The sequence below is a fragment of the Acetobacterium paludosum genome (assembly GCF_008086595.1).
In the GTDB taxonomy this organism is placed as follows: Bacteria; Bacillota; Clostridia; order Eubacteriales; family Eubacteriaceae; genus Acetobacterium; species Acetobacterium paludosum.
This window is the reverse complement of record NZ_RXYA01000002.1, coordinates 230,686-322,916: the sequence shown is the minus strand read 5'-3', so window position 1 is coordinate 322,916 and position 92,231 is coordinate 230,686. Positions and strand designations below refer to the sequence as shown.

Annotated in this window: 86 protein-coding genes; 60 read left to right on the top strand and 26 right to left on the bottom strand. The window is 39.0% G+C overall.

What is annotated here, in order from left to right; genetic code table 11:
* Positions 1-215: 215 nt before the first annotated feature.
* Entirely contained in the window at positions 216-503 is a 288-nt protein-coding gene (locus FZC41_RS03640; RefSeq protein WP_186855175.1) for a DUF2769 domain-containing protein, read from the bottom strand.
* Between the two features lie 242 nt (positions 504-745).
* Here FZC41_RS03640 and FZC41_RS03635 point away from each other — a divergent pair, with 242 nt between their 5' ends.
* From FZC41_RS03635 to FZC41_RS03625, 3 genes are all read left to right on the top strand, one after another.
* Positions 746-1,954 carry an EAL and HDOD domain-containing protein gene (locus tag FZC41_RS03635; RefSeq protein WP_148566020.1) on the top strand — a complete coding sequence of 403 codons (1,209 nt, stop codon included), beginning with the start codon at positions 746-748 and terminating at the stop codon, positions 1,952-1,954.
* Positions 1,955-2,109: 155 nt separating this feature from the next.
* Positions 2,110-5,190: an EAL domain-containing protein gene (locus tag FZC41_RS03630; RefSeq protein ID WP_148566019.1), complete on the top strand. Its 3,081-nt coding sequence runs from the start codon at positions 2,110-2,112 to the stop codon at positions 5,188-5,190.
* Between the two features lie 112 nt (positions 5,191-5,302).
* Positions 5,303-6,178, top strand: a complete 876-nt coding sequence (locus tag FZC41_RS03625; RefSeq protein WP_148566018.1) for an SPFH domain-containing protein — start codon at positions 5,303-5,305, stop codon at positions 6,176-6,178.
* A 7-nt stretch (positions 6,179-6,185) separates the two neighbouring features.
* On the opposite strand, the gene FZC41_RS03620 is transcribed toward FZC41_RS03625, so the two are convergent.
* From FZC41_RS03620 to FZC41_RS03610, 3 genes are all read right to left on the bottom strand, one after another.
* Positions 6,186-6,845 carry a YczE/YyaS/YitT family protein gene (locus tag FZC41_RS03620; RefSeq protein WP_148566017.1) on the bottom strand — a complete coding sequence of 220 codons (660 nt, stop codon included), beginning with the start codon at positions 6,843-6,845 and terminating at the stop codon, positions 6,186-6,188.
* Positions 6,846-6,927: 82 nt separating this feature from the next.
* Positions 6,928-7,773 (bottom strand): DUF4097 family beta strand repeat-containing protein, encoded by an 846-nt coding sequence (locus FZC41_RS03615; RefSeq protein ID WP_148566016.1) that lies wholly within the window; start codon positions 7,771-7,773, stop codon positions 6,928-6,930.
* Complete coding sequence (locus tag FZC41_RS03610) at positions 7,770-8,447, bottom strand: LiaF transmembrane domain-containing protein (protein ID WP_148566015.1); 678 nt, start codon at positions 8,445-8,447, stop codon at positions 7,770-7,772. Before FZC41_RS03610 ends, FZC41_RS03615 begins: the two co-directional genes overlap by 4 nt.
* Positions 8,448-8,716: 269 nt before the next feature.
* Between FZC41_RS03610 and FZC41_RS03605 the strand changes: the two genes are divergently transcribed.
* The 5 genes from FZC41_RS03605 to FZC41_RS17505 all read left to right on the top strand — a co-directional run bounded on the left by FZC41_RS03605 (position 8,717) and on the right by FZC41_RS17505 (position 11,530).
* The gene (locus FZC41_RS03605; RefSeq protein ID WP_148566014.1) at positions 8,717-9,235 is read left to right on the top strand and encodes a hypothetical protein; all 519 of its coding nucleotides are present in this window, start codon (positions 8,717-8,719) and stop codon (positions 9,233-9,235) included.
* 208 nt (positions 9,236-9,443) lie between these two features.
* A complete protein-coding gene (locus tag FZC41_RS03600) occupies positions 9,444-9,728 on the top strand; it encodes an ArsR/SmtB family transcription factor (RefSeq protein WP_148566013.1) in 285 nt (94 codons plus the stop codon).
* A gap of 89 nt (positions 9,729-9,817) precedes the next feature.
* The gene (locus tag FZC41_RS03595; RefSeq protein ID WP_148566012.1) at positions 9,818-10,231 is read left to right on the top strand and encodes a Fur family transcriptional regulator; all 414 of its coding nucleotides are present in this window, start codon (positions 9,818-9,820) and stop codon (positions 10,229-10,231) included.
* 165 nt (positions 10,232-10,396) lie between these two features.
* A complete protein-coding gene (locus FZC41_RS03590; protein WP_148566011.1) occupies positions 10,397-10,888 on the top strand; it encodes a peptidylprolyl isomerase in 492 nt (163 codons plus the stop codon).
* A gap of 60 nt (positions 10,889-10,948) precedes the next feature.
* Positions 10,949-11,530, top strand: a complete 582-nt coding sequence (locus tag FZC41_RS17505; protein WP_205737054.1) for a zinc ribbon domain-containing protein — start codon at positions 10,949-10,951, stop codon at positions 11,528-11,530.
* Positions 11,531-11,598: 68 nt separating this feature from the next.
* Here FZC41_RS17505 and FZC41_RS03580 read toward each other — a convergent pair whose 3' ends face one another.
* From FZC41_RS03580 to FZC41_RS03515, 14 genes are all read right to left on the bottom strand, one after another.
* On the bottom strand, positions 11,599-12,387 hold the full coding sequence (locus FZC41_RS03580) for an acetyl-CoA carboxylase carboxyltransferase subunit alpha (protein ID WP_148566010.1): 789 nt from the start codon (positions 12,385-12,387) through the stop codon (positions 11,599-11,601).
* On the bottom strand, positions 12,374-13,261 hold the full coding sequence (accD, locus tag FZC41_RS03575; RefSeq protein WP_148566009.1) for an acetyl-CoA carboxylase, carboxyltransferase subunit beta: 888 nt from the start codon (positions 13,259-13,261) through the stop codon (positions 12,374-12,376). Before accD ends, FZC41_RS03580 begins: the two co-directional genes overlap by 14 nt.
* Before the next feature lie 15 nt (positions 13,262-13,276).
* Positions 13,277-14,629: an acetyl-CoA carboxylase biotin carboxylase subunit gene (gene accC / locus FZC41_RS03570; protein WP_148566008.1), complete on the bottom strand. Its 1,353-nt coding sequence runs from the start codon at positions 14,627-14,629 to the stop codon at positions 13,277-13,279.
* An 11-nt stretch (positions 14,630-14,640) separates the two neighbouring features.
* Positions 14,641-15,057, bottom strand: a complete 417-nt coding sequence (fabZ, locus tag FZC41_RS03565; RefSeq protein WP_148566007.1) for a 3-hydroxyacyl-ACP dehydratase FabZ — start codon at positions 15,055-15,057, stop codon at positions 14,641-14,643.
* Positions 15,054-15,533 (bottom strand): acetyl-CoA carboxylase biotin carboxyl carrier protein, encoded by a 480-nt coding sequence (accB, locus tag FZC41_RS03560; RefSeq protein WP_148566006.1) that lies wholly within the window; start codon positions 15,531-15,533, stop codon positions 15,054-15,056. Before accB ends, fabZ begins: the two co-directional genes overlap by 4 nt.
* Before the next feature lie 2 nt (positions 15,534-15,535).
* The gene (fabF, locus tag FZC41_RS03555; protein WP_148566005.1) at positions 15,536-16,786 is read right to left on the bottom strand and encodes a beta-ketoacyl-ACP synthase II; all 1,251 of its coding nucleotides are present in this window, start codon (positions 16,784-16,786) and stop codon (positions 15,536-15,538) included.
* 9 nt (positions 16,787-16,795) lie between these two features.
* The gene (fabG, locus tag FZC41_RS03550; protein ID WP_148566004.1) at positions 16,796-17,536 is read right to left on the bottom strand and encodes a 3-oxoacyl-[acyl-carrier-protein] reductase; all 741 of its coding nucleotides are present in this window, start codon (positions 17,534-17,536) and stop codon (positions 16,796-16,798) included.
* Positions 17,530-18,471 carry an ACP S-malonyltransferase gene (locus tag FZC41_RS03545; RefSeq protein ID WP_148566003.1) on the bottom strand — a complete coding sequence of 314 codons (942 nt, stop codon included), beginning with the start codon at positions 18,469-18,471 and terminating at the stop codon, positions 17,530-17,532. Before FZC41_RS03545 ends, fabG begins: the two co-directional genes overlap by 7 nt.
* Positions 18,459-19,406: an enoyl-[acyl-carrier-protein] reductase FabK gene (gene fabK / locus FZC41_RS03540; RefSeq protein ID WP_148566002.1), complete on the bottom strand. Its 948-nt coding sequence runs from the start codon at positions 19,404-19,406 to the stop codon at positions 18,459-18,461. Before fabK ends, FZC41_RS03545 begins: the two co-directional genes overlap by 13 nt.
* A 10-nt stretch (positions 19,407-19,416) precedes the next feature.
* Entirely contained in the window at positions 19,417-19,638 is a 222-nt protein-coding gene (locus tag FZC41_RS03535) for an acyl carrier protein (protein ID WP_148566001.1), read from the bottom strand.
* A gap of 54 nt (positions 19,639-19,692) precedes the next feature.
* On the bottom strand, positions 19,693-20,652 hold the full coding sequence (locus tag FZC41_RS03530; protein ID WP_148566000.1) for a beta-ketoacyl-ACP synthase III: 960 nt from the start codon (positions 20,650-20,652) through the stop codon (positions 19,693-19,695).
* A gap of 15 nt (positions 20,653-20,667) precedes the next feature.
* Positions 20,668-21,150, bottom strand: coding sequence for a MarR family winged helix-turn-helix transcriptional regulator (locus FZC41_RS03525; RefSeq protein ID WP_148565999.1), 483 nt, complete (start codon positions 21,148-21,150; stop codon positions 20,668-20,670).
* A 108-nt stretch (positions 21,151-21,258) separates the two neighbouring features.
* Entirely contained in the window at positions 21,259-22,323 is a 1,065-nt protein-coding gene (locus FZC41_RS03520; protein ID WP_205737053.1) for an NAD(P)H-dependent flavin oxidoreductase, read from the bottom strand.
* Positions 22,324-22,401: 78 nt separating this feature from the next.
* Positions 22,402-23,316, bottom strand: coding sequence for a DMT family transporter (locus FZC41_RS03515; protein ID WP_148565997.1), 915 nt, complete (start codon positions 23,314-23,316; stop codon positions 22,402-22,404).
* 182 nt (positions 23,317-23,498) lie between these two features.
* Here FZC41_RS03515 and FZC41_RS03510 point away from each other — a divergent pair, with 182 nt between their 5' ends.
* The 7 genes from FZC41_RS03510 to gloA all read left to right on the top strand — a co-directional run bounded on the left by FZC41_RS03510 (position 23,499) and on the right by gloA (position 27,701).
* Entirely contained in the window at positions 23,499-24,173 is a 675-nt protein-coding gene (locus FZC41_RS03510) for a histidine phosphatase family protein (protein ID WP_148565996.1), read from the top strand.
* Positions 24,174-24,227: 54 nt separating this feature from the next.
* Entirely contained in the window at positions 24,228-24,695 is a 468-nt protein-coding gene (gene ybeY / locus FZC41_RS03505; protein WP_148565995.1) for an rRNA maturation RNase YbeY, read from the top strand.
* A 35-nt stretch (positions 24,696-24,730) separates the two neighbouring features.
* On the top strand, positions 24,731-25,102 hold the full coding sequence (locus tag FZC41_RS03500) for a diacylglycerol kinase family protein (RefSeq protein ID WP_148565994.1): 372 nt from the start codon (positions 24,731-24,733) through the stop codon (positions 25,100-25,102).
* Positions 25,103-25,122: 20 nt separating this feature from the next.
* Positions 25,123-26,019 (top strand): GTPase Era, encoded by an 897-nt coding sequence (gene era, locus FZC41_RS03495; protein ID WP_148565993.1) that lies wholly within the window; start codon positions 25,123-25,125, stop codon positions 26,017-26,019.
* 20 nt (positions 26,020-26,039) lie between these two features.
* Positions 26,040-26,807 (top strand): DNA repair protein RecO, encoded by a 768-nt coding sequence (gene recO / locus FZC41_RS03490; protein WP_148565992.1) that lies wholly within the window; start codon positions 26,040-26,042, stop codon positions 26,805-26,807.
* Between the two features lie 51 nt (positions 26,808-26,858).
* Positions 26,859-27,224, top strand: coding sequence for a NifB/NifX family molybdenum-iron cluster-binding protein (locus FZC41_RS03485; protein ID WP_148565991.1), 366 nt, complete (start codon positions 26,859-26,861; stop codon positions 27,222-27,224).
* Between the two features lie 87 nt (positions 27,225-27,311).
* Entirely contained in the window at positions 27,312-27,701 is a 390-nt protein-coding gene (gloA, locus tag FZC41_RS03480; protein WP_148565990.1) for a lactoylglutathione lyase, read from the top strand.
* Between the two features lie 102 nt (positions 27,702-27,803).
* Here gloA and ltaE read toward each other — a convergent pair whose 3' ends face one another.
* Positions 27,804-28,829: a low-specificity L-threonine aldolase gene (gene ltaE / locus FZC41_RS03475; protein ID WP_148565989.1), complete on the bottom strand. Its 1,026-nt coding sequence runs from the start codon at positions 28,827-28,829 to the stop codon at positions 27,804-27,806.
* 167 nt (positions 28,830-28,996) lie between these two features.
* Positions 28,997-29,797, bottom strand: a complete 801-nt coding sequence (locus FZC41_RS03470) for a hypothetical protein (protein ID WP_148565988.1) — start codon at positions 29,795-29,797, stop codon at positions 28,997-28,999.
* Positions 29,798-30,172: 375 nt separating this feature from the next.
* On the opposite strand from FZC41_RS03470, the gene FZC41_RS03465 reads away from it, so the two are divergent.
* The 6 genes from FZC41_RS03465 (at position 30,173) to FZC41_RS03440 (ending at position 36,076) form a co-directional block, all read left to right on the top strand.
* A complete protein-coding gene (locus FZC41_RS03465; protein ID WP_148565987.1) occupies positions 30,173-31,009 on the top strand; it encodes an ATP-binding cassette domain-containing protein in 837 nt (278 codons plus the stop codon).
* Positions 31,006-31,725 carry a hypothetical protein gene (locus FZC41_RS03460; RefSeq protein ID WP_148565986.1) on the top strand — a complete coding sequence of 240 codons (720 nt, stop codon included), beginning with the start codon at positions 31,006-31,008 and terminating at the stop codon, positions 31,723-31,725. The genes FZC41_RS03465 and FZC41_RS03460 overlap by 4 nt, the downstream gene beginning before the upstream one ends.
* 486 nt (positions 31,726-32,211) lie before the next feature.
* Positions 32,212-33,015: a methyltetrahydrofolate cobalamin methyltransferase gene (locus tag FZC41_RS03455; RefSeq protein ID WP_148565985.1), complete on the top strand. Its 804-nt coding sequence runs from the start codon at positions 32,212-32,214 to the stop codon at positions 33,013-33,015.
* Positions 33,016-33,093: 78 nt separating this feature from the next.
* The gene (locus tag FZC41_RS03450) at positions 33,094-33,720 is read left to right on the top strand and encodes a corrinoid protein (RefSeq protein WP_148565984.1); all 627 of its coding nucleotides are present in this window, start codon (positions 33,094-33,096) and stop codon (positions 33,718-33,720) included.
* An 86-nt stretch (positions 33,721-33,806) separates the two neighbouring features.
* Positions 33,807-34,784 carry a uroporphyrinogen decarboxylase family protein gene (locus FZC41_RS03445; protein ID WP_148565983.1) on the top strand — a complete coding sequence of 326 codons (978 nt, stop codon included), beginning with the start codon at positions 33,807-33,809 and terminating at the stop codon, positions 34,782-34,784.
* A gap of 263 nt (positions 34,785-35,047) precedes the next feature.
* Positions 35,048-36,076, top strand: a complete 1,029-nt coding sequence (locus tag FZC41_RS03440; RefSeq protein ID WP_148565982.1) for a 3-deoxy-7-phosphoheptulonate synthase — start codon at positions 35,048-35,050, stop codon at positions 36,074-36,076.
* A gap of 24 nt (positions 36,077-36,100) precedes the next feature.
* On the opposite strand, the gene FZC41_RS03435 is transcribed toward FZC41_RS03440, so the two are convergent.
* Positions 36,101-36,859 carry a ZIP family metal transporter gene (locus tag FZC41_RS03435; RefSeq protein ID WP_148565981.1) on the bottom strand — a complete coding sequence of 253 codons (759 nt, stop codon included), beginning with the start codon at positions 36,857-36,859 and terminating at the stop codon, positions 36,101-36,103.
* Positions 36,860-37,161: 302 nt separating this feature from the next.
* Here FZC41_RS03435 and mscL point away from each other — a divergent pair, with 302 nt between their 5' ends.
* Positions 37,162-37,572, top strand: a complete 411-nt coding sequence (gene mscL / locus FZC41_RS03430) for a large conductance mechanosensitive channel protein MscL (RefSeq protein ID WP_148565980.1) — start codon at positions 37,162-37,164, stop codon at positions 37,570-37,572.
* A gap of 115 nt (positions 37,573-37,687) precedes the next feature.
* Positions 37,688-39,283 carry a dicarboxylate/amino acid:cation symporter gene (locus tag FZC41_RS03425; RefSeq protein WP_148565979.1) on the top strand — a complete coding sequence of 532 codons (1,596 nt, stop codon included), beginning with the start codon at positions 37,688-37,690 and terminating at the stop codon, positions 39,281-39,283.
* Positions 39,284-39,290: 7 nt separating this feature from the next.
* On the opposite strand, the gene FZC41_RS03420 is transcribed toward FZC41_RS03425, so the two are convergent.
* Positions 39,291-40,208: a LysR family transcriptional regulator gene (locus FZC41_RS03420; RefSeq protein ID WP_148565978.1), complete on the bottom strand. Its 918-nt coding sequence runs from the start codon at positions 40,206-40,208 to the stop codon at positions 39,291-39,293.
* Between the two features lie 248 nt (positions 40,209-40,456).
* Here FZC41_RS03420 and FZC41_RS03415 point away from each other — a divergent pair, with 248 nt between their 5' ends.
* The 11 genes from FZC41_RS03415 (at position 40,457) to FZC41_RS03370 (ending at position 52,513) form a co-directional block, all read left to right on the top strand.
* Positions 40,457-41,536: a uroporphyrinogen decarboxylase family protein gene (locus FZC41_RS03415; protein WP_148565977.1), complete on the top strand. Its 1,080-nt coding sequence runs from the start codon at positions 40,457-40,459 to the stop codon at positions 41,534-41,536.
* A gap of 239 nt (positions 41,537-41,775) precedes the next feature.
* The gene (locus FZC41_RS03410) at positions 41,776-42,210 is read left to right on the top strand and encodes a MarR family winged helix-turn-helix transcriptional regulator (protein WP_148565976.1); all 435 of its coding nucleotides are present in this window, start codon (positions 41,776-41,778) and stop codon (positions 42,208-42,210) included.
* Between the two features lie 150 nt (positions 42,211-42,360).
* Positions 42,361-43,848 carry an MDR family MFS transporter gene (locus FZC41_RS03405; protein ID WP_148565975.1) on the top strand — a complete coding sequence of 496 codons (1,488 nt, stop codon included), beginning with the start codon at positions 42,361-42,363 and terminating at the stop codon, positions 43,846-43,848.
* Between the two features lie 383 nt (positions 43,849-44,231).
* Entirely contained in the window at positions 44,232-44,375 is a 144-nt protein-coding gene (locus FZC41_RS17205; protein WP_170253833.1) for a hypothetical protein, read from the top strand.
* Positions 44,365-46,116 carry an MATE family efflux transporter gene (locus FZC41_RS03400; RefSeq protein ID WP_148565974.1) on the top strand — a complete coding sequence of 584 codons (1,752 nt, stop codon included), beginning with the start codon at positions 44,365-44,367 and terminating at the stop codon, positions 46,114-46,116. The genes FZC41_RS17205 and FZC41_RS03400 overlap by 11 nt, the downstream gene beginning before the upstream one ends.
* Before the next feature lie 15 nt (positions 46,117-46,131).
* On the top strand, positions 46,132-47,754 hold the full coding sequence (locus FZC41_RS03395) for a SpoIIE family protein phosphatase (protein WP_148565973.1): 1,623 nt from the start codon (positions 46,132-46,134) through the stop codon (positions 47,752-47,754).
* A gap of 4 nt (positions 47,755-47,758) precedes the next feature.
* Positions 47,759-48,313 carry a hypothetical protein gene (locus FZC41_RS03390; RefSeq protein ID WP_148565972.1) on the top strand — a complete coding sequence of 185 codons (555 nt, stop codon included), beginning with the start codon at positions 47,759-47,761 and terminating at the stop codon, positions 48,311-48,313.
* Positions 48,310-48,909, top strand: a complete 600-nt coding sequence (locus tag FZC41_RS03385) for a hypothetical protein (protein WP_148565971.1) — start codon at positions 48,310-48,312, stop codon at positions 48,907-48,909. Before FZC41_RS03390 ends, FZC41_RS03385 begins: the two co-directional genes overlap by 4 nt.
* A gap of 145 nt (positions 48,910-49,054) precedes the next feature.
* Positions 49,055-49,528, top strand: coding sequence for an HAD family hydrolase (locus tag FZC41_RS03380; RefSeq protein ID WP_148565970.1), 474 nt, complete (start codon positions 49,055-49,057; stop codon positions 49,526-49,528).
* A 36-nt stretch (positions 49,529-49,564) separates the two neighbouring features.
* Positions 49,565-50,461 (top strand): LysR family transcriptional regulator, encoded by an 897-nt coding sequence (locus tag FZC41_RS03375; protein ID WP_148565969.1) that lies wholly within the window; start codon positions 49,565-49,567, stop codon positions 50,459-50,461.
* Between the two features lie 87 nt (positions 50,462-50,548).
* The gene (locus tag FZC41_RS03370; protein WP_148565968.1) at positions 50,549-52,513 is read left to right on the top strand and encodes an oxidoreductase; all 1,965 of its coding nucleotides are present in this window, start codon (positions 50,549-50,551) and stop codon (positions 52,511-52,513) included.
* A 60-nt stretch (positions 52,514-52,573) separates the two neighbouring features.
* Here the strand turns inward: FZC41_RS03370 and FZC41_RS03365 are convergent, their stop codons facing one another.
* Positions 52,574-53,617, bottom strand: a complete 1,044-nt coding sequence (locus FZC41_RS03365) for a uroporphyrinogen decarboxylase family protein (RefSeq protein WP_148565967.1) — start codon at positions 53,615-53,617, stop codon at positions 52,574-52,576.
* A 205-nt stretch (positions 53,618-53,822) separates the two neighbouring features.
* On the opposite strand from FZC41_RS03365, the gene FZC41_RS03360 reads away from it, so the two are divergent.
* A complete protein-coding gene (locus FZC41_RS03360; protein WP_148565966.1) occupies positions 53,823-55,412 on the top strand; it encodes a PucR family transcriptional regulator in 1,590 nt (529 codons plus the stop codon).
* 176 nt (positions 55,413-55,588) lie between these two features.
* Entirely contained in the window at positions 55,589-57,673 is a 2,085-nt protein-coding gene (locus FZC41_RS03355; protein ID WP_148565965.1) for an alpha-amylase family glycosyl hydrolase, read from the top strand.
* 268 nt (positions 57,674-57,941) lie between these two features.
* On the opposite strand, the gene FZC41_RS03350 is transcribed toward FZC41_RS03355, so the two are convergent.
* Positions 57,942-58,208: a zinc ribbon domain-containing protein gene (locus FZC41_RS03350; RefSeq protein WP_148565964.1), complete on the bottom strand. Its 267-nt coding sequence runs from the start codon at positions 58,206-58,208 to the stop codon at positions 57,942-57,944.
* A 207-nt stretch (positions 58,209-58,415) separates the two neighbouring features.
* On the opposite strand from FZC41_RS03350, the gene FZC41_RS03345 reads away from it, so the two are divergent.
* From FZC41_RS03345 to FZC41_RS03300, 10 genes are all read left to right on the top strand, one after another.
* Entirely contained in the window at positions 58,416-59,381 is a 966-nt protein-coding gene (locus tag FZC41_RS03345; protein ID WP_148565963.1) for a universal stress protein, read from the top strand.
* 186 nt (positions 59,382-59,567) lie between these two features.
* Entirely contained in the window at positions 59,568-62,087 is a 2,520-nt protein-coding gene (locus tag FZC41_RS03340) for an HD domain-containing phosphohydrolase (protein WP_148565962.1), read from the top strand.
* A gap of 295 nt (positions 62,088-62,382) precedes the next feature.
* Entirely contained in the window at positions 62,383-63,312 is a 930-nt protein-coding gene (locus FZC41_RS03335) for a CobW family GTP-binding protein (protein WP_148565961.1), read from the top strand.
* A 439-nt stretch (positions 63,313-63,751) separates the two neighbouring features.
* A complete protein-coding gene (locus FZC41_RS03330; protein ID WP_148565960.1) occupies positions 63,752-64,645 on the top strand; it encodes a uroporphyrinogen decarboxylase family protein in 894 nt (297 codons plus the stop codon).
* 37 nt (positions 64,646-64,682) lie between these two features.
* The gene (locus tag FZC41_RS03325) at positions 64,683-65,834 is read left to right on the top strand and encodes a double-cubane-cluster-containing anaerobic reductase (RefSeq protein WP_148565959.1); all 1,152 of its coding nucleotides are present in this window, start codon (positions 64,683-64,685) and stop codon (positions 65,832-65,834) included.
* Positions 65,835-65,910: 76 nt separating this feature from the next.
* The gene (locus FZC41_RS03320; protein ID WP_148565958.1) at positions 65,911-66,579 is read left to right on the top strand and encodes a corrinoid protein; all 669 of its coding nucleotides are present in this window, start codon (positions 65,911-65,913) and stop codon (positions 66,577-66,579) included.
* Between the two features lie 36 nt (positions 66,580-66,615).
* A complete protein-coding gene (locus FZC41_RS03315) occupies positions 66,616-67,689 on the top strand; it encodes a uroporphyrinogen decarboxylase family protein (RefSeq protein ID WP_148565957.1) in 1,074 nt (357 codons plus the stop codon).
* Between the two features lie 275 nt (positions 67,690-67,964).
* Positions 67,965-70,091: a molybdopterin-containing oxidoreductase family protein gene (locus FZC41_RS03310; protein WP_148565956.1), complete on the top strand. Its 2,127-nt coding sequence runs from the start codon at positions 67,965-67,967 to the stop codon at positions 70,089-70,091.
* Between the two features lie 123 nt (positions 70,092-70,214).
* A complete protein-coding gene (locus FZC41_RS03305) occupies positions 70,215-71,240 on the top strand; it encodes an MtaA/CmuA family methyltransferase (protein WP_148565955.1) in 1,026 nt (341 codons plus the stop codon).
* A 20-nt stretch (positions 71,241-71,260) separates the two neighbouring features.
* Positions 71,261-72,931: an ASKHA domain-containing protein gene (locus FZC41_RS03300; RefSeq protein WP_148565954.1), complete on the top strand. Its 1,671-nt coding sequence runs from the start codon at positions 71,261-71,263 to the stop codon at positions 72,929-72,931.
* Positions 72,932-73,042: 111 nt separating this feature from the next.
* Here FZC41_RS03300 and FZC41_RS03295 read toward each other — a convergent pair whose 3' ends face one another.
* Positions 73,043-73,720, bottom strand: coding sequence for a TetR/AcrR family transcriptional regulator (locus tag FZC41_RS03295; RefSeq protein ID WP_148565953.1), 678 nt, complete (start codon positions 73,718-73,720; stop codon positions 73,043-73,045).
* Positions 73,721-74,201: 481 nt separating this feature from the next.
* Here FZC41_RS03295 and FZC41_RS03290 point away from each other — a divergent pair, with 481 nt between their 5' ends.
* From FZC41_RS03290 to FZC41_RS03245, 10 genes are all read left to right on the top strand, one after another.
* Positions 74,202-76,490 (top strand): methyl-accepting chemotaxis protein, encoded by a 2,289-nt coding sequence (locus FZC41_RS03290; RefSeq protein WP_148565952.1) that lies wholly within the window; start codon positions 74,202-74,204, stop codon positions 76,488-76,490.
* Between the two features lie 293 nt (positions 76,491-76,783).
* Positions 76,784-78,868: a chemotaxis protein CheA gene (locus FZC41_RS03285; protein WP_148565951.1), complete on the top strand. Its 2,085-nt coding sequence runs from the start codon at positions 76,784-76,786 to the stop codon at positions 78,866-78,868.
* 21 nt (positions 78,869-78,889) lie between these two features.
* Positions 78,890-79,384, top strand: a complete 495-nt coding sequence (locus FZC41_RS03280; RefSeq protein ID WP_148565950.1) for a chemotaxis protein CheW — start codon at positions 78,890-78,892, stop codon at positions 79,382-79,384.
* A gap of 14 nt (positions 79,385-79,398) precedes the next feature.
* Positions 79,399-81,123: a methyl-accepting chemotaxis protein gene (locus FZC41_RS03275; protein ID WP_148565949.1), complete on the top strand. Its 1,725-nt coding sequence runs from the start codon at positions 79,399-79,401 to the stop codon at positions 81,121-81,123.
* A 35-nt stretch (positions 81,124-81,158) separates the two neighbouring features.
* Positions 81,159-81,986 carry a CheR family methyltransferase gene (locus FZC41_RS03270; RefSeq protein ID WP_148565948.1) on the top strand — a complete coding sequence of 276 codons (828 nt, stop codon included), beginning with the start codon at positions 81,159-81,161 and terminating at the stop codon, positions 81,984-81,986.
* A gap of 89 nt (positions 81,987-82,075) precedes the next feature.
* Positions 82,076-85,219, top strand: coding sequence for a PAS domain-containing hybrid sensor histidine kinase/response regulator (locus FZC41_RS03265; protein ID WP_148565947.1), 3,144 nt, complete (start codon positions 82,076-82,078; stop codon positions 85,217-85,219).
* A 12-nt stretch (positions 85,220-85,231) separates the two neighbouring features.
* Complete coding sequence (locus FZC41_RS03260) at positions 85,232-85,630, top strand: response regulator (protein ID WP_148565946.1); 399 nt, start codon at positions 85,232-85,234, stop codon at positions 85,628-85,630.
* A gap of 369 nt (positions 85,631-85,999) precedes the next feature.
* Positions 86,000-86,596, top strand: a complete 597-nt coding sequence (locus FZC41_RS03255; protein WP_148565945.1) for a class I SAM-dependent methyltransferase — start codon at positions 86,000-86,002, stop codon at positions 86,594-86,596.
* Positions 86,597-86,854: 258 nt separating this feature from the next.
* Complete coding sequence (locus FZC41_RS03250) at positions 86,855-87,235, top strand: ArsR/SmtB family transcription factor (protein WP_148565944.1); 381 nt, start codon at positions 86,855-86,857, stop codon at positions 87,233-87,235.
* On the top strand, positions 87,232-89,367 hold the full coding sequence (locus tag FZC41_RS03245; RefSeq protein ID WP_476559221.1) for a heavy metal translocating P-type ATPase: 2,136 nt from the start codon (positions 87,232-87,234) through the stop codon (positions 89,365-89,367). The genes FZC41_RS03250 and FZC41_RS03245 overlap by 4 nt, the downstream gene beginning before the upstream one ends.
* Here FZC41_RS03245 and FZC41_RS17850 read toward each other — a convergent pair.
* Positions 89,278-89,529 carry a diguanylate cyclase domain-containing protein gene (locus tag FZC41_RS17850; RefSeq protein WP_148566038.1) on the bottom strand — a complete coding sequence of 84 codons (252 nt, stop codon included), beginning with the start codon at positions 89,527-89,529 and terminating at the stop codon, positions 89,278-89,280. The two genes, FZC41_RS03245 and FZC41_RS17850, sit on opposite strands and share 90 nt — an antisense overlap.
* A gap of 141 nt (positions 89,530-89,670) precedes the next feature.
* Here FZC41_RS17850 and FZC41_RS03235 point away from each other — a divergent pair, with 141 nt between their 5' ends.
* The 4 genes from FZC41_RS03235 to FZC41_RS17840 all read left to right on the top strand — a co-directional run bounded on the left by FZC41_RS03235 (position 89,671) and on the right by FZC41_RS17840 (position 92,185).
* Positions 89,671-90,177 (top strand): chemotaxis protein CheW, encoded by a 507-nt coding sequence (locus FZC41_RS03235; RefSeq protein ID WP_148565943.1) that lies wholly within the window; start codon positions 89,671-89,673, stop codon positions 90,175-90,177.
* A 1,112-nt stretch (positions 90,178-91,289) separates the two neighbouring features.
* Positions 91,290-91,616 carry a hypothetical protein gene (locus FZC41_RS03230; protein WP_148565942.1) on the top strand — a complete coding sequence of 109 codons (327 nt, stop codon included), beginning with the start codon at positions 91,290-91,292 and terminating at the stop codon, positions 91,614-91,616.
* A gap of 296 nt (positions 91,617-91,912) precedes the next feature.
* Positions 91,913-92,023: a helix-turn-helix domain-containing protein gene (locus FZC41_RS17845; protein ID WP_420797211.1), complete on the top strand. Its 111-nt coding sequence runs from the start codon at positions 91,913-91,915 to the stop codon at positions 92,021-92,023.
* 6 nt (positions 92,024-92,029) lie between these two features.
* Positions 92,030-92,185: an IS3 family transposase gene (locus FZC41_RS17840; protein ID WP_148566037.1), complete on the top strand. Its 156-nt coding sequence runs from the start codon at positions 92,030-92,032 to the stop codon at positions 92,183-92,185.
* Positions 92,186-92,231: the final 46 nt, after the last annotated feature.

The window sequence follows — 92,231 nt, the reverse complement described above, 5'->3', positions numbered from 1 at the left end:
GGCCCGGGTTGCCATGCAGATCGGGCTGACTTTGGCATGCCTGAATATGAAAAAACTGGCAAATCTGCTGTACCGAAAACGAATGCGTTTTGGGTTGCCTTCACGTTTTATTCTGTTTTTTCATTTTGGGGCAGCAATATAAAAACCCGACTACAGCTTTGTTTGCTTGTAATCGGGTTTGTCTTCGCTCTGAGCAGTCCAATGGACTGCTTTCTTTATAGCGTTGATTCACCGCCTTTAACAATACAGAAAAAATCTTTATCAAGGTCATAATCTCGGAATATCTCACAATCTTCGCAAAGACAGCCTTTCTTTTCATCAATACATTGGCTTGTCTCAAAAGCACAAAACATTTTTTCGGCATGCGCCTTTTCTTCAGCATCGCCAATTTTCAAACTCACATTTTTAGGCATTGACTTAATTTTGCAAAAAAAATTGTAACTTGGACACTTCAGACACAGACACTTTTTTATATTTTCCTTAGTTTTTGGTACGTTTGACATAAATAGACCTCCTTTTATTTGAATCTGATTAACAAATACTCTTTTATATAATTTTATATACCCCCATTCCGGCATAAATAAAAATAAGTTATAAAATATTTCTCTCACTTTCATTAAAGATCATAAAATGATACAATAGTTCTATTGAAATCGTTCATCATTATTTTTTTCGCAAGGATAAGAGTAAAAGCATGTTACGCATTTTTTCAAAAATAGAACTTTCTTCAGGGAGGAACTTAAAAATGTTTATTGCAAGACAACCTATTTTTAATAATAAAATAGAAGTTATTGGCTATGAATTACTTTATCGTTCTGGCAGTCAATCAAAAGAATATGATGGGATATCATCCGAAGCATCGACAGCGTCCGTAATCAATGGATTATTTGAATCCGGATTGGATAGCATTATCGAAGATAAATGTGCCTTTATTAATTTTGATGAAAAATTTATTCATACAGATGCATTGGAGCTGATTGATCCCGATCGACTGATTGTGGAAATGTTGGAAGATGTTATAATTGATGCCTTATTGACGGACCGCCTAAAAGAAGTTAGGAATAAGGGATATCGAATTGCTTTGGATGATTTCAGAGAAAGTTATAGCGACTATCCATTGATCGAATATGCGGATATTATTAAATATGATCTAATGGCGACGCCATTAAAATCAATCGTAAAAGATGTTAACAAGGCGCTGCTTAATAATAAAATTATATTGGCAGAAAAAGTTGAAACGGAAGAAGAATTCCTAAAGGCCAAAGAAATGGGATTCCAATTATTTCAGGGTTATTTTTTTTGCAAACCGCATATCGCCAGCAAATCAATCGATAAATCAGCTTCTAAAGTTCAGTACATTCGGATCATTGCAGAGCTGAAAAAGAAAGAACCGTCTTTTGAAATATTGACAGGAATTGTCGAGCAGGATGTCACTTTAGCTTATCGATTTTTAAGAGCGGTCAGTTTTCGAAAAGGCGGCAATCTGGTTTATTCCATTAAGACGGCCTTAACCTATATGGGTCTGAACGAAATAGAACGATGGATCAACATCCTGATGCTTCAAGATTTAGGGCAATCAAAACCGGAAGAATTGATGAAAATTTCGTTAATTCGCAGCAGCTTTTCAGCATCGATAGCAGGGCATATGGGATTAGAAAGCTTGACCCATGAAGCATCATTAATGGGATTGCTCAGCGTTTTGGATGCGATATTGGATCAAACCATGGAAGCGGCACTGGAAGGCATCGCTCTGCCAAATTCCATCTTGGAAGCTTTGATTGACCATAAAGGCGTTTTGTTTCCGGTATATGAACTGCAAATTGCTTATGAAAAAGCCGATTGGCAGGCCGCCGAAAAAATATCAAAGGAACTAAATATTGATGAAAATATATTGTTTGAAGATTATTTAATAGCGCTGGAATGGGCGAATGATATTGTTGCGCAAATCGGATAAAATAAAGACTGGCTAGACTTGATCCGCTTTTTTCGACTAATCAGATTAAAAAATCCGAAGAAATGAATTGAGCGAAGACAAATAAACCTATTATAAATACGAGAATAATGCTATAATTTATGTAAGAATCAATTCCATTTCAGCGAGGTGCATTTTTGGAAAAAGCAGCATTACTATTTTCGTTGTTATTCTTTATTCTTTTTGTCATATACGTTGTTTTGGGATTTTACGTCTATATGTCTGCCACCCAAAAAGCCATTAACCGAATTTCTCTTGCCTTGTTGCTAGCTTTGAGTCTATGGACGCTTAGTTTTGCGATTGCTATTTCAGCGCCAAGTTATGCGGCGTGTTTGTTTTGGCGACGGATAGCGGCATTAGGCTGGGGTTCTTTTTTTGGCATTCTTTTGCATGCCACGCTCATCTTAACGGAAAAGAAAAATTTGCTGAAAAAGTGGTGGCTGTATCTGGGTATCTATTTGCCGGCGGTCGTTATCATATTTGCCTTTTCTATTTCAAACGATTTAACACACACCCTTTATAACCTGGCAGATACCCAATGGGGTTGGATAAACTTTGCCCAAAATAGCGTTTGGGACATGCTGTTCACTGTTTATTATATTACCTACTCCATCACAAGCTTAATTTTAATCTTTTTATGGGGCTATCGCTCAACTGCAGAAAATAAAAAAAAGCAGGGGCGCCTAATTGGTTTTTCTCTTGGCATGGCGCTTATTCTTGGTACGCTAATTGATACTCTCGGCAATACTTTCTTTCTGATCACAACCCCCCAGTTAGCCCCAATCGTGATGGTTATTCCGGTTTTTGCTATTTATTACAGTATTCGCCGTTATGAATTAATTAATACTTCTTCGTTTTCGAAAAATGAAGAAGTATTATTTACTGAAATTTCCAAGAAAAAAATATATGATTACTTGTCAATTGCGGCAATAATCGGGGGCGTAATAAATTTCATCTCGCAATATTATTTTGCCGAAAATCCGGATCTTTTTCATATCCTGTTTTTAAGTGTCGTCCTTTTTTTATTTGGTGTTTTAATCCAAGTAGTGCAGCATTTTGATTTAACTGAGGATCAAAATGACATCATCTGCGTTGGCCTGATGGCCTTATTAATTCCGATCATTACCTTTCAATTTATTGGATATGCCGGTATCACGGTTTGGGCATTTCCCTTCATTTTAATCTTGGGATTCCTTATTTTCAGCCACAAGATTCTACTGCTTATTCTTTCCGTGTCCATCCTTCTGACCCAGGTGCTGGTATGGATTTTTGCCTCAACCATGACAGTGAAAGTTGAGTCCGCCGACTACCTCGGACGAATCGGCCTTTTATGCCTAGCGATATGTCTGGCTTATTATTTGAATAAAATATTCGTAACGCGATTAAATGAAACAACCCAGAAAATGAAATTGCAGGAGCTTCTGACTCAGATCTCATCAGAATGTGTGGTCATCAATCAACATAATTTCGAAGAAAAAATTGGTAATATATTAAAAATGTGTTGTGATTTCTTTTCTTTGGATCGTACCCATATTTCAATATTTGATTACGAAGAGAATAGCTTTTCCTGTATTCAAGATTATTGTCGTGAAAGCATTATGTCTCAAATAGATCTCATTCAACATGTACCGATCAATAAAAGCCATTGGCGAATCGAAAAATTACTTAATAATGAACTGTTTGTCGTTTCCGATATAAGTGAATTGCCATCTTTTACCAATGCCGGACTCAAAGAGATTGGTTTAACCAAGCTAAAATCTCAGATCATGGTTCCCATCAGCAGCAAAGAAAAGGTTATTGGATTTTGGGGGTTTGATTCGGAAACCAGGATCATTCATTGGAAAGAAGATCATATTAACTTTGCTAAAATTATGGCTAATATTATCGGGGATACGTTAACGCGGATTGAAACAGAAAAAGAAATCAACTTTATGGCTCATTATGACGAGATTACCAAGCTTCCGAATCGCAATTTGTTTACCAATTTTGTTTATTTTAATATTATTAAACAAGAATTCACCGAAAGAAAAATGGGCATTATTTTTGTCGATTTGGACTCGTTTAGAACCGTTAATGAAACGGTTGGTCATCGGATGGGTGATGAGCTTTTATTTATGGTTGGAGAAAAAATAAAAAGTGTGCTCAGAAAATCTGAGATCATCTCACGTTTCAGCGGCGATGAATTTCTGATTATGCTCGATAATCTTGAGGATGAGTCAGCAATTTTGCAAAGGGCACAGAGCATTATCAATCTGTTTAAAGAACCTTTTTTATTAAAAGGACAGGAATTTTTCATAAGTGCCAGTGCCGGTATTGCCCTTTATCCAAAGGATGGAAAAGATGCCGAAACTCTGATTATGAATGCCGATATCGCCAAGTCCAGGGCCAGGGAAAAGGGCAGAAACCAGTATCTTTTATGTTCTTCCGAAATAAAAGGTGCGGTTAAGAAAGAAATGCAATTGACCAGTCATTTATACCGGGCGCTGGAAAATGACGAGCTCTATATTGAATACCAGCCACAGGTTTCTCTTAAAACGGGAAAAATAACCGGAGTGGAGTCTTTATTAAGGTGGAAACATCCTCAATTAGGCCTTATTTCACCAAGTGTGACGATTCCTTTGGCGGAGAAAACCGGGCTCATTAACCCGATTGGGGAGTGGGTTTTGGAAACCGCCTGTCGGCAAAATAAAATATGGCAGGATATGAGCATTCCGCCGATTTTAATGGCCGTAAATATTTCGGCCAGCCAGTTTAAAAACCCGCTCTTTATCAAGCAAGTCGAACAGGTGCTTAAGAAAACCGGCCTTAAACCTGAATTTTTAGAAGTGGAAATAACCGAAAGTATTGCGATTATGGAATTCGCTGAAATTGTTGGCAAATTAATTGAAATTAAAGCGCTAGGCATCTCAATTGCCATTGACGATTTTGGAACGGAATATTCGTCTCTTGGCCGCCTGAAAAAATTACCCATTCATCGCATTAAAATGGATAAGCAATTTGTGGATGGAATCGGTCAGAATCATAAAGATCAGGCTATTGCCACTGCCATTATTGATCTGGGAAAAAGTTTGGGTTTGTCTGTCGTGGCAGAAGGTGCGGAATTTGAGGATCAAGTCGCATTTTTAAAAACCTCCCAATGTGATGAAATTCAAGGCTTTTATTATTATAAGCCTCTTAACGCCGCCGCAATTGAAAAAATACTGAAGAATGAAGAATGATGATTCTTATTGTTGGAAGCTGTAAAATATCAGTATAAAAATTTACAAAGCTAGCAGGATCGTATATAATAAAGCCAATTAAAGAAATACTAAAAAAGAAGGAGTAAAACAGATGAGTTATTTTATAATTGTTCTTGTTGTTGTCCTTATCCTGGCTGTATTTTTAGCCGGCATTCGCATAATCAGACCCACTAGTCGAGGACTCATAGAAACATTGGGTAAATACACAAAGTTTGCAGAACCAGGCTATCATTGGATAATTATTGGGGTGCAAAAACTATATGTGGTGAATGTTACCGAGCAGATGTTTAATGCGGAACCGCAGGTTATTATTACCAATGACAATCTTAATGCTACCGTTGATGCCCAGATCTACTTTAGAGTTAAATCCGATGAAGAAAGTGTTAAAAATTCAGTATACAATGTAAATGATTACAAAACGCAAATTGTCAATCTCGCTAGAACTACCTTACGTAACATCATTGGGACCATGACTTTGAAATCTGCTAATAGTGAACGAAGCATCATCAATACGGATTTATTGGTTACGCTAAAGGAAGAGACCGACAAATGGGGCATTGATATTGTGCGAGCGGAATTAAGAGAAATTGATCCGCCGGAAGATGTTCAGGAAACCATGAACAAGGTTGTTAAAGCTGAAAATGAAAAAGTCGCAGCGATTGATTTTGCAACGGCAGCAGAAACAACCGCCGATGGGGTTAAACGAGCAGAAATCAAGAAAGCTGAAGGCATTAAACAGGCTCGAATTCTGGCCGCTGAAGGTGAAGCCCTGGCAATTAAACTGGTTAATGAAGCTGCGGAGCTCTATTTTATCGGAAATGCTCAACTATTAAAAAAATTGGAAACAACTGAGATTGCTTTGAAAAATAACGCAAAGATTGTGATTCCGTCCGATACACAGCTAATTAATGTCATTGGCGAAATGTCCGGTGTCTTGCCGGTTGAAAGATCGAAAAATATGAAGTAAATATCTGTTACCGGTTATTGCTTTTTAAATTCCGGATGTTTTTTACCATCACCCCGAAGGTTTCATGCTTAACCAGGGTAGGGTCAAACCTAAGCATTTTGAAGGTGATTTGGATACAAAAACCGATGGTAAAAGCTGAAAGCAGGGTGCCCAGGCCAACCATCCCGCCTAACAGCCAGCCAATAATGACTACGCTGACTTCCAGGATACCTCGGCATAATCCCACTGGAAACCCTGTTTTGCGGGTTACTGCTACCATCAGGCTGTCCCTGGGGCCAGCTCCAAAAGCGGATGAAATGTAAAAGTAAGTGCCTAGCGAAATAATAAAAAGCCCGAGAATCATGACAAGCGAACCGAGCCAAAAGTCATGCATTAGCGGAACGATATTGGATTTAAGGATTAAATCCATGAAAAGACCAATCATAAACATATTAAAGATCGTACCCAGGCCAATTTTCTCCCCCAACAAACAGACAATGACGACGATGATCGCGCCGACACCGGTGTTTACTAAACCAATGCTGATGCCCAAAGTTTGACTGATCCCGCTATGCAGAACTTCCCATGGGGCATATCCGACGTTCCCTTTCATTGTAACCACAATCCCTAATCCGTAGAGAAAGAGGCCAAAGTTCAGCTTTAAAAATCGAAATAGATATGTTTTCATTATGATCTCCAATTTGCGAATAATGTTTATAGTATAACACAAAATTAAAGATGAATATACAAAAGCCAATGATTCCGGATTTTTAATCAAAAACGATATTGACTGGTCCCACCCCACCATTGATATCAATACGATTAGGTGCGGTTTTTGAGCCGGGACCTTTTTCTTGAATTTTTAGACCATTAATTGTTATCGGTCCTAAACCTTGATCAGCATTAATGAAATAGTCATCCGGATTGCCAGAAATGTTTAAACTTGTTTGACCTACGCCACAGTCTATTTTCATTTTTCCGGTGATAGCTCCCTGTATCTTAATAAGTCCTACCCCACCATCAATGTCAAAATCCTTAAGCGCTACATTTGAAAAGTTTACGGAACCAGCACCGCCTTTGAGTTCTCCAGCGTTTGCTTGAACATCGGTAGCAGTTATTTCCCCTGCGCCCTGGGAAATGCTTAAATTATCAGTCGTGATGCCGTTGATTTCGCCCCGACCAGCGCCCAATTCCAAATCGACACTTTCCAATTTCGAGCTTTTAGGAATGGTTACTACCAAATTGGGGGCATTATTTTGGTCAAACAGACTTGCCAGCAAGTTGTTGGGCCCCTTTTCCTGAATGATTAATTTACCATCTTCCATTTTTGCCGTTAAGTCTGACGATAGATTTGTACCTTCCACTTTAAATTCATCACCGCTTTGAAGTATCAGACTACCGACGTTATAGACAACTGAAATGGAATTTAAGCTTCCGGTATATTCTTGACTGTAAGAACCGGCTTCATTTTCAATAAGTTGTGTTTTGTTTTCAATTAACCCTAAGCCTGTTAATACGTAAATTCCACCATGGACAAGGGAGGAAATAATTCCTAATGCTAAAACAAGGCCAAAGGCAATGGCTAAATATTTAACCCATCCAAAGTTTGATTTCATTTTATTTCAGTGCCTCCAAAAATACTGATGCTGTTAACATAGACGGTGGGGGGATTTTCTCCAATTGGCTGCATTGCTTTATTTGTGGTGCCGCCGAAAATAGGCGTGCCGGATACTTCAACACGAACGTTGTTTGGCACCATAATATCGACACCGCCGAAAACTGCCGTGGTTGAAATACAGATATCTTCGTTGATGATGGCTTGTCTGAGATCTAAAGTGATACTGCCAAATACGGCCGTTAAGTTGGCCCCTTTGAATTCTTCACCAGGAAAATTTAATTCCTGACCGCCAAAAACAGCCGAGTATTCTGAAAGTCCGTCTTTGTTCAAACTTTCTATCATTTTCACATTTTTATTCATTTTTCCTTTAAACATAATGCTCAGACCAATTGCAATAATGATGATTGGAAAGATAAGATTCCCGACCAGCTGGCCGTTAAAATATCCCTGTGCAGATACAAATAATAGAGCACCGATGCCTAATCCAATGGAATTCCAAAGTTGAACTCCATTTTGGAACATGCTGATTGCACAAGGAATAATAATAAATAAAGTCCACCAACCATTAAAAAACAGTTCGAAATTCCATAAACCAAATGCATTACCGGCAAATCCCAGGCCGATGGCCACTAATAAAAAGCCCCATAACAAGTTACCAACTCGATTTCTCATGTTAACTCCTTTTAATTCGAATTTTTCATCATTATATCATGATTTTGTCGAATTTTACAAATTTGTAATGAAACAAGCAAAAAAGAAGGTATAAGTATACTGGCTTATTAAAAAAGCACAATAATGAAATATAATCATTAATACTAAGTGAAAATAAAGAATTAACGGAAAAAAAGAAAACAATACTCTTGATTAATATATTTGCATGTGATAATGTTTAACAAAATAGCAACTACAGTCTACGAATAAAACAGTGGGAGGGGTAACTTATGGCATTAACGGAAGTTAAACGATTTATAAAATATCTGGCGGAAAACCGTAAAGCACTGACAGAGTATAATGAAAAATTACTTGCCAGTGGCAGCTTTCGGTATAATGAACCAATGCTTGTATCGGCCGGGTACTATGCATCGCCGATGATTCCAGAAAACATTGAAGATGATCTGCTCCAAAGAATAATTGATCTTGACGGAAGATCAGCACGAAAATTAGAAAAACTCAGTGCCGAAAAAGGCGAGATAATTAGTTTAAAGGATCGACTCGTTAGCAAGTTTGACGAATTGGTTCATGGCACTGAAAATAAAAAGGAATATGTTCTCAATAATGAAGAAATAAAACGACATCGACTTTTTGAACATTTAGCTAAATTGGCTCAGGAAGATGGTTTTAACATTTCAACGGATGATCTTCTTTATTTTATTGGAAAAGCAGTGCTGGTTATCATTGTGGAACACCCGGATTTTGATGAAACACAAATTTTTAATGCTGTGCTGGACTCGTTTGATTAACTTTCCGATACCAGTAAAGGCGGTTATAAAAGGACTGAAATAATTGCTGAACAAATTCTCAACAAATGATCGCTGATGTCGATAACAGAAGATAAGAACACTGCGAACAAATATAAATGAAGGAGTATAAGTTCTTATTTAGTAGATAGAATAATATGGTATGCCAATACAAAAATAGTTCGTTTATCAGAAAGAGGGAGAGTTATTTATGGATATGAACTTAGAAGATTATGAGGAAACTGCGGAAATAATAAAAGCACTGGGACATCCGATCCGACTTTGTATCACAAAAGGACTTATCGAAAATGGTCGATGCAATGTTTCCTATATGGAAGAATGCCTTGCGGTTTCGCAATCAGGAGTTTCACAGCATCTTTCCAAGTTGAAAAATGCTGGCATCGTAAAAGGTGTACGAACTGGAAATGAAATTTATTATGAGGTTGTCAGTGAACGGGCCCAGAATATTATTCGGGCATTATATGGTGAACAATAATAACAATGATTTTGTTTAAATTATTTGACAAAATACCGAATTGATAATATAATAATAAACAAATTATTAATTAGGAGTTATTCTTATTCATGAAAAGTAAACAAATTCAAATGTATACAGATATGATTCGTGGTGCGGGGTTAAAGGCAACCCCGCAACGTATTGGTGTCCTTAAAGTACTGTCAGAAATGACATCTCATCCCGGTGCAGAAATGCTAATGGAAGCCCTTGAAAATCAGGGTTATATTATGTCGGTGGGTACTATTTACAATATTTTAGAAACATTTTCCGAAAAAGGATTGATTCTAAAACTCAAAGATAATCAAGAAGTGATGCGTTTTGATGCAAACACTAAGTTTCATGTTCATATCTATAATGAAAATGATAATGCAATCTGTGATTATTTTGACCCGGAACTTGAAATTTTGCTATCTAGTTATTTAAAGGAAAAGCTTCCTGACCAATTTTCTTTAAACCGTATGGAATTATCCCTTTATGCTTAGTGGTCAAATGTATTAAACTTAAAAGTCTGGACACGATAGGTGCCGGACTTTTTTTATTTTCTAAATCTTAAGACCGTTTGTTTTCCGCTTTTCATTTTAGATGATTTGGTGTATAGTATAGATGATATAAAAAATTAAATTGAATTTAAAATTTTGGAGGATAATATGTCAGAGACAAACCCAATTGTAAAAATAGAAATGGAAAATGGACAAACGATGGAGGTCGAACTCTATCCGGAAGTTGCACCCATTACGGTTGAGAACTTTTTAAACCTCGTTAAAGATGGCTTTTATAATGGCTTGATTTTCCATCGCGTAATACCAGGCTTTATGATTCAAGGCGGATGTCCTTTAGGCAATGGCACTGGCGGGCCCGGACATAATATAAAAGGCGAATTCTCCGGCAATGCTATTCCTAATGATATTAAGCATGAACGCGGTGTGATTTCGATGGCCAGATCCGGTCAGCCAAACTCAGCGGGTTCCCAGTTTTTCATTATGGTGGAGGATGCTCCCTTTTTGGATGGTCAGTACGCAGCATTCGGTAAGGTGACAAAAGGCATGGAAACAGCTGACGCAGTGGTTGCGGTTGACCGTGATCCTTCAGACAAACCATATGAAAATCAAGTGATCAAAAAGATTGAAGTTTTAGCATAAATTATATTTTAAAATTATTATATTTATATGATAAAATAAAATAAAAAGGATGTGAGTGCAATGGCAAAGTATTGTCCAAAATGTTATGCGGGTTTAAGGAATGATGATACCGTTTGTAGTAATTGTGGGGCAGAATTAGAAAAAAAAGATATTGCTGAAGAAGACTTCACAAGTGGCGTTTTCGATCATGAAAATCTTTCTCATGATGTTACCGGTAAAGAAATTGTGCCTGAAACCGTAGATGATGAAACATCTTCTGAAGAAATTGTTGCCGATGAGATTATCGGTGATGGAATCGCTGCTGATGAAGTGGTGGCGGAAGAGATCGTTGTTGCTGAAAATGTAGTACATGATCCAGGGCCTGTTCAGACGGCACCTCAAAAATCGCCTGTCACTGTTAAAACTGAAGAAGTTATGACTCTGGGAGACTGGATGCTGACACTTTTACTGACCTATATCCCGGTTGTCAACCTAATTATGCTGATCATTTGGAGCGTTGATGAAAAAACAAATGTTAACAAAAAACATTTTGCCTGGGCCTCATTAATCTTTATGGGTATCGGCGTTGTTCTTTCGATTATATTTTCAAGTATTGTAGTTGCGATCCTTGCTTCAGCAATGCATTCAATGAGGTATTATTAAAAACAAAAAAGAACTGTCAAATGCGACAGTTCTTTTTTTAATGCTGGAACGATTTGCCCGATCATTAATTATTTTGTGATGTCCAGGGCACCGAACTTTCGAAACCGGTTATAACGGGTTTGCGTCAAGATTTCAGGAGATAAAATTTGGCTTTTGCGAAACCGTTTATAGAGGTTAAGTTTTAATTCCCGATACACGTTTTTGAAATCCCGATGATTTTCTGAGATGATTTCATCAATGACCTCAAGTTCCAGTAAATCCTGGGCCGTTAATTTAAGACAATTAGCGGCTTCTTTTGTTTTTGAAGGATCTTTCCAGAGAATACTGGCGCAGCCTTCTGGTGAAATCACTGAATAAATGGCATTCTCAAGCATCCAAACTTCGTCGGCAACACCCAGAGCCAAAGCCCCGCCGCTGCCGCCTTCGCCAATAATAATGGAAATCACCGGCACTTTCAGGCTCATCATTTCCATCAGATTCTGGGCAATGGCATGCCCCTGACCGCGTTCTTCCGCACCGATCCCGCAAAATGCTCCGGAGGTATCGATAAAACAAACAATGGGACGGTTAAACTTCTCAGCTAAGTGCATTTGCCGAAGGGCTTTCCGATATCCTTCGGGATGAGAGGAACCAAAGTTTCGCTTAATTCGCGATTTCGTGTTTTTCCCGCGTTCCTGGGCGATAATCGTTACCGGCATATCTAAAAGATAGCCGATTCCGGTAATGACCGCCGGATCATCTCCGAAATAGCGATCCCCGTGAAGCTCGATAAAATCGGTAAAAATATTGTTTATAAAATCCTGCCCGGTCGGGCGGGTTTTCTTACGTGCCAGTGCTACTCGTTTATAGGCTTCCATGGTCGTCACCGCCTTTTGGGATGGAGTGGAGGGATAACAATCTAATCAAGGTATCTTTTTGAAGATTACGGGGAACAATCCCATCCACAAACCCTTTTTCAAGCAAAAACTCGGCTCGTTGGAATCCTTTTGGTAATCGCTGACGAATGGTCTGTTCGATGACCCGCGGTCCGGCAAAGGCGATTAAAGCTTCCGGTTCAGCTAAAGTAATGTCGGCTTCCATGGCAAAACTGGCTGTCACACCGCCTGTCGTGGGGTCGGTTAGGACCGCAATATACAAGAGGCCGGCATCACTGTGACGTTTTACTCCGCCGCTTGTTTTTGCCATTTGCATCAAAGCCAGCAGGCCTTCCTGCATACGGGCTCCGCCGGAAACGGTAAATCCGATGACGGGGAGATGATGTTCGGTTGCATATTCAAAAAGAAGGGTTATCTTTTCTCCGACCACTTGTCCCATGCTACCCATCATAAAGGTTACTTCCATGACAAATAAAGCCACATCATAGCCGCCAATTTTTCCGATGCCGGTGATAACCCCTTCGTTTTCATGGCTAAACAGAGTGGCCTGTTCCAATTTTTCTTCGTATCCCGGAAACTCCAATCGATTGGTTGAAATGAGATTCTGATGATGTTCGGTAAAACTGCCGGGATCGATAATCATATTCAGACGTTGCCGGCCATTAATGCGAAAATGATATCCGCATTTGGGGCAGATATGAAAATTATTATCTAAATCCGAGGTGAAACTCAGTTGTTTACATGAGGGACAACTGCGGCAAAGTTCTGAAGGAATGGCAGGATCGCTTTGACGTTTCACCCAATGATGGTCTTCTAGTTCGTTTTTTGGTTTTTTAAATAGACCTTTGCTAATCATTTAAAAACTCCCTTCCTATTCAGACAAGGGTTTGTCTAATTCTTTTTCCATAAAATCGGTGTAATAATCCCCTTTAACAAACAGGGGATGACTTAAAATATCGAGCTGTATCTGGCTGGTATGGTCGATTCCTTCAATAACCAATTCGCATAAGGCCGCTTTCATTTTTCGGATGGTCAGTTCTCTTGTTTTGGAATGGACAATGAGTTTTCCAACCATGGAATCGTAGTAAGGTGGGATGGTATAGCCCTGATAGAGCAGGGTATCGAATCGTACCCAGGGGCCTCCGGGAACATGGAGAAAATTAATGGTTCCACAATTCGGCCTAAAATCAAGCAGTGGGTTTTCCGCATTGATCCGACACTCGATGGCATGCCCCTGGATGTGAACATCCTCCTGACCAAAAGTCAGTGGTAAGCCGGCGGCAATGCGAATTTGCCATTTAACGATGTCAACCCCGGTAACCATTTCGGTAATGGGGTGTTCCACTTGCAGTCGCGTGTTCATTTCCATAAAGTAATAATGACTCTGGGCATCCATTAAAAATTCAATGGTTCCGGCATTTTCGTAACCGATGGATAGCGCGGCTTTTCGTGAGACCGCCATCATCGACTCACGAAGTTCAGGTGTTAGGGATGGGGAAGGGCTTTCTTCTAAAAGCTTTTGATTCTTGCGCTGAATCGAGCATTCCCGTTCGCCAAGGGCCACAACATGATTGAAGTGGTCACAGAGCAGCTGAATTTCAATATGCTTGACATGGGTTAAAAACTTTTCCAAATAGACGCCATCATCATTAAAGGCATTTTGTGCTTCTTGACGGGCCAGCTGAAATTCGTTTATGAAATCTTCCGATTTTTCAACTAAACGGATGCCTTTGCCGCCACCACCCGAACGGGCTTTAACAAGCAGCGGGTAGCCAATTTCATCCGCTTTTTTTTGAGCTTCTTCTGGATCGTCAATGATATCGCTTCCGGGTACGATGGGGACTCCAGCCGCGGCCATGGTGGATCTGGCCTGATCCTTATCGCCCATTTTTTTGATGATTTCCCAGTTTGGTCCGATAAAGGTAAGTCCACATTGGACGCATAGACGGGCAAATTTTGGGTTTTCTGAAAGCAGACCGTAACCCGGGTGAATTGCTTCGGCTCCGGTGAGTACGGCGGCTGATAAAATCGCTGAGATGTTTAAGTAGCTATCTGTAACAGGGGCGGGACCGATGCAAATACTCTCATCGGCCAAGCTCACATGAAGGCTGTCTTCATCTGCTTTTGAGAAAACAGCGACTGTGGCAATGCCCATTTCTTTACAAGCTCTGATGATTCGCAGGGCGATTTCGCCACGATTGGCAATGAGTATTTTAGCAAACACAGGTTTCCTCCTTAGTCCATTAGGGCAAATGAAAATTCGCCGACAACAGCAACTTTACCATTTACGGAACCTGAACCACTGGCAAAATAAAAAGGTGGCTTAGATCGGGTAATGCTGCAGGTGATTTCCAATGTATCGCCAGGCAGTACTTTATTTTTAAATTTTACTTTGTTAAGTCCGGTGAAATAAGGCGTTTTATTGGTGCCACTGATTTCAGCCAGCAATACACACGTGGTTTGGGCCATGATTTCACAAAGAATAACTCCGGGTACCACAGGGTTTCCGGGAAAGTGACCTTGTAAAAACCATTCGTCGCCTTTCACCGTGTAACGTCCAACTGCGGTAGTTTCATCAACTTTTTCAGCCTCATCAATGAGGAGCATCGGTTCTCGATGGGGTAAGATGTTTTTTAATGCTTCGCGTTTCATTCTTGTTCCTCTTTAATGCGATACAGAACCTGCCCATATTCGACAACCTGGCCATTTCCAACGCATACTTCCATAATAGTACCTGATGTTTCGGCGGTAATTTCATTCATCAGTTTCATCGCTTCGATGATACACAGCGTATCACCTTCTTCAAAATGCTGTCCCCGCGAAACATAAGGGGGTTTATCCGGTTGGCTGCCCTGATAAAACACACCGACCATCGGCGATTTTATTTCTTTCCATTGAGCGTCAATCGGTGGTTCGATCGGTTCAGCCTCAACGACCTGGGTTTTGTGCCAAACATTTTGGCTCAGGTCCTCTTGAAAATGGTTTTCTGAAGGCAGCGAAGCCTGAGCCAAAACAATCTCCCGTTTCATTTCTATTTTAAGGTTACCCTGATCAATGGAAAGACTGGTCAGGTTTTCGGCAGACATGACTTTAGCCAATGTCAGGATTATTTCCGTGGTTAATTCCATATCTACACCTCTGTATATTTTACAAATGCCAAACAACCGTTATGGCCGCCAAATCCCAAGGATAGCGATAGCGCCACATTGCTCTGGATCAAACGTTTTTCATTGGGAACAACATCTAAATCACAATCCGGATCTGGTTCTTTATACCCGATGGTCGGCGGAATAACGCCATCTTTCAAGGCCATAATAGCAGCGATAGCTTCAATCGCGCCAGCCGCACCCAACATATGTCCGGTCATGGATTTGGTTGAACTGACCAGCGTTCGTGACAGGTGATCACCCATGGCTTTTTTAATGGCAATGGTTTCTGATTTGTCATTTAAGGGGGTGCTGGTACCATGGGTATTGATGTAAAACTGTGAATCTTCAAGGATGACTCCGGCAGCAACGGCTTCAGCCAGGGCCTGGCTGATGGATCGAGCGCCACCGATAGCTTCCGGGTGAGGGGCCGTGATATGATAAGCGTCGCAGGTATTTCCGTACCCGACGATTTCGCCATAAATCTTTGCTCCGCGCTTTAAGGCTGTTTCCAGATCTTCTAAAATAAGTGCTCCGGCACCTTCGCCCATAACAAAGCCGCTGCGGCGTTTGTCAAAAGGAATCGATGCCTGAGTAGGATCGTTAACCGTGGTCAAAGCCATACAATTTGTAAAGCCGGCAATGGCAAGCGGGGTAATACTGGCTTCCGTTCCGCCGGCAATAATGGCATCGGCATACCCGTGCTTAATGGCACGGTAGGCTTCACCAATCGCGTTTGTTGATGTGGCGCAGGCGGTCACAACCGGCAGACAGGGCCCTTGGGCATTGTAGCGAATGGCGATGGAGCCGGCGGCAATGTTCGAGATCATCATCGGAATGAAGAAAGGGGAGATTCGCCCCGGTCCTTTGGTGGTCATTTTTTCGCATTCAGTAATAAAGGTGTGAATGCCGCCAATTCCAGATCCCATGTAGACGCCTAAACGGGTTGGATCCACGTGTTCCTGAACACCGCTGTCTTCCATCGCCTGAACGGCAGCGCCTAAGGCGTATTGGGTAAAAAGATCAGTTTTTCGGATTTCGTTTTTCTTAATATAGTCCAGGGGTTCAAAATCATTGACTTCCCCGGCAATCGTTACTTTTAAATCAGTGGTGTCGAATTTTTTAATAAAATCAATCCCACATTTTCCATTAACCAGGTTCTTCCATAGGGTGTCCACGGTGTTGCCCACTGGGGAAATTGCACCGCATCCTGTTATGACAACTCTTCGTTTCATTGATTACTCCTAAATATAGAGACCGCCATCAACTTTGATGACTTCTCCGGTAATATAGTTTGAATATTCACTGCTTAAATATACACAGAGGTTTGCAATATCCTCTGGCTGTCCCAAACGTTTCAACGGAATTAACTTGAGAATTTCCGCCTGAATTTCAGGTTTTAGATCTTTGGTCATGTCAGTATCAATAAAACCAGGGGCAATGGCATTGCAGGTTACTCCACGCAACGCCATTTCTTTGGCCGTTGATTTGGTTAAGCCAATGAGTCCCGCTTTGGCAGCAGCATAATTACATTGTCCAATGTTGCCCATAAGACCTGACACCGAAGAAATATTGATGATTCGGCCTTTCCGTTGTTTCAATAGATACGCGCCCACATGTTTGGTCATGTTAAAGGCGCCCTTTAAATTTGTGGCAATGACAGAGTCAAAATCTTCTTCTTTCATGGCAATCAAAAGCTTGTCATTCGTAATCCCGGCATTATTCACAAGAATATCCAGATTGCCAAAATCTTTAATAATCTGGGCAACCATAATCTTGGTTGCATTAAAATCGGATACGTCACATTGATAGCTCTGAGCTTTGACGCCTAAGGCGATACATTCATTTTTAGTATCTTCGGCTCTTTTTTCGCTGCCGCGATAAACAATGGCAACATTTCCGTGTGCTTCAGCAATTTTCAAAGCAATAGCCCGGCCAATTCCTTTGGCGCCGCCAGTTATTAGTGCTGTTTTTCCTGTTAACATTTGAAAGACCAGTCCTTTCCGGCATCTTTGGCTTCAATATAATCCTTGAAAATCAATTCGCAGTGATAGTAAGCGAGAGCAGGATTTATTTTCTTTATAAATCCCCCCAGTGTTGTTCCGGGACCACACTCAATAAAGGTTGTGAAGCCGTCATCAATCATTCTGCGGATTGTTTTTTCCCACTGTACCGGGTGATTGATCTGGTACAGAATATTAGATCTGATCGCTAAGGGTGACTCCGGATATGGCGTGGCATCGACATTAGAGTAAAGGGGAATAAATCCTTTGGAAAAAGTCAATTCGAAAATATCTTTTTCCAAAATTTTAGTTGCATAAGTCATAAAAGGGGAATGAAAGCCGCCCGGTAAACTCAGCGGAATAGCTCTTCCTCCGGAATCTTTAACACGTTTAACGAATGCTGCCACATCACATTTTAATAGCGACACCACTAGTTGACCGGGACAATTGTAATTTACCGGATAGCACTGGCTGAACTCACTGCATAGTGCTTCAACTTGAGTATTGTTTCGCCTTAAAACCACGACCATGGCAGCATCTGTTTTACCAGCGGCTTGTTCCATGGCCTGACCACGCTTTTTGACAAATTTCAAGCCATCTTCCAAAGATAACATATCAGCGGCAACCAGACCGGTTACTTCACCTAATGAAAAGCCGGCAAGCCCCTGAATGGCAACTCCGATCGCTCGTAAAGCTTCCAAAGCAGCTAACTCTACGGCAAAAATACAAGGCTGAGTATTACAGGTTTTATTCAATTCTTCTAACGGACCTTCAAAACATTGTTTTAAAGTCCCGACTCGAAGGGATTCGATTTGATCAAATACTTTTTTCGCGGCAGGACTCTGTTCATATAATGATTTTCCCATTCCGATAAACTGGGATCCCTGACCCGGAAAGAGTACGGCTATTTTACCCATTGAAGTCCTCCTTTTAAGGCGGTTTCGGTTTCTTTTACCAGTGTTAAGATAATGTCTTTTGCGCTTTGTTTTGCTTTAATCAATCCGGCAATTTGACCGGCCATAAAACAACCTTTTTGAGAGTCCCCTTCCTGGGCGGCAATACGCAGAGCGCCCCGACCGTATTCTTCCAAGGTTTCTTTGGAGGTTGAGGGGTCATTTTCGGCTTTAAGGAAACTTCTGGTAAATGACGTTTTTAATGCTCGAACGGGATGGCCCAACGATTTTCCGGTAAGCACCGTGTCGATGTCTTTAGCTTTTATAATTTTATCTTTATAATTTTCATGAATATTGGTTTCATCAGCGACTAAGAATCGTGTCCCTAATTGAACACCGACAGCACCCAGCATCAAGGCCGCGGCAATGCCCCGACCATCGCCGATGCCCCCGGCCGCGATGACCGGAATGGAAACGGCATCACAGACCTGTGGAACCAGGGGCAGGGTGGCCATATCGCCGACATGACCGCCGGATTCTCCGCCTTCAGCGATGACTGCTGTTGCACCGGCACGTTCGGCAAAGCGGGCCAGCCCGGTGGAAGGAACGACCGGGATCACTTTAATGCCGGCGGCTATCCAGAGCTTCATGAATTTTCCCGGGTTTCCAGCGCCGGTGGTGATCACCGGTACTTTTTCTTCAATGAGAACCTGGGCGATTTTATCAACATGGGGATTCATCAGCATGACGTTTATTCCAAAGGGCTTGTCAGTCAAGCTTTTGACCTTATGTATTTCTTGTCGCAGCCAGTTTTCATCGGCATTCATTGAAGAAATGATCCCCAAACCACCGGCATTGGATACGGCAGCGGCAAGCTGGGCATCGGATACCCAGGCCATTCCTCCTTGAAGAATGGGAAATTCAATATTTAAAAGATCACACAGTGGTGTTTTTATCATACTGTCACACCTATGCGATTGCTTTTTCGATAAGGCCGACTACATCACCAATCGTTTTAAGCTCTGAATCCATTTCAATGCTTGTATCAAACGATTCTTCAATTTCCATTACCAGTTCAACGGTATCCAATGAATCCAGTTCAAGTTCTTCAAAGCTGGACTCCATCGTTACTTCCAGTTCCGGTTCCTCTTTATAATTACGTAAAATTTCTACTACTTTTTCAAATACCATTTGATTAATCCTCCTAAGATTAAGAATAAATTTTTGTGTTTTTTTGTGAGAAGATCAGGACCATTCCAGGATACAGGCGCCAGTCGTCAGGCCGCCGCCAAAAGCGGTTAAAGCAATCCGGGTTCCCGGAATAAGCTTGCCCTGGCGGTTCATTTCATCCAGAACCAGGGGAATACTGGCGGCCGAGGTATTACCGCAGAAACTCACCTGCAAAACAAATTTTTCCATGGGAATTTTTAATCGTTTTGCGGCACTTTCGATGATTCGCAGGTTAGCCTGATGGGGAATGACATAATCTAAATCATCCAGGGTAATCCCGGCTTCTTTGACAACGATTTTCAAGTCTTTACAGATGGCAGAAACGGCAAAGCGATAAACTTCAGATCCATCCATTTTTAGATAGGGGAGTAGGGTTTCCTGATTTCTCAGAAGGGGGTGATTTCCCTTCTGCCAGGGGATGCACAAGGCATGTTGATTGCCGACTGCTGTTAAATGAATGGCTTTGAGGTCATCGCCTGAAGAAAGAACCGCGGCACCGGCACCATCTCCGAAAAGAACTGCTGTTGCGCGATCTTTCCAATTCACTAATTTTGACATGGCATCAACCGCGATCACCAAAATTTTCATTTGTTTATTTCGGCTAAAGTAGGCATCAGCTACATCCAACCCGTACACAAATCCCGAACAAGCAGCGTTTAAATCAAAACTGGGGCAGGCGGCACCCAGTTCTTTCTCTACAAGACAGGCGAGGGACGGGGTAACGGTGTCGCCGCCAAGCGTCGGACAGATAATAAGATCCAGATCCTGCGGCTTTAACTGGGCATTGTCAAGGGCGTTGAGACTTGCATCAAGGGCAATATCCAAAATGGATTCCTCAACACAAATATGTCTTGCCTCTATTCCGGTTCTTGAAACGATCCATTCATTTGAGGTTTCAAGAAATTCGGTTAGGTCTTCATTGGTCTGAATTGTTTTTGGCAATGCAGATCCTGTGCCAATAATTGAAAAGGACATTTGTTCCTCCAAGCATCATGGGGCAGTGGTTTCATTCTTGTCTGACAGCCCTGATAGTTTTTTTGTGAAAAATCCATTTAATTTTTCCATTCCGTGAATCAAAACTATTTTTTCATCATCGGACATTTCTTTGGAAATATCTTTCACCATTTTCATATGAAAATAATGATGAATTTTATCGATCCTGAGACCTTTATCCATGAGTCGTACATAAACGACTCGTCCATCGACACTGCTTTTTTCTTTTACTACATACCCTTTTTTAACCAATTTATTAATGGCTATTGTCATTGAAGGAAGAGTTATTTTTTGGGCTTGGGCAAGATCGCTGATGGTTTTACCATTATTATCGCTTTTTCCCACATTCTCAATGATGTGCATTTCATTAATGGATAAATCAATATTGGCAGAATGTTTAATGAGATCCTCTTCAAACTTAAGAATATTGTTAAAGGTTTCCACTAAAAGTTCATTGAGTTGGGAAGAAAATGATTCCACAGACACACCTCCGTAATTATTTAGATAGTCTAACTAATTATAATATTAAAAAAACATTTGTCAAGAAAAGCGCTGAAAAATTAAAAAATTACAGGCTTCTTCGTTGCATTAAAAATCCAGCAGTTCATTCATTAATGCTGCTACGGTGGTAATCTCGGTGATTTTATAGGCATTGGCTCCGGAAAAAACATAACCGTTTTCAAAATCTCCGCATTTTCCGGCCATCAGGGCCAAACCGATACAATAGGGTGACGTTTTATAATCACAGGATTTAATACAGTTAAACGGACAGTTCTTAGGCTTTCTTAAACCGGCCGAAACTTCTTCTAAAAAATGATTGTGAATGGCTCGACCGGGTAATCCGGCGGGGCTGACGATAATTTCAATATCCGATTTTTGGGCATTGACCATGGCTTCTTTAAAAGCTAAGGCCGCATCACATTCTTCGGTTGCGACAAATCGGGAACCGATTTGAACGGCTGATGCTCCGGCTTCCAGGGTTGCTCTGACGTCGGCTGCAGTTGTGATGCCGCCGCCGGCAATTAAGGGGATTTTTCGGCCCACTAAATCTTCATAAGGTTTGATTTCTTCAAGAACACCGGGAATAAGACCTGGCAAAGACTGTTCCAATAATCTTTCGGGCGTCAGATCTTCCAGTTTGAAGCCTAAATGGCCTCCTGCTAAAGGTCCCTCCAGCACAATGGCATCCGGAGCTACTTTGTAATGCCGCCACCAGTGTTTTAAAAGCAGTTTTGCCACCCGCTTTGATGAAATAATCGGGGCTATTTTAGTTGCCGAATTTCGGGTCAGTTCGGGAAGGGTTAAGGGCAGACCGGCGCCTGCAAAAATGATATCGACACCGACTTCGATGGCATCCTTGACGATTTGTTCGTATTGAGTCAGAGCAACCATGATGTTGAGTCCGATTGGCCGATTGCCTGATATCGCCTTGGCTCGTTTGAAGTGATCCTCTAGGGCCTGGCGGTTGGCAAGCAGTCGATTCGTTTTGTAGTTTGGGTAATCACACCCCATTTCGACACTGGAAAGCACCCCAAGACCGCCGTTTTTCGAGACATTTCCAGCCAGGCTGGAAAGCGAAATGCCGATGCCCATTCCCCCCTGAACAATGGGTTTTGAGAATTCTAAATCTCCGATATTAAACTGATATTTCAAAAAAAAACCTCCTCTGCAATTAGTCTTGCATTTGGAGGTAATCATAGCATGATTAAACTTAAAAAGTAAAGAAAAAAGCTAATGCTCGGTAATTTTTTCAGGGTTATTTTGTTTAATCTTAAGAAAAGACCATTTGGTTTCGGCGGTGATAATGCCAAGAAAAATAATGATGCAGCCCAGGAGCATGGTGAAGGTAAATTGATCCCCAAGAAGGAGAATCGACAGGGTGCTTCCAAAAACCGATTCCAAACTGAGAAAAATCGCCGCATGCGTAGAACTGGTATGCTTTTGCGCCAGGTTTTGCACTAAAAATGCCAGGAAAGTACAAAATACCCCGAGATATATGCCGTTTAAAAGGCCCGGAACCGGGATGACGATCGTAAATTCTCCGGACCAAAAGACATAAATCAACGAGATGATGGCGGCAAAAGCCAATTGAATCACCGTCAGCGCAATGGGGTCATGCTGCTTTGAAAACATCCCAACGACGACAATGTGACAGGCATAAAGAAAAGCGCAGAGCAGGGTTAGGGCATCACCGATATTGAAGGAAAAGCCAACCGAAAAATCAATGGTCAATAAAGCTAAACCCGTTATCATAATAAAAGCCGCCATAAAATTATATTTGTCCGGTTTGTTTTTCTTGACCGCCCAGTATATAAAGGGAACCATGATTACATTGGTACCCGTTAAAAAAGCCTGCTTTCCAGCCAGCATGTATTGAAGACCGATCATTTGGGCGGCAAAGGCTGAGAACAGAAAAAATCCGATAATACAGCCAGCCTTAATGGTTTCTTTAGATAGATTTCTTAAATTCTTCCGAAAAATAATCCCCGATAAAAGCGCTGCAATGCTAAAACGCAAGGCCATCAGCATCATCGGAGTCATGGAATTTAGAGCATTTTTGGAAGCAACAAAGCCGCTGCCCCATACAAAGGACACAGCGATAAGCCCAAGATCGGCATAAAGAGGGTATTTTGAAGTTTTGTCCATGGTGATTTCCTTTCAAACTGTTATTAATTAATTATAACTAAAAAGATTGGGATAAGCAAAAATATTTTGGCCTCTCGGATTAAAATGGGTTATAATGAATAGATAAAAGATCAAATGATCAACAAACATTAGTGTGAATGTCGCACTAATAAGAAAAATAAAATAGCATAAGGAAAATTTAGATGAAACTCGTATTAGTAAGACATGTTGAAACATTCGGTAATGTAGAGCGCAGACTAAATGGCCATACAGAATCGCAATATACCCGTCGGGGTGAGGCAATGAAAGAACTTTTAGTTGAAGAATTAATTGCTCTGGATGAGAAATTGACTTTTGATAAAATCTACGCCAGCCCAACTTCACGGGCTTTTAAAATTGCCGCGGATGTTGGAGCAGCAACGGGAAAACAAATTCAGGTTGATAATCGTCTGCAAGAATTTAACTTCGGAATTTTCGAAGGAAAAACCAGCGATGAATGTAGTGAAACCGCCAAAACCGAGTGGGATTTATGGATGGATGATTATTTGGATTATGTCGTGCCGGAAGGGCAAAGTCAGCGGGAATACCACACTTTATGTAAAGAATTCTTAGCAGAGCTAAATCCCGATGAAACCGTCTTGCTGGTTGCTCATGGGGGAACTGTTCACGGGATGCTCACGAATCTTTTGGAGCTTCCGATTGACAGTAAATGGCATTTTGATATCAAGTTAGGCAGCATTACCGTTGTTAATTATAATGATGGCTTTGGTATGTTATCAACTATGATGACGCCGGCATATGATGAATTAATAGTTGATCAGCCGCCGTTAGGTGAAGCAAACATTTCAATAATGAAAGCGGCTGTTGCAAATGACTGATCTGATTCTTGTAAAAATGGAATAATAAAGTAATGAAATTGAGAGGAAAAACTTATGCTCGTAGTAGCTTATGATAATCGAAGTGATGTTGAAATAGATGAGTCCATACTGGAGGAAATTGAAGATGCCATGAAACGAACCCTGCTTCATCAGGAAATTGGGGTTGAATGTGAAATTAGTTTTTCGTTTGTAAATGCTGAGGAAATAAAAGAACTGAACGCAAATTATCGGGGCAAAAATGTCGTCACAGATGTTCTTTCCTTTCCCATGCATGAAGATTTCTTATATGATCGGATGATGATCCTTAAAGATAACCCGCACTTGCCGTTACTGCTTGGGGATGTTGTCATTTGTATTCAGCAAGCCATGACACAGGCGGAAGAATATGAAAATACGCTAACCCGGGAGCTTTGCTATCTTTCGGTTCATAGTGTCCTTCATCTTTTGGGGTATGATCATATGGAAGAGAATGAAAAATCGGCGATGCGCAGTATTGAAAAAGAAATTATGGGCGATGATTAGGATACCAAGTTTTTCAATAGAATTAAAATCAGGAGGTGGGAAAAATCAGAAGAAAGCTCACAAAAAGTTTTTCTTATGCCATCGATGGAATAAAATATACGATAAAATCCCAACCCAACATGAGAATTCACCTTGGCGTTGGGACAATTGCCATCGCGGCAGGGATTGCCTTTAGAATCGCAAGTTATGAATGGCTGGCACTGGTGATAGTCATTTTTTTTGTTTTTATATTGGAGATACTAAATACTGCCATTGAAACCCTGGTTGATCTTTATACGGAAGACTATCACCATTTAGCGAAAGTCGCCAAGGATACCGCAGCAGGAGCGGTGATGGTCGCCGCGATCATGTCAGTCTGTGTGGGACTTATTATCTTTTTACCAAAAATAGTCAATTGGTTTTTCTAACCAAAGAAAGAATGTGAACGATGAACGAACCATTTAAATCAGGATTTATCAGTATTGTAGGACGACCAAATGTTGGGAAATCCACTTTATTAAACAATATTATGGGAGAAAAACTGGTCATTACTTCAGCCAAGCCCCAAACCACCCGAAATGCTATTCGTTGTATCTATACCGATGAATATGCCCAGATGGTGTTTATCGATACCCCAGGGATGCATCGACCCAAAAATAAACTAGGTGATTATATGCAAAAAGCCGCCGAAAATACTATTTCGGATGTCGATGTTGTTTTGTATCTGGTTGAGCCGGAGACGAAAATCGGCCCAGGCGATCAGTATATTCTTGAAAAGCTGAGAGTCAGTAAAACACCGGTTATTTTGGTGATCAACAAAATCGATTTGTTGCCAAGAGAAGATCTTCTGGTGACCATGGCCGCGTATCAAAAATATGATTTTCTCAATTGTATCATTCCAATTTCTGCCGCAAAAGGGGATGGAATCAGAGAACTATTGGATATCATTACCAAACTGTTAGAGCCTGGTCCGATGTTTTTCCCGGCCGACATGATTATTGATCAGTCCGAACGTTGGGTCGTCCAGGAACTGATCCGGGAAAAACTTCTGAACCTGTTGAATGATGAGGTACCCCACGGGATAGCCGTTGAAGTCACTGCGATGAAATCTCGAAAAGGAAAAGATATCATTGATATTGAAGCGACCATCTTTTGCGAACGAAAAACCCACAAGGGTATCCTGATCGGCAAGGGCGGTTCCATGCTGACAAAAATCGGCAGTCAGGCTCGCCGTGATATCGAGTTTTTCTTAAAATCCAAGGTCAATCTTCAGCTTTGGGTAAAGGTCCGTTCTGACTGGCGGGAAAGCAATTTTGATCTCAAGGATTTGGGCTATTTTGAATAACCCATTTGGGCAGGAGAATTATGGCACTGATTAAAACAAAAGGCCTGGTTATTAAAGAACAGGCTTATAAAGAACAGGACAAGATTTTGACGATTTTCACCGAGAATGAAGGGAAAATTCAGTGCATGGCCCGGGGCGTACGCCGTCAAAAAAGCGGCCTTTTGGCCAGTACTCAGATTTTCGCCTACGGTGAGTTTGTTTATTATCCCGGGAAGAATTTTGGCATCATCAACCAGGCAAGTTTAATCGAAGCGTTTTATCCGTTAAGAAATGATCTGACAAAAATGGCATTGGCCGCTTATTTGCTGGATCTCATTAACAATGCCTTTGATTTTTATCAAAAGAGTCCGGAGATCCTTAAACTGTTACTGCATGTGTTGTTTTATTTATCAGGGGGAAAAGCCAAAAATGATCTTGTTCTGGTTGGTGCCTTTCAGTTGAAACTCGTCAGTGTTTTGGGTTATCGGCCCGGGATTACTCAATGTATGATTTGTGAATCGGACCAGAAACCGGCTGTTTTCAGTATTGAAGGTTACGGCATTTTATGTAAAAATTGCAAGCATCAGGCGACCGGTTATTCCTATAAATTAAGTCCGGGGATGCTGGAGCTTTTACGGGATTTTTTAAGAAAACCGATCAAAGAACTAAAAGAACAGGATGCTTCCACCGAAGATGCAACAAAAGTCAATGATTTATTGGACCATTACATTGGCTATTGTGTTGGGAAATCATCAAAAGCCTACACTTTTTATAAAAGTTTGCTGAATCCTTTATCGAAAATAAAATAAGTTCCCCTGGTACAAAGTGAGTCAATAATTATCGTGAAAAAGGAGAAAAAAATGTATCTGGCAATGACAATGGAGGGAAAAACGTTGGCGAGCAAGGTCTCGCAACGCTTTGAATTATGTAAGTATTTATTAGTCGTGGAAACGTCTGATTTGAGTATTAATGTGATCGAAAATAAAGCTGATCTTTCAGAAGAAAACCTGGCTCGAAAAGTAATTGAATTCGGTTGTGAAGGCATCATAACCGGCGGACTGAATCCAGCTGCCTTTGATGTTTTGGCTGATGCTTATATCACCAGATATTCAGGAGTCGGTCATTCGGGAACAGAGGCACTGAAGTTACTGGAAAAGCGAAAACTGGAGTTGATTAAAACGGTTGATGGATCCGATGGCTGCGGCCGAGAGCACCAGCAGTTATAAATTAGAGAGTGGATTCGAAAGTGACCCTTAAAACAAAACTTTAAATTAGTGCTTGAAGAAAAAATTCAATAATAAAAGGAGAAAAAAATGGGAAAATTTAAAATGGCACATACGATGATTCGCGTTTTAAATTTGGAGAAATCGCTTGCTTTTTACAAGGAAGTATTAGGCTTTGAAGAAGTGAAACGAAATGATCAGCCTGAGGGCGAGTTTACCTTGGTATTTTTAGGGGATGGTGAATCGAATGGTCATCAATTGGAACTTACCTATAACTATGGTCAAGTTGTACCGTATGATTTAGGCACCGGCTATGGCCATCTGGCATTGCGCGTGGATGATCTTGAGGCGGCTCATGCTGAGCATCAGGCAAAGGGGTATAAACCGACGGATCTAAAGGGTCTCAGTGGCGATGGCAAACCGCGCTTCTACTTTCTTGCCGATCCTGATGGCTATAAAATTGAGATTATTCGAAACTAAAACTGCTGGGCTCAACAAACTGGTAGGCAAAAATTAATGGTAAAAATCATTTAGCACACGTCGTTTCGACGTGTGCTAAAAAATGCAATAAAGTTGATGCGGCTATTGGACGATCAGTGCTTTCATCTTTTCGATAACCTGATCAATGGCGGCTGCTGATACGTCATGGTTAGTGACAAAGCGATACAGGCCATCTTCTTGACCGTTGATTTTGATCTTTTCACTATTTAAGCCGGAAACAAGAGCAGACTCGCTGATGACGGACTCATCCAAAGTGAAAAAAACCATATTAATATCCAATCGATCACGACGAACATGGCAGGAATCAATCTCTTCAAGACGATCAGCCAGATAACGGGCATTTTTATGATCTTCCGATAATCTTGAGGTCATTTCAGTCAGAGCGATGATCCCGGCAGCGGCTAGAATTCCGGCCTGGCGGAGGCCACCGCCCATGAGTTTTCTGTTTTTACGGGCTTTGCGGATAAAATCATTGCTTCCTAACAAAAGTGATCCGACTGGAGCACACAAACCTTTGGAAAGACAAACGTTGACGGAGTCCCCGCAGGCGGCAATCTCTTTCGCATCCACCCCAAGGGCAACCGCGGCATTGAAAATGCGAGCTCCGTCAATATGCACGGGAATATTTTGCGATTTTGCAAGCTGGCAGACGGTCTGCATATTTTCAAGCGGAATAGCGGTTCCGGCTGAATGGGCATTTTCCATACAGATCAAGCCGGTATTGGGAAAATGAATATCATTGCCGCGAATCATCTTTTCCAGCTTGCAAACATCAACTCGCCCGTCATCGGTCGGGAAGGGCCGGGTTTGAACGCCGGAGAGGACTGCTGCCCCGCCGACTTCATGCATGAGAATATGACATTCATCACCCACGAGAATTTCATTACCCCGCTGGGTATGAGACATGATGGCCACCTGATTTCCGAATGTTCCGGAGGGAACAAAAAGAGCCGCTTCTTTTTCAAACCGTTCACTTGCTAATTTTTCCAATTGGTTGACTGTTGGGTCATCACCGTAGACGTCATCACCTACTTCGGCATAAGCCATCGCCTGGCGCATTGCCGCTGTCGGTTGGGTTACGGTATCACTTCTGAGGTCGATCCACATTTCTTTCTCCTTCTAAAATGCTGCTGTATTGTTTTTAAAATATTATACTATACTTTAAAAAAATGTGCCAGATAATGGATCAAGTTTAAAAATGAATCGGCCTCATGAATCATCGGCGGTTGGAAACGGTGGGAATGAAAATAATCAGATTTCTTCTGCCAAATAAATTAACACGCATCATCAAAATTGAAACTGAGTGTTTCGGCGATTTCTTCCCAGGTAGTAAAACCAAGATAGGTTTCTTTGATTTCCTTAATACTTTGGCGAGATAAGTGTTTCAGGGAATTGTCCCACATGGAAGCATCGCCGCTTTGGGAGTTTGCCAAATCATCGAGGTTCGCATCGATATTAAGGAACGCATCACTTAATATATAAAAGCTGATTATTTCCCGTTCATTGACGCCGTTGTAATTTTCTTGTTCATATTTCATGGCGCCTTCAATTTGACGTACCATTTGAATTCGGTCCGTATCTAAATTCGTGCTTTTCGTTAAAGCGTTTTCGGTCTGTTTGGCTTCGCCGATAAAAATAAATTTGTCGGTTTGAACAAAGATATCCGGCTGCGAGTTGCTTTCCAATACCCACCATTTATGAGGAAAACCGGCGGTTTCATCATGGGCAAGGATATTATTGGTGGCTTCTAAAACCGTTCGCTTTTCGCCAGAAATAAGTTCATTTCTTTTTTTTGTTGTTTTGTTTTCGGGAAGAACTCTACCTGCATTGGCCTGATTAAGATTTTCAACAAGCCAGATCAAGCGAGACTTTGTGGGAGCGAGACTTTTCTCTTTTAAGTCGGAACCGTCATAATAAACGGCCTCGATGGTGCCGATATCCTGATCCCGCCAACGGTCTTTTCGGTATCCGTCGTTCATTAGATTTAGGAGATCAATAAAACGTTTACAATCTTCCTGGACGTAATTGGCCATTAAGGAGTTTACCCTCGTTTTAGAACTGCTATTGTTACCCATATACACATTCTCCTCTAACACGATTTTTATCAAGCAATTTAATCATTTTTCCTGAAGTCCAATCCAATAGCTGTGAAATAAATGAAAACGGAGTTACACATTAAAATCAATCTCTACGGTTTACCAACATTAATTCTCGTTCATGTCTTCTATTATACTATTCAAGTCGAATAAATGGTGATTTATATTTATCAATTTACACAATTAATCAGTTTTGTCGATTCAAACAGATGCGGCTTTTTTTAAGGTATATATCGCTGGTTTGAGATAAAATGTGAGCGATAAGAAAGAAACTGTATTTATTTTCAAGAACTCATTATTAAACGGATTACAAATCACTTTGATTAGCGATTAAATAATAATTAAGGAGAGAAGATGGATGATATAATTATCGCTCTAAACAATGTATCCAAAAATTTTGGCAGGAGAATCATTTTAGAGCATATCAATCTGACTATCAAGAAGGGTGAGTCGATTGCACTGCTGGGACATAATGGTACCGGAAAAAGCACTTTGCTAAGAATGATATGCAGCTTAACAAATATTACTTCAGGTAACATTAAATATACAGCCCGATTAAAATTTAATTATGTTCCTGAACATTTCCCCAAGATAGATCTTACAGCTCGTGAATTCATTGGCTATATGGGATTGATTGAGGGAATGTCTGAAAAAATGATTAATGACAGAAGCCGAGAATTATTTCATGAGTTTTTTATGGACGAGATGATTGATGTTCCGATTAAACATTTGTCAAAAGGTACGATTCAAAAAGTTGCCGTAATACAGGCTTTATTGCAGACTCCCGACGTTTTACTGTTGGATGAACCCTTATCAGGGCAGGATAGTCAATCTCAAATGGCCTTTATTAACCTAAGCAAAGAATTAACTAATCAAGGGGTAACCGTCGTCATGTCCTGCCATGAACGTTATCTTGTCAAGCAGTTATCGCACTCAGCCTATGAAATAATCGACAAAAATTTAATGCCGGTAAATTTGACCGGTTTAAAAGAAATTGATTATGATATTATGGTTTTTGATGCCAACCGTGACAAAAATATTGATTCCAGCATCATGGCAGGGATTGAACAATTGAATAATTTTGAAAATCGGTTAGAATTAATTGTCAGAAGAAATAAGAGTGATGAGGTGTTAAAGCAAATGCTAAAGGATGATTTTAAGCTGCGGTCAATGGGAGCAAAAGAAGAATGAAAAATCTGTTAAGATATCATATTAAAGTATATTTCAAATCAAATAAGTTATTATTGCCCTTTTTGATTTATCTGATTTACTTATGCACGGCATATAGTATTATGCCTTATTCAATTGTTTCAAGTTTTTCGGAATCAGCATGGGTCCTGTTTTTTGTGATGACCTATGTAGGCTTCAGCTATACCGAGCTGGAGAATCCGGTTACCGAACAATTGGTACTGCTGAAAGTCAATAACGACAATTTATATTATTTCAGTCGAATAACAGTTCTTCTGATTGTTGGGGTTATTATGAGTGTCATGGGAATTTTATATCCTGTGATTTTCAATGTTATTAATCATTCGCTATTATTTACCAGAAGCTTGATGCTTTCGGATATTATGTTTGGATTTGTTTTACATTGCACGATGGGATTCTTAGGGGTTATGACCGGTTCGCTTTTTCACCCGAGAATTATTAAAAACAGAAAAATAGCGATCCTGATGGTGTTTTTTGTTGCAATATTGTCCGTAGCAAAAGGATCGTTAATAAAAGAACTGCCATTGATTCGCTTAGTTACCGGGATTTTCCCACCGGTTTATGATATTCTTGTGACATTTACAAATAGAGATTTTTTTAGTTTGCAAACGATGGTGATACCAATTCTGGGGGGGATAATTTACGGGACTGTATTAATGCTTGCGCAGATATATTTTTTAAAGAAAAATAAATTCTAACGCGTTGTGATCGTATCAAAGAGCTAAAGAATCAAGATAATTCTATTTGAAAATTTTGATTCCATCACCCCAAAGTGGGTACTTAAATGTAAGCTAATAAAAATAACGTAAAAATATTAAATAGATATAAAACATGCAGCTTTCGAAAAGTGAGAAACAAGAAAAAGAAAACTCTTTTGTTAAATTTTCGAAAGCTTTTTTAAGAAAAATAATGATTTGCAGGAGTGTTTGTGTTTTTTGAAATAAATCGCTTGAAAGGCTTTGCAAAAGGAAAATATAACAAGAGTATTAATTGCTAAATTGATCTTTCGTAATTTAGAAAATTGAATTTATTAGCTAATTCGTAAATATGAAAATTTTATTAAATAATGATTGACAGAAAGATTAAATTGATTTAAAATTGATTTATCGTAAAAAAGAGTCAATAAATAATTGCTCTTTTGAAAAGATAAGAACAAAGAAGTTTAACGAGGAGGTAGATTAGTATTGATTATTATTGGCGAAAAAATCAACGGAGCTATTCCTTCGACAGCTAAAGCAATTGCTGAAAAGGATGCAGACTTTATTCGAAATCTTGCCAAAATCCAAACAGAAGCAGGTGCGGATTATATTGATGTCTGTGCTTCGGTGGAGGATAGCATTGAACTTGATACCATGAAATGGCTGATTGACTTAGTGCAAGAAGTTACCGATACACCGATTGCCGTAGATAGCCCGAATGTACATACCTGCGTTGAGGCGATGAAATATTGTAACAAACCAGGTTTATTCAATTCCGTATCATTAGAAGGTGATAAAGTTGACATTGCATTCGCTGAAATCGCTAACACGAAATGGGAATGTGTGGCACTTTTAAACAGTGATAAGGGCATTCCCAAAACAGCTAAAGACCGTTTGGATGTCTTTATCGATTTAATGGCAAAAGTGAAAGAATATCATATCGATCCATCTCGCATCCATATTGATCCCTTAATTGAAATGCTCTGTACCTCAGAAGAGGGCATCAGCATGGTAACCGAAGTCATTAGAGGCATTAAAGAACAGTATCCCACCATTCATGTCACCGGTGCCGTCAGCAACATTTCCTTTAATCTGCCTGCCCGAAAAATCGTCAACCAGGCCTTTGCCGTACTGGCCATGAACGCCGGAATGGACAGCTTTATCCTGGATCCGCTGAATCAGGATCTGATGGGGATGCTTTTTGCCACCGAAGCGCTGCTGGGTGAAGACGACTACTGTATGGAATATATCGGTGCCTATCGTGAAGGTATCTTTGGTCAGAAAAAATAATTATAGAAAAAATAATTATATAGTTTAACTACACACATAGTTAAGAAAAATTAATTAAAAAATAGGAGGAAGAAAAAAATGTCAAAAATTGAAGAAGTAAAAGCTAAGGTAGAAATTGGAAAATCAAAACTAGTTCCCGGTTTGGTACAGGAAGCACTAGATGAAGGAAATAAACCAGAAGATATTCTTCAGGCGATGGTTGATTCAATGAGCGTTGTAGGGGAAAAATTCTCGGCAGGAGAAATATTTGTCCCTGAAATGCTGATTGCCGCTAAAGCAATGTCAAAAGGGGTTGATGTACTTCGACCACTTCTTGCCGGTGATGGTGCATCTTCATTGGGAACCTGTGTTATCGGTACTGTAGCAGGAGATTTACATGATATTGGTAAAAACCTTGTTGCCATGATGATTGAAAGTGCTGGATTTACAGTAGTTGACCTTGGTGTTGATGTACCAGCCGATAAATTTGTTGCCGCGATTAAAGAAAATGAAAATGTAACATTAGTAGCCTGTTCAGGACTGCTAACGACAACAATGCCGGCACTGAAAGAAGCTGTTGCCACGATTAAAGCCAGTGGATTAAATGTTAAAGTCATCGTTGGCGGAGCACCTGTAACGCCAGAATACGCCGCTGAAATCGGTGCTGATGCTTATGCACCTGATGCTGGTTCTGCAGCCGTAAAAGCAAAAGAAATCGTAGCTTAAATATAGACAAGAAAATAGTTAGAGTGTCAAAATGATTTTTGACACTCTAAACAAAATCTTAGACTAAGAATAAAGGAGGCAATGTAATGTTAACTAAAAGACAAAATTTAATGGAAACGATTAAAGGTGGCAAACCTGATCGCTTTGTAAAACAATATGAATTTATGAACTTCATAATGGAAGCTCCAATGGGCGCTATGGTAGGTCCAGGTCAGACAATTGTGAATGACTGGGGCATTACATTCACATGGCCAGAAGGTCAGTTGGGCGGGTTCCCTGTTCATGATGATGAACACAAAGTATTGAAAGATATTACTGAATGGCGGAAATTCGTTAAAGCACCTTCGGCTATCTACCCAGAAGAAAGATGGGCGGCAGCGATTGAACATGCCAATTCAATTGATCGCAACGAAGAATTTGTAACGTGTTTTGTTGCTCCTGGTATTTTTGAAATGACGCATCATCTAATGAGCATGGAAGATGCCTTAATGGCGCTTTATGAAGAACCTGAAGACATGCATGACCTGATTGATTACCTTGTTGAGTACGAATTGGCATATGCAAAACAAATAGTTGATCACCTTCATCCAGATTGTATTTTTCATCATGATGACTGGGGCAGTCAACGTTCGTCATTCGTTTCTCCTGAAATGTTTGAAGAGTTCTTTTTACCGGCATACAAGAAAATCTATGGCTTCTATAAAGCAAATGGTGTGGAACTGATTGTCCATCACAGTGATTCCTACGCTGCAAATCTTGTTCCTTTCATGATTGAAATGGGAATTGACATTTGGCAGGGAGTTATGACAACAAATAATGTTCCCGAACTGATCAAAAAATACGGCGGCCAAATCTCCTTCATGGGTGATATTGACAGTGGCGTAATTGATTTCCCGGGCTGGACACCGGAGATCATTTTTGAGAAAACTAAAGAAGCATGTGAAAGATGTGGCAAATTATACTTTATTCCCGGCGCAAGCCATGGCTTGAATTTTGGCTGCTTCCCAGGCGTATATGAATCAAATGATGAAGCGATCGATAAAATGAGCAAGGAAATGTTTTAACCTAATCGAAGATACTTTAATTAATAGCTCTATTTTGGCAAATTCCTTGTGAGGAACTAAGCCAAAATAGAGTTTTATGTCGTTCAAATTAAATTGAACAAGGAAATTAATTTTATAATTAAAGGGTGGTTAAGATATAAAAAACTTGTCACGCGTTGAATTACTCTCTATAATAGTTACAGAATGGTAAGCTCGATTGAATATTAATGTGAAACAAACTAATAATTTAGAAGCTTATCAATATTAGAATAAGGAAGTGAAAAATGAGCTTTGAATTAATCCAGGAGATTCCGTCCCCAAGTGAAATATTTGAATTACTACCCTTGTCAGAGGCAGGAAAAAAAATAAAGGCAGAACGTGATCGCATCATCAAAGATGTCTTTGAAGGTCGGGATGATAGATTTATATTGATTATTGGCCCCTGTTCGGCCGATAATGAAATAGCTGTTATTGACTATGTGAGTCGATTAAGTAAAATTCAAAAAGAAGTTGAAGACAAAATCATTATTATCCCGAGAATTTATACGAATAAACCAAGAACAACTGGTGAAGGATATAAAGGAATGTTGCATCAGCCGGATGCGAATAAAAAGGCAAATATGGTCGAAGGCATCAAAGCCATTCGGAAACTGCACATCAGAGCCATTGAAGAAACCGGCTTATCCTGCGCCGATGAAATGCTTTATCCCGAAAATTACGCATATTTAGAGGATGTCCTCAGTTATGTGGCAATTGGAGCAAGATCGGTAGAAAATCAACAGCATCGTCTGGTCATCAGTGGTCTGGAAATACCGTCAGGTATGAAAAATCCCACCAGCGGTGATATCACGGTGATGCTGAATTCCATCCAGGCCGCACAGGCGGGCCATACATTCATCTATCGAAACTGGGCAGTAAAAACATCAGGTAATACTCTGACCCATGCTATTTTAAGAGGTTCAGTCGATCAGCATGGTCGAAATTTTCCCAACTACCATTATGAGGATATAAAACGTCTGATTAAAATGTATCAAAAAAGAGATTTTCATAATCCGGGAATTATCATTGATTTGAACCATGCCAATTCAAACAAGTGCTTTAGTGAACAACCTCGAATTGCGCGTGAAGTGGTTCGTAATCGTCATTATGATGCTGATATGAAAAAATATGTCAAAGGTTTGATGATTGAAAGCTATATTGAAGAAGGTAACCAGCCAGTTGATGGCGGTGTCTATGGAAAATCCATCACAGATGGTTGTCTTGGATGGCCAATGTCGGAAGCACTCATTAGGGAGATTGCGAAAAAATTATAAAAAAATGTATGCTGCCCGATAATGTTAGCTAGCTAAATGGCTGACTACAAAAGCTAAGAAAAATCCTGAAGCTGTAGCCAGGGCAATGAATCTTCCACCTTCCTCAAAAGCTTCAGGCATCATGGTATCAGCGATCATGGCTAAAATTGCACCGGCGGCCAAGGATAATGTAATAGCAATCACGTCCTTAGATGCATTGCCTAAAAAGGCATAACCTAAAACGGCAGCACAAACGGAGGTTGCGATTGTAATTCCCCAGACTGATAGAATATAGATGTTTGATTTTCCAGCGACCTTCATGCCTTGGGCACCGGATATACCTTCAGGAAAATTGCTTATAAAAACGGCAATCATCATACTGAATCCAACACCTTGTCCAGCGGCTAACCCAATGCCGATGGCTAATGATTCAGGAATACCATCCAGAACCGCGCCCAGAAGTATTGCTGATCCTGAATTCACATCATTCTTTTGATCTGTTTTATTTGTGTGAATCTTGCCGTGTCTACGTTTACGAAAGTGTCCACCCAAATGGTCAATTAAGTAATCACCAATGACAAAAAGCAATGTTCCGGCAATGAATCCAATTGATGCAGAATCAAAACCTCCAGACAAAAAAGCGTTTTCCATAAGATCGAAAGTTAAGGCCGAGATCAGCACCCCCGAACCAAAAGCCATAATAGCACCGATGGCATATTTAGACACTTTTAAATACATGCCTAGAAGTGCCCCAATAAAGAGGGTAGAGCCACTGATAAGACCAAAAATTGCTGCAGTAGTCATTGATGATAGTTCCTTTCTGTAATAGGTATTGATTTAAACATTAAGGTTTATTTAAGAGCTTCCGATTGTATTAAATGAATAAAATAGACTTAGTTCCATAGAATATTTTATTGATAAGTGGAGCTTACTACAATTCTCATTCTTTTGTCAAGAAGTCTCAAAGATGTTTTTTGAATTCAGATAAGCCATTAATATTTTTCTTGCACTAAACTTAATTAATTGCGGGAATTCTTAAATTCCTTGACTCTGCTTTAAATAATAGTTATATTCAAAAAGGTAAATAAATTTGAAAGGAAGCTTACATGAAGAACTTTTTAAAAGAATTTAGAACCTTTGCCCTGCGGGGAAATGTGATGGATCTTGCGATCGCGGTCATAATCGGAGCTGCTTTTCAGGGGGTCGTTAAATCGTTAACCGATGATATTATATCTCCCATCCTTGGCATTTTTGCAAGGACCGATTTCAGTAATTTTGTATTACCGATTTTCGGTGTCGAAATTCGATATGGCTCTTTTTTTACAGCGATCATTAACTTTGTAATTATGGCTTTTGTGATCTTTTTTATGATAAAAGTTATGAATCACTTAGCAGGTCTGCGAAAAACTAAAAAAGTAACGGAAGTAAAGACAAAAACTTGTCCTTATTGCTGCACTGAAATACCAGCCAAAGCTCAGCGATGTCCCAATTGCACAACGAGTCTGATAAGACAGTAAAGCTAAACAAAAAGGTGTTCAAATTGTTAAATCAATTCGGACACCTTTTTGTTTTTTGGGGATTGTGGTATTATATAAAATATGTTTTGAAACAAATAAATTTTAGGAGAACCATGTGGAAACAAAAAAATTCTTTTCTCTGAGTTTGGACAGCATTGAAAGTGCAACTGCGTTTGTTCGAGACTTGCTGGAAAAATACAATTGCACAAAAATGGATAGCGTTCGGGCCCAGCTCTTTGTCGAGGAGACGATTGTCTACTGGAAAAAAGACTCCGAGGAAAATGAAAAATTTGAGATATCGCTGCGGAAGCGGTTTAAAACGATCACCTTGTCGATGAATTACTGGGGGGAGCAATCTAATCCTTTGACACTGCCGGAAGAAACAGATGAGGCGGAGATGGATCTGATCGGTCAGAACATTTTAATTGGTTTATCATCAGTTACTTATTCCTACGACAACGGCTGTAACAATGTCTCCTATACTTTAAAGGAAAAGCCGATTAATCCAGCCATGACAACGGCTATTGCTCTGGCAGCGGCGATTATTATCGGTTTAGGATTGCTGCATTTTGCTCCTGCTACGGGGGTTCTGATTGCCAGTGCCATTCTGACACCATTGAGCAGCATCTTTTTCGGCTTCCTCAATGCTGTCGTTATCCCGGTATTATTTCTTTCAGCAATCGGCAGTATTTTCAACATGGATAATATTTCCCAGATGAAGATAATATTTAAGAGTCTGCTTAAGTGGTGTGTGGGAATCATGGTGCTGGCTTCTGTTATAGCCCTGGCGGCGGCACAGCTATTTTATCTTGGTAACAGTTCTGCGGCTTCCAGCGGTGGCAATAGTGACTTATGGAGTCAGGTCGGAAAGATGATTTTCGGCATCATACCGGCCAATATCATTCAGCCTTTTTTGGATGGGAATACGTTGCAGATTATGTTTCTCGCTATTATTGGCGGCATCGTGATGCTGACATTGAAAGGGCGCTTCCCTTTTGTTACAAAGATAATAACAGAGGCTAATTTAATTTTTTCAACGATTCTTGATGCCGTTTGTTCGCTGATGCCCTGGGTTGTCTTTATCAGCATCTTGAATATGATGGTCTCCGGAAATGGCGGAGCCCTTTTTGGAGCAATCGGAGTGATTGCATTGATTCTAGTGTGTTTCTTGATACTGGTTCTGATTATGCTGCTGAGTGTCGCACTGATTGAAAAGATGAGTCCCATTGCGTATCTGAAATCCGCTGCGCCATTTTTATTGATTGCCTTTTCTACAGCCAGTTCAAGTGCCTCTTTTGCAAGCCACAACGCAACGGCAATTTTCAAGCAGGATATCCGGGACTATGTGGTCAATTTTTCAATTCCGGTAGGGGTGTTATTCAACAAACAAACAGTCATTATCTATATGGTATTGACATCGTTGTTTATGGCTGGATATTATCAGATGACCTTTTCAATTGGAGAAATTATACCGGTGATCATACTCTGTATGATTTTGTCAGTGGCCTGTCCGCCAACTCCGGGAATGGGCGCTTTTCTTTTTACTATTGCGTTTAACCTCATGGGAATTCCATTGGAAGGATTGGCGTTGGCAGTCAGTATTGATATCTTTCTGGACTATCCCTGTACCGCCATTCAAGTGATGATAACAAATATTGGTATGCTGCATACCGAACATATGTTGCGAATCAAAGAAAGCAAGGCGATCTGACCAAGAATTATGTTTTAAATATATTCATAAATGTTTTCTTTAAAACGTCAGCAAAAATTGCGGCATTGGGTTCTTCAGGCCGATAACAGATGTAAATATCCTGATAAGCAGATTTATTGGCTATTTTTACATATTTTTTATATTTTCGGGAATCCGTATAATAACTGATATGCAGTGAATCACTTAAATACAAATGGGACGTGAAAAACAAATGCTTATAGGCATAGTCCAAATCATAATGATAGGCAAAATTTAATTTTATGTTTTCCTTTTGGCAGAGGTAGTCGATAAAAGGAGCAGTTTTAATAATATTATTTAGTTCTCCCTTAATATTTACGAACGCTTCATTTTCTAGTTGATTCAAGTTAATTTCTTTCAATGCCGCATATTTGGATTCCGGAGGAACCGCGATAAAAAGTTTATTTTTAAATAAAAAGGTTCTTTCAATATTCTGATCAGTCAGTTCCGCTTTGTATTTATTGATACTTAAGTGATCAGTAAAGATAATATCGGCCTTTTTTTCAAGCAACATTTCGATCGATTTTTCAAAAGATACCGTTTCTTTTTTTACGCGGATGTAAGGATATTTTTGCAAAAAAGTGCTAATCGATTTGTCTAGAATATTTTCACCGAGATCGCACAATACAAGGGAAGAATGAGTCGTGTTATTGTTTTTGTTAAAATATTGATTCATATTGTCGTAACTGTTTAAAATGGTATTAATATATCTCAGCAACACAGTCCCGTTTTGATTGATATATATCTTTCTGCCGATGCGATCAAAAAAGGTGCAGGTGAATTCATTCTCAATATTCTTCAATGTTTTACTCAAGGCTGAAGAGGTAACAAAAAGTTCATCGGCAGCTTTGGCAATACTTTCGTGTTTAGCAATTATTTTGAACTGCTGCATCTGTAAAAAATTCATGGCATCCCCCTAAAAGTGCTTTATTATTACACTAAAATCAAGTGAAAGTTATAGTAAAAGTATAACACAGACTGGCATTTTTTTTCAATTATTGACTATCTGGTTAACAATAAAGATAAAAAAGCAAATAGACGTAATCGTAAATATTTTATAATATATAATTATAAGAAGTGCTTCATAATATAAAGTAATAATAAGTAGTAAACGCTTATTTATTTTATAAATTTAAATGAAATAGAGGGATTTATATGAGCAAATTTATGGAAGTAGCAGCGAATCGGGATTATTCAAAAGAATGGCAGGCACCGGGGAGTTTTCCATGGATTTTTCAACGACCGAAAGAGCCCATTGCGGGGCGACCAATCCGTGTCAAAGACAATTATACGCGGTGCGCCAAAGGGGAGCAGCCTTACTGGATGCCGGCATATTTTTACGAATCCAATATTGTTTGGCCAGATGCGATGGAAGAGCATCCAGTACCGGAAGTTGATGGCTATGACTGGTGGGGTGTTAATTGGATGATGGTGGAATCGGCCGGCGGGATGATCACAAAGCCGGAAACTAGAACAATCGCTGACTTTTCCAATTGGAAAGCAGAACTAGAATGGCCGGATTTATCCCGGGTCGATTTTAAAACAGATGGTCAAAAAATTCAAAATATGCTTGATCCCGACAGACCGCATATTTATGAATGTGTGGAAGGTGTTTTTGAACGGCTTCACGAATTGATTCCTTTCGGAGAAAGTCTGATGGCATTTTATGAAGAACCGGAGCTACTGGAGGAATTCTTTCAGAAAATGGCGGATTACAAGATTGAATCAACGAAAAAAGTATTCGAGAACTATGGAAGAGTCGATGGTGTATTATATCATGATGACTGGGGAACGCAGCGGGCGGGATTTTTCTCCAATGAAATGTTCCGTGAACAGATCATGCCGGCAACCAAACGCTTTCTGGATTATGTAAAAAGCCAGGGCAAGTTCATCGAACTGCATTCCTGCGGTAAGAACATTCAATATATTCCGATGATGCTTGAAATGGGGATTGATATGTGGACACCGCAGCTGTTCATCAACGAGCCGGACTTTTTGCACACAACCTACGGAAAGGATATGACTTTTACGTTCCCGTTAATGATTGCGCCGGATTGGAATGAAGACCAAATCCGCCAGGCAGTGCGGGATTTTGTGGATCATTTTGGGGAAAACGGACGTGTAATGTGCTGGATCATGGTAGAAAATTTTGATCAAAAGCTAGAAGCGATAGCACAAGATGAGCTGTATCATTATTCACTGAAATATTACAATAAACTCTATGACAGAAAATAAGCTATTTCGCTTTATCAATAGACTCCTGTACTTGTACCAATAGTGGTTTATCAATCGTTGGTACGGTTGTTTATCAGTCTGAGTCCGCCTTTGTGCGGACTTTTTTTATTGTTGGACTATTCTTTACTAATTTGACATTTTTATTAAACTAGCGTATTATTAAGCATAGATATAATATGTATACCAATTAATACTATGCATATTATATTTATAACATGTAAATTTTGGAGGTGTAGAAAATGAAATCTCTCGATAAATCGATTGGTATGTCTATTAATTACGTAAACAGAAAAATACAAAGATATTTGTCAGCAAATCTAAAAAAATACAATATAACGACGGAACAATGGTCAGTATTACTGCAAATATTAGAAAATGATGGGATCAATCAAAAACAGTTGGCCAAAAAAGCTAACAAAGATCAGACGACCCTTGTTCGAATATTGGATATTCTTGAAAGAAAAGAGCTGGCGATTCGCAAAAAAAGTCCGGATGACAGACGCTTTTATTTGATTTACGGTACGCCAGAAGGCCGAAAACTGAAAGAAGAAATATATCCATTTGTAGAAGGTTTGTTCCAGAATATTATAAAAGGTATTTCACAGGATCAATTGGATTTATTTATCGATACACTAAATAAAATTGATGAAAATATACCTGTTGAAGCACAATAATTCTGAGGCGGATCATTGCGCAGATAGATTGTGCTGCTTAATTTGACAAGAACAAACTATGCTCAAAATTTCCCGGGTATTTTGAAGGCACATAGGAGTTTTTAAATATAGCTTAATTACAATTGTTACTGAATAAGGAGAAGAAAATTTATGGAATTATGTTCAGAAAAATCAAATTATCAGAAAAAAAACTATAATGTGGTGCCTATCACGATTGCCCTGATTATGGCAGGATTTTGCTGTATGCTGAATGAAACGGTACTGAATATGGCATTAAATAAATTAATGGTTCAATTTACCGTATCTGCAAATGCGGTTCAATGGCTTAGTACCGGATATATGCTAGTTATGGGAATTGCAATTCCGGTTTCGGCGTTACTTATTCAAAGCTTTTCAACGAAAAAGCTTTTTATTGCGGCTGTCATAATATTTTTAATCGGAACATTGATTTGCGGCGTTTCAACGTCCTTTACAGTTTTACTGGCGGGCCGATTAATTCAGGCGGTTGGAACCGGTGTTTTAATCCCAAACATCGTTAATACTTTAATAATTATCAATCCTGTTGAGAAACGGGGAAAAGCACTGGGGATTTTTAATCTTGTGATGTTTTGTGCACCGGCGATCGGGCCAACCATTTCCGGTTTAATTATTCAATCTCTTAATTGGAGATGGTTATTTTTTATAATCTTGCCTTTTTCGATTGTGTCTTTAATTTTAGGCAGCAAATATGTTGAAAATGTGACGAAATTGACGAATCCGCCAATCGATTTTTTATCGATTATACTGTCAACCATCGGATTCGGCGGATTCATATATGGTGTCAGCAATATTGGCAGCGCATATACATATTTAATTGCGATACCGATGATTGCTGCCGGTATCGCGTTAGTCATGTTCGTACTGCGTCAGTTGCATATGAGCGAGCCGATGTTGGATATGCATCCGTTCAAAGAATCGATGTTCAGCCTCGGTTGTATACTTATGATGATCATGCATATGGTTAATTTTGCAACAATGCTTATTTTACCAATGTTTCTTGAAAGTGCTTTAGGCATGACGGCATTTGCGGCTGGTCTTATTATGCTGCCAGGCGGAATTATTAATGGAATCATATCACCGATTTCAGGTCATCTGTATGATAAGTTTGGCCCCAAAGCATTGATTGCTTCGGGATATGGTATCTCGGTTATTGCATTCATTTTGCTTTCACATTGTGTATCAATGACGATCGGTATCCCTGTCATTATTGCATTGCATTGTTTATCTCTCGTAGGGGTTGGACTAATTAATACTCCGGTACAGACAAATAGTTTAAATCAATTGTCTCCGAAATATTATCCTCATGGTACCGCCATCACAAACACGCTGCAGCAAATAGCCGGAGCATTTGGAACGGCCTTATTTGTTGCAATTATGACTGCCTATCAAAATAAGTCTTTATTAGCGATGAGCAATCCTACCGCTCCAGAAAATCAATCGTTGAGTTTGATATATGGAGTTCAGCACGTTTTTACAGTTGAAACTGGAGTTCTTGTTTTGGCTTTTGTATTATCTTTATTTATAGCAAATAAGAATTCAAATAAAAAAACGGTAAAATCTTTGGCTGATGGTAGATTGGAAAATAGAAAAGTGATTTAAATGAGGAATGTAGATTTTGATTTCTTATATAAGCTTTGACTTCAATCGTCCTATATATATAGCAGGGTATTTGACAATTGCGAAACGGTTGTGAGCTTTAAATGGAACCGATGGAATGGACACTAATAAAGTCTATTTCATCGGTTCTTTTTTTTTACAGTGATTTTGAATAAATATCTACTAAAAGCTGTATATACAGCAGCGGCTTATATGGTATAATAACTCGATATAACTTTTTTCTGATTAATCAATTTTGTTTTCGCTTAATGATTATATCATAATCTGGCAGTGAGGTAGTTTTATAGTAAAAATTATCTAACAATAAGCAGGCTTTGGCATTTTATATAGGATTGATATTTCGTTGTTTGAAAGGATAAATAACAATGAGTGAAAAAAAAAGAAATAGAGTGATCGCGCTTAGCATGAAACCGATCAATTTCAATGTGGATAAGATCATTTCATTATTCATGCGCGAGTCGGCACCGATGATTGACAAACGAGGTTCTAGCCTTATGGATGGTCAATGATAGAGATGATTATATGAACAATCGACATTTTGTTAATAAGGCATTTCGCATATTTGTAATCAACAGCATCCTCTCTTCGGCAGGGATAGCGATGGAAACATTTGTAGATGCGATCATTCTGGGGAATGCTCTTGGTGAAACGGGGCTGTCGGTATTGGCGGTGGCAATGCCGGTGTATATGATCTATAATTTATTCGGTTACGCATTTGGGGTGGGAGGTTCCCTCAAAGTTTCAGAATGCATCGGTGAGGAGGATAAGGACGGAGCAAATGCTTATTTTACCCAGGCAGTGATATTTTCTGTTATTACCGGTGTGATCATTGCGGTATTTGGGAGGCTGTTCCTTCCGGAAATTATATTTCTGACTGGCGGATCGGGTATTACTGCTGCTACAGACTATCTGGCTCCGCTTGTGCTGAGCGCTCCGATATTTATTTTAGCACCGGTGATATCACTGCTGATTCGCAGTGATGCTGATCCGTTTCTCTCCACTCTTGGTATCAGCCTATCCGTTGTGGTCAATCTCGCACTTGACCTCGTGTTTATCTTCGGGTTGAATATGGGCTTGTTTGGAGCAGCGCTGGCGATGGTATTGGGGCAGCTTGCAGCAATCATGGTGTATCTGATGCACTTTCTCAAAAAACACAATCATCTTAAACTGCGTCAGGCGACCCTCAGTCCCCGAGCCGCGTATCGGCTTTTTCGAGGCGGATTCGGGATTGCCTCAACATTTGTCTATCAGGGAATCACACTGATTATCATCAACAATATTTTAAGTGCAGCCGTAGGTTTGAGCGGGCTTGCGATTTACAATATTCTTTTCAATATATCGATGTTTGCCTATGCAGTGTTTGATGGAATTTCACTTGCTCTGACTCCGCTGGTGGGAACTTTTGTGGGTGAAAAGGATACCGAAGGTGTTTACAACACCATGCGATTAGCATTGAAGACTTCCATCGTTTTAGGAGCCATTTGTACACTGGTGATATTTATATTTGCCGATCCGATCGCCGCCCTGTTCGGCGTGAGGGAGAATTTGCCGCTTGTTGTTCTGACGATTCGAATCTTTGCGCTTTCGGTGATGCAGAGCTGTTTCAACTGCGTGATGGCAAGCTTTTACCAGACGATTAAACGGCAGTATTTTGCGGGAGTCATTTATTTTATGCGGGGCTTTGTGCTGTTATTAGGCTTTTCTATATGGTTTATTCCTATTTTTGGCGTTTCAGGCACAGCCATGGCTCTGGTTGCAAGTGAAAGTGTGACGACTGTAGTTTTAGTAGTTACGGCGGTGATCATTAAGAAAAAAGGAGACTATCGCAATCTTTTACTGTTCACCGAGCCTATTATCCAAAAGGATTCATTATATGAAACAACGCTTTCTTCCGATCTCAAACAGCTGGAAAACTGTGTTGCGGAGATTGAAGAATTTTGCGAGCGGCAGAACATCGATAGCAGCAATGCTTATTTCATAAACTTGACGATTGAAGAACTTGCGGCCAATATTATCAATTTCGGATTCAATGACGGGAAACCGCATTATATTAATATAAAAATTGTGCTGTTTGATGAGGATATTTATATTCGAATGCGTGATGACAGCACAACCTACAATCCTTTTGAAGAATCGGGAAAACTCGACGAAGAACTGGATTACCTCGGAGTTTCCATCGTTCGGAAAAAAGCAAAAGCCTTTGCTTACAACCGGACACTCGTTTACAACAATCTTCTCATTATTCTGTAGAACAAGGTGGTATTTATGAAAGAGCAAAAGAGTATTCGAAAAATAAGTCTTAAAACCAAATTTTCAACGGCAAGTATGATTCTGGCAATGGTGCTTTGTGTGATCATCATTATTATTTCTTATTTCAGTTTCCGGGATGCGATGTTCAAGCGGTATGAACAGAACATCACTTCTCTTGTAGACACCGCGGCAACCCTCGTGCCGCTGGAGAAAGTCAATCAATATTATGAATCAAAGCAAACGGATGCGGACTATGATCTTCTTGTCAAGCAGTTTCAAATTATACAGGAACAAAATAATCTTGAATATCTATACGCTTATGTTCCGACGAAAGCAGGACTAGATGTCTTTGCACAGGGCACCAAGCCCGGAGACACCGGAAATTTCGTGCTCGGTGATGTCTTGGGTACCGATTATTATCCTCAAAAGGATATTGATGCGGCAAACGAACTCTTTACAAACCCCGATGCGGCTAAAATTTATATTACCAACGAAAGTAAATTTGGGTACCTCATTAGTGCCTTTGATGTGTTGCGGGATGAGCAAGGAAACCCGGTGCTGGTCGTGGGTGCCGATATGTCGATGCAGGACATTAACAGTACGCTCAGCAATTACATTATTTTCGTATCTGCTATTGCAGCGCTGATCTTTATTATTTTCATCAGCATTTATCTGCTTTTCCTGAACAAATCAATCATCAATCCCCTTCAGGTCATTGTCGACAACGCCACGGATTTTGTGAATAACAATATTGATGAAAACATGGGCGAGCTTGTCGCATTGGATATCAATGTAAAGACCGGTGACGAAATTGAAATGTTGGCGGATGCTTTCAATAAAATGACAAGTGACATCATCCGCTATATTAATGAGTTGACCAGCGTAACTTCTGAGAGAGAGCGTATTGAAACGGAGCTTCGCATTGCAACCTTGATACAGGACGGCATGTTGCCACACAATTTCGATTTTCCAGATCGCAACGAATTTACAATTTATGCATCTATGCGGGCGGCCAAAAATGTGGGCGGGGATTTTTACGATTTCTTCTTTGTGGATGAAGATAATTTCTGTATTGCCATCGGTGATGTTTCGGACAAAGGCGTCCCGGCTGCGCTGTTTATGGCAATGACCAAAGCCACAGTAAAAGATCTTGTGCTCCGGCATCTGCCAGTTGATGAAGTGATGACGGAAGCAAACATCAGTTTATGCAAAAACAACGAGCAGGGAATGTTTGTTACTTTGTTAATTGCGATTGTTAATGTGAAAACGGGTGTGTTCCAGTGGTGTGATGCCGGACATGATCCGGCAATTATCTGGAAAAAGAACGGAGCGGTTGAAATGCTGACCGGAAAAAAAGGATTTGTCTGTGCCGGTCTTGAGACGGCGAAGTACGCGATGAACGAATCGAAAATTGAAAAAGGCGATATCATTTATCTCTATACCGACGGAATTCCTGAAGCCAACAATCCGGAAACAGAATTCTATGGTGAAAATCGGCTGACAACGCTGATTGGCTTAAAAGAAGAGCATGATATCAAGTTGCTGTGTGCGAGTATTTTAGACGATGTTGACAAATTTACCGCCACTGCACCTCAGTTTGATGACATCACCATGCTTGGATTCAAGCTCGAGGAGTAAAACAATGGAAATGACGATTAAATATGGCAATGAACTTTTCGCTGAAGAATTCAATTCTATTCTTGCACTTGATTGCAAGATTTTTGGCAACGAAATTCTGACAAATGAAGGCTTGGCGTTGAAACGTTTTTTAAAATGCCGGGACAGCATCATTACCGCCTATTCGGGCGATACGCTGATAGGGTTTATCAGTTTTTTCAATGTTGACCCTATTGTTTACGAACGGGCAGTATATAAACAAGAATATATTGACGATAACCTCAGTGATAGCGAAATCGAGCCTTTGAAAAGGGGCGGGGAGAATAATATCCTGCTATTTGACCATGTTATTGATGAACCCTTCCGCCATCAGGGTGTCTCAAAGCTGCTACTTGAGTCGACGCGAAATTATCTGAGAAAACAACATCAAGATGGATATCCCATTAATCGGATATTTGGATATGCAATTACTCCAAAGGGATCCAGAATATTGTCATCTTTTGGAGGTAACGATATTTGGACGAGAGACGGTATCACATTTTTTGAAATTGATAAAGAAATATTTTTGAGGCGGTTATGATAGTAATAAGGGACAAAAAACTGGACAAATATAATCTTGCCGGGACCACGGACATTTTAACGGCTGCTTTTAAAGATGATCCTTTGTATCAAGCTATTTTTCAGAACGAAAGAGAACTTCGCCGGTATTTAAAACTGATGCTTGACTACTTTAATGAAAATGGCGAAATTCATACGGCTGTTGTCAATGATGAAATTGTCGGGGTTTCAATTTGGAATTTTAAGGGCACCCCATTTTTCAGCATCCGCAATGCACTCACAAGCGGAATGTTTGGGGAGATATTCAAATTTTTAATGATAACCCAGGTCAAAAGCCTGATTAAGCTGAAAAATGAAGGACTGATAACCGAGCGGTATCATTATAAACGGGAGCATCATTACCTGTTTATGATCGGTTCTGTGAAGAAGGGAGCGGGTCGTTTGCTGATGGAATATGCCATCGGAAAATTCAGTGAATGCCCAATTTATCTAGAAAACAGCAATATAAAAGACAACAAAATCTTTTACGAGAGGCTTGAATTTCATTCAATAAAAACGATAGATGTGATGGGTATCTCAGTGGATTTATTAACTAACGGCAAAAGAGAGCTGCTTTGAAGGACTTGATTGGCAATCAGTATGCTGATAATCGACCGACAACACATAAATTTATCGATGCTTCAAGTTGAGAGGATAGATATAAATTTCCGGCTATTCACAATAAGATCCAGTATCGATACAAAATAATAGAGGTGAAAAAAAGATGCTAGTACTAGATATTCCCGGTTATGAAACAATCAATGTGAAGAATATTGTGTTTGATTTTAATGGAACGCTTGCGGTAGATGGGGCTTTGGTGGCTGGGGTAAATGAAAAAATAACAGCGTTATCGGAGTGCGGGGTTCATCTTTATGTTCTGACTGCGGATACGTTTGGGACAGCAGTAAGGCAATGCCAGAATTTGCCACTTGACATCCATGTGTTCAGCAAAGAAAATATTTCCGCGAATAAAAAGCAGTTTGTTCAAACCATTGGCCCGGAGACTACCATTACCGTTGGAAACGGCAGAAATGACCTTGCTATGTTTGAAAAAAGCATTCTTTCAATTTGTATAATTGGTAGCGAAGGATGCTGTGCCAAATCAATGAATGCCGCCGATATCATCGTCAGCAATCCGCTTGATGCACTGGATCTGTTGCTGAAAAATGATCGTATCGTCGCCACGCTAAGAACGTAAAATTAAATCTGAATTTTTGACCTGGGGGAATAATCAATGGATATTCGCAAGATAGAATATTTTATCTGTGTTGTAGAAGAAGCGAGCTTTACAAAGGCGGCGAAACGTGTTTGCGTATCCCAGTCCGGCATCAGCCAGCAAATTGCCAGTTTAGAGGAAGAAATCGGAGCAACCTTGATTAATCGTTCAAAAAATAAATTTGCGGTAACCGAAGCCGGTGTGTATCTGTATAAAGCGTGCAAAGAATTCATTGAACAGTATCATTCTATTGAAAGAAAAACAAGAGAAATTCATTGCCGAAGTCAGCTGGATATAAATATGGGATATGCCGGACCGCTGGAATTTACGGTTATCGAACCCGTTGTCAGTCTGATCCAGGAATCCTACCCGGATCTTAATTTTACCTTTGATAAAAGCAATTTCAGGGAGATCCGTGATGCTCTTTTGAATCGGTCCATGGATATGGTTATCGCCTATTCCTATGATCTGATTCAGTCCAAACTGATTGAAACCATTCCGCTGAAGCGAGATGCGATGGGACTGATTGTCAGTAAAAAGCATCCTTTGGCTGGAAAGAAAAAAATCAGAGCGGTCGAGGTGGCAAACGAGAAGCTGATTATGCTTGATCCGGATTATGGTCGAAAAAATTACGAAAATATGATCAAGTGCTGCCGGATGGATGGTTATGAAGCGAATATTATTCAGGAGGTCAAAACCTGTGAGAACCTCATCCTGAAGGTTGCCGCCAACAGCGGCGTGGCATTTTTTTCGAGAGGATATGCAGAAAAAATGTTTCAAAATATCTGTTTTGTGGAACTGGAAGGTACGCATCATATAAACCGGATCGATCTGGCCTGGCTGAAGGATAACAGCAACGATTATATTCTGCGAATCATCAGGCTGATCCAGAAAAATGGTCATAAGTTATTCTAATAACGCAATCATATCCTTATATTAGACAGATATTTACTGAACGCGTATAATTATGTTAAATTATCTGCTTAAGAAGGAGTATTGAAAATGGAAAATTGTAAATATCCGCATCTCTTTTCACCAATTATTTTAGGAAGTACCTTGTTTCGTAATCGAATTTTTGCATCACCGACCGGTTATCAGAATTTAAATGGAGACGGTTACTTAAATGATGGCGCAGCTGCCTACTATGAACGTAAGGCTAGAGGCGGAGCTGCTTCGGTAACGTCTTTTGAAGGCATCGTGGATGGCGAGTTCGGCCGGGGCGGGGCTACCCATATCTGTTTGGATACCCCGAATATCAAGAATAATCTTTCGCGAATAGCCTATGGAGTTAAAACATATGGCGCGGTTGCATCGCTTGAATTGCAGCACACCGGCATGTTTGCCAATCGGGATCTGTCCTTTTTCGGAGCTTCATCGAAAGGAATTGCCTATGGTCCGGTAGAATGCGAACTGGGCGGAAGAACCATCCGGCCAATGGATGAGGCGATTATTGAACGCACCATCCGAAAATTTGTCGATGGCGCAGTGCTTGCAAAGATGTGCGGATTTGGCATGGTGACGGTACATGCCGGACATGGTTGGATGCTGCACCAGTTTCTTTCACCGATAACTAATCGCAGAACAGATAAATGGGGTGGTAATGATGTGAAGAATCGCGCCCGCCTGTTAGTGACAATTTGCGATGAAATCCGCAAGGCCGTAGGCCCCGGATTCCCGATTGAAGTTAGGATCAGTGGCTCAGAATGCTACGATGGAGGATTTGATGTCGAAGATGGTATTTCAATTGCTAAAGAGCTGGACGGCCATTGTGACCTGATCCATGTTTCGGCCGGCAATCACGAAATCGAAGAAGTATTTCCGGTGACCCATCCAAGCATGTTTCTGGAAGATGGCTGCAACGTTGAATATGCGGCTGAAATTAAAAAACATGTCAAAACACCCATTGCAACAGTCGGAGCTTTGGATGATCCGGAATTAATGGAAGAAATTATCGCTTCTGGAAAAGCTGATATCGTCGAAATGGCTCGGGGATTGTTAGCCGATCCGGATTTTCCGAATAAAGTACGCAGCGGAAAAGAAGACAATGTCATCAAATGTATGCGCTGTCTCTCATGTTTTTCCAGCGAGCTGACAAACGGCGAACCCTATTGTGCACTTAATCCTGAGACCGGCCGTGAACTGGAAATGAAGTTTGCGATTCCGACAGCTTTTAAAAAGAAAGTACTTGTTGTCGGCGGGGGCATCGGCGGGATGCAGGCGGCTCTGACCTGTGCCGATAGGGGACACGAAGTCGTGCTTTGTGAGCAAAGCGACCGTCTTGGCGGCGTTTTGCTTTGTGAAGAGGATGTTGCTTTCAAGAAAAATCTGGAATACTATCTTGGCCAACAGGCCCAAAGGATTAATGCTTCTGACATCAATCTGCATCTGAATACCGAAGTAACGCCGGAGTATGCCCAAAAGATCAATGCGGATGTCATTATTGCGGCTCTTGGGGCGCAGCCGGTCAAACCTCGGATATCCGGAATTGACAATGCCAATGTCATGTGTGCCCAGGATGCCTACACCGCCGTTGATAAAATCGGTGATAAAGTGGTCATCATTGGTGCCGGTTTGGTTGGGGTTGAGCTGGGTCTTCACCTGATTGCCAATGGTAAAAAAGTTGCGATCGTCGAAGCAACCGATCATGTCAATGACGGCGGGAACTTCCTGCATATGCTGGGCCTTAAAGTAGAAATAAAAAAACGCGGCTTAATCATCAATTATAATACAAAAGTCAAAGAAATTAAGGCTGCCGGCGTTTTATGTGAGGTTGAAGGGGCTGAAAAAATAGTTGAAGCCGATACCGTCATTTATGCTGTTGGTCAGAAACCACGACGTGATGAAACGATTGCCCTGAACTTTTGCGCTCCGGAATTCTATCTGGTTGGAGACTGTATCACTCCGCGAGATATTACGAGTGCAAATACTGAGGCGTTCATGACAGCACGGAATATTGGCCGTTTCTAGTACAAAATGAAGTGGATTAGTCACCTTAAGGTGACTAATCCACAAAATTATACAAATAATTTATAGTTTGCTGCGGTATCGTTTAACGTCATAATCTTCAACAGCCTCAGTCAGCCATTTATTTTTATTATTAACGGTTTCATCATCAGGAGCACCAAAAAGCCATCCATCAAAGATATAATTTCCTCCGGGCAATAGGTTGTCAATGACATCATTGACTGCCTTTTTGAAATTTTCTTCAGAGCATTCCGGCTTAATCAACTCGCCGTTGGCATCGAATCCGCCGATGACAATTAAATCACTTCCGTATTTTTCCTTAATGCCAAGCAGATCATTGCAGGTCTGAGCAGGTTCCCAGTATTGAACGCCAAAATCTCGCCAGTCATCAATAAAGGCTTCGCACTTGCCACAGTCATGCATGGCAACTGATAGTCCACGGTCCAGCGCAAACTGTGCTTCTTTGGCATGGTATGGTTTGATAAGTTCACGATACTGATCTGGCGAGATAAAAGGTGCGCCCCAGGCAGCCGTATCATCAACGATTTCAATCAGATCCGGTTGATAATAGTCGAATGATTTTGCTTCGACTTCGGTATAGAAATCACTCAGGTATTCCATCAGTGCCTTTACTTCTTCCGGTTCTTCATAAAGTGCACACAGACCTTCAGTAAAGCCCATAAAGGACATCAGCAATTGAAAATAACCAAAGTGCATGCTGTACATCATGGCCGTTTCATCTGGATTTATGCCCATTTTCGCCAGAAAGTCCATATCGTCTTTGGCCATTTTTTCCCAGTCAAAGCCGGAAATATCAGGTGCTGTAATCACATCGCGCCACTTGGTAATGTCTTTGAGAATAAAATTATTCGGTTCCGGCATGCCTGAATAACCGGTATCTTTGGTTGTGATATAATTGACTCCCCAGATGTCTTTTCCGCCTTCAGGACTTCGATGCTGATTTAAAAATCCCGGTCCGCAAAACATCGTCATCAGTGGACGTTTGGAATACGGATTTGGCCCATATGCAAATTGCATGAGAGTGTCAGAAGGAATACCTTTTGCCATATCTAAAAAATTCTGTTTGGGTGTACGCTGTGCTGCCATAATGAATACCTCTTTTCTTCAATATATAGTTTAGCCTAATATACCAATGTATTTGCAGATGCTTATGTAAACGATGTAAATCAAGCTGAAATCAGTATAAACCCTACTGTTATATTTGTAAATCATACCATTATATTGATAATTATCGACTAACCTTATATAATAAGTATAAGGTTAGGGCAAATTAAAGGGAGGCAACAAGTTAATGCAGATATCACCGGAATTGATCATAAGGGGATTAAAAAATGAATTTCAGGATTTTACGCTGTTGTCTTCAGAAAAAAACGATTTTTCAACAATGAAATTATCGGGGATTTGTTCGATTGATACGGAAACGGTAATTAGAAATGGGACCCTTTATCTAATGGATCCGGGGTGCGATTTATTGGTTAATGCAGATCTCATTAAAAGACTTAAAAAATCAGACGCTGTGATTTGTACGCTTAATCGTATGGCAGATGAATTTGAACAACACTGTATTTCCTATATCTGCTTTATCAAAAACATGGTATCCGGTGATGATACCAACTTTCTAGGACATCATTTTTACAATCGCGTTTTTCACAGCATCTATGACATATTTCAGCAATATCAAACCTGGCAGCAAAATCTTTATCTTGCCGTTGAGAATGATGATATTCAGGAAATGATGGACTATTCAGTCCCTATTTTTGCCAAGTCCATCTATGTTGCGAATAAGAATCAGGAGTATCTAGCGGCTTCTGGTCCGTGTCTGGATTACAGCGGCAGCGGTTCCCAAGTGCCGTTGGAGACTTTCAATTATTTGAAAAATGAAGATTATATCAAACCATCATTTAACAATCAGGAACCTTTCCTTTATCCGGCGGGCATCCTCAATTCCGACGCACTGTGCCGGGATATCTTTGTCAATGGTGAATTTTTTTGCAGAATTATTATCATTGATGAACTGGGTAATGAGTCATTCAGTCCCGGGGATTATGAATTGATCAAGATCCTTTGCAATGCGCTGCAGCTCTTGATCAATCAAAACTATCAGACGGCGTCAGAAGACAACGGAAATTCGAAAAAAAGCAGCAGTTTGATTTCCCTGTTCAATCAAATTATCAGTAATGAAAGAGTTGAGAAAAGTCAACTGGACAGTGCGCTGCTTAGAAACGGCTGGCTGAAAGACGAAGGCTGCTATATTGGCTATCTGCTTCTTGATCCATCAAACATACAGGACAAAAGTACGCTTTACTACTGCCGATACATTGAAAAGAAATTTGTTGGTGTTTATTCAATCGAAAGAAATGATCATTTGATATTGATTATACAGGAAAGTATCTATCCGTCACTTGATAAGTTCTTTGCTGAGTTCATTCTTTTTATTCGCGACTGCAATTTCCGGTTTGGCGTCAGCAATCGCTGTTCCAACTTTATGCAGCTTTCGTTTTATTATCTTCAGGCTGTGATCGCAGTGAATCAGGGTATTCAGAGAAATGAAACCATCTGGTGTCACAAATTCGCAGACTACGCATTTAATTATCTGCTTCAGGAAGCCTGCCATGAAATGCCGGCAGAACTATTATGTGCACCTGAACTGATCGTGCTCAAAAATTATGACAGGCGTAAAAAGACCGATTATTACCTGACGTTGAAAACGTATCTGGACAATCATAGAAATGCAACGCAAACGGCGAAAGAGCTGTATATTCATAAGGCGACAATGGTTTACCGTTTGAAGCGTCTGAAAGAACTGACCGGTATTGACTATGATGATAAAGATAAAATGCTGTATCTCCATCTATCTTGTAAAATACTAGAAATTGACTGAAAGTTATCAAGGATAACGCAAAAATCAGGAAGTAAAAAATAAGAATTAGAATGAATGTAGTTATGTGGTAATATTAAAGACAAGATTAGTTCCCAGATAATAGTATTCATATGAAAAACGGCACTGGTTAGAATTTAATTACTAAGATTCCAATGATGAAGTGAGAGGAAATATGTATGCGAGAACAGGACGTAATTGCCAAGAAAAATAGTCGCGAACAGGCAAGGGGAACAATACCGGATTCACATGCTCAGTCAGCACCCGGAGTTGAACTCGGAATATTGGAAATCGACCCATGGTTAAATCCCTACAAGAAGGATTTGGAGCTGCGAATAGCTAGCTATCAGGGTGTAAAAAAAGCGCTTCTCGGTGAAGGTGTCAGCTTCACCGATTTTGCCAACGGTCACAATTATTTTGGCTTTCATTGTACGAACAAAGGTTGGTATTACCGTGAATGGGCTCCCGCTGCTGATGCGCTGTTTTTGATCGGTGATTTCAATAACTGGGACCGAACATCGCATCAACTGGTCAAGAAGGAAAACGGCATTTGGGAAATATTCATTCCCGGGAAAGGATCACTGAAACATGAATCCCGAGTCAAGGTCTATGTCATACACAATGGCCATAGTCAGGATCGGATCCCTTTATATATCAATAGAGCGGTACAAGATCCGAATAGTTACGATTTCTGTGGGCAAATCTGGAATCCTTATCGAAAATATAAGTGGCAGGATATTGATTTCCAAAGTGATCACACAAAAGCGCCGATTATTTATGAAACGCATATTGGAATGTCTCAGGAAAAAGAGGCGGTCGCAACTTACCAAGAATTCGAGGAAAATATTCTGCCGAGAATCAAAGAGCTAGGCTATAACACGATTCAAATAATGGCCCTGACGGAGCATCCTTACTATGGTTCATTTGGTTACCATGTTTCCAATTATTTTGCCGCTTCATCGCGCTTTGGAACCCCGGATGAGTTGAAATCTCTGATTGATAAAGCTCACTGCCTGGGAATCAGGGTTCTGATGGATATTGTGCATTCACATGCTGTCAAAAATATCAGCGAAGGGATTAATGAATTTGACGGTACCGACTACCAGTTCTTTCATACTGGCAGCAAGGGCTATCATAGCGCCTGGGATTCAAAACTATTTAATTACGGAAAACATGAAGTCATTCATTTCCTGCTGTCAAATTTAAAATACTGGATGGAAGAATATCATTTGGATGGTTTCCGATTCGATGGAGTAACCTCGATGATCTATCATGATCATGGACTGGGAAGCAACTTCGATAGTTATGGTAAGTATTTCAGCGTAAATACTGATGTTGAAGCCATCACCTATCTGCAATTTGCGAATGAGCTGATTAAGGAAATAAATCCTCAGGCGATCAGCATAGCCGAAGACATGAGCGGTATGCCCGGTATGTGCCTACCGATTGAAGATGGCGGAATCGGTTTTGATTATCGTTTGTCGATGGGAATACCGGATTTTTGGTTTAAAACAATCAAGCTGAATGACAACGATTGGAACATGAATGAACTTTGGTATGCATTGACCACCGGACGACCAGGAGAAAAACGCATCAATTATGTTGAATCACATGATCAGGCTTTGGTTGGTGATAAGACGCTTATGTTCAGCATGGCGGACCAGGATATGTATTGGCAAATGGCTAAAAAAAGCCAAAATCTTGTCATTGATCGCGCGATAGCACTGCATAAGATGATCCGGTTCATTACAATTGCCGCTAATTCTGATGGATATCTGAACTTCATGGGCAACGAATTCGGACATCCGGAGTGGGTCGATTTCCCCAGGGAGGAAAATGGTTACAGTTACCAGTACTGCCGTAGACAGTGGAGTCTTGTCGACAATCCGTCATTGCGCTACGATGACCTCAACCATTTTGATGGAGCCATGATCCGTTTTATGGAAAAAAATGGCCTGATAAGCGTGATGCCTAAGCTGTTATGGCTGGACCAGGAACGAAAGATCATTGCCTACCGAAAAAAAGACTGCATTTTCGTCTTTAATTTCCATCCAACTGAGTCCTATCCAGAGCTGGAAATACCGGTCCATGAAAATGGCCGTTTTCAGGTTGTTATCGATACGGATGAAGCGTTGTTCGGTGGATTTGAACGTATATCCCATAACGAAACCTATGAATCTCAGCAGTTGAAGATGAATCCGGAGTTTATGGGGCTGTTCATCTATTCACCATGCCGAACCGCGATGGTATTGAAAAAAATATAATAATGAAAAATTTCATTATGCACGAAAAAATTTTGACAAAGCGAAGCATCAGGCCATCTTTGAAATTCAGATAAGGTTCATTCATATTTAATTAATGAGGCTGAATGGAAAAAACGCGAATTATTTTTATTCAATCAAAATTTGGTCTGGTTGGGGGTGACAAGGAAACGGAAGTTTCCTTTGTCACCCTCTTTTAAGCTGGAAATAAATCAACAAACATCAGGTTGAGCATCACCTCTTCGAGCCGGTAATTTCCGACTATTTAAGATTAATCCGTTCGCCAACGCTTTAGTGTTGGGAAAAATGCTTCCATTATTATCTGTGCTTCTTCAGCCGAAATTTCCGGTTTTTCTTTAATCAGGAAAGGAATACTGACTTCAATCATTCTTTTCATTGAGATATTGCTTGTGAACTCTCCGTTTTTATAGCAGTCATCACAATAATCCCGGCTCTTTTCGCCGTTCTTTTCAGTACCATATAATTTGTCCGTTTCACCCATGGGTTTACCGCAACTTTGACATAACTTGTCACTCATGTTGAATACCTCCAATCATATTAAAATAAGAATGATTACATAATATCATCAATTTCTGCTGTTTTCAATGGTTCGGTATCCAGTATAGATATTCCACCAGGGACCAGAAAACAGAAGATAAAATAATCGGTCTGTGTTTTTTTGAATGTGCATGAAGGGAAAGGGTATATATAATTATAAAATAATCAAAAAGTGAGGAATGATAGTATGTTTTCTAAAATAATTATTGCATCGGAAAGAACGCCTGTCGCTAATAATATTTTGAACTACATCGCAAGCTTGAGAAATTCAGGGATGAAGGAATGTCTTCTTGTTCAATGTTTAAACCCGTATGAAACGAATGTAAATATAACAGCATATTATGCATCGCTTTTTGAAGAAAATCTGGAAAGACAAAAAGCGATACTGGAAGAGGCTGGATATCAGGTTGAGACCAGAATTGTTTCTGGACTGATGAAAAATGAAATAAATCAAATAGCCGTTGATGAAGATTTCGATCTCATCGTCGTGGCAGCGGAAGAGCATTTTATAAACGGCGAAATATTTTCAGGAGGTATTGCCCACGAAGTCATACATAAAGCTGGAAAACCAGTGTTGATCGTCCGATTATCGGACGATACTTGTGAGAGAATAAATAGAACAAAGGAATGCGGTATTAGTTCTCACATTCTGTTTCCAACTGATTTTTCGGATAATGCCAAACTTGCCTATGGCTATGTAAAGGAATTGGCTGAAAAAAGCGCGAAAAATGTCACAATCGTACATATTCAGGATCATTCAAAGAGCCTTGCACATCGTATTAAGGGACTTGAAGGAGTAGATAAGCAGAAGCTTGAAAAATTCAAGAACCAACTTAGATTTGATACAATGGATGAAGAAAAACTGCAGGAACTTAAGCAAGAAGTTCTATTGAATAAAGTGAATGAAGAAAGACTTGCAGCGCTTAAAGAAGAAATTTCCGGAAATGCCGAGGTTAATGTGGATTTGTTTTTTGGTTCGCCGACAAGAGAAATACTTCGATTGATCAAGGAATTGAAGATACCGCTGGTTGTGATGGGGAGCCAGGGAAAAGGTTATATCAAAGAAGTCTTTCTGGGCAGCGTCAGCCATAACATCATTGAGCATTCAACGGCTTCGATATTGCTTATTCCCGCGAATCGAGAAGAGGTTTAAAGCGCTGTTCTTATTAATCCGAAAAACAAGAAAACACAAAATTATTTACACGGCCTAATGATAAATATCTGGGTATAATCCGCGTTTAGTCATCGTATTAAAGGGTATAAAATAATGAGAGAAAATTAATAGAATGAAGATACCCAATCGAGTACTAATAAAATTGAATAAGGGAGGCAAGGTCAGATGAAACAAGATATCTATAAAAAAGTTATTGAAAATTCTAGCATCGGATATGTTTTTCTCCGTATCATATACGATCATGCCACAAAACCCGTTGATTACGAATTTTTAGATACCAATGCTGCTTTTGAAGATCTGATTAACCTTCAAAGTGAAGAAATATTAGGTAAATCATTTGCTGAAGTGATTTTAAATATACATTTATTAAAATATGATAGGCATTCTTTTTATCATAAACTGGCAAATAAAAACGAAGATCTTCAATTAGAATTATATTCTGAAGCAACACACAAATGGTATAACATTCATGCTGATTATCCGGAATCTGGCTATATCGTTCTCCTCTTTATTGACATTACTAATAAAAAAGAAACAGTGGAAGAAAAAATCGATTTGCTGTCATCCCTTTATGAAATATATTTTGAATTGGACAGGGACTATCGATTTACCAAAGTGATTACTAATAATGAAGAGCTTCTTTTTATTCCCAAAAATAAGATCATTGGTAAACTGATTACCGATATATTTGACAAAAACTGGTCCGAAAATTTTATTCTTGCTTTTCAAACGGCTTTTAAAACTGAAAAAAAACAGTTTGTCGAATATGAGTCGCGATTCCCTAATGATGATCGATTTTTTCTGGCTGAAATAAATTGTCTAAAGAGAAATCATCAATTCATTCAGTATACCGTCGGAATCTCGGACTTTTCTTACCAAAAACGGGCAGAGCGGAAACTGAACGAAGATAAAGAAAGATATAAATTGATTTTCAATCATGTACCGGTTGGTATTATGCAATTTGATACCAATGGAAAAATAGTGAATTGCAATGAAAAATTTGCTCAAATTATTGGTACTGATAAAGACAACTTAATTGGTTTCAATGCTTCTGCCGTCAAAGATCCTATTTTTTATAATGCATATATCAGTGTATTGAATAATAAAACGATAGAAGTTGAAAATGAATATCATTCTTTATCTGGCAATAAAACCACCTATCTCCGGGCTTTGTTTGAACCAGTGATAGGCGAAAAAGGGGCGACTATTGGTGCAATCGGCATTGTTGAAGATATTTCAAAACGCAAAAATCTGGAAAAGCAGATTGAATTTGAAAAGGAACGGTTTAAAACAACTTTATTATCTATTGGTGACGGTGTAATAGCAACTGATATTTATAACAGAATTATCCTGATGAATAAAGCGGCAGAAAAAATTACCGGATGGTCTCAGGAAGATGCTTTAGAAAAATCTTCGGAAAATATTTTAAATATATTTGATGAAAAATCCGGGGAAAAATGTGAAAGTCCGGTTATTAGAGTGATGAAGACCGGTGAAATTATTAGCATGACTGATCATACAATGCTGGTATCCCGTACTGGCAAAACAATTCCGATTAAAGATAGTGCCGCCCCTATAAAAGATGAATCAGACAATATTATTGGTGTGGTGATTGTGTTTAGAGATATTACCGCAAGTAGAGAAAAGGAAGCCGAAATAAAGTATTTGAGTTTTCACGATCATCTTACTGGTCTTTATAATCGTCGCTTTTTTGATATTGAAATGCAAAGACTAAATACTGAGCGAAATTTACCGTTAGCACTGATTGTTTCAGACGTCAATGGCTTAAAACTAACAAATGATGCCTTTGGTCATCTCGTGGGTGACCGGCTTCTGAAAACAGTAGCGAATACCATGAAGCAAGTCTGTCGCAGTGATGAAATCATTTCACGAATCGGTGGTGATGAATTTGTTATTCTGCTGCCAAAAACGGACAGTGCAAGAGTCAAACAAATTGTAAAACAGATTTCCGATAACCTGGCATCAGAAATTTTAGAAATGGGCAGTGTTTCAATTTCCAGTGGATGGGAAATTAAAACAGATATGAACCAGGATATTGAAGAAATTCTTAAATCAGCAGAAAAAAAAATGTATCGTCATAAGGTTTCAGAACGAAACAGCACCAGAAATGATGCCATTCTCTTTATCGTAAAAACGCTTTATGAAAAATTTCCGCGAGAACAGAAACATGCAGAAAATGTGGGCGAATTAAGTGAAATGCTGGGAAAAACAGTCGGATTAACGAATGAAGAAATCAATGAATTGATCACAGCTGGAAATCTTCACGATATAGGCAAAATTGCCATAAGCAATGACATACTGAATAAAAATGGCGCTTTAAGCGATGAAGATTGGAATGAAATCCGAAGACATCCGGAAATCAGTTACAGTATTTTAAGCACAATCAGCAACTATGCGTCGCTGGCAAATATTATTTTATACCATCATGAACGTTATGACGGAAAAGGTTATCCAAAAGGTCTTAAAGGAAAAGAAATACCATTACAATCCCGCATTATAACCATTGCTGACGCATATGATGTCATAACATCTGATAGTTCATATAAAAAAGCCTTGAGAGGAGAAGCCGCTATCGCCGAACTCAGATCTGGAGCTGGCTCTCAATTTGATCCGGATCTGGTGGAGGCTTTTATTAAAGGATTATTGTTTCCAAATGATGATTGAAATGAACTGCAACTGTAACTAGGATTGAGATAAGTATTTGAAATAGATCAGGGAAATCACAAACCTTAAGTTAAGTTATGTCGCGTTTCGCATACTGCGTCGTTCAAAGATAGTGATTTTAATAATAAAATTTGAAGAAAGTTGTCAAGTATGTAATAATAAATTTGAAAATGGCAACTGAGCTAATTTTGCTTATTGAGCTTTAAAAAAATAGAATAGTTTTGCGTAGTATGAGTAAAGTGTTTTCAATAGAAATAAGAAATGCGTGCACATTAATACAAAATAGGAGAATTATATGACGACAGAAGTATATATTGTTTCTGGATTTTTGGGAGCCGGGAAAACAACGCTTATTCAAAAAATTTTAAGAGAAACATTTAAAGAAGATAAAGTTGTACTAATTGAAAATGACTTCGGTGAAATAAGCGTGGATTCCGCTTTGTTGAAATCAGACGGCGTAGAAGTGAAGGAAATTAATTCTGGGTGTATATGCTGCAGTCTTCAAGGGGATTTTGTGGCGTCCATCAGGGAAATTATAGACAAATTTAAGCCAGACAAAATTATCATTGAACCATCTGGCATTGCCAAACTTTCAGATATTGTTAAGGCCTGTAATCATTCATCGATTAATCAACACATCAAGGTAAAGGAAAAAATTACGGTGGTCGATACAGAGTTTTTCGAAATTTATCTGGAAGACTTTGGTGAATTTTTTGAAGACCAGATAAAAAATGCTGATGTAATTCTTCTTAGTCATGGCGAGACCTTTCCAGACAAGGCAGCGAAGGCCGGTGAATTGATTAAGGCGATAAACCCGCATGCTTTTGTTTTTTCCAAGGAGTGGGCGCATATTAGTATCGATAAAATTTTGTTTTGCGAAAATAATCACAAAAATTGGAATAGCTGTGTCGAGCATCATGAATGCGGTGGTTCTGAACATCATCATCATGATGCTGAAGAAATATTTGATACGCTTACCTTGTTTACAAAGAGAATATTTACAGTAAATGATCTGCGCGAACGAATATTGGAAATGAAACAAATTTTTCAGGGGGCCATATTGCGAGTGAAAGGGATCGTTTCTGGAGAGAATGGTTACATAAATTTACAGTATACTCTCGGTGATTTGCAAATTACAGAAACATCTGCTGAAGGTAATTTTATCTGTATTATCGGCAGTAATCTGGATAAACAGAATCTAGCCAGAATTTTTGAAGGATACTAGTCTATTATAATTGGATGAACCTATTTATAAATCGGTAATTATTTTATTGTGGTAGGTATCAAACAAATGATTGTTGCTCTGTCTTTATATAAGACAAAGCAACTTTTTTTATTGAAAAAATGTACACCTATTAAAGTAAGAACAAATTAATATATTTGATTAATAAAGAATAATTATCAAATATAACAAAAAGTTATACATAAATAAATTATATTACTCTTTGTTATATTGAAAAACTCTAGCATTTGTTGGATATTAAATATGTTAAAATAATAACAATGTGGATAATTGACTGTTTATTAATAACCTATTAAATGGATAGTTAGTAAGGTTGGCTTCTTCAGGCCAGCTTTTATGTGGGTAGGCGATTGCGATTTAAGCAAGATGTTTTTCTATTTCGCAATTTTCAATATGAGGAGGTCTGGAAAGGATAAATAAAATGGATGAAGTAAAAGAAATGAAATCCAAAAAACTGACGGATTTTAAATGTAAAAGAGCAGAATCGTCGGGCTTTAGCGATGAAATCATCGCGGAGTTAAACTTGGAGTTCCCGAAAAGTTATGAAAATGCTGAAATTATGGCAAAAATTTCCAAAAGTATTAAAAAAGAATCGGAAAGCCAGATCTGCATTCTACCATTTTGTCATACGGTAGAGGCAGAGGCTTTCGGAGCCTTCATTAATTTAAGTGAAGGAAAATTCGGCCCTCGGGCGGCTTCTTATGCATATCAGTCAGTTGAAGAGTTATTAGATTTGCAAGATGTTGATTTTAACCAAGGGAGAATCAGTGAGGTTTTAAAAGCTTGTCAAATATTATATGCTCAGGGGGAAAAAGTTGCATTGGAGATTTCGGGCTTTCTAACAATATTGAATTCTTTGATCGATGTCAGCAAAATATTTAAAGCATGGCGGAAGGAACCGGAAAAGATTGAAAAGGTATTTGAAATTTTAAGTGATAATCTGTACCGTGTTTTTGAAGAAGCAAAGAAAGTCGGAGTTTCAATTGCGTCCTATGCCGATCCTGCAAGTAGTGTTAATATCGTGGGCCCGAAATTTACTGAGAAGATGGCTACCAAATTTACCTACCCATTGCTGAAGAGAGTGGCTGATTTAAGTGATGATAATTTTATCATCCACTTATGTCCAAAAACAAGTTTGATCTTCTTCGACTTGGGATTAGCGGAAAGAAAAACTTTACTGTTTAACGAGAGACTTTCTTATAATGAGGCCTGTCTGAAGGTCATTGGCAAAGAAAAGGTCATTGGTCAAGCGTGCATCAAGGATACCAAGAGCATTTTATGTCATGGAAAAATCATCGCATTGAATTTTATCTAACGATAATATATAAATAAAAATGAAAGAGAGCGTAACAATGAAATTACAAACTGAACTACCTGCTGTATTTGAGGAGTTTGCGGAAGCAAGAAGAAATGGATTTCTGGCTGTAAAAAAAATAAAAGATCAAAACGTGCCGGTTATTGGAGTATTCTGCGGTTATTTTCCACAAGAAGTGGCGATGGCAATGGGAGCGGCAATCGTCGGTCTTTGTGCCTTTTCAGATGAGACAATTGCTGAAGCGGAAAAGGATCTTCCCAGAAATCTTTGCCCACTTATTAAATCAAGCTACGGATTTGGCAAAACCGATAAATGTCCATACTTCTATTTTTCAGATCTGGTGGTTGGGGAAACAACCTGTGATGGAAAGAAAAAAATGTATGAATATCTTGGGGAGATCAAGCCGGTTTACGTTATGGAGCTCCCCAATTGTCAAAGCGAAGAGGGTCTGAAACTTTGGAAAAAAGAAATCATTCGTTTAAAAGAAACACTTGAAAAAAAGTTTGGTGTTACTATCACTGAGGAAGCTATCAAGGAAGCTATTGTTGTGAAAAACAAAGAACGAAAAGCATTGAAAGAATTCTATCAATTATCTAAATATGATCCGGTACCGATGCTGGGTCAGGATTTATACAAGGTAATGATGGGTACTGGGTTCGAATTTAATCGAGTGCTCATTCCGGAAAAATTGGATGACATCAGAAAAAAAGTTCTTGCAGAATACAAGGAAGAAAAGAAATATTCTAAAAAACCCCGGATTTTAATCACCGGATGTCCAATTGGCGGGGCAACAGAAAAAGTAATTAAAGCCATTGAAGACAATGGTGCGGTCGTTGTTGCTTTTGAAAGCTGTGGTGGAGCGAAAACGGTTGAGGATTTAGTTGATGAAAGCAATCCGGATGTTTATGAAGCTTTGGCTGAAAAATACCTTGCGATTGGTTGTTCCTGTATGACTCCCAACCCCAATCGAATAAAACTTCTGGATCGCATGATTGATGAATATCAGGTGGACGGCGTAGTGGACATGATCTTAACGGCTTGTCATACTTACAATGTGGAAACCCTGAGCATTAAACGTTTTGTTAACGATAAGAAAGAAAAATCTTATATATCGCTGGAAACGGATTTTTCAACATCAGATATTGGTCAGATAAATACCAGAATGGCAGCTTTTATAGAAATGCTTTAAGTGTAAAAATGGTTATTCCGAAAATTGATTCAAGTTTTATATTTCACAGTATCTAAAACTAAGGAGGGTATTGAAAATGATAACGAAAGAGAAATATTTACAGATGTTGTCTGATAATGTAGTAGACATGGAAGATGAACTGGTTGTAGGAGTTGCGCAAGAATACATCGAGGCAGGTTATCCTGCTTTGGATGGTATTTTAAAGGGATTGGTAGATGGGATGAATAGAGCAGCCGTTTTATATGAAGAAGAAGAGTATTATATTCCGGAACTGTTGATTTGTTCGGATGCCATGTACAATGGCTTAAGTGTTTTACGACCACTTCTGGAAAAAATCGATGCTAAAGAAAAATATAAAGTCGTCATTGGTGTTGTTGAAGGTGATACCCATGACATTGGTAAAAATTTGGTAAGGGTTATGTTGGAAGCAGCAGGCTATGAAGTGTATGATTTAGGAAGAGATGTTCCTTTACAGAATTTCATTGACAAGGCAAAGGAAATTGAGGCTGATGTTATTGCAATGTCCACCTTAATGTCAACCACAATGCAAGGAATGCGGAAAGTGATTGAAAAACTAAAAGAAGAAGACATTCGAGATTCAGTAAAGGTAATCATTGGTGGTGCTCCCATTTCTATAGCTTTTGCACAAAAAATTGGTGCTGATGGTTATTCCGCCAACGCCGTAGAAGCGGTGAAGCTGGTGAATAATCTTATGGAGAATGAAGCCGTGGAGTTAGGCGCTTAAAGCAGAATTTTACAAAATTTGAGGAGGTACTTATTTATGTATAAAGAAGATTTAATGACCCCAGTAGAAAGAGCTCAGGCGTTGGCAAAAGGGGAATCGGTTGACAGAATGCCGATTTCTATGTTTTATGGCGCTCCCGGTCATTCTCTGTTAGGATGGACAAGACGACAGGAGGTTGAGAGTGGCCGATCACTCGCTGATGTACAAGAAAAAATTTATGAAGTTTTTGGTGGCGATGGCGTAAGTGCCAGTTATGGTCTTCATGGTATGGCGGTGAATTACGGAGCAAAAATGACGAATCCAGAACATCAACAACCGGCGATTCTTGAACCACCGATAAAAAGTATTGCTGATTTGAGTACGTTGGATTTGGATCGTTTCACAATAGAAAACGATCCTACAGCAAAAAAATGTTTTGATGCGGTTAGAATATTAAGAGATGAAGTTGGAAATGAAGTCACCTGCGGGATGATGTTCTCAGGGGCTTTCACTTCTGCATCAGCCTTGGTCGGAGCAGAACAACTATTGAAAGCTCTTCATAAAAATCCGGAACAGGTACATAAATTGTTGAAATTTACCGCTCAGGCAATACAGCAAATGGCAAAGCCTTTTTTAGAAGAGGGCTTTGGGGTTTCAATCGCCGATCCGGTTGCATCGGGAACGATTATCACAAAGAAAATGTTTCAACAATTTGTTGTGCCCTATTCACGCAAAATGGTTGAGATGTTTGAAGTGAGCAAACCTGGTCCGGTTTTATGCCATATTTGCGGAGACACCACGAAAGTATTGGAAGAAATGGTGGACTGTGGATATAAGGTGCTTAGCCTTGATAATGTAGTGGATTTGGCTGTTGCAAAGGAAAAGGTGGGCGATAAGGTGTTTTTAGTGGGAAATGTTGACCCCATCGGTGTCATCCATTTGGGAACGCCTGAAGAGGTTAAAATGGCTGTTCGGGAATGCTGTAAAAAGGCATGGAATAGTCCGGGCGGATTTATGATTTCCACAGGTTGTGATTCTGCTTATGGCACGCCAATGGAAAATTCACTGGCCTTTATGCAAGAAGCCCGGAAATGTGCCAAATATCCAATGAATCCGGATAATTTTCAATAATATTTGAGCCTTTTAAATTCAGTAGATTTTGTATGGAATAATCATGAGGCATGAGAAAAATTCCTTTCGTTTATTGATTGTTTTGTTAAAAAAATAAATGATTGGGTTTTCTCTGTTCTCTTTTTTTGCTTAAAAAATTGTTGGTGGCTATTCCACCAACACCAAATATTAAGTGGTACAGGCGGCTAGAGCTGCAGAAAAAGTATTGTACAAAAAATAGCGAACATGGCCGCATTATGAGTGGCTCTTTTGCGTAAAAGGAGGTTTTAAAAATAATGAGTGAATTTAAAAAAGCCATTTGTGGGGTATGCCCAGGAGGTTGTGAAATACAGGCTGAGGTTGAGGATGGCGTTCTGATTTCCGTAAAAGCGGCGGAAAATACACCCTTTGGCAATCTCTGTATACGCGGGAAAGCGGCACCTGAAATTGTCTATTCACCTGATCGGATAAAAAAACCGCTGATTAGAGTTGGTGAAAGAGGAGAAGGCCGTTTTCGGGAAGCCAGTTGGGATGAGGCCCTGGATTTAGTGGCAGACAAAATGAAGAACATAAGCAAAGTGTTTGGACCCCAGGCTATCGCCAGCCACTCAGGCAGGGGAGCATTTGAACAGGCCATGGGCGATTTCTATAATGGCGTTGATATGCTCTCTTTAAATCTGCTCCAAGCGTTTGGTTCTCCCAATGCCGCAAGTGATGGCTCCTTATGTTATGTTTCTTACGGATTGCTGGCACCCTTAACAACTTTTGGGATACCGGCTACGGGTTTGCTTCCGGATTTTGAAAACAGCAATCTGATCGTTATCTGGGGCGCCAATCCGATTACCGATTCTCCGCCGTTTATGTTTAAACGGATTGTTAATGCTCAGAAAAACGGAAAAAAAATTATCGCCATCGATCAAATGAAAAGCGATATTGCCACCCGGGCGGACCAGTGGATTGCGGTACGATCCGGTACGGATGGTGCTCTGGCGCTGGGTTTGATCAATGTAGTCATCACCGAAAATATTTATGACCAGGAATTTGTGAAAAACTGGACGGTAGGTTTTGATGAGTTAAAGAATTATGTTGAACAATTCACGCCGGAAGCAGTGGAAAAGATCACGGGTGTTGCCAGCGATCAGATCGTGGCTCTGGCCCGTGAAATAGCAACATCAAAGCCAGTTACTTTACGTACCTATACCGGGCTTGAATACAGTAATAGCGGTGTTCAGAATATTCGGGCGGTATTTATTCTCTGGGCGTTAACCGGAAATCTTGATATTCCCGGAGGGCTGATTATTGGTTTGCCGCCAAAACTTCCGATGGCACCAGTTGATATTCCCCGTCATCAATTAAAGCCCTTTGGAGCGGCAGAATATCCTCTTTTTTATGAACTTATCGGGAGTGCTCATTTTATGGAATTTCCGAAAGCCGTGCTGCAGGGCGACCCATACCCGGTAAAAGGCCTGATCGTCAACGGTTCGTCCACCTTAACCTCCTATCCGCAACCGGAGATCTTTGAGAACGCTTATAAGAATCTGGATTTAATGGTGGTGATTGACCGCTTTATGACAAAAGATGCCCTTTTTGCCGATGTTATTCTTCCGGCAACAACCTATTTTGAAATTGATTCTTATCAGCGTTATCCCGGCGGATATTTCCGGTTGCGCAGGAAGGTTATTGAACCGGTCGGGGAAGCGAAGAACGATGTTCTGATTATGGGAGAATTGGCAAAAAGACTGGGATTCGGTCATCTTTATCCCCAGAGCGAAGAAGAAATATTGACCAGAGGCTTTGCGAAAAATCCGGAACTTCTTGGACGTTTGAAAGAAAGCGAAGATGGAATCCAGTTGCCTAAAAAGCCAGTGGAATATAATAAGTACGAAAAAGGTTTGCTCCGTGCAGACGGACAGCCAGGCTTTCAAACACCATCCGGGAAGGTGGAATTTCGATCTTTTCTGCTGGAGAAAAACGGTTATGAAGGTCTTCCGGTTTATGTTGATCCAATAGAAGGCCCAAACAGCGATGAAGCTGCTTATAAAGAATACCCATTAATTCTCAATACCGGCGCAAGAATCCAATCCACTTTCCGTTCACAGCACTTAAGTATTCCCAGTCTGGTAAAAATTCAGAATATACCACAGGTTTTAATCAACCCGAAAGATGCCGACGAAAGAAGTATTAAACAAGGGGACAAAGTACTGATTAAGACGAAAAGAGGAGAAGTAAATTTTTGGGCAAAAGTAACCGAAAATGTACTTTCAGGCACGGTTGAAGTCAATCAGGGCGGCGGTACAGGCATTCAGGTAAAGGAATGGCAAGACAGCAATGTAAATGAGCTGACGGATTTTAGCAATCGAGATCCGATTTCTGGATTCCCTATTTTCAAAGCACTGCTTTGCCAAATTGAAAAACTGGAATAACAAAAAGTTGTAAAAGGAGATCGATTAATTATGAAGAGCCACGAAGAATTATTTCAGATGTTATCTGACTATGTAGAATTATATGAAGAAGAATATTTTATTCTGGAACTAGGGGCCTAAGCAATGCGAAAATTTGCACAAAAAGATAGACTTTTGGCTGTGGCGAGAAAACAGGAGGTTGATAAACCGCCTTGTATCTGTCCAGGTGGAATGATGAATATGATATCCAGGGATATTATGGTGAAATCCGGTTGCCTTTGGCCTGAAGCACATATGGATTCTGAAAAAATGGCAGCGCTTACCTATGCTTTAAATGAAGCTGGTGGTTTTGAAAATTACGGAGTGCCCTTTTGCATGACGGTGGAAGCCGAGGCAATGGGAGCAAAAGTGAACATGGGCGATCTGATCTGCGAGCCCCATGTGGTGGATTCGCCATTAAAATCAACTTCACAGGTGAATTTATTACAGCAGATCGATGTAAATTCCGGCAGAGTGAAAGTGGTGCTTGACGCTATCAAAATTCTAAAAGCTAAAAATACGGATGTGCCGATTATTGGCAATGTGACGGGGCCAGTCAGCACGGCGGGTACCTTAGTGGACATGTCTGTTTTAATGAGAGAATTCCGTAAAAAACCGGCTGATGCCGAAAAACTGATGAATTTTATCGTTGAAAACTTGGTTGTCTATGCTAAGGCTCAAGTGGAGGCAGGGGCAGATGTCGTGTGTATTTCTGAGCCAAGCGGAACAGGTGAAATATTAGGTCCCCAAATATTTAGAGATTTTACTATAAAATACGTCAATAGAGTTTTAGATGCGGTGGATGTTCCGGTGAAAATCGTTCATATATGCGGTAAGTTGAAAAGAGTCTATCAAATTATTCCGGAATTTCACTGCAACATTTTCAGCTTTGATGCCATTGTACCGATTATGGAAATCAAGCCATTTATCCCGGAAATGGCGGTAATGGGAAATGTAAGCAGTTTTGCATTGGGGGAAGTATCTTCGGAGAAGGTGAAAAGCCTGGTGAAGCTCGCCATGACAAAAGGGGCGGATGTTGTCGCACCGGCTTGCGGGTTATCGACTACGACACCTTTAATCAACATTCAAACCATGGTAGAAACAACAAAACAGGAAATAGTCAGTTTATAAAGGATTAATGGGAGTAAAAAATGCCAAGAATTATTATAAAAAACGGTGCCGATATCGATCGTGTTTATGAATGCGATCCAGAGGACAATCTGTATCATTTCATGACCGGACTGAATTTAATTGATGCACCCTGCGGCGGGGTGGGGTGTTGTGGAAAGTGCAAAGTGAAAATTTTGGAGGGGAATGTTATTCCCGCAGATGCCGAAAAAGAATTCTTTTCAGAGCAAGAAACAGCCGCAGGATGGCGTTTGGCGTGTCTGCATACGGTCAAGGGTGAGCTAACCCTTGAATTGGAACCTGAAGAGGTCATCGGGGAAATCATCAGCAAGGGTTTTTTAAAAGAATTTACTAAAAAACCATATATTTCCAAGCACCTCGATGAACTGGGCAATACTCTTGTTATGGCGGGCAATGAGGTGATTGATCGGGAAGTGGGAGATACCAGAAATCGACTTTTTGGTCTCGCGATTGATATTGGGACAACCACGGTTGTCGCCGCTCTGATCGATATGTCAAACGGACGTGAACTGTCCAGCATGTCCTGTTTAAACGGACAAAAAATCTTTGGACAGGATGTAATTACAAGAATAAATTATGCCATGATCCAGAAAAACGGGACATTAATTCAGCAAAAAACGATTTTGACAGATTTAAAAAATTTAATTGCGAAGATTATTGCTGAATGCCACAGGGAGTATGATTTAACAGCCAATGATATTTATGAAGTTACCGTGGGCGGCAATACGACGATGATTCATCTGTTGGCCGGAATTGACCCTTCATCAATGGGAACGGCTCCCTATACACCAGGATTTAGAGGTCCCTTGATATTAAGTGGAATAAATGATTTGCAATTGCCGGTATCAAAAAATTGTCTGGTATACTGTCTGCCTTCAGTGTCGGCTTTTGTCGGCGGAGATATTACAGCGGGAATATTAGCCTGCAGCATTCAGCAGAATCCCGGTAACATTCTGTTTATTGATATCGGAACCAATGGGGAAATGGTGCTTTCAAAGGGTGGAAAACTTTCGGCCTGTTCCTGTGCCGCGGGTCCTGCTTTGGAGGGAATGAACATCAGCTGTGGAATGAGAGCTGCCAATGGCTCTATTGAAGAGGTAAAACTACGAGGTGATGGTGCTGATATCAGTGTGGCGATTTCCGTGATTGGGAACGAAAAACCAAAAGGTCTTTGTGGCAGCGGACTGCTTTCCGCTGTGGCAGAACTCAACAGAACGGGCATATTACGGAAAAGCGGAAGACTACTTGATCATCCTCTGGTAGAAAAAGTGGCGGGTAAAAAACACTTTATTATTGATCAGGAAAATGATATCTATTTGACCCAGCAGGATATCAGACAGGTGCAGCTTGCAAAAGGAGCGATCCTTTCCGGGATTCAGGCAATGGTTCAGGCAAATGAAATGACTTTCGGAGAAATCAATCAGGTAATGGTTGCCGGTCAGTTTGGTGCTAATTTAAAAGCAGAAAGTTTGACTGGTGCCGGACTAATTCCCAGTGAATTGGAAGATGTGATCACTTATGTGGGAAATACTTCGAAATCTGGAGCATATCTTTGTTTGCTATCTACAGAAGAAAGAGCAACCGGCGAAAAAATAGTCGATGAAGTTAGCTATATTGAACTATCAAGGCTGGCCGGTTACGAGAAATTATTTATTAAGGCGATGAAGTTTTAAAAAAGGTGATTTAAAAAATGTGCTGAGGATTGATGACTGTTTAGAAAACAACCATCAATTCTAGAGCAATTTGTTTTTCGGAGTTTAAATAAGATAATAATTGTATTGCTTTTATTTTATAAAATATTGGTGAATATCCAACAGGTGGGGATACTTGGCAAACAAAGAATCCACCCGTTCTTTTGCCTTTTGAATAATGTCAGCGGTGCGTTTTGGATTTCGATCATATCCCAGACAATAGTACATTAAATCAACTGAATGGATCAGTGCCTCATCAGCACTAAAATCAAAACCTTCAGTTTGCTTTTGAAGAATAGCACTGAAGGTGGAATAGGTAGTTGCTAGAAAAAGAGTAAGATTTTTTTCTTGATTGTAGTTGTTTGGCTGCATATGTATAATCAATTTAAGATAAATCTGTTTAAAGCTACTTGCATAAATAGCTTCGCAGCTAATATTTTCCGATTGCGTCATCCTGACAAAACTGAGCTTTTCAGGATTGGCTATATCTATGCGCGAATTGAGATCATAAAAGCTGACAATGTATAAAAAAATATCTTCGTCAGGATTAACAATATATTTGAGGTAGGTTGATAAAATCTGATAGTCTTCTTTATAAATTTCGATAGCAATATTGCGCTTAGTCTTGAAATGATAGGTAATCAGGCCTTGGCTGATACCAATCTCTTGAGCGATGCGACGAAAGCCAACCTGGTAGCCTTCTGTAAAAAAAAGATTTTTGGCAGTATCATAAATAAGTTGTTTGTTTGTTTTTGCTTTATTAACACTCATAGTTTCTCCGTTTCGATAATATAAAATCAATTAATTAAACCACATAAACAACGAATTATCAATACTAAGCTATATGTGCATAAAGAAAGGGTTGACGTGCTAATGTTGCGATGATAAACTATACACGTATTAATCGATGGTTTGTTATTAAATTATTTTAGTACAGAAGCGTACTGAAGATAATAAAATTTTATTATCGATCAAGGAAATAAGCTAAAACTCAAAGCGAAATATCATATCATGATATTTCGCTTTTTTAAATGCGATTAAAATGTTTTTATTGAAATTAATTTGCAGTAGTGGTAAGATCTATACAAATGATTTGTTAGGATCAAGGTGCTTTTAAAAATGCAGATAAATTAGAAAAAAATGATAATTTAAACGAAGATAAAATGATTGACTGATTTATAAGACAGATTATATCTGGAAAATATTGAATTAAAAGGCAAAGAGTGAAAATTTAAAAGGAAAAGGTGGAAAAATGAAAAAAAGCAGGAGCTTCTTATCAAAAATGATTTTGTCTATTGGGTTACCAACTGTAATCGTATTCGCATTAATGGTCGGGACACTGTTGTTTGCTGAAAATGCTCGAAGTGTTGTGTGGATAACTGGAGGAATCGGACTGGTTATCATAATGGGAGTCATCATTTTAGCATCAAAAAAAACATCGAATATTATAAACGGACTTGCAGAAGTTACCAGTCGGCTTGCAACAGGAGATACGGATGTTGATATAAATATCCAAAATTCGAATGATCAATTAGGTGAACTGAGTTTAGCAATAGCTACGGTTGCTGAGAACATCAAGACTCATTCAATTGTTGCAAAGAAGATGGCGGATGGAGTCTTGTCGGTTGAAATACAGCCAAATTCTGAAAAAGATTTACTTGGAAAGAGTTTGCTAACCATCAGGGATGCTGTTAAACAGCTTGAGACAGAAACAGCCATGGCTGCGGATTCAGCAAAAAGCGGAAATTTTGATAAAAGAGGCAGTAGCAAAGCGTTTTCGGGTGATTACAAAACAGTGATCGAGAATGTGAATCAAACCATGGATGCAATTGTTGACAAGATGGAACTTTACTTGGCAATTGTTGATGCACTGCCTTATCGAGTGACCACCATGAATAAAGATAAAAAGATTATCTTTGTAAATAAAACACTTGAGGATCTGATGATACTAACTGGCACGGCTGAGAATCGGGAAGCAATTTATGGAGTGGACTGCAATACGTGTAATTTAGAAATGTGTAATACCGAAAACTGCGGTATTAGACGACTTCATGAAAAAGGTCTATCGGAATATCCTTTCGAATTCATGAACCGGTATTACAGAATGGATACCGTGGATATGAAGGACAAAAGCGGAGATTTAATCGGTTTTGTTGAGATATCCCATGACACAACTCCTACGATGAGTGTTAATGTTTATACTGAAAGAGAAGTAAAAAGATTGGCCAGCAACCTGTTGAATTTGGCAGACGGAAATTTGGATTTTGACACGAATATTGCGGAAGTTGGGGAATATACGGTTGAAATAAATGACGAATTTAAAGAGATCGAAATGAGTTTAGGGCTAGTTAAAAAATCAATTGCCATCTTGATTGAGAATGTAACTGCGCTCTCCACCGCAGCCATCGAAGGAAAACTGGATAAAAAAGCAGATGAAACAAAATTCAACGGATCTTGGAAGACTCTGATTAGTGGGATGAATAATATCCTTGAAGAAACGGCAAGACCAATACGAGAAATTGCTGATGTTATGAATAAAATGTCAAGCGGAAATTTACAAGTAACAGTTAAAGGCGAGTACAAAGGCGAATTTGATGATCTGAAACAGTCGGTCAATAAAACAGCCACTAATTTAAACATGGTTGTTTCGAAAATATCCGAGGTAACCGGGAATATTGCTGATGGAAATTTTGATATTGAAAGTGTTATAATCTGGCAAAATGATTTTGCTGATGTATCTCATGCATTAAATAAAATTGTTGAAACATTAAATTCTTTAGTCGGAAATATTAATGATGCCGCCGAACAGGTAACAGTTGGCTCCAATCAAGTATCCGACGCAAGCCAGGCATTAGCTCAAGGTTCGACGGAACAGGCAAGCTCGGTACAGGAGTTATCAGCCTCCATTGCGGAAATTGCAGATCAGACGAAACAAAATGCAATTAATGCGAACAAAGCCAAAGATTTGACGACGGATGTTCAGGAGTACGCCGCTAAAGGCAATGCCCAAATGGCCGAAATGCAGAATTCAATGGCTGAAATCAATAAATCTTCCAGTGCTATATCAAAAATTATTAAAGTCATTGACGACATTGCTTTCCAGACCAATATCCTGGCTTTGAATGCTGCAGTTGAAGCTGCGCGTGCCGGACAACATGGTAAAGGATTTGCAGTGGTTGCAGAAGAAGTCCGTACTTTGGCAGCACGAAGTGCGGAAGCTGCCAAAGAAACATCAGGTCTTATTGAAGGATCCATTGAAAAAGTAAAAGACGGAACAAACATTGCGGATGAAACAGCAGCAGCCCTTAATGAAATTGTTGAAGGAATCGTCAAAGTAACAGATTTAGTCGGAAATATTGCAGAAGATTCGAATGAACAAGCTTCTGGTATTGCCCAGGTTAACATGGGAATTGAGCAGGTTGCCCAGGTTGTTCAAAATAATTCGGCAACGGCGGAACAGAGTGCAGCAGCCAGTGAAGAGCTTTCCGGTCAGTCAGAAATGTTAAAGGAAATGATTGGACAATTCCAATTAAGAAAATGATCGGAATTCATTAATAAATAAGGAACATGATTTAATAGCGACAACTCTTTTTTCGGTAAATCAATCGATGATTTAATCCGAAAAAAGAGTTTTTTTGATGTTAGGGAGAGAATTTTTATTATTAGATTACTTTATCCTCAGAAATGTTTTCATGATTTATAAATATAAATTACTAATTTTGAATATTCGATGGATATTTAAAAATATTTAGGGTATTCAATAAAACATAGCTTTAAAAAATTTCAATTTTAAAACTTAAGGTTATAAAATAATTTGGATAATGGAGAGGAAATGTGTCAGTGAATTTTGAAAATGAACCAATGATGGATATATATATTTTTGAAACAAATCAAATGTTGGATCAATTGGAGCAAGCAATTATCAGTAGTGAAAAACAGGGCGGTTTCAGTGCTGAAAATATCAGTGAAATATTTCGTTTTATGCATACAATTAAAGGTTCATCAGCCATGATGCTTTTTAATACGATTGAAAGGGTGGCCCATACCGTTGAAGATATTTTTTATTTTATAAGAGAACAAAAACCGGAGCAGTTGGATTATTCAGGTATTTCTGACCTTGTTTTGGAATGTGTTGACTTTATAAAAATTGAAGTTGAAAAAATTACGAATAAAAATGAGCCTGATGGTGATGCCGAAACCTTAATTGAAACCTTAAAAATCTTTCTTGATGGAATGAAAGCAGAATCTGGTGGAGTCGAAATAAAGGATAAGCCAGAGGAAACAAAGGCTAAACAATATTATATACCACAGGAAAAAAATCCCGCCGTATCATTAAGTGCTTGCTTTCATGCGCTTGTTTTTTTTCAAGATGATTGCATGATGGAAAATATTCGAGCATACACTTTAATTTTAGGACTAATGGATATGGTAGAAGAAATTTATTTTTCACCAGCTGATATCGCGGATAATCCCGAGACGGCCATTGAAATTCGAGAAATGGGGTTTGAAGTTTATATGAAATCGGATGTTGGTTATGAAATGATTAAAGCTTATTTTGATAAGTGTATTTTTGCTGATCGATTATCCGTTCGAGAAGTGGATGAAAGGGCTTTGAAAGCATTTCAGAAAGAATTGGAAGTTGCTAAACCAGTGATACCGCAAGCACCATTGATTGATTTATTCGAGGATAAAAAATCACAACCGGCATCAAATGAAGTGACAGGAAAACCTAATGGCGCAAATGGTCAAGCCATGATTAGTGTAAATGTTGATAAACTTGATAAACTTATGGATTTGGTGGGTGAATTGGTAATATCTGAATCAATGGTGACCCAAAGTCCGGATGTCGAAAATATTGAATCCGAGAATTTCCATAAAGCATCTTTAGAGCTTCATAAAATTACTGAAGAACTTCAGGATATGGTGATGGCCATAAGGATGGTTTCTTTATCAAATACTTTTATGAAAATGAACCGAATTGTCCGGGATATGTGTAAGAAACTGAACAAAGAAATAGTTATGGAATTTATTGGTGAACAGACGGAAGTTGATAAAAATATCATTGAACATATTTCGGATCCTTTAATGCATGTAATAAGGAATTCTATTGATCATGGAATTGAAGACGAGGATGAACGACTAATTAAAGGAAAAGATAAAGTTGGACATATAATTCTGGAAGCTAAAAATATGGGTAGCGATGTTCTTATTGTTGTAAAAGATGATGGGCAGGGGCTTTCAAAAGAAAAAATCATTGAAAAAGCAAAAAAAAATGGAATTTTAGAAAAATCTGAAGAAGAAATGACGGATCGGGAAATTTACAAACTCATTCTACTACCGGGATTTTCTACAAATGAGGCAATTACTGAGTATTCCGGACGGGGTGTTGGTATGGATGTGGTAGTGAAAAATTTAGAAAGCATTGGAGGAGTCGTGTTGGTTGAAAGCGAACCTGATCATGGAACCACCATTACGATGAAAATTCCATTAACCCTGGCGATTGTTGAAGGTATGAATATTAGTGTCGGCAGATCTCGGTATACGATACCCATAACAACAATTTCAGAATCATTCAGACCTCAGGCAGGTGATTGTTTTAGAGATCCGGATAATAATGAAATGGTCATGATTCGAGGAAAATGTTATCCAATTTTGCGATTGCATGAACATTACAAAATAAAAAATGGTCAAACTGATTTATCAAAAGGTATTCTTATTATGGTGGAACAAGATGAAAAACGAATCTGTATTTTTGCGGATGAATTGCTGGGACAACAACAGGTGGTGGTGAAATCCCTTCCCCATTATGTAACATCTATGAAGAAAATTCTTGGATTGGCTGGATGTACCCTTCTGGCTGACGGGAGCATCAGTTTGATTATGGATATAGGGGGACTAAGTGGATTGCGTATCCAATAGCGTTTATGAAAGGAAATAAAAATGAATAATGAAGCAGTGAATATTTTTGATGAAGAAGTTGATCAAAAGGGACAATATCTAACATTTTTATTGGAAGATGAAGCTTATGGGATTTGGATTGGCTATGTCACAGAGATTATTGGAATATTGCCATATATGGAAGTTCCAGAATTACCGAATTATATCCGAGGCATTATCAATCTGCGAGGCCGAATTATTCCAATCATGGATATGCGATTGCGTTTTAGCAAAAATTTTGTTGATTATAATGAACGAACCTGCATTATTGTCACTGATATAGAAGCAGATACTGTTGGCCTTATTGTTGACAGTGTTTCAGAAGTTGTTACGATTGGTGACAATAATATTATTGACAAGCCTATGATGAGTACGGGAATTTCAAACCAATTTGTTAAAAACATCGGTAAAGTTGGTGATGAAGTAATACTATTATTGGATTGTGAAAAAGTACTAATGCATAATGAATTTGAAAAGCCGTTAAATGAAGATGAATAAGAGAGGAAAATAAAATGAATTGGTTTAATAATTTAAAAATTGGGACAAAATTGATTTTCAGTTTTTTACTTGTTGCTTTAATTGCAGGGGGCATTGGTATTCTCGGAGTAGTTAATATTAAAACCATCGAAAAACAGGACATGTATCTTTATCACAACATGACCGAACCCCTCGGTGAATTGATTTACATTGTTGAATCTTTTTCTGAAATTAATTCAAGTATTAATAATATTGTGACTGCATCGTCCCAGGAGGAAATAGCCACACTTGAAACTAACATTCAGAAAAATAGTGCATCTTTTGATAAATATTTAAGCAGCTTTAAAACTACTTTGATATCCGAGGAAGGAAAACAACTGGTTGACGAGATTACGGACAAAAAAGGAAGCTTAGATAAACTTATATCGGAAGTAATTACTCTTACAAAACAGGGTAAGCAGCCTGAGGCAGCCGCACTTAAAAAAGGTAGTGACTATACAAATATACTAGATGTTATTAACAAGGATATTAATCGTGCAATTGAAATAAAACTTCAAACTGCGGAAGAAACAGCGACAGATAATACCGCGATTGCGAACTCATCGACGGTTATGACTATAATAATTCTTTTCATAGGAATAACACTGTCAATTATTCTAGGCTTATTTGTATCATCTACGATTAAAAAACCTGTTCGTAAAATGATGGCAGTATCCAAGAAAATGGCGGATGGAGATTTGGATGTAACTGTTGATATTCATACCAAGGATGAGATGGGAATATTGGCAGATTCGTATAATCAAATGCTGACGAATATCAATGAAGTTTTGCACAATATTAATGAAGCAACCGATCAAGTTTCAACCGGTTCCCGACAGGTCTCGGATTCAAGTATTTCTTTAGCTCAGGGTGCCACTGAACAGGCAAGTTCAGTGGAGGAGCTGACATCATCAGTCGAAGAGATTGCGTCGCAGACCCGTTTAAATGCAGATAATGCAAATCAGGCCAATGAATTAGCTGAACATACAAAAAATAATGCAATTGCCGGAAATAATCATATGCAGCAAATGTTACGATCAATGGAAGATATTAGTGATTCATCCAATAATATATATAAAATTATTAAAGTCATTGATGAAATTGCGTTTCAAACAAATATTCTGGCACTTAATGCTGCGGTAGAAGCAGCTAAAGCGGGGCAGAATGGTAAAGGATTTGCGGTCGTAGCGGTAGAAGTCAGAAATCTGGCAGCGCGTTCAGCGAATGCAGCAAAGGAAACCACAGCACTTATTGAAGGTTCAATTAAGAAGGTTGAAGGCGGCACCAAAATTGCCAATGAAACAGCAACAGCCTTGAATCAAATTGTTGAATCGATCGAGAAAGTATACACGCTTATTAATGATATTTCGGTAGCTTCAAATGAACAGGCAATTGGGGTTGAACAGATTAATCAGGGAATCGTTCAAATTTCTAACGTCGTTCAGGCTACTTCAGCGACTTCAGAGGAAACCGCTGCAGCCAGTGAAGAATTGGCCAGTCAAGCTGAGCTTTTGAAAGAACAGGTAGCCCGTTTTAGACTTCGACGAAATTCATTTTTGGAAGGTGGGAGTTATGATCAATTAAATTCTGAAATGATACGAATGTTTGATAAAATGAAAGAGGAAAATAAACAGGCAATTATTAGAAACAAAAAGAAGGAAACAGAGACCTCTTCTGATAAACGAATTCTTCTTAGTGATGATGAGTTTGGAAAATATTAGATAAATGTAATTGAAAATTCTGGGAGGTGACACGAATGATTGAAATTACGAAAGAAGAGTATGCACTCCTGACGGATTATATTTATAAGGAGTCTGGAATAAACTTAAAAAAGAACAAAGAACTGCTTCTTGTTGGGCGGCTGCGCAAGTTGCTTATTGAATTGGGCTTTGATTCTTTCTCAGAATATTACCATTATTTAATCAACGATAAAACCGGAGGGGCTAGTTCGGTATTGATTGATAAAGTTTCTACCAATCATACTTATTTTATGCGAGAATCGGATCATTTTGAGTATTTTAAAAATACCGTGTTGCCTGATTTAAAAAAAAAGAAAGAAAACGGGGTGAAGCGCGATATTCGATTATGGTGTGCGGCCAGTTCAACTGGGGAAGAACCTTATACTCTTTCTTGTATCATGAAGGAGTATTTTGAAAAAGACACACCTTTATGGGATACCAGCCTTTTGGCTACTGATATTTCAACCACAGTATTGGCAACTGCAAAAAAAGGAATTTACAGTTGTGAAGATATCGAACCGCTCCCAAGGATTTGGAAACTAAAATATTTTGTACGTCAGGATGATAGTTTTGTTAGGGTTAGTGATGAAATCAGAAATAATGTAATCTTTCGTCGGTTCAATCTAATGAATCCGGTGTTCCTATTTAATCAAAAATTAGATGTTATATTTTGTCGGAATGTGATGATTTATTTTGATCAGCCCACAAAGGATCGACTTTCTGAAAAAATGTATGATTGTCTCGAGCCAGGAGGTTATCTATTTATCGGTCACTCTGAATCCATTGATCTGCGAACAACAAAATTTAAATACATGATGCCTTCAGTCTATCAAAAATGCATTTAAAAGATCGTTTTTCAAGGAATGACAATAGGAGGAGGTAGGGAGAAAAAGTTGTGATTTAAAAAGCTTTTGAGGGTGAATGGAGTGATCAAATGAACAAAATTAAAGAACAATTGGAATCTAAAGATAAGGCTTGGCTCGTTTCCACGCTTTTTAGTGCTGGAGATGCCATTATGACCAGTGGGCTCGATGGGTGTGTCGATTTTCTTAATGTCATGGCTGTTGAAATATTAGGGAGACCCTCTTCTGAATTGATTGGGAAACCCTTTACTGAGGCCTTTGAAATTTATAATCATGGAGAAAATACTCCTATTTGTTTTGGGAAAATCAATCATAGTATTGGTCTGCCCTCCCAATCGTTTTATGTTAGACCCGACGGTGAAATTAAATATTTGTCAGCCCGTTTATCACCAATTTTTTCAGATTCAGGAGAACAGATCGGCAATGTTATTGTCTTCCGGGATATTTCAAAAATTATCCATGCAGAGGAATTAATTAAAAATGAACGCAATAATTTAAAAACAATATTTCAACTGATGCCGACAGCTATGGTAATCACTGATATAAATGGAATCATTCGTGAAACTAATCAGGCCTTTCTAAAAATCTTTGGAATGGATAAATGCAAAGTGATTGGAAAAGGTTTCGGAGATGCTTTTGGGTGTGTGAACAGTTATGAAGGTGGTTGCAATGCTTCATCAAACTGTGCTTTCTGCAGAATAAGAAGCGCAATGAATAAAGTAGCTGAAGATGAAATAGCAGTAAAAGAGAATTCGGTTCCCTTTAAATATATTAGAGAGGGAGTTGAACAGCTAATATTCTTAAATACCAGTATCATGATAAGCATCATTGAGGAAAAAATGGAGTTTGTCATGACAATAGAAGATATCACTGAAACAATTTACTATGAAAAAAGCTTGAAAGATGCCCGAAATGCTTGCATGATAACATTAGACAGCTTGCCAATGATGATTTTTAAAATTGATAAAAATCATGATTGTGATTTTTTTAATGAAACATTAAAATCTTATTTGAATATCGATAAGGGATCATTTTTGGAAGCACTCCAGATGCATATGAAACCTTCTGAATATATACGGCTTTATCAGGTCTTTAATGAAGCCTTTCTGATGGAGAAATCTTTCAATATTGAAGTTGAATTATCGGCATCCGATGAAACCTATCGGATTTTCAGAGGAATGGGAAATCCTTATTATGAAAAAAATGGTGAATTCGCAGGAATAATTGGTCTATTTCTTGATATTCATGATGAACGATGTGCCGAAGAACTATTTCGAAAAAGTCAGCAAAAGTATTTTTCGTTATTTACAAACCTGGACAGCAGTATTACATATTTCAAAGCAGTTTATGATGATAATAAGACAATCATCGATGCAGAGCTGATTGAAATGAATCAAGCAACTGAAAAACTATTTTGTACTAGTCGCAATATGGTTATCGGTCATCGGGTTACTAAGACAAACTTTCTTGATTCAGAGGAAATCAGTAAGCTTCTCAAATGCTTTAATAAAGAGCTTTATGAAAGTAAAAATATTAATATTGAAGAATATTATTCAGAGCGGTTGAAACGATGGGTGGAAGCATCTATTTGCAGTCCTGAACCAGATCATATTGCAGTGCTTACCTGGGACATCGATGCTAAGAAGCAAACAGAAATAAAATTGAAATCGGCGATGGAACGTTCTGACGAGGCCAATCGTGCGAAAAGTGAATTTTTAGCAAATATGAGCCATGAAATTCGAACACCACTTAACGGTATTATTGGTATGATTGATCTTACCATGATGGAGTCTCTTTCTGAGGAACAGCAAGAAAACTTAAACACCGCTAAAAGCTGCGTTCATTCATTGATCGATATCATTAATGATATTTTGGATTTTGCCAAGATTGAAGCGGGAAAATTGATGATTGAACCAATGAGTTTTAATCTCATTGACATGATTGAAATGACCATAAAAATGCACCAAAATCATGCAATAGAAAGAGGATTAAGCTTAAGTGTTCATTATGAAAATGTACCGAAAATATTTGTTATTGGTGATAGCAGACGACTTAAACAGGTTTTAAATAACCTACTGAGTAATGCTATTAAATTTACTAATGTAGGGTCAGTCAAATTGATTGTCAATCAGGAGGTTATTTCCGAAAAAACAGATCAGGTGATGCTTCATATTGATGTGAAAGACACAGGCATTGGAATTGATCCAAGTAAATATTCAAAACTTTTTAAGAGCTTCAGCCAAATTGATGGCTCGCATACCAGAAAGTACGGAGGCACAGGTATCGGATTGGTAATTACCAAACAGTTAACAGATATGATGGAAGGAAAAGTTAGCTTTATCAGTGAATTTGGCTTAGGAAGCACCTTTTCCGTTCATATTCCAATGAGAACCACAAATAAAATAGGAGTAAAATTAGAAGAAAGCGTTCCGGAAGCCATGTTTAATGGCAATAAAATTTTATTAGTAGAAGACGACCGGGTCAACCAGATTGTTATGTGCAAGATGCTGAAGAGTTTCGGAATCGAGACTGATTTAGCTGAAAATGGAAAAGAAGGGGTCCTATTGTCAGGAAAAAATAAATACGATCTGATTCTGATGGATGTGCAAATGCCAGTAATGGATGGGATAATGGCGACACAAATTATCCGGCGAAAAAGAGAATTGGAGGATATAGAATATTCTGATTTTCAAAAATTGGATCTATTATTAAATGAAGCAACCCCGATCATTGCATTGTCGGCTTATGCACTTAAAGGGGATGAAGCAATCTTCAGAGCCAGTGGTATGGACAGTTATTTATCAAAACCGGTAGATCGTAATCAAATGAAGAGTTTCCTGGGTGAATATTTAATAAATAAAAATACCAGTGAACTGGCAATAATAAGAGATCGAGTCGAGCGTTATCATAAAAACAGTAATGAGAATTCCGGGAAAAATGAAAATATACCAGTAACAGTAGATGGGAGAACAAGAATAGAAATTAATCAGAAAATTACGCAGCTCAAAGCCCTTGTTATGGATAGAAATTTTGTGATGACAGAGGTGGTGGCGCATCAATTAAAACAACTTTTTGATGAAATAAACGCAGTAGGATTAAAAGATCTTGTTTTTAAACTGGAATTGGCGATTCGCAAAGATCAATTGGAAAATATACCCGAATATTTACAACGGATTGAAGAAATTTGGCTAATAATGAAACAAGATAAAGTTTAGGAGGAAAGTGGGATGAAAAGAATTTTAATTGCGGAAGATGATATGGTAAGTCGTAAGTTTTTATGTAAATTTTTAAGCAAATATGGGGAGTGCGATTTAGTAGTGGACGGTCTTGAAGCAATCGATGCCTATATGCTTAATGTTCAGGAAAAAACACCCTATAATTTGATCTGTTTGGATATCATGATGCCGAAAATCGACGGAGTTAAAGTCCTGAAAACGATACGGGATTTGGAAAAACAACAAGATTTGCAAGAAACTGAAAAGGCAAAGATTATTATGACCACTGCATTAGGAGATTCGAATATTGTTCAATCAGCCTTTGATTTTGGGTGCAACGCCTATGCCAATAAGCCATTGGACATGAAAAAAATAACTGAAGTACTGGAAAAAATTGAATTTATCAAATAGAAATGATCAATATTGAAAGAATTGATAAAATTGAAATGGCAGCAGCAATTATGAATAAAGTGTAGCTAGTTAAGGCGCTCAAAATGGAATTCCATTTTTGGGAGCCTTGCTTTTTTAGTTATTGAAAAAAAAAGAATTATAGAGTAAAATAAAAGAGAAATTAAAGAATAAAAATAGATTTTGATTATAAGCTGGACAATTGCTTTTAAAAGAACCTTTTTAAGATAAAAACAGCAATGATAACAATACAATTATTTTAGGTCGACTTTTTGTCAGAAGGTAAACGATAACATGAAAGGAGGAGGATTTAAAAAATATTGTGAAGTGATTTATTAATAAAAGCGATTCATTAAATATGGGAGATTTAAAATGAATAAGACATTGAGATACTACAATAATACAGCAAAAGATTTTATTGATGCGACACTGAATACAAATATGTCCGACGTCTATCAATTCTTTCTAAAATATATACCGGAAAATGCAAGCATTCTGGATTTGGGGTGCGGATCTGGTCGCGACAGCAAGTTGTTTATAGAAAAAGGCTATTCTGTTTGCGCAATGGATGGGTCGATGGAATGCTGTAAATTGGCAAGTGAAATTATCGGACAAGAAGTTGTTTGCAAGACTTTTGAAAAATTAGACTACAGTCACGAATTTGATGGTATATGGGCATGCGCTTCACTTTTGCATGTTCCATTTGATGATATGCCTGGAATTTTCGAAAAAGTATCACAAGCATTAAAGCCAGGCGGCTATTTATTTGCATCATTTAAATACGGCCGTTTTGAAGGAGAACGCAATGGCCGTTATTTTACGGATTTAAATGAAAAAAGTATGATGACATTAGTAAACCTTTTAAAAGAACTGCAACTCATTGAGACGCTTGTAGCCAATGATGCTCGGGTAGGTCGAGAAGGTAAAAAGTGGCTAGATGTGATTCTAAAAAGACCCCAATCATGTTGATATGGATACGTTTAAAAAAAGATTCTAACAAGTTGTGCTCATTATATCTTTTATAATGAGCGCTTTTTTATGCAACAGTTATTAGCCTATACAGTGAGCTTGGAAGTAATTTTGTGCTGGTGCTAGTTCAACTTATCATATGAACATATGAACAATTATTCATTTATTTGTTGACAAACCCAGAATAGCTGAGCTATAATAACAGTATGAATAATTGAACGATTGTTCAACTGTTCATATAAAAAATGAGGTGATAAGATGGCTAATAAAGTACAACCGATTGAACGGTGTGACTGTGACGTGATTCATGAAGATATTGTAAAACAGGTAAAAAATAAAATGCCCCAGGAAGAGACGTTATATGATCTCGCAGAATTATTCAAAGTATTTGGAGATTCCACAAGAATTAAAATACTCTGGGCGCTGGATGAAGCTGAAATGTGTGTGTGTGATATTGCATTTTTATTGAACATGACCCAATCAGCGGTATCTCACCAACTTAGAGTCCTAAAACAGGCGGATCTGGTTAAAAACAGAAGAGCAGGAAAAATTGTTTTCTACTCTTTAGATGATGAACATGTCAAACAAATATTTAACCAGGGATTGACGCATATTCTAGAATTAAGGGAGGATCAATGATGCTAAAAAGAGAACTGATACTTGAAGGATTAAACTGCGCCAGCTGTGCATCCAAGATAGAGTGTGAAGTCAATAAGCTTAGCGGAGTTAATGCATCCATGAATTTCATGAACAAGACACTGACGTTAGAGATAGAAGCAGATGCAGCTGTGGAAACTATTGTAGATCAGGTCAAATTAATCGTGCATAAACATGAACCGGATGTAAAAGTTGTTTTAAAAAGCAGAAACGCAAAAAAAAATATAAAAGAGAACAGTGAAGACGAACATGAAATCGGGGATAATCGCAAAACTCAAATCATTAAACTCGCAATTGGGGGGGCCTTGTTTGCTATCGGGTTGATCTTTGATTTTCAGAATTGGCTGGAATTAACTTTGTTTTTAATCAGTTATATTATTGTTGGCGGCGACATCGTTTTACGGGCAATCAAAGGAATCGCTCGAGGGCAGGTGTTTAGCGAGCACTTTCTGATGAGTGTTGCTACAATTGGCGCCTTCTTTGTTGGTGCATATCCTGAAGGGGTAGCGGTTATGATGTTCTATCTGGTTGGTGAACTATTTCAGGATATGGCAGTGGATCATTCCAGAAAATCAATCAGTTCATTAATGGATATAAGACCTGATTATGCAAATTTAAAAGTAGGGAATGAACTCCAAAAAGTATCACCGGAAGATGTGAATATCGGAGATATGATACTGATAAAGCCGGGAGAAAAAATCCCACTGGACGGAAAAGTTATCGAAGGACTTTCAATGGTTGATACATCTGCATTAACCGGTGAATCCATCCCTCGAGAGTTGGAACCGGGACACGATGCTTTAAGTGGATTTGTTAATAAGAACGGCGTTCTGACAGTTAAGGTGACAAAAAGTTTTGGCGATTCTACGGTATCAAAGATTTTGGATCTGGTGGAAAATGCCAGCAACAGAAAAGCACCTACAGAGCAATTTATCACAAAGTTTGCCCGCTATTATACGCCGGTGGTTGTCTTTGGCGCTCTGGCGTTAGCTATCATACCGCCACTGATGATTCCAGGAGCTGTTTTCTCAGATTGGGTTTATCGTGCCCTGGTATTCTTAGTGGTATCCTGCCCATGTGCCCTGGTGATTTCGATACCGTTGGGATTTTTCGGTGGTATCGGCGGCGCTTCTAAAAGAGGTATTTTGATAAAAGGAAGTAACTATCTTGAAGCATTGAATAATGTTGAAACGGTTGTCTTTGATAAGACCGGGACGCTGACAAAAGGCGTATTCAAAGTGACGCAAACTAATCCTCAAAATGATTATACAAAAGCGGAACTTCTCGAATATGCAGCTTATGCCGAAAGTTATTCAAATCATCCGATTGCACAATCAATTACAAATGCTTATCATGCTGAAATTGATCAGAGTCGCATCAAAAATTATCAGGAAATAGCAGGAAATGGAATAAGTGTAACGATCAACGGCAATGAAGTTTTAGCAGGGAACTCGAAATTAATGGATAATGAAAATTTAAGGCATATCGATGATGTTGAGACTTCAGGAACGGTGATACATGTTGCAATCAACAAGAAATATGCAGGACATATCGTCATTTCAGACGAAGTTAAAGAAGACTCAGCGCATGCCATTAAAGAGCTTAAATCTCTGGGCATCAGAAAGACGGTTATGCTCACCGGAGATTTAAAGAGTGTGGGTGATAAAATCGGAAAGCAGTTGGGTCTCGATGAAGTATATTCCGAATTACTGCCTGAAGATAAAGTTGAGAAACTCGAATGGCTGGAAAGCAAAAAAACTCCGAAAGGGAAGCTTGTTTTCGTCGGCGATGGGATCAACGACGCACCGGTACTGGCAAGAGCCGATATTGGAGTGGCGATGGGCTGTTTGGGATCGGATGCTGCGATTGAAGCCGCCGATATTGTCATCATGACTGACGAGCCATCAAAGATAGCATCAGCAATACGAATAGCCAAAAGAACGAGGGTCATCGTTTTTCAGAATATCGTTTTTGCATTGGTTGTAAAGACCATATTTCTGGCCTTAGGGGCATTGGGTTTAGCATCAATGTGGGAAGCTGTATTTGCTGATGTCGGAGTAGCTCTGATTGCCATTTTTAATGCCATGAGAGTCATGAATACAAAAAAAATATAAACACATCCGACGATTCACTTCAATGGGATAAACGGCGACCCTGGCATTATGGCCCATGGTGTCATTCGCCGATTTAAACGCATCCAGATCGAGAAAGATTACTCCGATAAAAGTTTCAGCACGCTGAACAGTGTATAAGTGATGTAATAAACATTGAAAAATAAAATATTACTTTTGTCTCGCTATTATTTATCTGTTAATAACTGAAATTATAGTGTAAAATCAATGATAAGGTTTACAACTTACAATATAACTATATGTAAAATAAGAAAGCGCTTGCTATAGCGATGAAAGGAAAATTTGATGACTGATAATAGTGGTCAAGAAGACCACATAAAAGAAGAGAATCAGCACGGCAGATACTTAACTTTTCACTTAGGAGAAGAAGTTTTTGCGGTTGAAACTAAATATGTGACTGAAATCGTTGGCATGCAATTAATTACAAGTGTTCCGGAAGCTCCTGCTTATATAAAAGGGATCGTTAATTTAAGAGGTGTAATTATACCAGCCATTGATGGTCGGCTGAAATTTGGCATTGAACCGATAGATTATGATGAAAAAACTAGTATTATTGTTATTAGTATCGATGCGGTTTCTTTTGGCTTGATTGTCGACGACGTTGAAGATATGCTAACGATCAATGATGAAGAAATTGCTCCCCCGCCATCAAAAATAACTGGTTTCACAAACCACTATGTTAAGGGTTTTGGAAAAGCCGAAGGAAAGATTCAGTTGCTTCTGGATTGTAAAAGCCTCCTGAAAAGCGCTGAAATGCAAGTCGTTGAGGAATTGTTTGAAGAAGTCGTTTAAAATGACGAGAAGATTCGTGAATGAAGGGTAAAAGTATCGAAAAGAAATACTTTGCTTTTGGGAGAGTGGTAAAAAGTCAAGTGAAGCGCTGGCACAAGCTTAGCGTTTTCTTAATTTTTTGCCAATTCATATAATTTACAGAATAGTTAAAGATTTTAGGCTTATTATCAACAGTAAGGAAACAAATAAGCCTCCCTTTATTTTCATTCCTGAAATAGAAATCGCAGATAACAGATGATCTGCGATTTCTATTTTTTTTGTATGATTAACTCAAACTTTGCACATAAATAATTAACTTGAGGTTCATGTTATGAAAATTATAACACAAACTAATACAGACTTAAATTCCAATTCTAAACTAGTGGCGCGTATTTTGAAAAAAATATCAGGTAAGCTCACATTTAAAAACATGCAATGCCTACAAAACCAGAAGCTTTCCGGTGATTTCGGTTTTTGATTATCTTTTAAGCATCGTTTTACCAACCGATCGATATACATGAATTATGTGACCCATCATCATTGTCCGGAGTTCGAAAAAGATACGATCTATTGATTCACAAACTCCGTCTTGACAAGCTTGCACGATATATTTCGAATAGGTACCGTTTATCACTAATTGGTAGCGGTTATTCTTACAACTAATTTCATTTCAATGGTTTTAACTAAATTTACAAATACAAAAAATAATTAAATTTCCGAGGCTGCCTGAAACAAAACTATAACTTCAGCTCAGATATGCGATCTTTGCGCATCCAGTTAGATGTGTTTGGACGAGAAGAAGAAAGAGTACAAATGGAACAACTGGATAATATCGTTGATCATATCCGGTAATCTTTCAATACGTTGAGCTATCACCATAGGCGAACAAATAAGATAATCATGAAATAGAACTTGACTAGGTGCATTTAAAGGCATATGTTTAATAATAAATATATGTTTGCTATTTTATTTTTGTGAATAATGATGCGGGTTAAAATACCTTAGCAGTGATGTTAGAGAGCTAAACAAATAAAAGTAAGAAGACACATAATACGAAAATAGGGTTTTAAAAAATATTGCAGTATGAATTTTATAGTATACAAAATAAAAATAAAGAGTTAGGAGGATGAATTTTGGAAAAAATCAGTAAGAAAATTTCAAGTTTTTTAGTTGCGGTTTTAATTTTGAGTACAGTTTTACCAAGCGTAGCTTTTGCTAGTAATTCTCAAGACAACATGATAAAAAACAAAACTTCCAATAACGAAGTAATGACTACTGAATCAGCTGAATCAGTTCTTGTTTTTGTTGGAGGGATTTTTGTTGGATTTATTGTTGATGGAGTAGTCGTATTTGCAAGTGGACAAAGTAGTGCAGATTGGGTAGCTGATGCGTTGGCAAATTACTTCGCAAATCCAGGAGTTACTTCGATTTATTTAGGTGAAGGCGGTGGCAGTTGGTAATCTATTTTACAATAAAGAGAATTAGTTTGAAGTGTTTAAAATGAAAAAAAGCAAAATAATAATGATATTTTTATTGGGAGTTTTATTTTATTTTATAATATCTACACTTTATTTTTTGTATACTTAAAATTATAATATGCTCTCCCTATAGTGAACAGTCTAAATAAAAAAAACTGTTTATTACAAGGTGGGGCATATTTTTTATCGAAAGAAAAAGCAAAAATATACTAGAAGAAAAATTAAAAGTGCATCAAACAATTGTAAATAGCATAGATCCGATTCACAATCAAACCCGGATGTTGGGAATAAGTAAAACGACAATCCATCAATGGATTTGCAATTATAATGACTCAGGAATTGACGGTTTAAAACCAATTGTTAAAAACAGTTATGTTCTCAATAAATAAGCTGGAATCGGAGATGTACTATCTCAAAAAATTGACACCTATGAAGAATTAAAGTATGCTATCGAAAACTATATCGACTATTACAATAACCATCGTTATCAGAAGCGTCTGAATTGTATGCCCCCACTCGAATACAGGGGTTATCTGGGATCTGTTGCATAAGAATGCCGCCAATCATAAATGAATATGATTGGCGGCACACATATTC

Bases quoted from the DNA above. Each gene is read 5' to 3' on its own strand.
- FZC41_RS03470 (WP_148565988.1), bottom strand. From the start codon at position 29,797: ATGGGTAACAATAGCAGTTCTAAAACGAGGGTAAACTCCTTAATGGCC.
- FZC41_RS03595 (WP_148566012.1), top strand. From the start codon at position 9,818: ATGAAAAGTAAACAAATTCAAATGTATACAGATATGATTCGTGGTGCG.
- FZC41_RS03635 (WP_148566020.1), top strand. From the start codon at position 746: ATGTTTATTGCAAGACAACCTATTTTTAATAATAAAATAGAAGTTATT.
- FZC41_RS03315 (WP_148565957.1), top strand. From the start codon at position 66,616: ATGTATAAAGAAGATTTAATGACCCCAGTAGAAAGAGCTCAGGCGTTG.
- FZC41_RS03400 (WP_148565974.1), top strand. From the start codon at position 44,365: ATGGTCAATGATAGAGATGATTATATGAACAATCGACATTTTGTTAAT.
- FZC41_RS03275 (WP_148565949.1), top strand. From the start codon at position 79,399: ATGAATTGGTTTAATAATTTAAAAATTGGGACAAAATTGATTTTCAGT.
- FZC41_RS03235 (WP_148565943.1), top strand. From the start codon at position 89,671: ATGACTGATAATAGTGGTCAAGAAGACCACATAAAAGAAGAGAATCAG.
- FZC41_RS03345 (WP_148565963.1), top strand. From the start codon at position 58,416: ATGTTTTCTAAAATAATTATTGCATCGGAAAGAACGCCTGTCGCTAAT.
- recO (WP_148565992.1), top strand. From the start codon at position 26,040: ATGGCACTGATTAAAACAAAAGGCCTGGTTATTAAAGAACAGGCTTAT.
- ybeY (WP_148565995.1), top strand. From the start codon at position 24,228: ATGCTCGTAGTAGCTTATGATAATCGAAGTGATGTTGAAATAGATGAG.
- FZC41_RS03610 (WP_148566015.1), bottom strand. From the start codon at position 8,447: ATGAGAAATCGAGTTGGTAACTTGTTATGGGGCTTTTTATTAGTGGCC.
- FZC41_RS03460 (WP_148565986.1), top strand. From the start codon at position 31,006: ATGAAAAATCTGTTAAGATATCATATTAAAGTATATTTCAAATCAAAT.
- FZC41_RS17845 (WP_420797211.1), top strand. From the start codon at position 91,913: ATGTTGGGAATAAGTAAAACGACAATCCATCAATGGATTTGCAATTAT.
- FZC41_RS03420 (WP_148565978.1), bottom strand. From the start codon at position 40,208: ATGAATTTTTTACAGATGCAGCAGTTCAAAATAATTGCTAAACACGAA.
- FZC41_RS03340 (WP_148565962.1), top strand. From the start codon at position 59,568: ATGAAACAAGATATCTATAAAAAAGTTATTGAAAATTCTAGCATCGGA.
- fabF (WP_148566005.1), bottom strand. From the start codon at position 16,786: ATGAAACGAAGAGTTGTCATAACAGGATGCGGTGCAATTTCCCCAGTG.
- FZC41_RS17205 (WP_170253833.1), top strand. From the start codon at position 44,232: ATGAGTGAAAAAAAAAGAAATAGAGTGATCGCGCTTAGCATGAAACCG.
- FZC41_RS03280 (WP_148565950.1), top strand. From the start codon at position 78,890: ATGAATAATGAAGCAGTGAATATTTTTGATGAAGAAGTTGATCAAAAG.
- era (WP_148565993.1), top strand. From the start codon at position 25,123: ATGAACGAACCATTTAAATCAGGATTTATCAGTATTGTAGGACGACCA.
- FZC41_RS03295 (WP_148565953.1), bottom strand. From the start codon at position 73,720: ATGAGTGTTAATAAAGCAAAAACAAACAAACAACTTATTTATGATACT.
- FZC41_RS03385 (WP_148565971.1), top strand. From the start codon at position 48,310: ATGATAGTAATAAGGGACAAAAAACTGGACAAATATAATCTTGCCGGG.
- FZC41_RS03375 (WP_148565969.1), top strand. From the start codon at position 49,565: ATGGATATTCGCAAGATAGAATATTTTATCTGTGTTGTAGAAGAAGCG.
- ltaE (WP_148565989.1), bottom strand. From the start codon at position 28,829: ATGTGGATCGACCTCAGAAGTGATACCGTAACCCAACCGACAGCGGCA.
- FZC41_RS03440 (WP_148565982.1), top strand. From the start codon at position 35,048: ATGAGCTTTGAATTAATCCAGGAGATTCCGTCCCCAAGTGAAATATTT.
- FZC41_RS03615 (WP_148566016.1), bottom strand. From the start codon at position 7,773: ATGAAATCAAACTTTGGATGGGTTAAATATTTAGCCATTGCCTTTGGC.
- accD (WP_148566009.1), bottom strand. From the start codon at position 13,261: ATGATTAGCAAAGGTCTATTTAAAAAACCAAAAAACGAACTAGAAGAC.
- fabZ (WP_148566007.1), bottom strand. From the start codon at position 15,057: ATGAAACGCGAAGCATTAAAAAACATCTTACCCCATCGAGAACCGATG.
- FZC41_RS03590 (WP_148566011.1), top strand. From the start codon at position 10,397: ATGTCAGAGACAAACCCAATTGTAAAAATAGAAATGGAAAATGGACAA.
- FZC41_RS03245 (WP_476559221.1), top strand. From the start codon at position 87,232: ATGATGCTAAAAAGAGAACTGATACTTGAAGGATTAAACTGCGCCAGC.
- FZC41_RS03270 (WP_148565948.1), top strand. From the start codon at position 81,159: ATGATTGAAATTACGAAAGAAGAGTATGCACTCCTGACGGATTATATT.
- FZC41_RS03535 (WP_148566001.1), bottom strand. From the start codon at position 19,638: ATGGTATTTGAAAAAGTAGTAGAAATTTTACGTAATTATAAAGAGGAA.
- FZC41_RS03305 (WP_148565955.1), top strand. From the start codon at position 70,215: ATGCGAAAATTTGCACAAAAAGATAGACTTTTGGCTGTGGCGAGAAAA.
- FZC41_RS03450 (WP_148565984.1), top strand. From the start codon at position 33,094: ATGTCAAAAATTGAAGAAGTAAAAGCTAAGGTAGAAATTGGAAAATCA.
- FZC41_RS03390 (WP_148565972.1), top strand. From the start codon at position 47,759: ATGGAAATGACGATTAAATATGGCAATGAACTTTTCGCTGAAGAATTC.
- fabK (WP_148566002.1), bottom strand. From the start codon at position 19,406: ATGATAAAAACACCACTGTGTGATCTTTTAAATATTGAATTTCCCATT.
- FZC41_RS17505 (WP_205737054.1), top strand. From the start codon at position 10,949: ATGGCAAAGTATTGTCCAAAATGTTATGCGGGTTTAAGGAATGATGAT.
- FZC41_RS03290 (WP_148565952.1), top strand. From the start codon at position 74,202: ATGAAAAAAAGCAGGAGCTTCTTATCAAAAATGATTTTGTCTATTGGG.
- FZC41_RS03465 (WP_148565987.1), top strand. From the start codon at position 30,173: ATGGATGATATAATTATCGCTCTAAACAATGTATCCAAAAATTTTGGC.
- FZC41_RS03350 (WP_148565964.1), bottom strand. From the start codon at position 58,208: ATGAGTGACAAGTTATGTCAAAGTTGCGGTAAACCCATGGGTGAAACG.
- FZC41_RS03445 (WP_148565983.1), top strand. From the start codon at position 33,807: ATGTTAACTAAAAGACAAAATTTAATGGAAACGATTAAAGGTGGCAAA.
- FZC41_RS03355 (WP_148565965.1), top strand. From the start codon at position 55,589: ATGCGAGAACAGGACGTAATTGCCAAGAAAAATAGTCGCGAACAGGCA.
- FZC41_RS03300 (WP_148565954.1), top strand. From the start codon at position 71,261: ATGCCAAGAATTATTATAAAAAACGGTGCCGATATCGATCGTGTTTAT.
- FZC41_RS03625 (WP_148566018.1), top strand. From the start codon at position 5,303: ATGAGTTATTTTATAATTGTTCTTGTTGTTGTCCTTATCCTGGCTGTA.
- fabG (WP_148566004.1), bottom strand. From the start codon at position 17,536: ATGTTAACAGGAAAAACAGCACTAATAACTGGCGGCGCCAAAGGAATT.
- FZC41_RS03380 (WP_148565970.1), top strand. From the start codon at position 49,055: ATGCTAGTACTAGATATTCCCGGTTATGAAACAATCAATGTGAAGAAT.
- accB (WP_148566006.1), bottom strand. From the start codon at position 15,533: ATGGAATTAACCACGGAAATAATCCTGACATTGGCTAAAGTCATGTCT.
- FZC41_RS03370 (WP_148565968.1), top strand. From the start codon at position 50,549: ATGGAAAATTGTAAATATCCGCATCTCTTTTCACCAATTATTTTAGGA.
- FZC41_RS03265 (WP_148565947.1), top strand. From the start codon at position 82,076: ATGAACAAAATTAAAGAACAATTGGAATCTAAAGATAAGGCTTGGCTC.
- FZC41_RS03360 (WP_148565966.1), top strand. From the start codon at position 53,823: ATGCAGATATCACCGGAATTGATCATAAGGGGATTAAAAAATGAATTT.
- FZC41_RS03255 (WP_148565945.1), top strand. From the start codon at position 86,000: ATGAATAAGACATTGAGATACTACAATAATACAGCAAAAGATTTTATT.
- FZC41_RS03640 (WP_186855175.1), bottom strand. From the start codon at position 503: ATGTCAAACGTACCAAAAACTAAGGAAAATATAAAAAAGTGTCTGTGT.
- FZC41_RS03605 (WP_148566014.1), top strand. From the start codon at position 8,717: ATGGCATTAACGGAAGTTAAACGATTTATAAAATATCTGGCGGAAAAC.
- FZC41_RS03530 (WP_148566000.1), bottom strand. From the start codon at position 20,652: ATGTCCTTTTCAATTATTGGCACAGGATCTGCATTGCCAAAAACAATT.
- FZC41_RS03260 (WP_148565946.1), top strand. From the start codon at position 85,232: ATGAAAAGAATTTTAATTGCGGAAGATGATATGGTAAGTCGTAAGTTT.
- FZC41_RS03510 (WP_148565996.1), top strand. From the start codon at position 23,499: ATGAAACTCGTATTAGTAAGACATGTTGAAACATTCGGTAATGTAGAG.
- mscL (WP_148565980.1), top strand. From the start codon at position 37,162: ATGAAGAACTTTTTAAAAGAATTTAGAACCTTTGCCCTGCGGGGAAAT.
- gloA (WP_148565990.1), top strand. From the start codon at position 27,312: ATGGGAAAATTTAAAATGGCACATACGATGATTCGCGTTTTAAATTTG.
- FZC41_RS03410 (WP_148565976.1), top strand. From the start codon at position 41,776: ATGAAATCTCTCGATAAATCGATTGGTATGTCTATTAATTACGTAAAC.
- FZC41_RS03600 (WP_148566013.1), top strand. From the start codon at position 9,444: ATGGATATGAACTTAGAAGATTATGAGGAAACTGCGGAAATAATAAAA.
- FZC41_RS03405 (WP_148565975.1), top strand. From the start codon at position 42,361: ATGGAATTATGTTCAGAAAAATCAAATTATCAGAAAAAAAACTATAAT.
- FZC41_RS03325 (WP_148565959.1), top strand. From the start codon at position 64,683: ATGAAATTACAAACTGAACTACCTGCTGTATTTGAGGAGTTTGCGGAA.
- FZC41_RS03365 (WP_148565967.1), bottom strand. From the start codon at position 53,617: ATGGCAGCACAGCGTACACCCAAACAGAATTTTTTAGATATGGCAAAA.
- FZC41_RS03620 (WP_148566017.1), bottom strand. From the start codon at position 6,845: ATGAAAACATATCTATTTCGATTTTTAAAGCTGAACTTTGGCCTCTTT.
- FZC41_RS03515 (WP_148565997.1), bottom strand. From the start codon at position 23,316: ATGGACAAAACTTCAAAATACCCTCTTTATGCCGATCTTGGGCTTATC.
- FZC41_RS03545 (WP_148566003.1), bottom strand. From the start codon at position 18,471: ATGGGTAAAATAGCCGTACTCTTTCCGGGTCAGGGATCCCAGTTTATC.
- FZC41_RS03435 (WP_148565981.1), bottom strand. From the start codon at position 36,859: ATGACTACTGCAGCAATTTTTGGTCTTATCAGTGGCTCTACCCTCTTT.
- FZC41_RS03310 (WP_148565956.1), top strand. From the start codon at position 67,965: ATGAGTGAATTTAAAAAAGCCATTTGTGGGGTATGCCCAGGAGGTTGT.
- FZC41_RS03580 (WP_148566010.1), bottom strand. From the start codon at position 12,387: ATGGAAGCCTATAAACGAGTAGCACTGGCACGTAAGAAAACCCGCCCG.
- FZC41_RS03330 (WP_148565960.1), top strand. From the start codon at position 63,752: ATGGATGAAGTAAAAGAAATGAAATCCAAAAAACTGACGGATTTTAAA.
- FZC41_RS03320 (WP_148565958.1), top strand. From the start codon at position 65,911: ATGATAACGAAAGAGAAATATTTACAGATGTTGTCTGATAATGTAGTA.
- FZC41_RS03250 (WP_148565944.1), top strand. From the start codon at position 86,855: ATGGCTAATAAAGTACAACCGATTGAACGGTGTGACTGTGACGTGATT.
- FZC41_RS03395 (WP_148565973.1), top strand. From the start codon at position 46,132: ATGAAAGAGCAAAAGAGTATTCGAAAAATAAGTCTTAAAACCAAATTT.
- FZC41_RS03415 (WP_148565977.1), top strand. From the start codon at position 40,457: ATGAGCAAATTTATGGAAGTAGCAGCGAATCGGGATTATTCAAAAGAA.
- FZC41_RS03335 (WP_148565961.1), top strand. From the start codon at position 62,383: ATGACGACAGAAGTATATATTGTTTCTGGATTTTTGGGAGCCGGGAAA.
- FZC41_RS03485 (WP_148565991.1), top strand. From the start codon at position 26,859: ATGTATCTGGCAATGACAATGGAGGGAAAAACGTTGGCGAGCAAGGTC.